The sequence below is a fragment of the Faecalicatena faecalis genome (assembly GCF_012524165.2).
Taxonomy (GTDB): domain Bacteria; phylum Bacillota; class Clostridia; order Lachnospirales; family Lachnospiraceae; genus Faecalicatena_A; species Faecalicatena_A faecalis.
In genome coordinates, this window is the sequence record NZ_JABACJ020000018.1 from 1 (window position 1) to 103,966 (window position 103,966).

A 103,966-nucleotide genomic window follows, 5' to 3' on the forward strand; every position below is an offset into this window, starting at 1 on the left:
TATAGATAAATTATCTGTCTAATATTTTTATTTCATTATTCATTTTTCACAAATTTGCTTTTCTATTTCGATTTATTTTACTTATTTAGTGATATATCATATTTTTTATTCAAATAAAAAAGGACTACGCTTCTTTGTCGTAATCCTCTTTTATAATTTTTTCTTTTTACTGGTGCTATTATTGATTCTTCCTAAGGCTTTAGATGCGAATAACTTTGCTTTCTGACATATCACACTGTATCCTTTTTGCAGTTCAATTTATGCGCTATGCGTAAGCGACATCGGAACCTCTTTGTAAACAGACCACCGAAATTACAATTTCAATCCACACTCTACGCGCAAGCGACATCATCATGGAATCATTATCGGATTTTCCGGTACGGATTTCAATCCACGCTCTACGCGCAAGCGACATCGATTTTATCTTCCTTGACATGCTGTCCATGAAAATTTCAATCCACGCTCTACGCGCAAGCGACATCCCTGCGGTGGCCTGTATATCGTTCCCCAGTTGATATTTCAATCCACGCTCTACGCGCAAGCGACATCTCCGATGTAGATTTAATTAAATTCCACAGGATGATTTCAATCCACGCTCTACGCGCAAGCGACATCCTACTGTAGGTACACCTCTTTAGAGTATATGGTAATTTCAATCCACGCTCTACGCGCAAGCGACATCAATCCAATCACAGACCTGTTTTATATACTCATCAATTTCAATCCACGCTCTACGCGCAAGCGACATCTCTGCCCCATCAATATCACCAGTCTCTGAAATCATTTCAATCCACGCTCTACGCGCAAGCGACATCGATATTGAATCTTTCAATCCTATCAGTTCATCTATTTCAATCCACGCTCTACGCGCAAGCGACATCCGTTCCGCAAAGTCATATTTCCGCAATCGCTGGATATTTCAATCCACGCTCTACGCGCAAGCGACATCTAAAGGGCGCATGTTTTCAGAACCCAGAGTTAGAATTTCAATCCACGCTCTACGCGCAAGCGACATCTGGATGGAAGAGCTTTTATCCCATTAATAATAGATTTCAATCCACGCTCTACGCGCAAGCGACATCCGTTATTCTCATAAGTATCTTCTATGTCTGGATATTTCAATCCACGCTCTACGCGCAAGCGACATCGCAGTGGTGGCGCTGCTGCATGATGTATGCAAGCTATTTCAATCCACGCTCTACGCGCAAGCGACATCGGAATGCTCTTGGTTGATATTGCTAAGAAATTAGAATTTCAATCCACGCTCTACGCGCAAGCGACATCCTGTCAGATTTGTGGAGAGCCATTGGATTGGTTAATTTCAATCCACGCTCTACGCGCAAGCGACATCGATAATGGGTGGAGCAAGGCCTTACTGGGGGCTATTTCAATCCACGCTCTACGCGCAAGCGACATCAGCAAATATGCACAGCTTTTCTCCTTCACTTTTGTACTATTCTCCTAAATTTTATCTCTTTTCTTCTTTAAATTCAACCTAAATTCAAAATTACTTTAACTTATTCACCTGATTTCAATATTTTCTTACTATTTTCAGGTGCGAATCTCCCAGTAAATCTCTGTTCACTTCACATTCGCACCTGATTATATATTCTCCATCGATCTCGTTATTATTAAAATTACTTATCTCTTTTACACATAAAAATCCCCGGAACACCTGCTAAAAAGGTACTTCCGGGGAGTATAAATTCATAAATCAGTTCAAATTAGTTGCCATCTGTGCAGCAACTTCTGCAGCAAAATCTTCCTGCTTTTTCTCAAGACCTTCACCTGTCTCGAAACGAACGAATCTCTTAACTGTTACGTTAGCATTGTTTTCTTTTGCTACTTTCTCTACATACTTAGCAACTGTAAGATCGCTGTCCTGTACATATGTCTGGTCTAACAGACATACTTCTTTCAGTTCTTTGTTCAGACGTCCGATGATCATCTTCTCGATGATGTTGTCCGGTTTTGGCTTATTGCTCTCTTCATTTTCTTTCTTAGCCTGAGCTAACAGGATCTCTTTCTCGTGATTCATGTATTCCTCAGACACTTCTTCACGGGATACATACTTCGGATACATAGCTGCTACCTGCATTGCTACGTTCTTTAAGCATGTCTTGATGTCTTCGTTTACAACGTCTGTATCAGCTTCTACAAGGACACCGATACGTCCGCCGCCGTGGATGTAAGATACTACGCATCCGTCTGTTACGACCTTCTCAAATCTTCTGATGTTCAGGTTCTCTCCGATAACTGCAACTTTTTCTACTAATGCATCTTTTACAGTCTTAGTTGTATCTGCTGCCCATGTCTCAGCCATAAAAGCGTCCATATCTGCTGCATCAGAATCTGCTGCCTGGTTCGCAACTGCTTCTACGAATGCCTGGAAATCAGCGTTCTTAGCAACGAAGTCTGTCTCAGAGTTCACTTCTACGATTGCTGCAACTTTGTCATCTTTCACAACTGTCTTAACGATACCTTCTGCTGCAATTCTTCCAGCTTTCTTTTCAGCTTTAGCCTGTCCGTTCTTTCTCAGGAATTCGATTGCTGCATCCATGTCTCCGTTTGTCTCTGTCAGAGCTTTCTTGCAGTCCATCATTCCTGCGCCTGTCATTTCTCTTAATTCTTTTACCATTCCTGCTGTGATTGCCATGATTCTTTCCTCCATTATTCGTTATTTATTACGTTTTTAAACTGATCTTCACCCCTGGGGGCTTTTATCTTATCAATAGGTCCGAGGAACTTTTATAAGATAAAAATGCTTCAACCTGTGATCCACAGGCTGAAGCATCTCAAGTCCGTAATTACTCTGCTTCTACAGTCTCTTCAGCTACTGCTTCTTCTGCAGCTTCTTCATAATATACTTCTTCGCCTGCTGCTCCCTGATTAGCTTCGATTACTGCGTCAGCCATCTTGGAAACGATTAATTTAACGGCTCTGATAGCATCATCATTACCTGGGATTACATAATCCAGTTCTTCCGGATCACAGTTTGTATCACAGATACCGATCAACGGAATTCCCAGCGTGTGAGCTTCCTGAACACAGATTCTTTCTTTCTTAGGATCTACGATGAAGATTGCATCCGGGATTCTCTTCATTTCTTTGATTCCACCCAGGTTCTTCTCTAATTTAGCCCATTCTTTCTTCAGTTCAATTACTTCTTTCTTAGGAAGTACATCGAATGTTCCGTCTTCGGACATTCTCTCAATATCTTTTAAACGCTGTACTCTGCTCTGGATTGTCTTGAAGTTGGTCAGCATACCGCCAAGCCATCTCTCGTTAACATAGAACATTCCACAACGCTCTGCTTCTGTCTTGATTGCATCCTGTGCCTGTTTCTTTGTTCCTACGAACAGGATTGTTCCGCCGTTAGCAGCGATGTCTGCTACAGCCTGGTAAGCATCGTCAACCATTCCTACAGACTTCTGTAAGTCGATGATGTAGATACCATTTCTCTCTGTGTAGATGTATGGAGCCATTTTAGGGTTCCATCTTCTTGTCTGATGTCCAAAGTGAACACCTGCTTCTAAAAGTTGTTTCATTGAAATAACGCTCATGTTTCTTTCCTCCGTTTGGTTTTTAACTTCCGCATGCTTTTACTCTTCCTTGAGACCGGCCTGTTCATAACTGACTTCCTTAACAGACTTAGGCACCGTCAAAGATATCCGCATACGTGTTTTTTTGCAACGGTTGTAGTATATCATAGAAAATACTGGAATGCAAGGCTTTTTATGTTGTATCTTGTAGATATTAAGATGTTCCTCTTGATTAAATCACTGTTATTGTACTACTGATGTAATAGTTCAATTATTCACTTCAATTATACGACTTCACGCCTTCGTTATTTCCCGATATCTTTTATATGTCTTGTCTGCAATACCTTCATATGTTATTCTTAACATATCATACTTCTTGCCCGGTAAAACTTTTTCCAGACAAGATATGATAAATAGCATGGTAAAATATATCATATGGAGGTAAACGCATGAAATTTACATTTGCACATAACAATCTGAATGTCTTTGACCTGGAAAAATCCCTGGCTTTCTATAAAGAAGCTCTTGGATTAGAAATTACAGAAACAAAAGACGCTGATGATGGCAGTTTTACTCTGGTGTATCTCGGAGATGGCACAACTCCTCACCTCTTGGAGCTCACCTGGATTCGTGATATGAAACGCCACTATGAACTTGGAGACAATGAAATCCATCTTGCATTCCATGTAGATGATTTTAATGCTGCCCTGGAAAAACATAAGAAAATGGGGTGCGTCTGCTTTGAAAATCCTGCAATGGGGATTTACTTTATCGAAGACCCCGACGGCTACTGGCTTGAAATCGTTCCATCAAAATAGAAAATATGACACAAAAAATCCCGTGGAAACACGGGATTTTTATAATCAACATATGATATTCTTTCTTTTAACTCTTACCAATATCTTACAAATGCGGATGCACGTACCGAACTAACACAGATTGTAGTTCCTGGCTGCTGTGCCTCGATCATCTGTCCATTACCTATGTAAATCGCTACATGCCCAGGTGTCCATGCAATGTCCCCCGGCTGTGGATCGCTTACCTGCATTCCACCAGCAAGCTGCTGTGAATCAACTCTTCCAATATAGATTCCTGCCTGTGCGTGACACCACTGTGTCAATCCTGAACAATCAAGCCCCACATACGGTGTTGTACCACCCCATACATATGGCACCCCGATCTGTGACCAAGCCGCACTTACAATTGTCTGTGCCGCGCTTACATTACCTGAACTGCTTCCACCACCGCTAGGCTCCTCTGGGGCTGGCGGTGCTTCTGGTGTATCTGGAGTGTCTGGGGTATTCGGTGCTGGAGCTGGTGTTTCTGCTCCTCCGCCATTATTACCACTTGGTGTATTGTTATTCTCCTGCTGCTGTGCCTCTGCTTTTTTTGCGGCTTCCTGAACAGCTTTTTCCCTTGCTGCCTGCTCTTCTGCGGCCTTTCTTGCAGCTTCCTGAATCTGTGCATCAAGATTAGCAACCTCTGCACTCTTACTTTCAATTGTTGTATTCAATTCAGTCTGCTGTGCTTCATATTCTGTCTGCATATCCTCGAGTTTGTTCATATCTTCCTCGAGAGATTCTTTCAGTTCTTTTACTTCTGTCACTGTCTCAACATATTCATCTAGCATCTGACGGTCGTAACTATGTACCTTCTGCGCATATTCAGCCTGATTCAACATCTCCGCAATACTACCGGAACTTAAAATTCTCTCAACTGCTGAACCGTCGCCCTCTTCGTACATATACTTAATACGAAGCTTCATATCCTCGTATTGCTGCTGCTCTTTCTCTTCTGCTTCCTTTAGCTGCTTCTCAGCCTTGGTAATCTCTTCACCTTTTGTAATCAACTGGTTCTGCAGATCTGTCATCTTGGACATCAATTCTGATAATTGGGACTGCAGGCTGTTCACTTCATTTTGTGCAGCCTTCTTCTGTGATTCCAAGCTTGACGTATTCGCTGGCGCAGCAAAAACAGGTACAGCCATCATTGAACATGTCAGAGCTGTAGCTAAAAGCATGTTACGTACTCTTTTAAATTTCATAAATTCACCCATCCTTATTATATTATTATCTATGTCCCCACATATATGACTTACTATACAATATTCTACCGCATTTTTCAACAGGATTTCATAAAAAATATATTAACATTAATTTCCATATTGCATATTATGCCAGAATTTTTTTCTCTATAATTTGTCCGTCGAAAACTGCCGGACAAAAAAGGATTCCCTGAATAGCATCAGGAAATCCCTTTTATTTCACCTAATATTATGTTTTATATTCTCTTAGTAACGAACATAAATCATACCGCCTTGTACTGGTCCGACGATAACACCAATACCGTAATCTGCTGCATGAATCATCTGTCCTCCGCCTATGTAAATACCGCAGTGGGATGCGTTCACACACACATCTCCTGGCTGTGGATCACTTACCTGTGGCCATGCTAAGAATGTAAATGTCGTTCCAAGACGAGAATAGCTTCCTGTCAGACAATAGCTGACAAATCCCGAACAATCGAATGATCCTGGTGCACATGCTCCCCATGAATACTCTGCCCTACCTACCCAGCTATTTGCTCGGTCCACGACTGCATTCCCTGTGGAAGCATTATAATTCGGCTCTGGAGCTGGTGCTGGTGCCGGTGCCGGTTCTGGATTATTGTTATTCTCTGGAACATCTGTGTTCGGTGAATTATCTGGTGTTTGCTGCTGGTCAGGTGTCGTAGTGTTTGTATTACCACCATTATTAGTAGAACCGCTATTGTTATTCTGCCCTGCGCTTGCTGCCTGTTCCTTCTTCTTTTTCTCTGCTTCTGCCGCTTCCTTTTTCTTCTGCTCTTCCAATGCAGCCTTTGCTGCTTCCTGAATCATGACATCCAGATTCTCTACCTCTGCCTGCTTGCTGCTGAGCATCGTTGAAAGCTCATCTGACTGTGACTTGTATTCGCCTTCCAGATTCTCAAGCTTTGTCATGTCATTTTCCAGATTGGACTTTAGTGTTTCTACTTCCTCTACTGTCTCTGCATATTCCTGCAGCATGCTTCTATCATAAGAATGAATCTTCTGTACATATTCTGCCTGGCTGAGTACCTCTGCAATCGTGCCTGAGGCAAGAATTCTCTCTAGTGCAGATCCATCTCCTTCTTCGTACATATACTTAATGCGGAGCTTCATGTCCTCGTATTGCTGTGCTTCCTTCTCCTCAGCAGCTACGAGATCCTCTTTTGCCTTTGAAATCTCCTGACCTTTCGTGACCATCTGTCCTTCAAGCTCATTCATCTTTCCCATCAAGGTATTAAGCTGGGACTGTAAGGAATTCGCCTCATTCTGTGCCGCCGCTTTTTTCTCCTGAAGTGAAGCCTGATTGTTGCTTGCTGGTGCTGCAAAAACTGGAGTTACTGCTAATGAACATGTCAAAATAGCCGCGATTAACATACTATGTACTTTTCTGAATTTCATTTTACCACCTATTCCCTATGTATTTATGATAAGTCCTTCTATAAAACGCTTTTTCCCCATAATCTTCCTATTTTAAGAAGATATTACAAAATAGCTCGAATTATATACGGACATTCTACTCTTTGCATTATACTTTATCATTATAAAAGAACTCCTCACTTTTTGCAACATGTTTTTAACATTTTTGTAAATATTTATGTAACATTTTGGCCTTTTCTGCTTATATAATTCTCGTTTCGGGCTGTTTTACAAGAGCTTGGAATCCTTGATCTTTTCCTATTATAACAGTTGATTCTGCAAAAGAAAAGCCCCAACCACCTACTATTGCAGGTGATTGGGGCTTTTTTACGCTCTGTTATATCCTGCCGCTTTAAGCCGGCAGGTATTTCTGGTATCTACATTTACACAATTCTCGTAACATATTGCTTGATGCTATATATTTGTTTTCGAAATCCACACTTATTTAAGATATCCTCATTTCGCTGAATCTGACAAGGAAGTCTGAAATTGCATTTTCCTGCTGACTATTACCTATTCCATGCTCTTTTATGTATTTTTTTACATTCTCTACATCCTCACGACTGAATATCCACGTCTCCTCTGGATCTTTTTCCCCAAGAAGTGATGCTTCAATCACCGCTTTATATTCCGGATCCTGATACCAGCGTGAATTAGAATGCAGGCCGCCACTTTGATCATCTCGGCCACCTTGATTCTTTTCATAATAAGTCTGATTGATGAATCTGACATACCTCGGATCTTCTGGCTCTACGACCTCACCGTCCTCGACTACATGTATTGCGCACTGACTGAAGGTTTCCTTTCCTTCTCCATCTGGCCCCATGCTGTCTTTTACCGCATAGGTGATTACAAGGTATCCTGACTCTTCAAATGATTGAAAATCCTCTTCCTGAAAATCCAACAGTTCTATTTTTTCCTGTAGCTTCCCCGGATATAATTCATCATCCTCCCGGTCCGAAACCTTTATCCGTTCCTCCTTCACAGCATCCGTCAAAAGCTTCTTTGCAGTGATTGTCCCATTTTTTGCTTCCTCTAATGTAAAATATCTGTCTTCTGCCTGGATAACTGGAAACTCATTGTATTTCACGCTCACGTTCCTTATATAGGAGGTCTCATTTCCAAAGCTGTCTGTAACATGATAGGTGATTTTGTGCACTACAGGAGAATCCTCTTCTGCCATTTGCATAAACCACGTATCCAGATGGTAATCATCAGGCATATCACCTTTCCACTGTTCTATAATCCCCTTCTTCTTTTCTCCATCCACAATTCTTCCATCTGCATATTCTATCTGCCGTATTTCGATATCCTGTGTAAGTATGCCGTCCTCCTGATCGTGCGCCTCCATATTTTGAAGCAGCATTTCCTTTGTAACCTCTGTTCCCTCATAAAATTCTAGTTCGCGATTCGATGTGATGACCGGAAATGCATCCCAGGAAGCATACAGATTCACTCCCTGTACCAGAGCCTCACTCGAATAATCCTTTCCCTGCTGCTCTGCTGCCAACGCAAGAAGCTGTTCAAAGCTAAGTCTGCATGACTGTGTATCAGGAAACCTGACTGATTTTGCAGATTCGTCCGGTTTGGTGTTCCATCCCGCAAATACAGCGTCTTTCCCTACATATTTAGTAAATTCTGAATTCTTACGGATTGTATAACCATTATTGGCCATACAGTTTTTCAAAGTCACATATTCTGACCGTTCTTCTCCTGGAACATTTCGGTTTCCAATATAGTTCACCTTGACTTTTGTTGCCCAAACTGCATACAAAGTAACCTTTCTATTAATAGAAGCATTGAGTTCACTTCCCGGTTGATATTCTCCTTTCTCCACATCCACATTTTCAGACCACCCACGAAATTTCAAATAAGGGGCTGACGGTACAGCAGTTGCCAGACGTATTGCTTCATACCAATATTTCTCACTATTGGACGGCATACTTTGTACATTCCCATCATAATTCTTCTGGAATTGAATCGGATATTTTGTACTGAGCACCACATCCTTATCCGCCGCTTTTGACTGTGATATCTGGTAGTCTCCCGGCCGCAGGCAGTAACCACCGTTTGGAGTCAGACCGAATTTTTGATAGCAGGCACTTCCCATTTTATTGTCACACAGGTTTTCCGCTGTTTTTCTGCCGTTCCCATACGTATTTAGCGTCAGCATCGCGGCACACTGTGCGTTCAGCCTTCCTGTAACAGAAATAAACTTTCCAGCACATAGAAACACGTCATTTTCCGCACTTACCATCCCATTTCCACTCATATTCATAGCGATTCCGTTATGGTAGATACCCTTTCCTGTCTTGGCTGTATTGTTTTTTAATGTTCCACCACTTAAATTCAGCTTACCTCCTGGCAGGATGCAGATTCCTCCGCCGGCATTTGACGCACGATTTCCTGTGACACTGCCTCCTGATTTCGTGAAAATCCCACTATTTAAGATTCCTCCTCCATTCGTTGCTGCATTGGAATAGATTTCACCTCCACTGACATTTAAAGTACTTTTATTGACGATCCCACCTGCTGAATTACTGTAGATCTTACCGCCTGTAACCGAAACGGTACCGCCATTCACTACAACCCCTGCACTTCCATTATTATGAATTATAACGGAACCGCTGATTGTCATTTGGCGTCCTTTGATATTGATTCCATCCAATTTGTTACTATAAATATTCCCGGCATTTATTTGGATATTCGCTTTTCCATCAATATTCTCTACCCCAGATTCATTATCATGAATCGTGCCTCCTGTCATAATAAAGGTAGAGTCTCCTTCTCCGACATGAACACCACTTTTCCGATTATTGTATATTTCTCCTCCAGAAAGGCGTATTGTCTTCTCGGCCCGCACGCCATCATAGTTATTTCCATAAATTTTGCCACCATATATATTAATATTTCCCATCGTAGCAATTCCATTAGAGCCGTTTCCTGTGATCCATGCCCCATCATAGACATTTGTCGTTCCGTACGCATTCCAAACGCCATTGCCCCAAGCATTGATGAGTCTGACTCCATTTTTCAGATTCACAGTACCTCCATAGGTACTTAAAACTCCAGAGCCACCCTTACGGCAGGCATCCATTGTCAGCGTGAATCCTTCATTTCCTCCCAGCGTCCATGTGGCTGTCTTCCCCTCCGGCGTACAGATAATGCCAGCAGGTTCCATATGTGTCTCCCGGAATGAAACTTTAACATTCTGTTCTTCTGGATAAAGGGAATAGGATTTTGTCGTAACAATATGTGTAGCCTCACAATTACGAATCACATAGAGAGTCCCGCCGTTTGGCATACCGTCGAAAGCACTGTTAAAAGTCGTATAATATTTGCTGCCGACTCGCGCGACCGCATTGGTCTTTAACGCCCCTCCGACAGCGCCAGGAGCTGCCGCCCCTTTTCCTGTCACTACAATCTGCAGCGCTTCTATACGTTTGGATATGTTCACTGTCCCGGCTGACTGCCCATTCTTCGCCCATCCGAGCCATCCATAGGATTCACAGTAAGCTCTGTAATATAAATCGTAACTTCCAGCATTTTGCCCTATCAGCTTCATCCTCAATGCTTCCATCCGAAGTGACTGTCCAGTCGTGCCAGTAGTAGCTCCATTACTTACCCAGCCCATCCATCCTTTGGATTGGACATGGGACTCATAGGTAATCCCTAAATTGGCATCTCCTGTTATCTTAATCTGCAGTGCTTCCATACGTTTTTGGCTTCCAGCCGTCCCCACTGATCCACCATTACTGTTCCACGCCTGCCATCCTGTTGTCTGACAAGAGGCACGGTAGGTTACCCCTGCCCCTGCTGCAGCACCTAAAACCGGTATGACATTTCCACGCATGGACTTGACAACAGCAGTCTCATCTGCTTCATCCTCAGCATTGTTCTTGTCTATACCATAAATAGCATATAGAAAACATAATGTCTCATCGAATACCTGTTGCACTTTGGTCTCTTCTGCATGATCCAGTTCTTCTAACAACCTTACCAGTTCCGTCAAATCATAGGCAGAATTCCGATTCCGAGATTCTATAAAATCATCAAAATCCAATATATCCGCAATTTCTACTCCAGATATCTCTTTGAGCTCCTCCTGCTTTGGATTTAATATAACCTTCTTGAATATATGGAACGCATTTTCTTTCCATGAGTCTTCCTTCTGTCCATCTTCTGCCTGCTGCATCTTGGCATATTCATTTTCAGAATCACTGCCTTCTGTCTGTTTCCATTTTGTTTCCTCCCTTCCTTTATATTCATCTCTGGGTGTTTCCCCTTCTGTATCTTCCTGCCCGCTCCCCATCTTCTCATTTCCAGAGGCCTCGCTCTTAGAATCCTTATCGTCGGACGGACTGCTTCCTGCAAGTTCATGGTCGGGCTGACTGTTTTCTCCATACACATTACTTGTCGCTTCATTTTCCGCTGCATTCTCTTCTGCATTTTGCTCTGTCTGATTTTCTCCTTCTATTTCTTTTTCCTTTATTTTTCCATCTTCTCCATCTGCCTGTTCACAATGTTCCTGCTGTCCCTCTATATTCTTGTTTTTCTGTATAGCATGCAATCTTTTTATCAGTTCCAGGTAAAAGGCAAGGTTCTCATCTATTTCTCTCTTTTTTCCTTTTTTCTTATCAAGTGAGTCCTTATCTTGAGATATCTGCCCTCCTCGTGCTGCTTCCTCTACTATACTGTACCTATATAGAATTATCATCTGATACAATTCCGCTTCTGACAGTCCATCCAGAAAAGCTGCCCGCGTTTCCTCGTCTGTTGTCTCCAGGATTTCTTTCAAATCCTCCCGCTCCAGCAAGCCATTCACCATCTCCTGAAACTGCTCGGAGCACCACAGGCGTCTTTCCCCGTCGTCTTCATCAGAAGGCCTTTTCACTTCTCTGTCTTCCATATTATGGATACTATTTTCCTGGGCTTTCACATTCACAGGAAAACACACGGTGAAAAGTATCACTGCTGCTGTAAAGATACAAAAGCTCTTGAACTTCTTTTTCATAGCCGTTCCTCCTGCTTATATACTGCCTGGAATTTTATTTCCTCTCTGACACAAATTGTATTGATATTCTCTATTCCATATAGAACGCCCATTCCATTGACCGGTTCTACCATCCTCCAGCCACAGAAAACATACCCTTCTTTCTTCAATTCCGCTCTTGGAAGTACTGCTGCTGTCAGATGATCTCCTCCGTGCACACTTACTTGTTTCAGCACATATTCCTGTTCCTCACTGTCTACATGTTCCTTACTCTGAGCAAGAAAAGAAACTGGATAAAAAACATCCTCCTCTTCTTTTTGGTCTTCCAGTATCACCGTCTTATGTGAAGACACACTGCCATATCCGATGACCTGTTTGTATCTCTCTGACACCCTGACATCTAAAAGACCCTTTTCTACATCAACGTCCAGGATATCTATCGTGTATTTCGAGTCACTGGACATCTTCATTAAAAAGCCCTGGATAAAATCTGCCGTAAATTCTTTTGTACCATTCTCCTTTTCTATATGATAGACCGGATTAACTGTCAGTATTTTCATTGACTGCTCCATCGCTGCCCCCAGACTATTATCCAGTTCGTTCTGCCGGGCCGTCCTGTTCTCTGACGTTTGAATGGCAACTCCCGAAAATATCAGGATGATTACCATAAAAAAGCCAATGACAGCATTTTTCATATATTCCCTTCTCCTTCCTGTTCTTGACAGGCTATCTCGCATAGCCTACAATTTCATGCTCCAGGAACAGATCCAGGATAGGAATGGTGTAATTATAATTCAATGTTATTTTGGCATACTTTCCGCTTTCTGAGCTGATCAAGGGTTCAATCGCCAAGCTGGTATATCCATTATCTACTGCCTTCTCTTTGCAGCTTTGAATGACCGCCTCTGAGAAATCTCCTGCCTCCACTTCTGCCATCACAGCGGAATGATAATTCTGTGCCTTCTGCGTATTTAAAGATGCTGTTATATATGCCGTACTAAGCACTGCCATAAAGGCAATCATAATCATTCCGATCATCGTCTCAACCGCGCCTTTCATCCTTCCTCCTTTTAGTCCACAATAAAACGGTATGTCTTTTCCCTGGCCTTCAAACTGCCAAGATACGTTTCCTCTGCCCTGTATATGACCTGATATGTTCCTTTTTGATTCGGAAGGAAACACTTAGCGTCAGTTGCAGATGTGATATCTTTTCCAGCCGGATTTATAATTTTAACAATAGAAAGGGAAACCTTTTCTCCATCCGCATTTTCTGCTCTGATTTGAAATCTCCCCGTATCCAGCAGATTATACTGTGTCCCCCTTTTTAGCTTCTCTGTGCGAACAGACAGATCTGGAACTTTCCTTGATGCGATCGCTTCTGCTGTCTCAAAGGCATCCTCATGTCCGACCTGTTCCACAGGCTTTGCCTGGGCGAGGAGTCCAAGGAAACCATGGTCTGATCTTCCGAACAAGAACAGTACCATGCCACAGAGGATGACAGCCAAAAGAATCACCTTCCCATACTCACCTAGCATAACCTTCAAACCCTTTGCCTCCCTTCCTTCTTCTTTTTATCCACTGCACATGGAACCTATACTTTCTGCAAAAATCTTTGCCAGCTGATATAAACCGCCATTCCCATCCAACATCTCTGTCATGATTCCCAGGAATAACAGCCCCATAAAACAGGCCAAAATAATACCGCCATATTCTTCTATAAATTCCTTTATAAGTACCACTTCCCATCCTTGTATCCCATATCATCTATTCCTCTTTTATCTGTATCCGGCTCCGGGAACACCCCTATTACTATCTATGCCCCCAGCCCCAGACATCCTATCCTTTTACTGCTGTTTTCCTGAACTTTTGTTACTGCCTCTTGCACTATCAGAAGCTTTACATTCTCGTCTCGCACATCAGACGCAGAATCTCCCATAAGCCTGACATTACTGCATAGCCGGTCAGTGAAATAGCAATAATCCCTCCATATTCCTCAATAAATTCTTTCACGTATCTCCCTCCTCTTAAGCCACATTATTAACTGCCGATAAGATATAAACGACAACCAATGCCAGATCTGCCAGCATCTTTATTACACCTGTAATCATGGGAAGCAGAATTAGGAAGCTCACTCCAGCAATCTCATCTTCTGCCCTGAGCCTCTCTGCTTTATCGGTCATGGCCGCATTCCTTTCTACCAACGGACTAATCTGTCCCCCGATATCGGCCGCACCGAACTCTGCCATAGAGTATAAGACCTTCATCGCCGATGTAACATCCGGTAGTCGTACCGGATTCATAAAACTAAGATATGGCTGTACAGAATCCGGTTCCCTTTCCACTGCCTCCAAAAGTCCGCCTAATTCTTCTTTCAGAATCTCCGGTGCACCCTCCACAGATTTGGCCAAGGATACATGCACATTATCCGTCTGAAGTTTCAGAGACATACTAAGGAGCCATTGTGGAAATGCCTTTTCCACAGCTCTCGTCAGATGCTTCATCGATACCTTATATCTGCGTGCCGGCTGAGTTCCAATCAAAACAGCAAAGATTAAGATAAGACCTGCTGCTCCCATATTTCCTTTCAGGCAGAAAAATAGGATGAATGGCATCAAAATCACCACTGCATACATACCTTTCCGTCTGTCCCTATCTAATTCCCCATGCATAACATATTCATACTGCCTTCTCACCTCTTCATATTCCATGCCCTCCTCGCCCAGAATCAGACTTTTAGAAAGTTTTCTCTGGGCAGCATACCAAATCAGCAGATTCAACAGAATTGTCAATGTTGTGACGATCTGGGATATCACATTCTCAGTAATGGAAAATTCCTTAGGAAGCATGAATACTGTCATTCCACAGATTAAAAATGATAAACCGATTCCAATCGTAATCTTCACCTTGACGTTCTTCTTTTCCCTTTGCAGCTCGTACACTCTGTCAATCCATAATTTCCTGTCATGAAGCAGGATATCTGCAGAGGCATTGAAATCACCGCCCACTTCCTCCGCTTCAATCAAAAAATCATGTATCTTGTACAGCCTGGCACAACCATATTCCTGCTCAATAAAGGCAAATGCTTCTCTGTATAAATGTACATTTGCATCAGCGCTGCGGATATACTCCACTGCAGCCAATATCGCATCATGCAGCCTGCTTTCCCCTTTCTTGAACAGAACAAGTGTATCCTCGAGTGCTGTTAATATCTTGGCACGCCTTTTAAAAGAATATAGAATCTGCTCCATATACGCTGTGATATCCTCAAATCTTTTCTGCTCATACATATTCCGGTATTCCATGGGGAAGATGCCCGGGACAAAGCAGGCTGTTACCAGACATACGATTATGATACACGGTGTCTTTAGCCTGAACACATATGCCATTGCTGCAATCCCTCCTGATATTCCCAGAAAGTAACCTACATATTTCTTTAAGGAAAAATGGTAACCAAGTTTATGAATCTCTTGTTTTACACATCTGGGATCTAAGTATCGGATTCCTTTTTTCTTTCTTCCACCTCTATTCATTCCGTCCTCCATAAAGCGCCATTATTCCTACTCCCTGTTCCTATGTTTCATACCTCCAAAAGGATTTCCTATATTCTCCAGCCTGAATTTCTTCTTAAGATTAGCTGGTATCTCCTGTGAAACAAACCTGCCGCCTTCTGCAATCAACTGCATTATATTCGATTCATCTACACGGTCGAACAGACAGATCTGGTCGATATATCTGACCACTTCTCTCCTGTCAGTCACCCTCTTCCTGAGAAGGACTCCTACGTTCAAAAAACTGTAAATATCGTTTTCCAGCCGGGAAGCTGCATAACTGTCCTGCATCATATTCTGGATTCTGTCCGGTATCTTCCTCGTATCATCCGTGTGCAGAGTAGTCAGCCCATGAAGTCCGGTAGAAAAACACTCCAGTAAGTATTTCACCTCCATTGACCGAGCTTCCGAAAGCAGCACCCACTGCGGATTTTGTCTCAACGCTGTCTTAATCGCCTTCGTATAAGAGAACAACTCATCATCCACCTTTAACTCCACGCAGTTCGATCCTGGATTGATCTCCCGATAATGAATCTCCAGGTTATCCTCTATCGTCATGACCTTTTCCTCTTTCGGAATATACTGTGTCAAGAATTTTAATAATTCTGTTTTTCCAGCACCCGGGCGCCCGCAGAAGACCATATTCATTCTGGCTCTCATGCAGGAGATCAAAAACTCCAGCACCTCCTTAGAACAATACTGCTCCCGAAGCATCCTTTCTTCTGTCAGTCTCATCACTGCAGGAGTCTTGCGAATGGATATCGCATATCCGGTATTCGTCGCACTTGGATGAATAATAGAAATACGCAATACATCCGTCTCTGCCTCCAGCACATTATTGAACTTATTAATCTGTTCACTGACCACATTGGAAACTCTGATACTGAACTGATTCACAAACTCCTCTGATAATTGAACCGGTACTTTATAAATGCCTCGTTTTAAATGCTCTACCCAGACATCTGCCCCATTATAGTTAATGTCAGTGATCTCATCATCCATTACATACCGAAGCAGAGGCCCAAAACTTTCTTCCTTTAAATTCCACGCATCCTTTGCAACCTTCACCTGTCATCCCCCGTCATCCGTTAGCTGACTACAGCTGCGGTCGTTCCCAGTGCAGTGGTCAACTTGCCCACTGCCTCGGTGATGCCTAATTTAATACTGTTTCCAAGCGGCGTTGCTGCCACTACAATAATCATAATCACGATTGCTGCTACAACAATAATCCCATACTCTTCCATAAATGTTTTCATATACATCCTCCTATAAAATTGTAAACTCACCTTTTATCGTGTTCCTATTCTCCCGCAATGTTTATCTGCTTTCAGATAACATGCAGGAATCCCTTGTTATTTGGAGAACATCTGGTGTCCTCGTTTATGAATTACCTATTTAACGGCACAATCAATACGCATCACCGCCTTTCCCCAAATAACATACTGCTCTACCAAAATAACAGCGCACCTTATAAGATGTCCTCCTGATTTCCTAACCGGAAACCTGGACAGACTTCTATCTGTAAAAATATGAATATCTTCGGAGAAGCTCCGAAAAAGAATTGTTGCTAGATTATAAAACGCCTCGATAAAACTCCATCTCATCATAGATTTTGAATGACTGCTATTTGATCCCACCCGTTACTATCCCATCGAAACCGGTCGACCAAAAAAAGATATGCTCTAACTTTTTATCCCTATTCCCGCAATTATATGCATAGCTTGCTATGTATATCCGTGGTACAAAAAAACACACTGCAGCTTTTTAATAGAAATAAATTACATCACAACTCATACAAGGAAAAAAATAAAGATTCCCAGATCCCTAATAGATATATAAAAGATAAATTCCCGATACAGACCCAACCTTGTCTGTGCTATTAGACTACTCTTATCCCGGACAAAAGTCAAGCACATTTTTCTATTTTGTTCTCCGCCTTTTGCCATCACATTCCATAAAATAATTCAGGGCCGGTATCTTCTGACGATACCAGCCCATCTCGTATAAATCACATTTTACTATTATCATGTTATCTAAACATATCCATCATATTTTGATTCTCATGCGGCATATCTGGCAGTTCCGGCTTTTCATCAATTCTCTGTATCAGCACGAACATCACAGAACCTATGAATGCACATGCCACAGTCATGATTCCCAACCTGGATGCCTTTCCAAGCAGCCAGTCAAATCCACCTGTATTCGTTAGAATCAGGGACGTCATATTTGCTACAATATGAAGCAGAAGGGGGGCTTTGAAGGAGCCAAATTTTTCATAAACGTAAGCAAGCAAAAGCCCGAGTACAAAGGTATATAAAAACTGTACCATATTGCCGTGAGTCAAACTAAACAGAATGGTCGAATATAATGCAGCCGAAAAGAATTTACTTCGTTCCCTGTATCTTTGAAACAAGACTCCCCGGAACATTAATTCTTCCGTCAGTGGTATGATAATTCCCAGACACAAGTACTGCACCGGCAGGCTGGCAGAATAGAACACCTCTGATGTCTCCTCATATTCTACGCTTGCAAACGCAATATTGCTCATTACAGCCAGGCAGTTCAAGCCAATACAGACCGCTGCGCCCAGGCCGATAATCTCCAGATATCTCCAGGGTTCTGCCTTTTTATTGACAGGAATGGACATAGTACGCTCACGTTTCCTGTCAGCGTGAAATAGATAGGCTGTTAACGGTATCGTACAGAGTGCTGCTATCGCTAGAATCTCGACCTGATATTTCATGATCAGATTCAACATATTTTCATATTGCTGCATCATCAATTCTGTCGCCTGTTCCTGAGTAGTCACATCTGCCTCTGCCAGTTTCTTCATGAAACCGCCCAGATGTGGAATCATGACAACAAATCCAGCAAATGTACTTGCCACAAATTCAATCAGCCAATACAAAAGAATCGGACCGCATACTCTCCAGAACTGCTTTGCTCCCGGGTTCTTATTCATTCGTTGTTTCCCTCACTTTCTTCTGTATCCACTCCCTCACATCATATTTATTCCCTTTCAGAGAGCCCTGGACCATCTCTGGTTTTCCGCCTCCCCGTCCTGAAAACATCTCATTTAATCCTTTCGCAATTGGCCGCACGTCCATAGACTTACTTCCAATCACATAGCGATATTCTTCCCTGCCTGTTTCCAGAAAAACAGCACATCCTTTTTTCCCTTCTGCCAGGACAAGATTCATCAATATTCGCGGGCCGTCCCCTTCCAATTCATTTTCAAACAGACAGGTAAACGCTTCCTCCTGCGGAATTTCTCTGGCCCTGTATTCCAGCAGCTTCCTCTGGCTTTCCGAAAGTTTTGCCTTCCATCTTACTTGTTCTTCCTTTAGATGTTCTACTGCTTTTGACACCTCATTTTCTTTTGCACACAACAGGGTCGATATATTTTTCACATGGCGTTCTTTCTCTCTATAGTCTCTCAAAGCCCGGAATCCGCAGAGCATGGTCACTCGAACTCCGCCCTTATACCGCTGTACATTTGTCAGCTTGACCATCCCGATTTCTCCAGTATACTCCACGTGTGGCGCACAGCAGGCACATACATCATATCCAGGAATGGTTACGATCCTGACCTGGCCTTCTATCTCTATCTTGCTGCGGTATTCCAGCATTTCCAGCTCTTCTTTTGAAGGATAAGAGACCTGAACCTTAAGATTTTTAAAGACAGCCTCATTGGCCGCCCACTCAATCTCCTTTAATTCTTCTTTTGTAATTTCTCCGTTAAAGTCCATTGTGCAGTCCTCGCTGCCCAGGTGGAACCCAACGTTATGATAACCAAATCTTTCGTGGACCAGTCCTGAAACAATGTGTTCCCCTGTATGCTGCTGCATCTTCATAAAACGCAGTTCCCAATCAATCTTACCAGTCACCTCGGTGCATGGCTCAATCGGTGCTTCCGTCAAATGATAAATCAGCCCATTTTTTTCATGGACATCCAGCACCCTCACATCTCCAAGCAGTCCGGTATCTGCATACTGTCCGCCGCCCTCTGGAAAAAAGGCAGTCCTGTCAAGGACCACCTCATATGCTTCCCCTTTTGGCTGACACATCTGGACATTGGCTGTAAATTCCCTTTGATGACTGTCCTGATAAAATAACTTCTCTGTCATATTCCCTTTTTACATCCTTTCAGGTGCCTCAAAACCAAGCAGATCGATACATGTCTCCAGAATTTCCTTTACAAGCTTCAAAAGCGCAATGTATCCTGCCTTACGCACTTCCTCTTCCTCTGTCAAAATCTTGGTCTCATGGTAGAACTTATTGAATGCATTCGCCAGGTCATAAATATAAGCGCACAATTTATGCGGAGCTGTCTCCTCATATACCGCATCGATTACATCATTGAACTTGGCTGCCTCTAACATCAGCGCCTTCTCACAGTCATTTTCCGCACTCTTGACAGAAAGTCCAACAAGTTTTCCACCATTTTCCTGATATTTGTTCAAAATCGACTTGATACGTACAATCGTATACAGGATATAAGGTCCAGTATTTCCCTCAAATGAAGTAAACCGATCCACATCGAACACATAATCTTTAGATGCCTGATTGGATAAATCACCGTATTTGATTGCTGCCAGACCGACGATCTTAGCCGTATTTAGCGCTTCCTCCTCGGTCACAGTACGGTTATCCATGATCTTCTTATACATCTCCTCATCAATCTCACGGATTAGGTTCTCCAGACGCATCACACCGCCTTCTCTTGTCTTGAAAGGCTTACCATCCTTACCATTCATGGTACCGAATCCCAGGAACTCTAACTTCACATCTGGACGCACAATACCAGTCTTCTTTGCACAGCGGAAGACCTGTACAAAGTGCAGCTCCTGACGCTTATCAACTACATAGATGATCTCATCAGGCTTATATAATTCCTCACGCTCTACAAGTGTAGCTAAATCTGTTGTATCATATAGGGCCGCCCCATCCGATTTCAAAATCATACACGGAGGAACTTCCTTTTTATCATCCTCTTCCTGGACATCTACCACAAGGGCTCCTTCATCATAATGAGCATATCCTTCGTTTTTCAGTCTCTCCACCATGTCAGGGATATACTTCTGAGCATCCGCCTCCCCTTTCCACAGATCAAAATCAACATTCAGATTGTGATAGTTCTTCTTTAGATCTGTCACAGAAACATTCATAATATGATTCCAAATCGCGCGGTAGCCACGGTGTCCATTCTGAAGCATAAAGGTCGCCTTAAGCGCTTCCTCACGATACTCTTTATGCTCCTTGGCATAGGCACTGGCTGTCGGATAGATTTCCTCCAGCTCACTAATGGTAAATGGTGCCTCTTCTGGATAATCGCCCTCAAATGCCTCATCAAAATAAGGAAGCTCTGGCTTTCTCTTTTTTAACTCTGTGATGATCAGTCCCATCTGATATCCCCAGTCTCCCAGATGGATATCTCCAGTCACATGATTTCCTTTAAATCTAAAAATACGTTTGAGACTCTCTCCAATGATTGCAGAACGCAGATGTCCCACATGAAGCGGCTTTGCCACATTCGGACCGCCGTAATCAATCATGACCATCTTCGGTTCTGCCTCCTTTTCTACTCCCAGATCCGGGTCCGCTGCCATTTCATTCAAATATGAAGCAGCAAAAGATGGCTCTACCTTTAAGTTAATGAATCCCGGATTCACAGCCTCCGCCATCTCAAAGCACGCACAGTCCTTCAAGCCTGCCACGACATCATTTGCGATCATGATCGGCGCCTTCTTATATGTCTTGGCCGCCGCCATCGCGCCGTTGCACTGATATTCACACAAATCCGGTCTGTTAGAAAGTGTTACCTTTGCAAATGCTTCGTCGTAACCTGCTGCCTGAAAGGCATTTTTCATTTCTATAGTAATGAGTTCCAACAATGTATTCACTTTTATCTCACGCTCCGTTCTTTTTTTCTTCCATTTCGATATTCTATCATGTATAATCAGGAAGTACAAGTATTAATCATAGAAGTTTTCCCGTATTTACGGGCTTTTTAGAAGATAATGAAAGGCAGGATCTACCATGAAAATAGGGTCACATGTTGGAATGAGCGGCAAAGAAATGCTGCTTGGTTCCGCAAAGGAAGCTGTCTCTTATGGGGCAGATACATTTATGTTTTACACAGGGGCACCACAGAACACACGACGCAAGGATATCAGTGAATTAAATATCGCTCCCGCATGGGACTATATGAAAGAGCACGGCATCGATGAGATCATCGTACATGCCCCTTATATTATTAACCTTGGAAATGCCGTCAAGCCGGAAACCTTTGAATTGGCTGTCGAATTTCTCGATAAGGAGATCACACGGACGATTGCATGCAGAAGCCATGTACTGATTCTCCATCCTGGCGCCCACGTGGGAGAGGGAACCGATATCGGCACAGCACAGATCATCAAAGGATTGAATGAGGTACTCACCAAAGATACAGACTGTGTGATTGCGCTCGAAACCATGGCAGGAAAAGGCTCAGAGGTAGGACGTACCTTTGAGGAGCTTGCGCGCATCTATGATGGCGTCACTTATAACGAGAAGCTCCGTGTATGCTTTGACACGTGCCACACCAGTGACAGCGGATATGATATTATCCACCAATTTGACGATGTCATCGCTCAATTCGACCGAATTCTCGGTAAAGACCAGATTGCTGTATTTCATATCAATGACAGCAAAAATGTACCCGGTGCTTCCAAAGACCGTCATGCCAATATCGGTTTTGGAGAAATTGGCTTTGATGCACTGAATGCCATTGTCCATCATAAAGATTTTGAAAATGTACCGAAAATATTGGAGACGCCATATGTGCCATCCCCAACAAAGGAGAAAAAATCATATGCTCCTTATAAATATGAAATAGAAATGCTGCGCAAAGGAGTATTTGACTCAAATCTGCTTACCAGGATTATTGAGGATAATGAAAAGAGCATGGACTGATACTTGACATCTGTCCGCCCTCATTGTATGATTGTATTACATAGTTAGTACAATCGAAGAATAGAAAAAGAGGTGACTTAGATGCCGTGGGATTTAGATAATGACCGTCCCATTTACCTGCAACTCATGGAACGTATCCAGCAGGATATTATTGCAGGTGTATATAAACCGGGAGACAAACTCCCATCCGTGCGGGATCTGGCATTAGATGCCGCCGTAAATCCCAATACTATGCAAAAGGCTCTTTCTGAACTGGAGCGAAGCGGCCTGGTATATTCTCAGCGCACAAGCGGCCGTTTTATCACGGAGGATGAGAAAATGCTCAAAAATATGAAACTGGAATTAGCATCCGAACATATCCACCAGTTCCTTGAGAAAATGGAACTGCTTGGATTCGAAGAAGAAGAGACTTTAGAATTGATTCAGAAAGCATTAAAGGGGGATAACTAGATGAAATCACTTCTGGAATGTCAGGGATTGACGAAAAAATACAATAACTTTTATGCCCTTTCTAATTTAGACCTAACATTAGAAAAAGGGCAGATTGTCGGTCTGCTCGGCCCCAACGGCAGCGGCAAGACAACCCTGATCAAATTGATCAATGGACTTTTAGTCCCTACCGACGGACGTGTAATGGTCGAAAGTATGGCACCTGGAGTTGAGACCAAGAAGATTATCTCCTATCTCCCGGAACGCAGCAGTGTGAGTGAGCATATGCGCGTGAAGGATATCATTGCCTACTTCGCCGATTTTTATGATAATTTCAACGTGGAACGGGCGAATGCCATGTTCAAAGATCTGGAGATCGATACTCATGCCCGTATGCGTACTCTTTCCAAGGGAACAAAGGAAAAGGTCCAGTTGATTCTGGTCATGAGCCGGGATGCCGAGCTCTATATCTTAGATGAGCCGATCGGTGGTGTTGACCCGGCCGCACGGGATTATATTTTGCATACCATCCTGACCAATTATAACGAGAATGCTACTATCCTGATCTCTACACATTTAATCACAGATATTGAAAATGTGCTGGATAGAGTCCTATTTCTCCAGAACGGCCATCTCACTTTGAATGAGACAGTTGATGATATCCGTACAAAATGGGGGAAATCCGTCGATGCATTATTCAGGGAGGTATTCAAATGTTAGGAAAATTAATTAAATATGACTTAAAATATGGAGTACGCATATTTATCGTCCTACATTTTGTGTTATTATGTGCCTGCACGCTCGGACGGTTCTTTGTTATGGAGAGGATCGATTTTAGTGCACCGGTCAATACAATCATTTCCGCTTTGATTGTATTCATGTCCGTTCTTATCCTCTTATTTACTGCCGTTTGTTTCGGTATCACAGCACTGATTGCTGTCCGGTTCTACAAAAATCTTTTTACTGATGAGGGGTATCTCACCTGGACGATTCCAGCCACACCCACTCAGCATCTGACTGCAAAGATCATATCCGGTGTGATTTGGGAATGCGGTAATCTGCTGCTCTGCTATCTGGGTCTGTGGATTCTGTTCAGCGGCAGCAATGTGACCACCGCTTATGCAGTCATTGCTGAGAAGGTAGCGCAGTCCCTGGGCGGTTTGGCGATTAGTCAATTTGGCCTGACCTGTCTATTTTATGGGCTCCTGGGCACAATCGGCAGTGTCATTATCATCTATCTGTGCATCTGCATCGGTCAGCTTTTCCCAGGGCACCGGGTAATGTGTTCCATTGTAGTGTACTTTATTTTGACCGCTGTCACACAGCTCCTTACATTTGCATTTATGTTTGCATTTAATATTGCTCCTGGAACTACAAACTATGCTCTCATGACAGAAGGAGATGCAACACAATATTTGCTTACCGCTTTCCGTATTTCAGCTATAATGGCTGTATTACAGGCAATTGCAGGTTATATAGGTGTTCATTACATCATGCACAAAAAAGTAAATTTAAGCTAAGCAAAAAGGCTCACAGATTCAATCCATTTGCAGATTGATCTATGGGCCTTTCTTTTTTCATCGAACCTAAAATACTGCTTGAACCAGGAACATGTATAAAACAGTACCAGCTCCAATACTAAGTAAATTATTCCTCTTCCAAACATGGAGAATCACAACCGCCAGCACAGCGATTAATTCAGGAATTCCATGAGGAGCCGCCGCTACTGGCGTATCCTTGAGACAATATACAACCAGCATTCCAATCACTGCTGGTGTCAGCACCTTACCCAAATATTCGATCGTCTTAGGGATAGGCTTCCCTTTGGGGAATATCAAGAAAGGGACTGCTCTTGTAGCAAATGTTGTCACCGCCACAGCAAGTATGATCAGCAGGGATGTTGTTGCACTTACTGGCATACTTCCACCTCCCGCTCTTTCTCTAATCGTTTTCTCGTTGCAAATAGAACAAGAATACTCAAAATCATAGTCGGGAATACAAAGCTCCCGCTGCCGAAAATCTGCAAACAGAGTACGGCACATACAACACCGATCACGGCCGGTACCCGGTTCTTCGCATCCATCCACTGTTCTACAAAAATCACGACGAAGAGTGCTGTCATCGCAAATTCAATTCCCTCTGCATTAAATGGAAGCACACTTTTTAAGATACCGCCGATGGCAGATCCGATAATCCAATAACTTTGATCCATCAAGGCGATTGCAAACAGAAACTTATCCTCCTCCACACCCTCTGGCACTTTCGTAGTGCAAAGAAGTGAATACGTCTCATCTGTCAATCCGAAAATCATGTACCATCGTTTCTTCCCCATCTTATTGAACTTATCCAATAGAGAAAGTCCATAAAATACATGACGTATATTCACCATCAGAGTCATAAAAATCACCTGTGCAAAGGAAATCCCAGGCACAAAAAAATTCACCGCCAAATACTGTCCTGACCCTGCATAAACGAGCAGGCTCATCAGAACTGCCCACCATGCAGAATACCCTTTCTCTGCATACATCACTCCAAACGCGATCCCTATGAATAAGTATCCCGTCAAAACCGGAATTGTATAAGGAAACGCCTTTTTAAACGCTATTTTATAACCTGTCATCTTCCCATTCCCTCTTATGTAACTCACATATCTCTAGTTTTTCTTATTCTTTACAGTGTCCCGAGTATCATGAATAGCAGAACTTTATGATAAACTACTCTGTAAAATAAGGCATAAAAAATACACGTCTGGGCGGAGTCGAACCGCCGCACATGCCTCCGGAGGGCATTGCTCTATCCACTGAGCTACAGACGCATAATCTGGTGCAATCCTGCTGTACAAGTCATATCCCTCAACAGAACGCCTTATAATCCTAGCACAATTTTCTGCAAAAGTAAAGAGCAAAACCAGAAAAAGTAAGAAGCAAAACAGGAGAGGGGTGCTGTTCGTTCGTAAACGCTGCCCTCTCCTGTTAGCTCTCATATCAGAAGTACTATCTGCCTATCCCACAATAGTCGATGTGCTCTTCACACCAGGTTTCCCCCAGTCTATTCACAAAGGCCTCCTGTTTCTTATATGCCTCCGCTTTTCTCATCACCAGCCGTTTCCCCTTACGGTGGTAGAAATATGCGTGGTCACTGAGGACTTCCTCTGGCTCTACCTGAGTTTCATTAATTTCCGCAACCATCTCATCCATTTCTTCCGGGTCTAACGCCCTGGAATCAGGAACAATAATTACTTCATGAACACTGCTGGGAAGAATATAGAAGTCTTCCCTAAGCATATCGCCTATCATTTCCAACACATGTGGATACATCATACAGGCCGCCCCATAATTTCTGGGTGGATTCGTCAGTACATACATGACATCTCTTTTGTCCTTTTTGACTTCCTTTAAGAGATTTTCAACTTCATCGTCTTCTGCTACCTCCAGCATTTGTTCGATTGCATACTGCATCGTAAAAAACTCCGCAGGCAGAAGTTCCTTAACATTCTGTACCGCTGCCAGGAACAAATCCTCTTTGGAAACACCCCACTTTTCCATGTTTTCCTCACAGATTTGGATCGTAGCCGTCCCTCTTTGATCCATATCCAAAAGTACATAAAAAACAATCGCCAGATCCAAGACCTCTATATAAGGTAATTTTCTAAGCAGTACCTTGTTTTTTGAACGATGAATCAGTTTAAATACGATTCTTTCCCGGATGGAAGCATAATCCTCGAATTTCCTGCTGTCCCAGATTTTTTCCGGGCTCATGGACTCATAAAAGGCTATGATTTCATGAATCAGCCTTTCCATGGGTTCCCCTCTCTGGTAACGGACATAAAAGCCCTCCAGATAGATCGTAGGGGCAGTTTGATATCCCTTCTTTTCAATCAAAACACCTTTCTTTTCCCTGCCATTGTTCTTAACAGCAGTATATACACTTGCTCTGATCCCCTCCTTTAACTTCTTGTTCAATTCTCCTTCAACAGCGTACAAAAAATCCTGATATCCCATAAATCTCCTCTCTATTAATCCTCTACCGATTTTATCATTGTACGCCCATCCTAAAATTGAGAAAACTGGCATGAAAACTGCCGAGATAAATTGATTTGAAACATATTATGTAAGATGATTATATACGATTGCCCCATAAAACACAACTACTTTCTTTGCGAAAATGGGGCTGTTTTGTTGCAAAATAAAAGCGGGAAAACATAACTTGTACGCTTTCCCGCATATCTTCATAAAACCTTATACACGTGACAGATATTCACCTGTTCTTGTGTCAATCTTTAAAACATCTCCCTGCTCTACAAACAACGGAACCATAACAACTGCACCAGTCTCTACTGTAGCTGGTTTTGTAGCTCCCTGAGCTGTATCTCCCTTAAATCCAGGCTCTGTCTCTGTAATTGCCAGCTCTACGAACAGAGGCGGCTCAACTGAGAATACATTGCCATTGTGGGAACAGATCTTAACGACCTCGTTCTCTTTAACGAACTTTAATGCATCTCCAACTACTTCTGAGTTCAATGCGATCTGATCATATGTCTCTACATCCATAAAGTTGAATAAGTCTCCATCCTGATACAGATACTGCATATCTTTTCTGTCGATACGTGCCTGCTCAAATTTCTCTGTAGGTCTGAAAGTCTTTTCTACGGCACCACCACTGATTATATTTTTTAATTTTGTTCTTACAAATGCTGCACCTTTTCCTGGTTTTACATGCTGGAATTCCATAATCTGATAAATATTTCCGTCAATTTCAACGGTTAAACCATTTTTAAAATCTCCTGCTGAAATCATTGTAATCCTCCTTCAATCGCGCATTATATGCACATACCTAATTTACACTGTTTATAATTTTATAATAGATTCTTCTATTTTTCAACCTTTTTTTACTTAGATAGCTGTTTCTTTTGCTTCTTTTTATAAAAATACAGCACAATCCGCTCTAAATAGCGCTTCAGGACAATCTGTATCTCCTCTTTTGGGTGGATCGGCCTCACCAGAATGTTGTGTATCCCCGTCCTTTTAGCTCCCCAAACATCTGTAAAAAGCTGGTCTCCGACAAAAAGCGTATTGCTTAAGTCAGTGCCCATGATTTCCATCGCTTTCTTATAATTCTTTGTGGAAGGCTTATGGGCATTATAAATATAATGAGTCCCTATCTCTTCATTGAACATCTTCACACGCGCTTCCTGATTATTAGAGATCAAACAGGATGAAAACCCGATATCTTTCAGCCGTACAAACAGCTTCTTCGCCCTCTCATCTGCCGGCGCTCCATGAGGTACGAGCGTATTATCTATATCAAAGATAACTCCCCGATACCCTTCCTCGTATAATTTTTCAAATGGGATGACATATGTAGACATCTTATAGTCATCCGGGAAAAATTTATCAAACATTATTCTGCATCCATCTCCATTAATTTAGAAATTAATTCCTCACAGACCTGCAATACCGTCTTATTATCTGTCTGGATCACAATATCTGCCGCTGCTTCATATTTCTCACGGCGCTTTTCCATCAGCTCCGCAATATATTCTACATTATTATTTCCATTCAATACCGGCCTGTCATCGCTGTCCTTCACACGTTCATACACGGTCTGCGGACTTGCTGTCAGAAGCACGACCCGTCCATTCTTCTTCATCTCCGCAATATTTTCCTCACGCATGGCAGCTCCGCCTCCGCAGGAGATAATCGTATTCTTCCTGGACTGCAATTCAATCAGAAGCTTCGTCTCCAGCTCTCTGAAATATTCTTCTCCATATGTCGCGAAAATATCCGGAATACTCATCTCTTCTCTATCCGAAATCTCCTGATCCATCTCCACAATATTCATCGCAAACATTGTACTTAAATAATCAGAGACCGTTGACTTGCCTGCTCCCATAAAACCGATCAATACAATATTATATGAGAACAGCTTTCTGGCCTGGATACGCTTACTGTTCCGCACGATCCTTTTGAATACATCATGAATTTCTTCCTGATACTTATTGCCTTCCAGCTTCTCTTTTAGCCTTCGTTCCTGCTTTGCCTCCTGAGCCGGCTGTAGGATCGGCATACCATATTCCTCCTTGTATGCCATGATCTTCTCTATGATCGCATTGCGTTCTACAAGTGCATCTATAATCTTGTCATCGCAAAGTGCCAGCTGCTCGCGGTACATCTCTAAATCATTCATCTTTCACTGTCCACCTTTTATCCCTTATTCCTGGTTAAATACACCATATTATATCAATTTTCCACAGTGATAGCAAGGGAAATCACAAACTCCATAAATCACAGTAAAATATAAATCCGTCCCCTGATCACAGTTCTATTATCCGTGGATCGCAACTACTGTAGTGACTGAATTATTTACCACTTTCTATTGCTGCCTTTACATCTCCCTTAAAAAGTTCCCAGGCCTTTTCATCTTCCACGAAGTATTTGGGACAGATCTTACCTGTAACATCGTAGTGCCGAATCACATCATCCTGCGTCAGGCCGAACTTTTTGCAAAGCCATGCTGTCAACTGTACCAGAGACTTATAAGTCTCATCTGTAAACTTTCCTGTCTCATCTGGATGGCAGCACTCAATAGACACCGTGTCGTGATTCCTGCTGTTCGATGCATAGGCAAGCTCCCATGTAGGTACACACTGAATAATTTCACCTTCCATACCAATTACAAAATGGCTGCTGACAGAAGTCTCATGACTGTCCTTTAGGCCTTCAAAATAATCCCTGTTGTTCTGTGCTGTGCTCCCTGGATTCGCCGTATAGTGCACTACTATGCCTGTAATTGGATCAGATTCGATTCCGGGCCTGGAATATTCATTCACATCCAAAAGCTGGACATCAATATCCGGTTCTGATGCGTCTACCTTTAGCCCTGTATTCGCCCGATTCTTGTTCCTGCCAGCCGCACAGGAATAGATTCCCAGAACGACCGTCAAAATGACTAATGCCAAAATCCCCCCATAAATACACATTGATTTTTTATCCATCTTCAGATTCCTGAGATAGTATCTATATCTGCGCCTGCGTCTTTTCTTCATCTGTACACCCTCATTGCATAATCTTTTACTATTTTAGCACAGAAAATGAAGGTAAAGTTGAATAATTCATGATTATTTTATTAACTTTGTCGTAAAAAGTAGTTCAAAAGTCAAAAAAGCTGCTGCAAAATGTTATATTTTATCCTGAAATATTCCCAACATTCTAAATGAGAATATTTTGAGAGTAAAATGCATTTTGCAGCAGTTTTCTTAAAATGGACCTAAATGAATTCCCACACCAATACTAACAAATATAATACATGCGATCATTATAATTAAGAATAACGGCCCAAAAAATCGAATCCACTTTTTATAAGGTATGCCTGCGACCATCAGAATCGCAATTAAAGAACCATTTGTCGGATAAATGAAATTGGAGAAGCCATCCCCGAACTGACTGGCCAGACATGCTACCTGACGGGTTACATGTCCCATGTCTGCCAGTGGTACAATAATAGGGATTGTAATCGCTGCCTGTCCACTTCCTGATGGAATTAAAAAGTTGATAATTGTTTGCATGATCAAAAGTAAATTTGCCGTGAGTAAGGACGACTTACCGACAACAAGCTTAGACAGGAAGGAAATAATCGTATCTACCACCATTGCCTCTTCCAGAATATAAAGTATGGCACGCGCAAACAGCATGACCATGGCCGCATAAAATAAATCCTTCATCCCCTCTCCCATCATATCGCATATATCGTTCAGCCTGCTTCCATATGCGAGTCCTGTCGCAAAGGTCATAGCCACAAAGCAGGCAGCCATCTGTGGAAAGTCAAACCCCATCCTGACAGTACCATAAAGCAAAAATATAAAAACTGCTAAAAAGGCAATTCCTGCCCGAATCAGCGCTGGTGTAAAAGTGACCGCTTCCTCCTGGATCGCTGTATATTTGCACTCTGAATCTTTTAAGATCCGCCTTGACGGATCCTTTTTGATTCTGGCTGCATAACGCATCAGATAAAAGTAGCACAGCATTAGGATTACGATAAAACAGATTGCTCTATACCATAGTGCCGAATAAATTGGAAGCTCCGCTAACTTCTGGGCAATTGCAGTAAAAAGTGGATTTGTCATGGCGGCTCCAAATCCGGCACAGGCCGCAAGCATAACAATTCCAGCACCCACAACAACATCATATCCCAGAGCCAGGACAAGAGGGACTACCATTGGAATAATGACTACACTAAGTTCCCACATACTCGTAAATGCCACCTGTGTACCAATTGCAAGCATGAGTATCAGTGCAATAATATAGAAACTGGTATTTTTTAGTTTATGTGCAAGAGACTTTATTGCCGTTTCAAGCAATCCGATCCGCTTTACTACTCCAAACGCGCCCCCTGCAAAAAACAACATTGCCATAAGGCTGGCGGCATTATTGAATCCTTGGTAAAAGGATAAAAAGAAGTCTGTTATACCTACATATTTTTTACTGACATACCGGAAACTCTGCGGATCCACAACCATTCTTCCATCGACAGTTAATCGATCGTATGTACCACTTGGGATAATATTAGAAACCAGAGTTGCTATCACTAAAATTACAAGCAGTGCCAGAAAAGGGTTCACTTGTGATTGCTTCTTTGTTTTCGCTGTATAAAACCTTTTTACCATTCTAATTCAGCCCCCTCTGCTTATGGCTTCTTATTTTTCATAATCTGCCCCATTAAATTTAACATTGTCATGGCTGCAACTCGCGGGGTTATACCTGCTGGATCATATTGTGGTGCAACTTCCACCAAATCAAATCCAACAATTTCTCCCATCCTGCAGATCCCAGCAAGCATCTCGGCAACCTCATCATAGTATAGTCCCCCTGGTGAAGGAGATCCTACTCCTGGTGCAATGGATATATCATACCCGTCGATATCCAGAGAAATAAAATATTTCTTTGCCTTAGGTACTTTTTTCAATACTTCATCCACCCCAATTTTATGAACTTCTTTTGCTGATACAAGAATACTGCCATATTTCATTGCATCCTCAAAATCCGTCCTTTTACTGGAACCCAGCCCTCTTAATCCAATCTGAATCATTGGACCAATATAATTCATCTCAGAAAGCCTTCTCATAGGGCTTCCATTTCCATAATATTGCGGACCAACATGGTCTGTCCAATCAAGATGGGCGTCAAATTGTACGATACAGATTTCACTATTCAAACATGAAAGAGCACGTCCGATAGGAATGGTAATAGAGTGATCTCCTCCCATGATAGCTGGGACAGCTCCTTTCTCCAGGATTTTTCTTACCGATTCTTCGATACTTTTGAAAGAATATTCTATATCACCATGTAATACATCTGCATCACCACAATCTACGATTTTTATAGGTGCTGCAAGCAGTTGTTCCTGATTTTCTGGATCATAGAATCCCATGTCCCCTCTGGCATAGTGTGTAGATACCTCCCGAATCCTTCTCGGCCCAAGTCTTGCCCCGGAAAGAAACCCTACGCCAAGATCATAAGGTACTCCCAACACCGCAATATCCGCATCAAGTTCTTCTAAATCTGTACATATTGGATATTTGGCAAATGAACAGATTCCTGTAATCGGTTGATTTAATTTTTTCATTTCTTCTCCTCCTTTTTTCTTTTAGTATACAATTTCATTTATTTTTGGTATATAATAAAGAAAACGCAACAAAGTAGAAATAATTTAAAAAAGAAAGGAAAAGAAACAGTAAACATAATATTATAAGGGAGAGAAAATGGACAGAACAGATTTTCAAATTTTAAAGATTCTTCAAGAAAATGCAAGGACAACTATAAAACAGATCAGTACTGAAGTAAATCTTTCTGCACCGTCGGTCACAGAACGAATCCGACGTTTAGAAGATTCTGGTATCATCATAGGATACCATGCTAAAATCAACCCCAGCAAGCTTTCTAGGAATATCATTGCATTTATTGCTGTAGATGTCGCTCCTGAGCGGCATGCTACATTTACCAGCTTTTGTAACGGCTGCCCCCATATTCTGGAACATCATCGGGTAATAGGGCTTTATAATGCAATGCTCTTGGCCGCACTGCATGATTCTGCTGAATTAGAAGCCTTAATTGACAGTTTGAAACGATATGGCACTACAAATACCTCTGTCATTCTCTCGACTATCTTTGAAGACAAGCCTATTGAAGATACAGACTTCCAATAGAGCCACTTCCTTTTTATAAAGAAAAAACTCCTCCTTACTGACAAGATTATCTTTCAAATCTTATCAGCAGGAGGAAGAGCTCTCTAAACATGAAATATGTTTTCTTGATTATTCATCTACACTGTAGTTCGGTGCTTCTTTTGTGATATGAATATCGTGCGGATGACTTTCCTTTAAGGAAGCCGCAGAAATCTTCACAAACTGTCCGTTCTGTTTCAAATCTTCAATCGTAGGTGTTCCGCAGTATCCCATACCAGAACGCAGACCGCCCATGAGCTGGAATACCGTATCCTCAACGGTTCCCTTATAAGCTACACGTCCTTCTACACCTTCTGGAACCAGTTTTTTAGCATCAGCCTGGAAGTATCTGTCCTTGCTTCCATTTTCCATAGCAGCGATAGATCCCATACCGCGGTAAACTTTATACTTTCTGCCCTGATATAATTCAAATGTTCCAGGACTTTCATCACATCCTGCGAAGATACTTCCCATCATACATACATTCGCACCAGCCGCAATTGCCTTCGTCATATCGCCTGAATACTTGATCCCGCCATCTGCAATAATCGGAATTCCATATTCTTTTGCCACCTCATAGCAGTTCATGACTGCCGTAATCTGAGGTACACCGATACCTGCAACGACACGAGTCGTACAGATAGATCCCGGTCCGATACCAACCTTCACAGCATCTACTCCAGCTTCGATCAGGGCCTTAGCAGCTTCTCCTGTCGCTACATTTCCTGCAATGACCTGAAGATCTGGGTATTTTTCCTTTACCATACGAACAGTACGAAGTACATTGGCTGAATGTCCATGAGCAGAATCCATAACAACAACATCAACCTTTGCTTCCACAAGTGCTGCCACACGCTCCAGACAGTTTGCTGTAATACCGATTGCAGCTCCACAGAGCAGGCGGCCCTGTGAATCCTTTGCAGACAAAGGATACTTGATCTGCTTCTCAATATCCTTGATTGTAATCAGACCCTTTAAGTTGCCCTCATCATCTACAATTGGAAGCTTTTCTTTTCTTGCCTTTGCAAGGATCTTCTTTGCTTCCTCCAGCGTAATGCCTTCCTTAGCTGTAATCAGCCCCTCAGAAGTCATAGATTCTTTTATCTTCTTAGAGAAATCTTCTTCGAACTTCAAATCACGGTTTGTAATAATTCCTACCAGTTTTCTTCCCTCTGTAATCGGCACACCTGAAATACGGAACTTTGCCATCAGATTATTAGCATCCTCCAAAGTATGCTCCGGTGAAAGATAAAAAGGATCAGTGATTACCCCATTCTCAGACCTCTTTACCTTATCGACCTCTTCTGCCTGCTGCTCAATAGACATATTTTTATGAATAATACCAATTCCACCCTGACGAGCCATAGCGATAGCCATACGGTGCTCAGTAACCGTATCCATCCCTGCACTCATCATCGGGATATTCAGTCGAATTTTTTTCGTCAAATTCGTTGAAAGATCAACCTGGTTTGGAATCACCTCTGAATATGCGGGAACCAAAAGCACATCATCAAATGTAATACCCTCTCCAATAATTTTACCCATGATTTTACATCCTCCATTCTTCCTCAGTTAGTAATTAAATATTTTAACTGATATAGTACAAAACTTCTCCGAACTTGTCAAGGCATTCCTGATCCATAACTCAAAAATTAGTACTGATTTATTTTAAACTCCATTGTTAAGTCGTACTTATAAGAACATCGGGCTATCAAAAAATCTGCTTTGCTTTTATTACACATACAGCCAGTAAATATCCGTCTTTTCCTGCTTAGCATGCCTCAGACAGAAATCTATTCCCCTCTGTTGAAGCCAAGATAGGGAGAAGGGGGACCAGCTCTCGCTTTGCCAGAAAGATCTTTTCAGAATCCTTAAAGCGGATGATTAGAAGCTCTAATAGAAAAAGGTGTGCACAGGAGGGATGAAATTTGATCCACAAGATCAAATTTCAGGACATACTAAGCCGGGAAAATATCGATTTTCCCGGCTTATCTGTCCGTGCCCTTCTGAGCACACCTTTTTCTATTAGAACTTCTGTCTTACATCATGCCCATTCCGCCTGCGCCGCCTGCTGGCATTGCCGGTGTATCTTCTTTGATAGTAGATACTACGGATTCTGTTGTCAGTAATGTAGAAGCAACACTTGTTGCGTTCTGTAAAGCACTTCTTGTTACTTTTGCCGGATCCAGGATTCCTTCCTGTACCATATCTACATACTCTTCCTTGTATGCATCAAATCCAACGCCTGGCTCGGATTCTCTTACTTTATTGATGATGACTGCTCCCTCAAGACCAGCATTTGTTGCAATGTGGTACAACGGTGCTTCCAGAGCTTTTAATACAACCTTTGCTCCTGTCTTCTCATCTCCATCCAGTTCTTCTGCAAGTGCAGCTACTTCTTTTGCAGCATGGATATATGCAGATCCGCCTCCTGCGATGATTCCTTCTTCAACAGCAGCTCTTGTAGCGTTCAGAGCATCTTCCATACGAAGTTTTGCTTCCTTCATCTCTGTCTCTGTTGCAGCACCTACACGGATTACTGCTACGCCGCCTGCCAGTTTAGCAAGTCTTTCCTGCAATTTCTCTTTATCAAATTCGGATGTTGTCTCTTCGATTCCTTTTTTGATCTGAGCAACTCTGTCTTCGATTGCTTTTTTATCTCCACAGCCGTCTACGATGACTGTATTTTCCTTCTGAACCTTAACGGATTTTGCACGGCCGAGCTGATCTAATGTAGCTTCTTTTAAGTCCATTCCCAATTCTTCGGAAATCACCTGTCCGCCTGTCAGGATTGCGATATCCTGCAGCATCTCTTTTCTTCTGTCACCATATCCAGGTGCTTTTACTGCTACTACATTGAATGTTCCACGCAGCTTGTTCACGATCAGTGTTGTCAGTGCTTCACCTTCGATATCTTCAGCGATGATCAGAAGTCTTGCTCCAGACTGAACGATCTGCTCTAACAGTGGAAGAATCTCCTGGATATTAGAAATCTTCTTATCTGTGATCAGGATATATGGCTCATCCAGATTTGCTTCCATCTTCTCCATATCTGTTGCCATGTATGCGGAAATATATCCACGGTCGAACTGCATACCTTCTACCAGATCAAGCTCTGTCAGCATTGTCTTGGATTCTTCAATTGTGATAACTCCATCGTTGGAAACCTTCTCCATTGCATCTGCTACCATCTGTCCTACAGAATCATCTCCTGAGGATACAGCTGCTACTCTAGCGATCTGCTCTTTATCTTTCACCTTGCTGCTCATCTTAGCGATTGATTCAACAGCAACATCTGTAGCTTTCTTCATACCTTTACGAAGAACGATCGGGTTAGCACCTGCTTCCAGGTTCTTCATTCCTTCGTGTACCATAGCCTGAGCAAGAACAGTAGCTGTTGTTGTTCCATCACCTGCGACATCATTCGTCTTGGAAGCTACTTCTTTGATCAGCTGTGCTCCCATATTCTCGAATCCGTCTTCCAGCTCGATCTCTTTTGCGATAGTCACACCATCATTAGTGATGAGCGGTGCACCAAATGATTTGTCAAGTACTACGTTTCTTCCTTTTGGTCCTAATGTCACTCTTACTGTATCAGCCAGCTTGTTAACACCTTTTTCCAATGCTGCTCTGGCTTCTGATCCGTATTTGATTTCCTTTGCCATGTCTGTCACTCCTCTTTCTATTCTTATCTTAATCTTTGATTGACTGGATTCATTACTCTTCTACAATTGCCAGGATATCACTCTGCTTAACGATGATGAATTCTTCCTTATCAAGCTCTACATCTGTTCCTGCATATTTGGAGTAGATTACTTTGTCTCCAACTTTAACCTGCATTGTCACTTCTTTTCCATCTATATTTCCACCAGGTCCAACTGCGATCACTTCTGCTTCCTGTGGCTTTTCTTTCGCCTGTCCCGGAAGTACGATACCTGATTTTGTTGTCTCTTCTGCTTCTAATTGTTTTAATACAATCTTGTCACCCAATGGTACTAATTTCATAGTAATTCCTCCTTATTATTCGTTTTATTAGCACTCATTTCTTTCGAGTGCTAACCTCATGAATATAAAATAGCACTCTGTTTCCAATTTGTCAACAGAGTTTCTAATTTTTTATATTTAGTTTATAAACTGTTATTTTCTCTTTACGGGGCGTTTCACACCGGAAACATTATAGAAGCCATTTTTAATCTTGAACACGATCATATTCCCATGTTCGCACTGGTAACGCTCCTTCACGACCCCTGTACAATAAAGAAGTTCTTTTTTGGTCGAGATATAACACTGATACTTTGCATCCAGAGAAATCACGGTCAGGTCATCCTCCTTCAACAGCAAGTATATGTAATCTTCTTCCAAATCATACTTAAAAACCTGGCAATGATGTGATGTATCATCAAAAATACCATCTGCCGAAATCACACTCTCCATCTGTAAATCTACCGGGTTCCCTTCATACATGTTTCATTCCTCCTTCATTTTAAGAAAGGGCATCAGATGCCTGACGCCCTCTTAGAAATCTCATTATCGTGAAAATCATCTCTTATATACGTTCTTTTTTAATCTTCTCTAACTCCGTAAATACATAGTCATTCAGGACCTTGATATAAGTTCCCTTCATTCCAGAAGAACGTGATTCAATGACTCCTGCACTCTCGAACTTTCTCAGTGCATTTACGATCACGGATCTTGTAATTCCTACGCGGTCTGCGATCTTACTTGCAACGAGGATTCCCTCTGTCCCATCCAGCTCTTCAAAAATATGGATGATTGCTTCCAATTCAGAGAAGGACAATGTACTGATCGCTGACTGTACAATGTGCTCTTTCCTTGTCTCCTCTGCGCTTTCCTCATTCACAGAGCGGAGCATCTCAAGCCCGACTACTGCTGTTCCATACTCACTTAAGATAATATCATCAATCTCATATACAGAATCCTGTTTGTAAATAAACAGTGTTCCAAGACGCTCTCCTGCGATATCGATCGGTGTAATGATCGCCTGATAGCCTTTGACTGCATCTGGTGAAAAACCTAAGGTCTCCAGATTGACATTCTCTTTTGTTGACAAGATGCTTAAAAGACGTTCATTGAGCATTTCATCAATGTGTGAACCAACAGATTCGGTAATCAGCTCTTTGATTCCGTCCACCTGGCCGCACTTGCTGACTCCAAGGATCTTCCCCTTCTTACTGACTACAAGGACATTGGAGTTCAGAATCTCCGTAAGGACAGCGCAAATATCATTAAAGACTACCTTACTGGAATTGTTGTTATGCAGTAACTTGTTAATCTTTCTTGTTTTATCCAATAACTGTACGCTCATTGATTTCCTCCAATTCTAATTGTATATACAAATCTTTTCAATTTACTCGATACTGATATGTTATCATACAACTTTCGAAATATCAACGTAATTTGTCTAATTCTTTTCTAAAATTCTAATTCTTTTTCAAATTTCGAACATATCCGCACTTTTCGTCCGCGCAAACCAACTTATTTCCCTTTTCTACCATATAGTTTCCGCATTCTGGACACTTCTCTTTTGACGGCCTCTGCCAGGACATGAAGTCACATTCTGGATTATTTTCACAGCCATAATACTTTCTTCCCTTTTTCGTCTTGCGGATCACGACCTCTTTTCCACAAATTGGACATGGGACTCCGATCTTCTCCAGATACGGCTTCGTATTCTTACATTCCGGGAAACCAGGGCAGGCCAGGAACTTCCCGTGAGGACCATATTTCACTACCATATTGCGCCCACATTCTTCGCAGATCACATCGGTGACCTCGTCCTCGATCTTAACGCTCTCCAGTTCTTTTTCCGCAACCTGGACAGCCTCCTCTAAATCTGGATAAAAGTTCCTGATTACTTCTTTCCATGCGACTTTACCTTCCTCGACCATATCCAGAAGCCCTTCCATATTTGCCGTAAAGTTCTCGTCTACAATACTCGGGAAGGATTGTTTCATAATATTATTGACAACTTCACCAATTTCCGTAATATACAGGTTCTTGGCTTCCTTTGTAATATAGCGGCGCCCCAGAATTGTAGAAATTGTTGGTGCATAAGTACTTGGACGCCCAATCCCCAATTCCTCCAGAGTCTTGACCAGGGTAGCCTCTGTAAAGTGTGCCGGAGGCTGTGTAAAGTGCTGCTTTGTATCAAAGCTTTCCTTCTTCAGCTCGGTATCCAGGCTCAGACCGTTGACCAATACATTGCTTTCTTCCTTCTCTTCATCCGCCTCAGTATATACACTGCGGAATCCGTCAAAAACAATCTTGGATGTAGCTACCGTAAAACGATAGCTTCCCGCTGAAATCTTAACAGAGATCGTTTCATACTTTGCCGGCTGCATCCTGCTGGCTGCAAAACGCTTCCAGATCAACTGATACAAGCGGAACTGATCCCTGGAAAGGGATTCCTTCAAGGACGCCGGAGTCCTGCTGATATCAGTAGGACGAATGGCCTCATGGGCATCCTGAATCTTCTTTTCCGTCTTTTTGGCAGCTGTTCCTGCTGCAACGTACTCTTTTCCATAGTGCTCTTCAATATACGCTCTTGCATTCGCATCTGCTTCTTCAGAAATTCTTGTAGAATCCGTACGCAGATATGTGATCACACCGACGGTCCCGTTTCCTTTGATGTCGATTCCTTCATAGAGCTGCTGTGCGATACGCATTGTTTTCTGTGTTCCAAAATTCAGGACCTTGGCTGCCTCCTGCTGCAGGGTGCTGGTCGTGAACGGCAGCGGTGCCTTACGGACACGTTCACCCTTCTTCACATCCGTCACTTGATAATTCTCATTCTCGATTTCTTTTACGATCTGATCGAGCTGTTCTTTGGAACTGATGGTAATTTTCTGATTCTCTGTTCCATAAAACTTTGCTGTCAGAGGACGTTTTTCTCCTTTCACATGGAGAATCGCATCCAGTGTCCAGTACTCTTCCGGGATAAAAGCGTCTATCTCTGCTTCCCGGTCTGCGATCAGACGCAGGGCTACGGACTGTACTCTTCCGGCACTTAAACCTCTTTTTACCTTTGCCCACAATACAGGGCTGATACGGTATCCCACCATTCTGTCCAGGATACGACGGGCCTGCTGGGCATCCACCAGATTCATGTCGATTCCTCTCGGTGCCTTTAGGGATGCCTTCACTGCATTCTTTGTGATCTCATTGAAGGTGATGCGGCGCATTTTCTTATCATCCAGCTTCAGCGCAGTCGCTAAATGCCAGGATATTGCCTCTCCTTCGCGGTCGGGGTCAGTTGCAAGATATACTTTATCGGCCTTTTTCGCCTCTTTGCGCAGGTTTGCAAGGATGTCGCCCTTTCCCCGAATGGTGATGTACTTCGGCTCGTAGTCGTGTTCCACATCTATTCCAAGCTGGCTCTTCGGCAGATCTCGGACATGTCCGTTCGATGCCGCAACAGAATAGCTGCTCCCCAGGAACTTCTTAATCGTCTTCACCTTCGCGGGTGACTCCACAATAACCAGATAATGTGCCATAAAAATTCTTTCCTCCACCTGTTCCGGCAGCCTCTATCCAAAAGCGGCCGGACATATCTACTCTTTCAGCTTAACATAATAATTCTTTGATACTTCTCTGATGTATCCCTTTAACTCTAATGAAACCAGAAGCTCCATCACCTCGTTCGCACTCAGTGAGGTCTCTTCGATCAACTGGCTTACATTCCTGGGATACAAACCAAGTCGACTATACACCATATTTTCTGTAGTTTCAAGCACTTTTTTATTTTTGTCTGTTTTTAACATCTCGAAACCACCCGAAATCTGAAGTTCTTCCAACAGCATTTCCGGGGATAAAAGAATCCCTGCGCCCTGTCGTATCAGGTGGTTACATCCCTGACTCAGACTGTTGTCAACAGGCCCTGGAAGAGCGTAGACATCCCGCCCCTGTTCCAGCGCCATGTCTGCTGTAATCAAAGAACCGCTCTTTTCTCTCGCCTCCATGACAAGCACTACATCGGACAATCCACTGATAATCCGGTTGCGTTTGGGGAAATTCTGAGGAAGAGGTGAAGTTCCCGGGACAAATTCTGACAGAATCCCCCCTCCTTTCTCCAGGATATCATGGTAGAGACCAAGATGTTCCTTTGGGTAACAGATGTCCACCCCGCATCCCAATACCGAAAAGGTCTGACCGCCTCCCATCAGAGCACCGCGCTGTCCCAGACCGTCAATTCCTTTAGCCAGCCCGCTGATGATATGTACCCCGCACCTGGCAAGTTTTTCTCCATATTCTAACGCATATTTTTCCCCGTAAGGAGTACATCTTCTGGCCCCTACGATTGCAACAGACTTTTTGTCCTCTTTTGGCAATTTGCCTTTCACATAGAGGGCATAAGGAGGGGAAGGAATCTCCCCCAGTTTTTTTGGAAATGTTTCCGAAAAATGAGGGACAAAACGAATCGAATTTCTTTTCAAGTCCTCAAACCGCTCCTCCAGATTCGTCCATTTCTGTGCCTGTCTGATCATACTGATATCTGCTTCATTTAAGAACCTCTGTTGTCTTAATTTTGTTTCTTCTATATAAAAGATATGTTTTCCCGTACCAAGCTGCTCCCGCAACAGATATTTTTTCCGTTCTGATACATGAGTGATGGACGCGAACCAATATTCATAGATCAAATCCATCACCTCCCCCAATATTTCTTATCCATTGTCCGGTAACCAATCGCCTCTTTGATATGTTTTTCTTTGATTTCCACAGCCCCCTCCAGATCTGCGATTGTCCTGGCTACCTTTAGTATCTTATGATAGGTCCTGGCTGTCAGTCCAAGTGCAGAAAACGCCTGCTCCATCAGTTGATTCTCTGCACTCCCGAGCTGGCAGTATGTATCCAGCTCCTTTACGTCCAGCATGGCGTTGGAAATGATATGGGTCCCTGCATAGCGCTGGTTCTGAATTTCCCTTGCCCGGCATACTCTTTCCCGAATCTGGGCAGAGCTCTCCTGCCTTTTTCGGTTTTTCAAAGCCTCGTATTTTACCTTCGGAGCCTCTACACAGATATCCATACGGTCCAGAAACGGCTGGCTGATTTTCCCTAAATAGTTCTGAATCTGACCCGGTGTACAGGTACATCTTTCGAAATCAGGATAACATCCGCATGGGCAGGGATTCATAGCCGAGACAAGCATAAAATTGGCCGGAAATACATAGTTTCCATAGGACCTGGAAATCCTGATCTGATGCTCTTCCAAAGGCTGTCGCAGTACCTCCAGTACCGCCTTCTGGAATTCTGGCAGCTCGTCCAAAAAGAGGACACCTCCGTGTGCCAGGCTGATTTCTCCGGGCATCGGAATAAGGCCTCCGCCGATCAATGCAGCTTTCGTTGCGGTATGATGAACACTGCGGAAGGGCCTTTGTCTGATCAGTGGTGCATCTTTATCCACCAGGCCCATAATACTGTAGATTTTCGTGATCTCCATGCTTTCTTCCATCGTCATAGGCGGAAAGATACTGGAAATCCGTTTCGCCACCATGGATTTTCCGCTTCCGGGTGGACCTACCAGAAGTAGATTATGCCCACCGGCCACTGCGACCTCTGCCGCCCTTTTTACGGCCTCCTGCCCCTGAACATCGCTGTAATCCAGATTCTCCTGATCCACTGCAGCCGTGCTCTGAATTGGATGTGGCTGTGCTTCTATGCTTCGAATCCCGGATAAAAAGGCGACGGCCTCACTTAAATCTCTTACTCCAATAATCTCTATTCCATCTACGAGTGCTCCCTCCGATGCGTTCGCCTTCGGGACCATACAAACCGGGATTCCAGCCTCCCTTGCCTCCAGGACAATGGGCAGGATTCCAGGGACCTTTTGTACACAGCCGTCCAGGCCCAGCTCCCCGATCAGCAGCATTTCCTTTACCCGTTCCTGTCGCAGTTGTCCCAAGGAAATCAGGATGGAAATTGCGATTGGAAGGTCAAATGCCGCACCTCTTTTCCGCATTGTGGCCGGGGACAAATTAATCACTGTCTTCTTCGCCGGGAAATCCATCCCCGAATTACGGATTGCCGTGCGCACCCTCTCTGCCGCCTCCTTCACCTCCGATGAGAGATATCCCACCATGTGAAATGCGGGCAGCCCATTGCTGACATCTGCCTCCACATGGATGAACTCTACCTTTAATCCCTGCACAGACGCTGATAAAATTGAACTAAAACTCATTCACACACTCCTCTCTAAAGTATGAACTAATAAATAAAAGTAAATAAAAACTGAATTGAAATTATGACCGAAGCGGTCAGATTTCTGATTTGTGGAACCGGAAACAGAAAATTTCCGGAACTGGTAGGATTATCATAGTCCTTCTTTCCTTAGAAGTCAATTCTTAAATCTTGAAAACTTTTGTGAGATTCTTAAAAAAGAATAAACTAAGCCCTCCCTGTCCTTCTTTCCAGTGGAAAAGCACAATTTCCCCAATTTCCACATAGACTATATCAAATGTGCTAAGAGGTGCTGTTCTTGAAATCTTTTCCCAATCCCCTCACGCCATCGGAAGAAAAATATTACATGCAAAAATATACAGAGGGCGACCTTCAGGCAAAACATGTCTTAATCGAACGAAATCTGCGGCTCGTTGCACATGTCATCAAAAAATATCAATATCTGGACGAAGACCCCGAAGATCTGATTTCCATAGGAACCATCGGTCTGATCAAAGCCGTTGTGACTTTCAATCCTGATAAAGGGAACCGCCTTGCCGCATATGCATCGAAATGTGTCGAAAATGAAATTTTAATGTATTTACGTGCTAAAAAGAAAACAAACAAAGAAATCTCACTGTACGAGCCTATCGGCACCGACCGTGAGGGAAATGAGATTAAACTGTACGATATCATTGAGACGGAGGACGAGGATGTACCCGAGAAGATACATTTAAAAGAAAACATACAGAAGCTTTATGAGAAGGTGGAGAATGAACTTTCAGACAGAGAACGGCTTGTTTTAAAGATGCGGTACGGGCTTTATAACGGGGAGGAATATACACAGAGAGAGATTGCTAGACAGATGGGGATATCACGCTCCTACGTCTCCCGAATCGAAAAAAGTGCGATTGAGAAGCTGCGGGAGTTTTTTTAGCAGGATTAGGGGCGCAAGGCAGGATGAGCACCCTGGGGGCAGTTCCAGATGGAGGGCGGTGCGAAAACCTGAACGCTTGCTAAGAAGGTGTAACTGAAAATCAGGAGTAAATGGAGGTACATGCCACATTCGGTGCAAAATCTGATGATTTTGCGCCTCAGGTGTCAACAGTCTTTGATGTGAGACATCAAAGACCGCCCTCCATTTTCTCCTGATTTTCAGTAACGCCTTCTAAGTGCGCTTGTATGGCTTTCACACCGCCCTCCATCTGGAACTGCCCCCAGGATGCTCATCCTGCTTGCTGGACGCATCCAGTCGGTAGGAGGCCGCGGCTTTCTTGGGAAAGCGCGGCGCAAGAAAGTCTTTTCTTACTAAATTTGCTTATTTACCGCCATCTGTCTTTGCCGCTGTCCAATCATTTTCTTAACAAAAATTTATTCTTATAATTTTCTAGTCTTCTTTTCTTCTTAGGATGTCATAAGGAGCAGCTTTTTGGTCCAGGCCTATATATAGGACTTGTTTGGGGTGTGGAGCGCTCTCCTGGGACTCTCCTTCTTCGGTCAGGATGTTCAGGACTTTAGTTTCTATATTCTGACCGTCGGGCTTCATGATTTCTATGGTCTCGCCTACGCTGAATTTGTTTCTTTGTTCGATGCGGTAGAGACCTTCTTTTTCTTCTCCTATGATTCCCAGGTAGGTATATTCTTTGACGTAAGTGTTGCTGTCATAGATCTGAGTCGTCTCATCGGGTCTGCCAAAAAAGAAACCTGTGGTGAACTGACGGTAGGTACAATTGGATATCTGCTCTAAGTACCAGGGCATGTTTTTCTGGTAAAGGGAAGGATCTTTTTGGTAATCATCTATTGCCTTTCTGTAGGTCCGGGCCACGGTGGCTACGTAGAGGGCTGTTTTCATACGTCCTTCTATCTTAAAACTGTCGATTCCAGCTTCTATGAGCCCAGGGATATGCTCTATCATGCAGAGATCCTTGGAATTAAAGATATAGGTTCCTCTCTCGTTCTCATAGACAGGCATGTACTCTCCAGGCCTTGTCTCCTCCACAACAGCATATTTCCAGCGGCACGGATGGGTGCAGGCTCCCTGGTTCGCATCCCGGCCTGTGAAATAGTTGCTTAGCAGGCAGCGGCCGGAATAGGATATACACATGGCTCCGTGGACGAAAGTCTCTATCTCTAAGTCTTCCGGGATGTTGGCGCGGAGCTCTTTCAGCTCTTCTAAAGATAATTCTCTTGCAGATACCACGCGGCTTGCTCCCTGCTTATACCAGAAATTGTAGGTCGCATAGTTCGTGTTGTTGGCCTGGGTGCTGATGTGGCGTTCAATCTCCGGGCAAACCTCTTTTGCGATTTCAAATACACCTGGATCCGCAATGATCAATGCATCCGGCTTGATCTCTTTTAACTCTTTGAAATATTCGCGTACTCCATCCAGGTCCTTATTATGAGCCAGAATGTTCGCTGTCACATAGACCTTTACATCATGCTCATGAGCGAACGCGATTCCCTCCCGCATATCCTCCATAGAAAAATTCTTTGCTTTTGCACGCAGTCCAAAAGCCTCACCGCCGATGTATACTGCATCTGCGCCGAAGATGACTGCTGTCTTTAAAACTTCCAGGCTGCTCGCCGGAATTAATAATTCTGGGTGTCTTGCCATGTTTCTTCCTTTCTTTTCTTCGTACTGACTGCGGCCCCGTCCCCAAAAGGCAGAATAGCCGTAATCAATTGCTCGTTATGTTTTAACTCATACAGATACTCCCGCATCCGGCTGTGGATGGTCCTGTTACGACGCTCCACGGCAAAACGGGATTCAATGATATCCCCATCCTGAAGTACATTATCAGACACCAGAGTTCCCCCTGGCTCCAACAGCCTCATGACCTCGGGGAAATAATGGATATACTGTCCTTTTGCGGCATCCATAAAGATAAAATCATAGCTGCCTTTCAACGTCTTCATCACTTCCAGGGCGTCTCCCTCAATCAGTGTGATCTGTTCTTCCTTCCTTGCACGCCGGAAATTCTCCCGGGCAATAGGGATTCGCTTTTCATAATTTTCTATTGTTGTTATTCTGCACCCAGCGGGGGCATTTTCACTCATCAATAACGCAGAGAAACCTACGGCAGTCCCCACTTCGAGTATGCGCATAGGTTTTTGTATAGTTAAAAGCACCTTTAGAAAGCTTTGCATTTCTTTTCGGATAATCGGCACATATGAATCTAATGCTTCTCTTTCTATTGCTTCCAATATTTCACTATTCTCTGTCTCTAAGGAATTGATGAATGTAATGATACGTTCATCTACTATCATATCTTACACATCCACATCCATAATTATCGGAATGATCATCGGACGTCTCTTTGTCTTCTTCCAGATGTAATCATTCATAGTATCTCTAATCACCAGTTTGATCTTGTTCCAGTCCGCATGTCTATTCTGCAGGCAGCGGTCCAGTGCCTCTGATACGACCTGGCGTGCTTCTTCCATCAGTCCTTCTGACTCACGCACATAGACAAAACCTCTGGATACGATATCCGGCCCGGCCAGCAGACGGTTGGTTCCCTTTTCCAGTGTCAGTACAACGATCAGGATTCCGTCCTCTGCCAGATGCTGTCTGTCCCGAAGAACGATATTGCCGACATCTCCGACGCCAAGTCCATCCACAAGAATTGCTCCTGTGTGTACCTTATCTACGACCTTCGCTTCCTGTTCACTTAATTCCAGTACATCACCTGACTGAATGATAAATACGTTCTCCTTCGGAATTCCCAGTGAGGTCGCAATCGCTGCATTCGCTTTCAGATGGCGGTACTCACCATGGACCGGAATTGCATATTTCGGCTTTACAAGGGAGTAGATCAGCTTTAGCTCTTCCTGGCAGGCATGTCCTGATACATGGGCATCCTGGAAGATAACATCCGCACCTTTAGCCGACAGTTCATTGATGACCTTGGAAACAGACTTTTCATTTCCAGGAATCGGGTTGGAACTGAAGATGATCGTATCGTTCGGCTGAATGGTCACCTTACGGTGTACATCTGCTGCCATACGGGACAGTGCCGCCATGGATTCTCCCTGGCTTCCTGTTGTGATCAGTACCATCTTCTCCGGCGGATAGTTCCGCATCTGATCGATCTCGATCAGGGTATTCTCCGGCACATTCAGATATCCAAGCTCTGATGCCGTAGAAATAATATTCACCATGCTCCGTCCTTCTACCACGACCTTGCGTCCGTACTTATCAGCGGAGTTGATGATCTGCTGCACACGGTCCACATTAGATGCGAACGTCGCAATAATGATACGAGTATTCTGGTGCTCTGCGAAAATATGGTCGAAGGTAATTCCGACTGTCTTCTCTGACTGTGTAAATCCTCTTCTCTCCGCATTCGTACTATCTGACATCAGCGCCAGTACGCCCTTTTTCCCAATCTCCGCAAATCTCTGAAGATCGATGGCATCACCAAATACCGGAGTATAATCTACCTTAAAGTCTCCTGTATGCACAACGATTCCTGCCGGTGAATAGATGGCAAGAGCAGATGCATCCTGAATACTGTGGTTCGTCTTAATGAACTCAATTCTGAACTTTCCAAGGTTGATCGACTGTCCGTGACGCACGACCTTTCTCTTGGTACTGCGCAGCAAATTATGCTCTTTGAGTTTATTCTCAATAATTCCCATGGTCAGCTTCGTCGTATAGAGCGGAAGATTCAGTTCCTTCAATACGTATGGAAGAGCACCGATATGGTCCTCATGTCCATGGGTGATCACGAAGCCCTTCACTTTGTCAATATTATCTTTTAAATACGTGACATCCGGGATGACTAAGTCGATTCCCAACATGTCGTCTGCCGGGAACGCAAGCCCGCAGTCTACTACAATAATACTGTCCTCGAATTCAAAGGCAGTAATATTCATTCCAATCTGTTCCAGGCCTCCCAATGGGATGATCCTGAGTTTTCCGTTATTTTCTTTTTTCAATAATTTTACACCTCCATGTGTTTTATGTACCTACTTTCCGCGCATGAAAAAAAGAGCAATCCTCCGCATGTCCGTTCTCCTGATTGGAACTAACGGATTATTTGCTTTTATTTAAGCATTCTCTACACTGTCCGTAAAATTTAAGCTCGTGGTCCAGCACATGGAATCCGGTGTCCTCTTCGATATGACGTTCTAATTCTTCCAGAAGGTCATCCTCGAATGGAAGCACCTTGCCACATGTCCTACATATCAGATGATGGTGGTTATGCTTGGTATCACCTTCAAATAAATGTCCGATCTCATATCTGACACACCCATCATCCAGGTTAATGCGGTCCACCAACTGCATCTCAAGAAGCAGCTGCAAAGTCCGATAGACTGTGGCGAGACCGATATCGGGATAATCCGCTCTGATCAGCTCATAGATATCCTCCGCAGCCATATGGCTGCCGCCGTTCTCTGCCAGCGTCTGCAGGACAAGCAGTCTCTGCCGTGTGACTTTTAATCCTTTTTCTCTTAATCTTTCCTTGAGCAGTTCCTGCACTTTTTCCTGTTTCATCGCTAAACTCCAATTCATTTGCAGTAAGTAAATCTATTGTAAATGTCCTTTAGACTTTACATTTCAATGTCAACATCCTCAAGCAGCTCCTCAAATACTTTAGAAACTGCCAGAAGCTCTGTGTCGTCTTCTACGACCTCGTATACACTCTCTTTATCCTCTGCCAGGCTTGTATCCTTCAATATCAGGCATTCCGCGTCGTCTTCTTCGGAGTCTGTAACCAATATGTATACAGCCCCGTTTATCTTCGTTTGTTCCAAAATAAAAAATTCAACTGTCTCACAAGTATCCTCAAAGGTAAACTTAATCTTTTCCATATAAATATCCCCTTATTCCTGCAGGCTTTTTATCTGCTGCAGATGAGTCATCAATCCTCCTGCGGCAAGGAATTCTCCCTCTTAATATAGACAGAGTCAAGATATCCCTGCAAAATAAATACCGCAGCGATCTTATCGATATACTTCTTCCGGTTCTCCCGTCTTACATTACTTTCAATCAGAGTCCTCTCTGCCTCCACGGTCGTCAGCCTTTCGTCCCACATAATGACTTCCAGTCCTATACGGCGCGTGAGCATATCTCTGAACTCTAAAGATTTCTCCGCACGTTCCCCAATATCGTTATTCATATGCTTCGGAAAACCAAGCACGATCTTCTCCACCTCGTATTCAGAAACCAGCTCCTCAATACGTGCCAGAGTACGTCTTAACTTGTTCTCCTCTTTTCTCTGAATCGTTTCAATCCCCTGAGCCGTAAGTCCCAGGGCATCACTGATTGCTACCCCGACGGTCTTCGTCCCATAGTCAAGTCCCATAACCCGCATATTCATTATTCCCATGAATTGTGCGCGATATACGCTTTTAACAATTCTTCTACTAATTCATCTCTCTCTACCTTCATCACCAGGCTTCTGGCCCCATTGTAACTTGTAATATAGGTAGGGTCCCCTGACATAATATAACCGACGATCTGGTTCACCGGATTATATCCTTTCTCCTTCAGTGCCTTAAAGACAATCTCCAGGATGTCCCTTGCAGAAATCTGCGGGCCTGGCTCCACCTGAAAGAATTGGGTATTGCTTAAATCACTCATTTCTTTTCCTCCATTTTGTGTTTTTCATAATCTTGCGTGATTAGTATCATACTAACATGCCAAATATCCTATCTACAATTCTAATATAAACGTTGTCAAAATTCAATGTATAATTTGTAAATCATTTTCAATTTCAACTTTTACGATACAATTTTGAAGATTTTCCTCACTGTCTAGTGCAATTTTCATATATTCCTTTGTATGTCCGACCTGCACTCTTTTTCCATCAAGCACAGCTTCTTCTTCCACAAGCACCTCTACCTCTTTGCCCAGGAAGCTTTCCTCATACCTGCGGCGCTGCGTTTCATTCAGGGCTAATAATACATCACTTCTGGCAGCTTTCACCTGCTCTGGGACCTGGTTCTCCATCACTGCTGCCTTTGTCCCATGACGCTTGGAATATTTGAAAATATGGGTCTCATAAAATCCGACCTTTTCTACGAATGCCCGGGACTTCTCGAACTCTTCCTCCGTCTCGCCCGGAAATCCTGTAATCACATCTGTAGTCAATGCCGGCTGGTCAAAATACTTCCGAAGCAGTTGACATTTTTCATAATACTCATCGCTTGTGTATCTGCGGTTCATTCTTTTTAGTGTCTCATCACATCCACTCTGTAAAGATAAGTGGAAATGCGGGCACATCTTCGGCAGAGAAGCAATTGCCGCGGTGAATTCCTCCGTAATGATTCTTGGTTCCAGAGAGCCAAGACGGATTCTTTTGATTCCTTCCACCTCATGGACTGCTTCAATTAGGGATAACAGATTCTCGTGCTCCTCCTCAAAATCAATCCCATAAGAGCTTAAATGGATTCCGGTCAGCACGACTTCCTGGTAACCATTGTCTGCCAGACGCTTTACTTCTTCTACCACATCCTCTTTTCTCCGGCTTCTGACACGCCCTCTTGCATAGGGGATAATGCAGTAAGAGCAGAACTGGTTGCATCCGTCCTGAACTTTAATATAAGCCCTTGTATGTTCTCCTGTCTTGGATAGATGAAGGGCCTCATATTCTTTCGTATGATTAATATCGATCATCTCCCTGCAAGGTCCCTCATGGGCATCTGCTTCTTTCTGTGCAAGACTGCCATCCATCTCCTCCCTCTGGAACTGTTCCTCTCTACAGCTTTCGCCCTGGTGAGTGCATTCATACTCCTTTAGAATCGTGATCAGATCCTGCTTTTTGTTGTTGCCGATCACGATATCGATGCATGGGTCTACTTCTTGTTTGTCCTCCTGGGCCTGTACATAACACCCCGCTGCCACGACTACAGCGTTGGGGTTCATCCTTCTGGCACGGTGCAGCATCTGTCTGGATTTACGGTCTGCGATATTGGTCACCGTACAGGTATTGATAATATAAATATCTGCCCCTTCCTGAAAGGGAACGATCTCGTATCCGGCCTTTTCCAGCATCTCCTGCATCGCTTCTGTCTCATATGCATTTACTTTACATCCTAAATTATGCAGTGCAGCTTTCTTCATAAAATTTATTCTCCTATTTCCTTGTTTTTCCTCTTTGTTCCTTGACTTTTAAACTATCATCTCGTAGAATATACATGAGGCGAAAAGCCTGACACATGTATAATAAGGAGGGATTACCGATGAAAACAGTACAGATTTCTTTAAACTCAATCGACAAAGTAAAATCATTTGTAAATGAAATTACAAAATTTGATAATGACTTTGATTTAGTATCCGGAAGATATGTGATAGATGCCAAATCAATCATGGGAATTTTCAGCCTTGACTTATCCAAGCCAATCGAACTGAATATCCATGCAGAAGAGAGCGTTTCAAATGACATTCTCAGCGTTCTTGATCCATACATCATCAAATAATATTACATTTACAATAAAGAGCTGTCTCAAAGGAGGCAGCCCTTTTTTTGACCTTCTTTATGACTCTTAAGGTTTTACCAGGATTACTTCTGTCGTCTCGATTGCAGTCTTCATCAGCTCATCGATCTTTTCCGTAAGCTTTTCCTCTGACTTCTCAATGCGCTCCAGGTTCGGCTTAGTCACTGGATGTTTCGCAACGAATATCGTACAGCAGTCTTCAAACGGCTGGATCGAGGTCTCATACGTATCTATCTTCTCAGAAATCTCCACGATTTCCCGCTTATCAAATCCAATCAGCGGACGATATACAGGCAGTGTACATACTGCATTTGTCGCCGCAAGGCTCTGCATGGTCTGGCTTGCTACCTGACCGATGCTCTCTCCTGTAATGAGTCCGAGGCATCCCTTTTCCTTTGCAAAATGCTCGGCGATCTTCATCATATAACGGCGCATGATGATCGTCAATTCTTCATGAGGACATTTCTCATAAATATAAAGCTGGATATCCGTAAAATTGACCACATGCAGCTCAATCGGTCCTGCATATCTGGATACCAGTTTGGCCAGGTCTACGACCTTATCCTTGGCACGTTCGCTTGTGTACGGCGGTGCATGGAAATAAGTCGCCTTAAGTCCCACTCCCCGCTTTGAGATCATATAACCTGCGACCGGACTGTCAATACCGCCGGATAAAAGCAGCATCGCATTGCCGTTGGTCCCGACCGGCATTCCGCCTGGTCCCGGGATAATCTCGGAATACAGGTAAATCTCTTCCCGTACCTCCACATTCAGACGGATATCCGGGTTATGCACGTCCACCTTCATCTCCGGAAATGCATCCAAAATCACGCCGCCCAACTCACAGTTGATCTCCATCGAGGTCATCGGATACTGCTTCCTGCTTCTGCGCGCTTCTACCTTAAATGTCTGATTCCCTTCCGGGTACATCTCCTTCATATAAGCGACGACATCCTTCGTAAGCTGTTCGAATCCCTGGTCCAGAACCCGGACTACCGGACAGATGCCGACAATACCGAACACTCTCTTTAAAGCGTCAATCGTCTCCTCATAATCATATTCTCCTTCACAGTCGACGTACACCCTGCCCTGCGCTTTGTGTACATAGAACTCTCCATCTGCCTCTTTGAGCGCAAAACGAATCTGACGCACCAGTGCATCCTCAAACAGATATCGGTTCTTTCCCTTGATACCGATTTCTCCGTACTTGATCAAAAATGAATGAAATCTCATATTTCTCTCCTTTGTCTGCCTGTTCCGGGCACTCCCGCCCGGAACCCTTTTGCTTATGCTTCCTGCTGTCCTTGGCAGCCGCCATGCACAGTCATTCTGCTGTTTCACTGTATCTTATCCGTCCAGAATCAAAACGGATATTCAAAAGCAGCTTCGCTGCCTCCTTATTCTAACGTCTTGTATATCTTCTAAGCATCGGAACACAATTATATAACGTATCAAGTGTATAGTCAATTTCTTCTTTTGTGGTAAACTCTGACATACTGAACCGAATAGTCGCATTCAAATATTCTGTCGGAACACCGATTCCTTTGAGCACGCCGCTGACGGCCGGATGGTTCGATGAACATGCTGACCCCGAGGAAACATAGATTCCTTTGTCCTCCAGCGTATGAAGGAGCACCTCACTTCGGATTCCCGAGATGCCTACACTGATGATATGCGGTGCACTGTTAACGTCCGTCAGACCATGGACCGTGGAATTTTCAATTCCCTGAAGTCCCTCCAGAAAATATGCCTTGAGTTCTCTCATCAAAGCTACCTTCACGTCCAGGTCCTGGTATATCATTTTTGCTGCCAGTCCTAACCCTGCGATGCCTGGAACATTTTCCGTGCCTGAACGGATATTTTTCTGCTGTTCCCCGCCGAATACAATTGGTTTCACCTTTGCCTTTTCATTAATATAGATAAATCCGATTCCTTTCGGCCCATGAATCTTATGCCCGCTTGCGGTCAGCAGATCAATCCCCTGACGTTTCGGATAGATATGATATTTTCCAAATCCCTGCACAGCATCAGAGTGGAACAGGATGGACGGATTATATTTTTTGACGATCTGTACAGCTTCGTCGATTGGCTGTACTGATCCAACCTCATTGTTCACATACATGATGGATACCAGAATCGTCTCCGGGCAGAGCGCATCCTTTAATGCTTCCAGTTTGACTCTCCCGTTTGCATCCACCGGAAGGTAGGTGACCCGAAAGCCTTCTTCCTCTTCCAGATATCTCATTGTATTCAGAATTGCAGGATGCTCGATCGCTGACGTAATCAGGTGGTTGCCCGCCCTCTTATTGGCCCTCGCACTTCCGATCAGCGCAAGGTTATCACTTTCTGTTCCGCCTGAAGTAAAAAAGATTTCTTTCTGGTTTACTTTTAAGATCTTCGCCAGTCTCTCTTTTGCCTCTTTGACATAATGTTCCGCATCCACGCCTTTTTTGTGCATGGACGACGGATTGCCGTAATCCTGGCACATCACTCTATAAACCAAATCCCCAACTTCCGGGTAACACCTGGTTGTTGCTGAATTGTCCAAATAAACTTCCATGATATTCTTCCTTTACTAATTCTTATTAATACAATATGCTTTATTGCTCAAGGTGGAACATTAATATGGAAAGTACCGTAAGCCCCGCCGTCTCTGTACGCAGGATTCTCTTTCCCAATGTGATAGGGAATGCTCCCATATCCTGGGCCTTTTCCACCTCTTCCTCATCAAATCCACCTTCCGGCCCGATGAAGACACCGATGCTCTGACCTGAACGGATACTGGAAATCATTTCTTTCGTCTTTTCCATGCCCTCTGCCATCTCGTAAGGTATCAGGGTAATATCAAGCTCCCTGGCATATTCCAAAGCCTCTGCAAAGCCCATGACCGGCTTGACTTCCGGCACAAGGCTCCGGCCTGACTGCTTCGCCGCGCCCAACGCGATGGAATTCCAGCGCTGGACTTTTTTCGCCGCCTTCTTATCATCCAATTTTACTACGGCACGCCTTGTAGACACAGGTACTACCTCCCATACACCCAGTTCGACAGCCTTCTGGATGATCAGCTCCATCTTGTCTCCTTTGGGAAGTCCCTGAAAAAGAACAATGCGGGAGGAAAGCTCCGAATAGCTCTTTTCCGAAGAAAGGATATGAAGTACTGCCGCGCCCTCTTCAAAACGTTCCACCTCGCAGGTATAATCTGTTCCTTGTCCGTCACTGATTCCCACTTTTTCGCCTTGTTTCATACGGAGCACATTCTTCATATGATTGAAGTCCGAACCCTCTATAAAAATCTCCGTCTCACAAATCTGGGACGGCTCTGTAAAAAAATGATGCATAGATGGGCCTCCCTCTAATTCTTTCGTGCAGTCACAGAGACCCATTCGCCCTGATAGGTCACTTCCAGGACTTCCAATCCGGCCCGCTCAACTGCGTCAACGACGGTCTTCTCTTTATCATCAATGATTCCACTGGTAATATAGATACCACCTTTTTTCAACTGATCTACAATCACAGGTGTCAGAGCGACTAAGACATCTGCAAGAATATTAGCCGCAACAATATCATATTTCTCATAACCGACCTTATCCTGAACCTCTTTGTCATCAATGATATTCCCGATCATCACTTCATACTGGTCCGGGTGGATACCGTTCACTTCCATATTCTCATGAGTCGCCTCAATTGCGCACGGATCGAGATCTGTACCGACAGAATGCCCTGCGCCGAATTTCAGGGCAAGCATTCCCAAGATTCCACTGCCACAGCCTACATCCAGAATTTCTGCCCCAGGTGTCACATGTTTCTTAAGCTGGCGGATACACAACTGTGTTGTTTCGTGCATTCCTGTACCAAATGCAGTTCCCGGATCAATATGAATCACCATCTTATCCTCGTCCTCCGGCTTTACATCCTCCCAGGAAGGAATGATCAGGATATCATCCACATAGAATTGGTGGAAATACTGCTTCCAGTTATTCACCCAGTCCACATCCTCCGTCTGAGATTCCTCGATCGTACACTCTCCCACATTCACATAGGAGGACATCTCCTTCAACTCTGCCCGGACATTTGCAAGAATCTGATCTGTCTCATCGCCCTCATCCAGATAAAAGCTCAAATATGCTACGCCGTCATCCGGCTCAGTTACTGGCAGAATATCCACGAACATCTGCTCCTTATCTGCCTGGGTCAGAGGCACCTTGTCCTCAATCTCGACTCCCTCAATCCCAAGGTCCATCAGCATACTGCTTACTATATCCTCAGCCTCTGTAGTCGTTTTTAACCTGAATTTATTCCATTTCATTTTTTCTGCCCTCCTGAAATAATCTTTTTAGTTTCTTTATTACATGAAAATATGCCGGTATCAAAAACAGATCGGCTGCGATCCATGCTAATCCATTTCCCAGACAGACCGCCTTAAATCCGAAAATAGGAACCAATACAAATCCAACAAAGCTCCTTGCGGCCATCTCACATACACCTGCCAGAATCGCAAAACCGCTGAATCCCATCCCCTGAATCAGGAAACGTACAATATTGACCAACGCAAGCAGCATATAGCATACAACTGAGCCCAGTAAGTACATATAAATCTGTCCTAAGAGCTCGGTCTCCCCTTTGTTGATAAATAAAAATGCGATATTCCTGCCCCACATTAGCGCAATTCCCAGCGAAATAACGGAATAGACGCCACCGATGATCACGCAGCTTCTCAGCCCCTGGCTGATCCGGTCCAGCCTCTTCGCACCTACATTCTGTCCGCCATAGGTGGCCATGGTAGAGCCCATCGCATCGAACGGACATGCCAGCAGCATCTGAATCTTGGACCCTGCCGTAACAGCCGCCACAGCCATAGAGCCTAAGGAATTTACCGCTACCTGGAGAATGACACTGCCAATCGCTGTGATGGAATACTGCAGTCCCATCGGAATTCCGATTTTACACAGCGTGCTGACATAAGTCTTTCGCAGGCTCCAGTCCTCCTTTTTTAACCGGAGAATTGGAAAATGCTTAATCATATAGAAAAAGCACAAAATACCGGACACGGCCTGTGAGACAACAGTTGCCCACGCTGCTCCCGCAACTCCCATGTGGAAGACAACGATAAAAAGTACATCCAGAACAATATTCAATAAGGAAGAAATCGTCAGGAACACAACTGGAGTCTTCGCATCTCCCAGGGACCGGATGTAACCTGACAACAGGTTGTAAAGGTATGTTGCAGGAATTCCTGCAAAAATAACTACTATATAGTTGTATGCTCCGTCAATGATATCCGACGGTGTGTTCATGAACTCCAGAATCGGCCGGCACAGTATCACAGTAACGGCCGTCATTACTGCCGCGAACAAGATAGCCAGAAGCGCGCTGTTTCCAACAAATCCTCTCAGCCTCACCTCGTCCTTTGCTCCAAACTTCTGCGCCACTGGAATTGCAAATCCATTGCACACTCCCATACAGAAGCCTATCACGCAGAAATTAATCGATCCCGTTGCTCCCACAGATGCCAATGCATGAACGCCCAGGAATCTGCCAACGATCACGGTATCTGCCATATTGTAAAACTGTTGAAATAAAAAACCAAATATCATAGGCAGGGTAAACTCTAAAATCAGCTTCATAGGGCTGCCCTGCGTCATGTCCTTCATGAGAGACTTTTTCTTTGTGGTATGTTCCATCTTCATGCTCCTTGTAACCAATGAAAATTTCCCCTTCCATTAAGAAGGTCCTGTAAGCAATCCAATGTCAACTATATAACTTTTCCATATCACATGCAAGATTTTTTTGTCCCCGGCAATGAACCGTCTTCTTTTGATTTTAGCGTACTTTCTCTGGGATTGCCAGTATAAACAGAGTAGAAAGCACTAATGCAAAGCCCAGGATATCCATCTTCATGAACTCTGTTCCCAGTGCGACAGCAGCAACTGCGGTGGCCGCAACGGGCTCTACACTGGAGAACAGCCCTGCATATACAGAGCCTGTATATTTCACCGATGTCAGGTAGAAGCAGAACGGAAGAATCGTTCCTACTGTAATAATCATAAGAAAGGCCGCTGCTACCTGCCAGTCTATCACAGCAGAAATGCGCCACGGTCTGACAGCTATCATCAGCACGATTCCTCCTGCAATCATCCCCCACGCGCTCACTGCCTCAGCAGAGAACCGCTTTAAAAGAGGTGCCGGCAGAACTCCATAGAAACAGGTCGTCACAGCTACCATCATTCCTAAGACCAGCCCTTTGGTCGAAATCGTCAGCGTAGAAAAATCTCCATGTGTCGCAACAATTGCAATTCCTGCCGCTGCAGCGCAGACGGATAATACTTCTTTTTTGCTTGGCAATATCCGATGAACAATCGCAAAAAACAGAATCAGGATCGCTGGATTCAGATACTGAAAAATCGTGGCAGTACCTGCATTCATCTCTTGAACCGCAGAAAAAAATGTGAACTGCATCCCCATCATCCCAAGGATTCCAAACAGAACCAAACGGATTCCGTCATTTTTATCCTTCCACACGCTGATGATATCCTGCCCCTTTACCTTCGCATAAATCAGGAGCAGCACTCCGGCTGAAATCAGACGATACGGAACCAGCCATTCGGAGACAATTCCCTTCTTTTCAAATAAAAACTGAGCTGCCGGGCTTGTCACGCCCCAAAGTACGCCCGCCAAAAAAGCGTACATGCAGCCTTTTATCCTTAATTTCCTATCTTGTGTCATTATTAAAAACCCCATGTTTCTAAAGAGGCAGATTCTAATCTGATACCATACCCACAGACCAGCAAACCACCTCTTCATTTTAAATATCCTTATCTTTTAAAGTATTCTTTAATATAATGCTTTAATAACAAACGCAATTTTTTTAATACATTTGCAATCTTTATACTTCTTAATTTTCTTTTTAATTTCTTTAGAAACTAATAATTTTCTTTTTGAATAAATATCGTATATTTATCACTTTTAAATTTATTTTGTCACTTTAAAGTTTCTATTTCATTCTTTTCTTTTTTAGCAATCTGCCCTATTTTTACAGAGTATACTCTTTTTTATCATATTTTTTATTTTTACCTTCATACTTTTCCCATTATGACTTCTTTTTTACCTCATTACCACATTCCCCGGTCAACCCTTTCATAATCTCCAGGCCATGGGGAAGGGAAGCCAGTATGTATTCCAGATTTTCCTTCACAGCTTTAGGACTTCCCGGAAGATTCACGATCAATGTCTCCTTGCGTATCACAGAAGCCCCCCTGCTTAACATTGCACGCGGCGTAATCTGCAGTGACGCATAACGCATCGCTTCTGCAATTCCAGGAGCATTCTTCTCTGCCACCGCAAGTGTCGCCTCCGGTGTGCAGTCCCTCGGCGAGAAGCCAGTCCCCCCTGTCGTCAGAATCAGGTCCATCTTCGCCTCATCGCAGAGCTGAATCAACTTTTCCTCAATCATCTTCTGCTCATCTGGAAGTAAGATCATCTCAACTACTTCATACCCCTCTTCTTCTATCATCTCCTGGATCAACGGTCCGCTCTTATCTTCCCTTTCTCCTGCATATCCTTTATCACTTAATGTAATGACTGCTGTCTTCCATCTTCTTTTCATGATAATATTCTCCACTCTTTCCGCCAGTCTTTCGGCATAAATAAATTTCTTTGATCTCCATGGACTTGTCCAATGCCTTGCACATATCATACACCGTAAGTAATGCCGTACTGACTCCCGTCAGCGCTTCCATCTCCACTCCGGTCTTTCCTGTCACCTTTACCGTGCACCAGCACTGCACTGCATATTCTTCTGGCAGCATCTTAAATGTTACTTTACAATTCGTAATCGGCAGGATATGACACATGGGAATCAATTCCGATGTCCGCTTCGCGCCCATAATTCCCGCTGTCGTTGCAACCCCCAGCACATCTCCTTTGCCTACTACACCTGCACAGATTGCCTCATAGACCTCCTGGTTCACTACGATCTTACCGGTTGCTGTCGCCTCACGGATCGTCTCCCCCTTTTCCGTCACATCTACCATAAATGCCTTTCCATTCTCATCGAAATGTGTTAAACCCATATAAACTTCCTCCCTGTCGTAATCCATATCTATCATTTTATCACACTCAAAATAGGCTGTAAATCAAGTTGTTAGCATTTGGAACTGACATTTGCTATAATATTAAAAACCTATTTGTTTGTCCAAAAAGGTCAAGAAGTTAAATTATAAATTCTAGTATGATTACGATACAAGGCAGGTACATAATATATGGAAAATGAAAAGACCAACAAACGTTTTGCCAAGCTCCCGAACAGGGATACCATTGAGGCAGTACACAATATTCAGAATTATATCCGGCTCCATTTCCAAGATGAGGATTTCAGTGTGGAGAGGGTATGTGTCGAGGCTGGCTATTCCAGGCGGCATGTAGACCGGATGTTTCAGTTTTTTCTGGGACAGCCGCTTAAAGATTATATCAACTCCGTCTACCTGACTCAAAGTGCTAATGAACTGATCGAGAGTGATGCGAGTGTCCTGGATGTTGCACTGAACTGTCATTTCCAGACTCACGAGGGGTTTACCCGTTCGTTTTACCGGAAATTTCATGTGACACCTTCCCAATATCGGAAGACGCAGATTCCTCTTCCGCTGTTTACGCAGTATCCAATCGGACACTATTATGCCCTGCTTGACTATGTACAAAATAAGGAGGATCAGGAAATGAACCAGAACATGAACTTATGTATGATTACCGCAAAAGAAAGACCAAGGAGAAAGCTGATCTATCTCCCAGCTAAAAATGCTGATGACTATTTTTCTTACTGTGAAGAAATGGGGTGTGACTGGGAGGGACTTATGAACAGCATCCCGGAAAAGTACGAATCTGCTGCTTTGATCGAGCTTCCATCCGCACTTGTTCCAGAGGGTTTTTCCAAGACCGCAGTCGGTGTGGAGGTGCCGTTATCTTTTGAAAATCCGCTCCCAGAAGGCTACCGAACTGCAGAACTTGAAGAGTGTATCATGCTCTATTTCCAGAGCGAGCCCTATGAGGATGAGAACGATTTCTGTGCCGCAATTGAAAGCACCTATGCTGCCATCGAAAAATACCGTCCCGAGCAGTATGGCTACCGTTTTGCCTATGATCTGGCCCCCAGCTTCAACTTCGGCGCGGAGGCCGCCACAGGTGCAAGACTTGCAGTTCCGGCTGTAGGAATCTCCTAAGTTTCCTCCGATTGTAGCAGATATTAGCAGTTAGGTCCGTCGATACTCATACATTTCCTATCAAAAGCAATCTGTGACTATCTGTTCAGTGACATGCGCGTCTCACCTATAATCACTTTCCTCAACATCCAGATACACAGGATGTTGGGGATTGCCATAAAGGAATTGAACAGATCCGACACCGTCCACACAACATCCAGCGACATCACAGCTCCCAGATAAACCGCCATAATATAGAGGACCCTGTATGCCAGGATCTTTTGTTTTCCCCAGAGATACTGTACCGCACATTCTCCATAGTAGCTCCATCCGATGATGGTCGCAAAAGCGAACAGAACAAGCGAGACCGACAGCATAAAGCTTCCATCCACGGGAAGCCCGGCAAAGGCCAGAAAACACAGTTGATCGTCCGCTACCCCCTGATAGGCCGCCGGAGTCCTCAGCATACTACTGACAATCGCAATCCCGGTAATTGCACACATCACGACTGTATCCCAGAACGGCCCCGTCATGGAGATGATTCCCTGCTTTACCGGAGAACTGGTCCGGGCCGAGGCTGCTGTCATCGGGATAGAGCCCAGTCCAGCCTCATTCGTGAACAATCCTTTCGAGATTCCCGTTCGCATTCCGGTCATTACTGCCGTTCCTGCGATTCCACCCGCCACAGATTTGGACGAAAAGGCGGACCGTACGATTACCGCTAGTGTCTCTCCCAAAAAGTCTCTGTTGATCCACAAAAGTAGAAGACAGCCTCCCATATAGAAAACACTCATAAATGGAACCAGATATGTACATACCCTGGATATCTGTCTTGCCCCTCCCAGGATCACAATTCCTGCCAGTACTGCGGCCACTGCTCCAATGATCTGTGGTGAGATCCGGTAATTCGCCGTAACTGCCGCACAGATGGAATGAGACTGAACGCTGCTGCCCATCCCAAGAGAGGCAAGGATCGTGCTGAGAGCAAAGATCACTGCCGCACTCTTCTGATGAAGCGCCTTCTCCATCACATACATAGGACCACCCAGGAAAGAGCCGTCCGGCTTTTGCACCCGGTATTTTACTGCCAGAAAACATTCTGCATAACAGGTGGCAATTCCAAACACTCCCGTCACCCAACACCAGAACACTGCGCCTGGTCCCCCAATTGCGATGGCCGCACTGATTCCAATGATATTTCCCGTGCCTATGGTCGCCGCAAGTGCAGTTGCCAGTGCAGAGAAGGGCGAAATCCCCTCATTGCTTTCCTCTGTTTTCGAAAAACTAAGCCGGATTCCCTTCGGTATCTTTCTCTGAATCACTCCAAGACGGAACGTAAAATATAAATGGGTACCCAGAAGGACCACCAGCATCGGCATCCCCCACAGGTACCCATATATTGACTTCATAATCTGCGCAATCGTTTCCATGCCATACTCCGCAATCTGCTTTTCTTCTATATATATGACCGGAGTTTTCATTTTAGCCATCTATCCAGGCTGACTTTTCAGACAGATGTAATCTTCCTATATTCCCTCCTCACTGCAATCAGTAGAACAATACCGGACACCGCGCCCGTGAACAGGAAAGACTGTATCAGCGGGGCAAAATTATAACTGCCCTCTGTCCAGAAATCAATAAAATCACTGCTGATATAGCTCATCGGCAGAAGCGCCGCCATTTTCTGTGCAAATGTAGGAAGCTGGTCCACCTTAATTCCCATCATTCCGCACAGAATCATACTGCCAAAGAAAACCGTCATCATCACGACATAGGCGGCTCCAAATTTCTTGAAAATTGTTGCTACACCGTGAGCCAGTGCAAAATAAATTCCACTCAAAAGGAACAAACAGAGAATCAGGCACAATGCCGAACTCACCCGGGGCGTCTCCATTTCCACAGAAGCATATGCCACCGCTGTATAGATTACAAGTCCGGCTGCCATCACTACGAACTGTGCGATGATCTTCGCCAGCAGCACCGACTTTTCCGGATAACCAAACAGCTTCATCCGAAGCGGAATCTCCTTTTCCAGCTCCTGAGAATAATTGGAGGAATATCCAAGCAGAACAACCGCCATGGGGATCATCAGGGTCATAGTAATAAAAACAGCCGTATTAGCCTGTGAAATAGCTGATTCCGGCACATCAGCCTGAACCGTCTTGATAATAAGAAAGAACATCAGCACAGGAAACACAATTCCAAACATATAGATAAACGGATTTCCCAGTACATTTCTGATTTCATATACAATCAACCTTCTGCCGCATCGTTTCTCAGTCATTTACAGACACCCCGCTTTCATGTTCCTTCGCATAAGCAGCCTTGGCATTCACAGACATGATTTCAATATCACTGCTGCTGCGTTTAAAATTTATATTATTTCGAATCAACAAGCCTGCCAGTTCCTCTTCCTCCGCCTGTTCCCTGCATGCAAGCGCAATCAGGTGTGCCGGCGCCGCAAGCTTTCGGTAAGAAGCCGTCAGTCTTTCGTTTTCCGCATTCGCATCCAGGGTAATGATTGATTCACCACAGTATTTTTGAAACAGTTCCTGCTTCCTGCCATAATCGATCACCCTGCCCTGATCCAGAATCAGAAGATGATCCGCCAGAAGCTCCAACTCCTCATAATAGTGTGACACGATACAGAGTGTGTTGCTTTTCCCTTCATACCACTGCAGCAGCTTTTCCATCAGACGCTGCCTTGTCTCAAAATCCAGTCCTGAGGTCACCTCATCATAAAAGGTAAGAGGTGCATCCTGCATCATCACCATGATGATCGTCAGCCTCTGCTTCTGTCCTCCCGAAAGGGACTTGTATCGCTTTTTCAGGCACTCTTCAAATTCAAAATATTCGATCAGCTCCCTTAATCTCTGATTCGTCTTAATACTGGTATCCAAAATCGTCTCCAGGACATGCCGGACTGACATCGTAGATACATAATGATTAAATTGAAGATGTGCTGCCATATCCTGCGGCTTTAACCTCGTCTCGACCCTTCCTTTATAGGTAGTAAGTCCCAGCAGAGTCTTCACCAGCGTCGTCTTTCCCGCCCCGTTGGAGCCGATGATGCCGATCCGTTCTCCCTCATTGATCCTGATCGGGCGGTCGATTTCAAGTGCCTGGAATTTTCCATAGAACACCTGCAGATTTCTAATCTCCACTAACATCCCTGTTCTCCTCTCATCTTTGATGTCTCCATTCTAACGCTCTCATATGAATTTCATATGAAGATACCGTGTGACCCTATTGAATCTTCCTAGTGAAAACGAAGTATCGTAAGAACTCCTTCTGATGTATCCTCCTTCACATCCATCTGCACATTTTCTATGTGAAGCTGATATCCCAGCACTTCACAGTAATAAGCAGACACGTACAGCCCGAGCCCCTTCCCCTTTTCCCTGGTATTTCCACTGACAAACGGCTCATACACATGGGGCAACATTTCCTCCTCGATATGTGCACCTTCATTCAGAATCCTCACACGATCCTCACATACCTCTAAAAAAATCCTGCCTCCGGGCGGTGTATAGGAGACTGCATTGGAAACCAGATTATCCAGTATCTTCTTTAATAGTTCCCGGTCACTCACCAGCTTGCATGGCACAGTCTTTTTCTCGCTGCTTAATTGCTTTGCCTCTACCTGTACTGCATAAGAAGAAATCACATCATCCATCAAAAGCTCCATATCCACCGGTTCCATCTGCAGATGCTCCGTACAGTGATTCAGATACAGGATATCCTCAACAATCCTCCTCATGGACTGCAACTGTGCCTTTACCTGGGGCAGATAGGTCTTTGTATCCTGATACTTTCCCACCTCCTGTATCATCCCATCCACGAGCAGAAGCGCCGCCGTGACAGGCGTCTTGAGCTGATGAGAGGAGGCACGCAGGAAGACCTCCTGTCGTTTATTCTCCTTCCTGAGAAGCTCATTCTTTTTCTCAAGCTCCTCATAATTTTCCCGGATTCTTGTATAAAGTTCGTTCAGAGACCGCCCCAGCTCTCCGATTTCATCCTTCTCCCGGATTTCAAATGGGGTGACCTCCAGATTCCCGGCAGTCCTGACCTCCTGGGCATAGTGTGCCAGCCGGATCACCGGATTCACGATTTTCCTGGAAAAATACTGGGAACAGATCATCACGATCAGAAAGAGTACCGCCGCAATCATCGGAACACTCCCCAGAACAATCGGCTTGATTTCTTTCATCTGCGGTGTCATGACCGGAAGAAAAGAAATCACGAGAGAATCGGCACTTTTTCCCATCGCAATATATGTGGTATACTGATTGGACTCATCAGAGACGCCTCCCTCAAACACAAAGATATCATCTCCCACCACATGCGTTTTCCCGGTCCCGTCTTTCCGAAACACCTCCGCATCCTGATTTACTTCCACTTTCATATCGATCGGGGACTGCTGATTCAATACTTCCCCCTGACTGATGCCATCTTTCAGAAGATTCCAGTCAATTACTTCAAAATCCTCCTTATCCATATCCTTTATATCCTGAAAGCATTCCCGCACCTGCCCAATGAACTGCACAAGATTCTCATCCTTCACTGTGATATCAGCATGAAATCCCATTCCCGCCACATACAGCACATTCCCGGACATGGGGATCTCCAGAGTCGCCGATCCGGTCGGATTCTGCACCTTTAGTCCCTCGTAGCTGTGGTTCTTCATATATCCCTTCTCCACCTCCACGACCGACTTTAGGTTCTCCTTTTTCATATAATCCACATAAAGGGACGGCAGCATCGTCACGAAATAAATCACAATCAGCCCAATCAGAAGCACAGAAATTCCAATACTGTAAAGAAACGTCTTTTTCGAAAGCTTCATCCTTTATCCCTCCTGTCTGAACTGATATCCGACTCCGATTACCGTCTTGATAAAATTTCCCGGCAGCTTTTTTCGCAGATTCTTTACATGCGCATCGATGATCCTGTCATTTCCGATATAATCCTCGTTAAAAATCCGAAGAATCAACTGTTCCCGCGTGAAGACCCGCCGCGGCTCTTCGTACAGCGTCTCCAGCAGAAGAAACTCACTCAAGGTCAGTTCCAGGGCTGTCCCGTTGAAATAAGCCTGATATCCTTCACGGTCAATCCAGAGTCCCTTCTGTACCGTCTCAAGGGGTCTGACCCTTCTGAAAATCGTTTCCATCCGCTTCAGCAGAATAATCGGCGACACAGGCTTCACCACATAATCATCGGCATACTCGTTAAACGCCTGTACCTGTGTCTGTTCATCTCCCAGGGCCGTCAGCATGATCACTGCCATATCAGGAAAGCGCTTTCTGATAAAGCTCAATACCTCCAGACCGCTGATTTTTGGAACCATGATGTCCAGCACCGCCATGTCAAACACACTCTTCTCCAGCGCCTCTATGGCTTTCTCCCCGTCCGAGACCAGAAAGACCTCGTAATCCTGCATCTTCATATATTCTGCCAGAACCTCCTGGATCACTGGCTCATCCTCTAAAAATAAGATTCGTTTCCTCATAATAAAAAAGACCTCCCGGTATTATGTGTACATTATACCAGAGGCATATGAATTTCGGATGAATTTATCTGTGTTTTCTAATTTGTGCTGGTAGTATGTAACTGTTCACAGGTACGATAGGATACTAATACTCCTCAATTTGAATCTATCTAAAAACATTCTTGTGTACTAATGATTATTGTAATCATCACTCTTGTAAAAAACATTTATGACAAGCATAAAAAATACCCTCCTCACTGGTTTTGTCCAGTAAAGAGGGTACATATCACCCTGTGATGAGAAAGTAAACGGCTATTTCGTAAAATCTTTCACCGGGGCGGGTGAGGTGCATTCACCCTCCGGCTGTCTTGTTAAATATATTATAATCACTCTGAACCTATTTATCAACTCACCAAAAATTCAAAAAACACCATGCCCCAGAGAAATTTATTTTTCTCTGGGCCACGGTGTTTCTGTCTGCATCTTACGCTGAAATCGATGCGGTTGTCTTCTCGAACTGTGAGTTATAAAGTTCTGCATAGAACCCATTCTTCTCAATCAGTTCATCATGGTTGCCCATCTCGACGATATCTCCATCCTTCATGACCAGAATCATATCTGCATCCCGAATAGTCGAAAGTCTGTGTGCAATAACGAAACTGGTCCTTCCCTTCATCAGGGTGTCCATCGCCTTCTGAATCTGAATCTCTGTTCTTGTATCAACGGAACTTGTCGCCTCGTCCAGAATCAGAATCTTCGGATCAGCCAGGATCGCTCTCGCAATCGTAAGCAACTGCTTCTGTCCCTGGGAGACGTTACTTGCCTCCTCGTTCAGTTCCATATCATAGCCGCCCGGAAGCGTCTGCACGAATCTGTGCACACGTGCCGCCTTTGCTGCCTCGATGACTTCCTCATCCGTCGCATCCAGCTTTCCATAGCGGATATTATCCTTAATACTTCCGTGGAACAGCCAGGTATCCTGGAGCACCATGCCGAACATCTGTCTTAATTCACTTCTGTTGAAGTCCTTGACATCGTGTCCATCGATCAGGATTGCTCCCGAATTCACGTCGTAGAAACGCATCAGCAGCTTGATCATGGTCGTCTTACCGGCTCCTGTCGGTCCTACAATGGCAATCTTCTGTCCCTCTTTTACCTTAGCAGAGAAATCATTGATAATGATCTTCTCTGGATTATATCCAAAGTGTACATGGTCGAATTCCACATTTCCCTGCAGTCCTTCTACAGATACCGGATTCGGCACAGTCTGATCCTCTTCCTCTTCTTCGAGGAATTCGAAGACACGCTCAGATGCCGCTGCCGTGGACTGGAGCATATTTGCCACCTGCGCGATCTGCTGGATCGGCTGGGTAAAGTTACGCACATACTGGATAAAGGACTGAATATCTCCGACCTCAATTGCATTCTTGATCGTCAAATATCCTCCCAGAATGGCAACTGCAACATATCCCAGGTTACCGACGAACTGCATGATCGGCATCATCATACCGGAAATAAACTGAGATTTCCATGCAGATTCGTACAGCTTGTTATTCATTTCGTTAAACTCTGTGATTACATCCTTTTCTTTATTAAATGCTTTCACGATATTGTGTCCGCCATAGACCTCTTCCACCTGTCCGTTCACGTGGCCCAGGTATTCCTGCTGTCCACGGAAGTACTTCTGGGAGCGCTTCATGATGATGGAAATCAATCCTACAGAAACCGGCAGGATCAAAAGTGCTACCACAGTCATCAATGGACTGATGGAGAGCATCATCACAAGGACACCAATCAGCGTTGTGACGGAGGTGATCATCTGAGTTGCACTCTGGTTCAGGCTCTGTCCCAACGTATCGATATCGTTGGTCACACGGGAAAGCACCTCACCATGTGTCTTAGTGTCAAAATAATTCATCGGCATGCGATTGATCTTCTGGGAAATCTCTTTCCTCAGCCGATATGTCATCTTCTGAGAAATACCGGTCATGATAAAGCCCTGTACAAATGAGAACAACGCACTTACCACATACAGTCCCAGAGTAAACAAAAGAATCTTTCCGATCTTCGTAAAGTTCATTCCGTCTCCACCAGAGACCTTGCTCACAAGACCGTTAAAAATCTCTGTCGTCGCTTTTCCAAGTATCTTCGGTCCTACAATATTGAAAATCGTACCACCGATTGCAAAAATAAGGACGAAAAACAGCTGAATCTTATATGCTTTCATATAACCGAGCAGCTTCTTTAGTGTGCCCTTTAAATCCTTTGGCTTTTCGCCGGGTGCCATTCCCCTCATCGGGCCGTGGCCGCCCATACCTCTTCTTGGACCTCTACTCATGGCTGTTCTCCTCCTTTCCTTCCATATCTGCTTTTAATTCTTCTTCTGACAGCTGTGATGCTGCTATCTGCTGATAGACCTCACAGTTCTTGAGCAGTTCCTTATGTGTACCAATTCCTGCCACCTGGCCATCATCCAGAACGATGATCTGTTCTGCATGTAAAATCGTACTGATACGTTGTGCAACGATCACCACTGTACTGTCCGCTGTATTTTCCTTCAAAGCCCGGCGAAGTGTCACATCGGTCTTGTAATCCAATGCAGAAAAGCTGTCATCAAAGATAAAGATATCTGGATGATTCGCAATCGCCCTCGCAATTGACAGTCTCTGTTTCTGACCGCCGGAAACATTGGAACCTCCCTGTGAAATGCTGCTCTCATATTTGCTCGGCTTCTCATCAATAAATTCTGTCGCCTGTGCAATCCTTGCAGCCTCGATCATCTCCTCATCGGAGCCGTCTGGATTACCGAACATAATATTAGAAGCAATGTCTCCTGAGAAGAGCACGCCCTTCTGCGGAACATATCCGAGCTTCGCTCTGAGCTCATGCTGTCTGATATCACGGATATCCATGCCGTCCAGAGTAATCTCACCCTCGGTCACATCATAGAATCTCGGAATCAGATTCACCAACGTAGACTTACCACTTCCGGTACTTCCGATGATTGCCGTCGTCTCACCCGGCCGCGCCTCGAATGTAATATCATGCAGTACATCCTCGCTCGCTCCCGGATAACGGAAGGAAACATGGTCGAATTTCAGGACTCCATTTATCTTTTCTGGAAACGCTTTTGGCTCCTTTGGATCATGGATCATTGTCTCACTCTTTAAGACTTCATCCACACGGTCTGCAGACACAGCCGCTCTCGGAAGCATAATGGAAATCATGCACAGCATCAGGAAGCTGAAGATAATCTGCATCGTATACTGGATAAATGCCATCATATCACCGACCTGCATCTGACCATCGCTGATTCCATGTGCACCTGTCCAGACAATCAGTACGGAGATTCCATTCATGATCACCATCATAACAGGCATCATAAAGGTCATGGCACGGTTAACAAATAAGTTGGTCCTTGTCAGATCCCGGTTGGCCATATCAAAACGCTCTTCCTCATGCTTCTCTGTACTAAAAGCGCGGATAACAGACAGACCGGTCAGAATCTCTCTTGTTACCAGGTTCAATTTATCAACTAATTTCTGCAAAATCTTGAACTTCGGCATCGCCACGGTAAAGAGCACCAGGATGACAAGGCCGATCAGTAATACTGCCAGACCGATGATCCAGGACATGGATACGTTGGTGTGGAATACCTTGTAGATTCCACCTATTGCCATAATCGGAGCATACAGTACCATACGCAGCAGCATGACGATCAGCATCTGAATCTGCTGGATATCGTTCGTACTTCTCGTAATCAGGGAAGCCGTTGAGAAGTGGTCGAATTCATTATTGGAGAATCCTACAACCTTTCTGAACACCTGCCCTCTCAAGTCACGTCCTGCTGACGCACCCACACGGGAAGCAATGAAGCCTACCAGAACACTGGCTATCATTCCTAAAAATGCCAGCGCCAGCATCTTGCCTCCGGTGGACAGAATATAGGAGTTCTGGATGTGGTCTGTATCCATCTTCAGATTGCTGTATGCGCTTTTGATGTAAACGGTCGCTGCCTGCTCCACCATCGTCTCAGGCATATCATCCATCTGTTCGCTCATCTTATCAATGACCTCGACGCGCTGTTCCTCTGGAATCATCCCGAACAATTCGAAGATATCTGCATCATCGATTTTCTTTAGCTGCTCATCAATCTTCTTCTGAATCTCTTCTTCGACCTGCTGTACCGCCTGGTCCTGTTGTGCCTGCATCTGGGCAGCCATCTGCGGATTTGCAGCTATTGCGGCTTTCATCTCATCCGACATCTGAGCAGCAGCGGCATCCTCCACCTGCTGTGCGGCAGCTTTCTTCTGTTCATCTGCTGCCTTCTGAATCGAGGACTTCATATTCTCTCTCATAGAATCTTCCATCTTCTTGGTCGTATCACTCCCTGATTCTATGCCGGAAACGAAAAGCATCGGTTTGCCAAGAATCTTAGACACTTTTTCGCTCTTCTTTTCATCCTCTTTTACTTTTTCTTTCAGAACATATACGGCCCCGTCATAATCAAAGCCTGTATCCTTCTTCTTTAATTCGTAGGCGGACTTCACTGTCTTGGTTTCATCTGCATTTACAAATAAAAGCAGTTTGTCCATATCCTTCTGCGCAATCGCATCCGGTATAGATTCGTTGATACCGCCCTGCTGGATTCCGACGTTGACAATGTCAGAAGTATACGCCGGCAGTGACAGGTCACAATACGCCTGCACAATGAGAACTGCCAGAATTGCAATCATTGCTTTCCAGTACATTCCCATATACTTGAATAATTTCTTCATAAATCCCTATCCTTTCCTTTTAGTCTAATCTTTTGCTGTGTCTAATCCTGCTATAAATGCGGTTATGTTACAGGCATTTCCGAGAGATTATCCCGCATCTGGAGCAGAAGGCGCCTCAATAATAGTTTTTCCTCCTGACTCATCCCTTTAAACATCCCTGCATCCATCTTCATTGCTACATCTTTGATATCCTTTAAGCAGGCTTCCCCCTTCTCAGTAATGCTCAGCCTCATGATCCTCTGGTCCTTCTCATCCGGCCTGCGCCTGATATAGCCTTCCTTCTCCATCTTCTGGATCGCGGCAGTAATGGACGGCGGCGTCACATTCAGGTGCTTCGCCATCTCCCTTTGAGAAAGCTCCCCTGCATGGTCCAGCATAAACAGGATTCCCGCCTGGCCCGGTTTTAGATTGAACTTCTCGAACAACTGTGTTGCCTTCTTCATACTCAAGTGCATGATCTGTCCCATAATGCCGACTGTCGGAATCTGCCCCATGTCACAATTCATCCTTAACGCTCCTTTCCTCTGTACTTCGCGTACATCCATATGTTCCTGTCGAAACGGATATTCGAAATCCGCTCTGCCTACTTCTTCAGTATCTTAAAATTAGTTAGATACCTAACGATTATATTAGTAGTATTATATAAAAAAGTCAATATAAAGTGTCAGATTTCACAGTTTTTTAATAATTTCGTCCAAAAAATAATTAAATAGCTAATGATTCAAAAACAGAGCCGACATTTTGGACTAAAACTGGCTTCTCAAAAAGGCTAAGCGGCTGTTCAAAATCTGCTTCTCTCCTTTTTTGATGAGATTTAAATGCCATCCAAAAACGGCTCTGTTTGCATATAAATTTATAGTTCTTCAACGATATCTTTATCTATCTCTTGTTTCTTATTTGTCTTAAATAAGAAGACTGCTCCAATACAGATCGGGAATATGATTGCTGCAAGCAGACCTCCTTTTAATCCCCATTTTCCAACATGGTCGGCCACAATTCCGACCAGACCAGGGCCGGACATACATCCCGCATCTCCTGCCAGGGCCAGAAATGCAAACAGGGCCGTCCCTCCCTGGGTACATTCACGGGCCGCTATACTGAAAGTACCGGGCCACATGATTCCTACCGAAAGACCGCATAAGGCACATCCAAGCAGGCTGACGGTTGGAATTGGAGCAAATACTGCCAGCAGATAGCTGACAATACACAGCATACTGCTCATATACATGAACTTCTCAAGTTTGATCCGTTCCCCGCATTTTCCATAGAAGACCCGGGATACTCCCATCAAAATTGCAAAGGAACATGGTCCTAAAAGATCGCCCATTGTCTTTGAAACATGCAGGCTGCTCTCCGCAAAGAAAGAGGCCCACTGGGACATGGCCTGTTCAGAGGCCCCAGCGCATAACATCAGAACAACAAAAAGCCAGAAGACTCTCATCGTCAGAAGCTTTCGTACCGGAATCCGGTCATCCTCCTCTACTAATACGCGAATCGGGACCTTCATAAAGGCAAAAGCATTCAAAAATGGGACAATTGCCCATATAATAGGAAGATACCGCCAATTCTCCATACCGACCAGATGGAATCCAATCGTCGAGAGAATTACGACCCCCACATGGCCAAAGCAATAGAATGAATGTAGAAGACTCATGGCCTTCTCCTTTTCCCCAGTCGGAGCTGCCTCCACGATTGGACTTGCCAGGACCTCCAACAGTCCTCCTCCGATTGCGTTGAAGAATATCGCTGCCATCAGCCCCAGATATGGGGACGGAAAGAGGAACGGGAAGATTCCCATTCCCACAAGTCCTGCAGCAGCCATAAAATGTGCAAATACCATGCTGAGACGATACCCGATCTTATCCACATATTTCGCCGCCAGCAGATCTACGATCAACTGAATTCCAAAATTCAAAGTAATCAGAAATCCTATTTTCTCAACGGAGATAGAAAACTGTGTTTGGAATGTCAAAAATAAAAGAGGGCCTAAGTTATTTACGATTGCCTGTGTGATAAAGCCCACATAACAGGCATAAATTGTATGTTTGTATGATTTCATCTTGTCATAAAATGACGGTCAGGATATCCTGCGTCCTGACCGTTTTTCCTTTCTGTAAATCTTATTTTTGTATCTCGTCTGTCAAGCCTAGTCCAATGCTTTTTTCTTCCAACGCCCTGCGCGGTAACAGAGAAATGTAATTCCTGCTCCCAGCACCCAGGAAATCAAAAGGGAGATAAAGATACATGCACTGTTTCCATTCGGATTTTTAGGCGATCTGGTCAGATATGCAAGCCCATATGCCAAAGGCACACGAATCACAACTGTGGTCACCATGGAAATCCACATCGGAGTCACCGTATCTCCGGCCCCTCTCATCACACCGGACAGACACTGGGTCACTTCCATTGCAATATAGCCGACCGCTAAGATCTTCATCATCGTAAAGCTTAGATCTACCAGCTCCGGGGTAGACGTAAAGATGGCCATCAGATATTTTCCAAAGAGCAAGATCAGTATCGTGATGACTGTGGAAGTCGCAACGGCAATTCCAGTTCCCTGCTTGGCTCCTTTGATCACCCGGTCCATTTTCCGTGCCCCCACATTCTGTCCTGCATAAGTCGTCATGGCTGTTCCAAAGGAAAATGCCGGCATCATGGCAAATCCATCCACACGCATGACGATGACATTGGCCGCAATGAACATTTCTCCAAAACTGTTGGTCAATGACTGGACCACGATCATGGACAAGGAAAAGATGGCCTGCGTCACACCTGACGGGAGACCTAACCGTATCAGGTCCCACATATACTTCTTTTCAGGAACCAGATATTTTTTCCTCATATCAAAAACATCTTTCATCCGGCACAGCTTTAAGAAAGACAGTACTGCAGATACCATCTGCGCAATGACAGTCGCCAGCGCGACTCCGGCAACACCAAGACCGAATTTTGCTACAAAAATATAATCCAGCACAATATTAATGACGGTCGCCACCAACAGATACAAAAGTGCCGACACGGAATCCCCGTGTCCTCTCAAGATTCCTCCCAAAATATTATAAAAGGCACATCCAATGATTCCCATGAACAAAATCATCAGATAAGAATTACACCATCCGATGATCGTATCCGGAGTATTCAAAAGCCGCAGAAGCGGCATAGTCACAAAAGGCGTGATTGCCATGACCAGGATAGTCGTGATAATAGTCAGAGTAATACAACAGCCAATTGTCTTGGACAGCTCCTCTCTCTGTTTTGCACCGAAATATTGGGAAACCATGATTCCCACCCCGACGGATATCCCGACAAACAGTACGAGCAAAAGATTCAGAATCGGTCCCGCACTGCCGACCGCCGCCAGTGCATTATCCCCGACGAACCGTCCCACAATGATACTGTCCACCGTATTATATAATTGCTGGGCAATATTGCCGATCAGCATCGGAATCGTAAATGCCACAATTCGTTTTCCCGGACTTCCTTCTGTCATATCTACCGGGGCAAATAATTTTTTCATCCCTGTTAACATGTATAACCCTCTCTTTTTCCCTTATCTATCTGTATGCACTGTGTACTATTTTACCCCATAAACAGGCGAATTGTCTACTGTGTAAATGTCTGAATTTGTGGTTTTCGCTTTGTCATTCGTCTTTGCCACCATAAAAAATGCGGCCCCGATTATGGGACCGCACCTTGTGTTATCACTCTTGCATTCGAAGTAAATCGCAGCATCTTTTCAGACTATTCTTCTGTCATTCCCCGATAGATCATCTCCAGATCTTTGATCGTCCGCTCCATTCCAAGCCTGCTCACATTAAGGATAATATCATGGGATGTAACATCTCCCCAGTCCTTTCCTGTGTAAGTCTCGTAATAGTAACGCCGTTCCCGGTCCACCTTTTTGATCTTATCAGCCGCCTTCTTCTCTGTCAGATCATAAATCCCTGCAATCCTCTTAATTCTGTCTTCCTTATCCGCACAGATATAAACATTCAGGCATTCTGCATGATCCTTTAATGCATAATCTGCGCATCTTCCGATAAATACAGCAGGCCCCTTTTTCGCCAGTTCCCGGATGATTGCTGACTGTGTATAGAACATCTTGTCGTTGATCGGCTCCATGTACTCCACATTGCCGACATAAGGTACTACCGTTGCCGGAGTATAAGTGTAGGAAGACAGGAATCTGCTCAGAGTTGTCTCATCAACTTCTTCTGCCGTTTCTTCACTGATATCCAGCTTCTTCGCTGCCATCTCAACCAGGTTTTTGTCATATAACGGCAGTCCCAGGCTTTTTGCAAGTCTTGAACCTACTTCACGTCCACCGCTGCCGAACTGACGGCCAATCGTTATCATTACATTCTTTGACATAACTAACAACTCCTTCCTTCTATCCTTCACCACGCCTCTTTGTACACCTTTATTATACGTTTTTTGTCAGACTTTAACAAGCTTATTTGCAAATTTACAGATATTTTATTTATGAATTCAATGCCTGAATCAACTGCTCTAACATCTCCTTCTTCACTCCCGGTACAAAGCTCAAAATCTGACGCAATGGCATTCCTTCCATCATTGCCGCCATCATCTCATTACTGATTGCCCCGCTTCCATCCTGGGCCTCGGCTGACATTTCCTGGGCCGGGCCGCCTCCGGTAATCGATCCCATAGCCTGTTCCATGATTGCCTTTCCCTTTGGATCTGCCAGAATCTCACCCATTGTAGAATTAATGCTGTATACCTTCGGAATCACAGTCTCAGACTCCACCTGAACAAGCTTAGTCAGGACGATCTCCTGTGCAGATTTTCCGATCTGAATCTCATATGCACCACTCTCCACATGCCAGTCATGAATTTCCACGCTCCAGTAGGCAAAGGCACGCTTATCCAGTGTAAATGTGACTGTCTTTGTTTCTCCCGGATTTAATTCCACCTTATCAAAGCCGCGCAGTTCTCTGACTGGACGCTTCATCGCGCTTTCCTTTGCAGATACGTAAAGCTGTACTACTTCCTTTCCGGCACACGTCCCTGTATTGGTCACATCAACAGAGACCTTTAATGCTGTGCTCTCTTTAATCTCCTTCTGGTCCAGAACCAGATTGCTGTACTCGAATGTCGTATAGGACAGACCATATCCGAATGGGAATAGGACCTTCATATCCTTGGAAGCGTAATAACGGTATCCCACAAAAACACCTTCTGAGTATACAGATTTGTCATGCTCTCCGCCGTAAGTCAGATAACACGGTGTGTCTTCCAAACGCAGTGGAAAAGTCTCTGCAAGTCTTCCACTCGGATTTACATTTCCATAGAGAACATTGACTACGGCACCGCCCACAGCCTGTCCGCCGAGGTAAGCCTCCACGACCGCTTTGACCTGGCCGATCCACGGCATTTCTACCGGAGAACCGTTATGAAGGACTACTACTGTATTCGGCTGAACCTCTGCCACAGCCTCGATCAGACGGTTCTGACATCCTGGCAATCCCATGTGCTTCCGGTCATATCCCTCGGATTCGAAGCTGTCCGGCAGTCCGGCGAAAATAACGGCTGTATCCGCATTTTTTGCTGCCTCAACAGCCTCCTTGAACAGAGCCTCATCTGTCTCATCCTTAGTATCATCAAATCCCTTTGCGTAGGATACATTCTCTGTTTTCCATGCACGGACTGCATCCAGAGCGGATTCTACCTTAAAGCTATTGATATGGGAACTTCCTCCTCCCTGATATCTTGGTGCCTCGGCATATTTTCCAATGAAGGCCGCCTTCGCCTCTTTCTTTAATGGAAGGATGGAACCTTCATTTTTCAGGAGTACAATACATTCCTCTTCGATTTTTCTTGCGGTCTCGTGATCCTTCTCAAGATCAAACACTGCCTCTTTGTCACGGTTCTCTTCGAATCTGTATACAATATTCAGTATTCGCTCACAGGCCTGATCCAATATATCCTCATCAAGTGTTCCATCCTGAACAGCGGCCACGATCTCGGCATCTGTGATTCCAGAGGATGCCGGCATCTCAAGCTCACATCCCGCCTTCAGTGCGGCCACACGGTCATTCATTGCGCCCCAGTCCGTCATCACATATCCATCAAATCCCCATTCATCCCGAAGGATATCTGTGAGCATTTCCTTATTTTCACAGAGATAGGTTCCATTCAATTTGTTATAGGAATTCATGATAGTCCATGGCTTTTCTTTCTTCACCATTCCCTCAAAGGAAGCGAGGTAGATCTCGCGCATGGTTCTCTCATCCATCTCGGAGGAGCTGGTCATGCGGTGATATTCCTGGTTATTTGCCATAAAATGCTTCGGACTTGTGCCTACATGTTTGCTCTGCACACCATGCACAAGTGCCCCTGCAATCTCTGTAGATAAGAAAGGATCTTCAGAATAGTACTCGAAGTTCCTTCCACACAAAGGAGAACGCTTGATATTCATGGCTGGTCCTAATACGGTGCTGACACCTTCTGCCTGACATTCTTCCCCGATAGCTTCTCCCAACAATTCTACTGCTTCTCTGCTAAAACTGGACGCGGTGGCACAGCCTGCCGGGAAACACACTGCCCTGATACTGTCATTGACTCCCAAATGATCCGCCGCCTCATTCTGCTTGCGAAGCCCGTGAGGTCCGTCGCTCACCATTACTGCCGGGATTCCAAGACGCTCTACTGCTTTTGTATGCCAGAAATCTGCGCCGGAACATAATCCTGCTTTTTCTTCTAAAGTCATCTGTGCAATCAATTCTTTTAATTTCTGCTTTTCCATCTAATTAACTCCTTTTCTACTATTTGGGCCGCCCTTACCGGGATGCTTTTTCATACAGGCATGAACCGCATGACCTTTTGCCCCTGATATCTTATAAATTATCATATGCGTCATTCATAGTATTGTAATTTTAATCATATTATTGTAAAATTAATCATTCAGAGTTCATGCCTGATTATGGCATGGAAAACATTACATAAGGAGGCCTTCCAATGATCGAAAACCTGCAGGAATTTTGCCGTCTGTTCTACACATCTACCTTTATCCCGGTAAATGTTTGCCGTACCCCCGGTACCGTACTGTATTCCTATCCCGAATATCAGAACAGTATCCTCAATATCACCTCTACACTGCCATATATGCTTACGTTTCATAAAAATCCAGATTATTACCTTATGGAGTCCTTCTGCTATTTTGGCCAGATCAGCATCGAAGGCAGTGATGAATTTCTGATCATCGGCCCCGTCTTTAGTGTTCCGGTCACAGAGTCTTCAATCCGCATGTTCATGAAGGAATGCGGTATTTCCATGGAATTTAAAGACGGCATCACAAGCTTTCTGAACAATACACCACGGATTTCGTTCAATCAGTTTACCCAGACACTGGCTTTCCTCCACCTCTCTCTAAACAATCAGACTGTGGATCTTGCCCGTCATTTTCATCTGGATGATACGCCGTCATTGGAAGAGATTTCCACGATTCACTCCAGCCAGATTCATGATGCAAAGGAGGAACAGCTTTTCCACAATACCTATTCCTTTGAGCAGCAGTATCTGGAATGTGTAAAAAATGGGGAAACGATTCGTCTGAAAAAGCTGATGGATTCTGTAGAGCACCGATTGATTATGGGAAAAATAGGCGATACGCTTCTGCGCAACGTAAAAAATCTGATGATAGCCTGCACGACGCTCACCACACGGGCCGCCATAGCGGGCGGCATGGATATCGAACAGGCCTATCAGCTCAGTGACGTATATATTAACGAAGGGGAAAAGATGCAGAGTGTAAAGGCACTTGCGACTCTGCAGCGCACCATGATCTTTGACTTTACAGAACGGGTCGCAAAAAACAAGCTTCCCCACGGAATGTCCAAGGAAATCTCCGACTGCATCCAGTTCATTTCCCAACATACAAATGAACTGATCCGGGTGGATGACGTGGCCGCCTTTGCCGGAAAAAGCAAGACCTACATCAGCCAGAAGTTCAAGAAAGAGCTGGGCTTCGATATCAGCAGCTTTATCATGCGGTGTAAGCTGGAAGAAGCAAAAAGCCTGCTTACATACTCTGATCAATCACTGAGTGAGATCAGCAGTTACCTCTGCTTCTCCAGCCAGGCTTATTTTCAAAATGTATTTAAGAAAAAATATGGCCTGACACCGATGCAGTATCGGAATCAGACCATCAAATAATACCATGTTACAGATACCGGATGTTCTGCTGAAGAATTCCCATTGCACGCATCTTGATTCCCCCTTAGCTTCTTCCTAACATTCTTCCTGTATTCCCCTCTGCCTTTCCGACTCATTCTTTTCCGGGCTTTTCGGCCCTTTCAAAGGATGTCCCGGTAAAAATGTAACCGTAATTGCCAGCTTTTGTTCCTCCCTAATCTCCGCCTTCACAGTGCCACCCATGCGCAGACATAATTCTTTGACAATGGCAAGCCCAAGCCCTGAGGAACCTTTCTTTCGTGTCTGGTCCGCCTTATAAAAGCGTTCGAAGATCTGCTCCACATCAATCGCTTTTGCATTCTCTATGGGATTCATAAAAGTAAGTGTTGTTCCCTTTTGGACAATACAAAGTCCCCCTGCGCCATGCAGGAGGGCGTTGTTAATCAGATTGCGGAAAATACGGGACAAAGCCTCCGGTGCCGCTGACACGCAGAGTGCTTCATCTTCGAACCGGATATCCGGCTCTATGCCCTTCTCTTCAAATACATGATATAGTCCAATCATACACTCACTCAGAACAGGAAATACCGCCGTATCCCGGCATTCCAGTGAAAACTCCTCACTGGTAAGTTTGGTGTACAGAAACAGTTCTTCCAGCATATCCTTTAATTCTGCGATCCGTTTTTCAATGATATTTTCATATCGAAGCTGCTTGGCGGAATCTGTACAGTCCTTAAGCATCTGCAGATAACCAGACGCACTCGTAAGGGGGGTTCGGATGTCATGTGCGATATCGGAAATAGACTGCTTCAACTGGTTCTGAGAACGGATATATCTTTGATCTCTTGCGTGGGAACCGGAAAAAATATAATTCAGCTTCTGATAGAGCTGCACAAAAGCAGGGTTCCTCGTATTCGTCGTCAGTTCCATCTGGGAGCCTGCCTCCAATTGTTCCAGTTGGCTCTTAAGATGGTGGACTTCCCTGATATAAAGGATAAGCAGCGACGATAATATAATTACAATCAAAATCAATATCACAATGAGAACAAACATCCACACGTTCCTCCTAAACCATCTTCCCGATGATACAGGCAGCTTCGCGACCTGCTCCACTGCCTGCTTATCAAATCAGGTTTCTCCGCAGCCTGTCTAGGTCAAATGTCCCTGCGCGTCAGTACAATTTTGCTGATCACCGTATAGATGACCAGAAATACAAGCCCGGTAATGCACGCCTGAAGACTATAGTTTCCTTCAAATGAACTGGGCAGTGATGCGAGATTGACATACAGGCTGTACTTTGTCAGCCACTGCAGGCCAAACAGACCAAGCAGGGCATTCAGAATCATCACGATCAATCCGCCGTTCAAACAGATCGCCCCTGCGATTCCAGCCGCCTTACTGCGTGTCACAATACAGATCAGCATGGTCAGCGCAGATAAGCCATTTGTCACCATCCAGGCTGAAAACAGGTAAAACAGGATATCCGCTGTCGATGACCAGGCAAAAACACCGCCGCTGATCAGATTTAATGGCAGAAGTGTGATAAAAGATCCCACCAGATACAGCAAATTAATCAGTATCAGACTACACATTTTGCTGAGAATATAATCCCACTTATTCTCATGGGCCGCCATGATATTCTTAATGAATCCACAGTCAAAATCTGTGCAGATGAACAGTGATGCAAGAATTCCAGTACTCACAGAGAAAAGTCCGCCTCCGATGGTTCCCTGACGGTACACTTCCAGGATGGAAGCCGTAGACAAGGCCTCTTTAATCTGGTCCGAGCCGGCGCTCAGCTCTGCCCCATACTGCATGATCAAATCTCTTAGAGTCGGGTTCGTAAGCAAAAGCAATATTCCAAATGTCATGAAGTTGCACAGTATCAGGGCGCCAAAGCAGATGTAAAAGCTCTTGCTGTGGACAATACGGTACAGATCCATACGCAGAAGATTAAGCATGGTGTGCACCCCCTTCCATCAGATCCAGGAAATATTCCTCCAGATCCATCCGGTGCAGGCTGTTGGAATGAACCGCAATCCCGTTCTGCACGAGTAGTGCAGTCAGAGGCGCCGACTCCTGAAAGTCGAAAACATGGAGCTGGTTTCTACCAAACACCTCATAAACCGCTTCCGGGTAATGCTCCGAAATCAGGGCTGCTGTCCTGTCGGCATCGTCTACCTTGAGATCCAGATAATCTCTGCACTGCTCCTCCAGCTTCTGTCTGGAAATCTGACGGATCAGTTCACCTTCCTTGATGATTCCATAGCGGGTGGCGAGCTTGCTCAGTTCTCCTAAGATATGGGAACTAATAATAATTGTCTTTCCTACCTCCGCATTCAACCGAATCAGACATTCCCGGACTTCCCGAATCCCCTCCGGGTCCAGGCCGTTGATGGGCTCGTCGAGAATTAAAAGGTCCGGATTCCCCAGTAGTGCCATGGCGATTCCCAGCCTCTGCTTCATTCCCATGGAAAACTGTCTCACCTTCTTCTTCCCGGTCCCGGATAAGTTCATCAGATCCAGAATCGTATCCACACTGCGCAGATCCGTAAGCCCCAGACACTTGGCATTCAAGACCATGTTGTCTCTGGCGGTCATATGAGGATACAACCCGGCCTCCTCGATCAGCATCCCTACCCTGCGGCGTGCAGTCTGGTCCTTCACAGATGAACCATAGAGCGAGATTTCTCCCTCCGTCGGATGTACCAGTCCACAGCACATCTTTAATGTGGTAGACTTGCCGGAACCGTTCCGGCCGATAAATCCATAGATGTCACCGGACTTCACCTCCATATTGAGGTGGCTCACGGCGGCTTTTGTGCCGTATATCTTCGTTAAATTATTTGTTCTGACTGCATATTCTGTATTCATGGCAGCTCCTTTCTTTGCCTTATAGCGTACTTATGATTCTCATCCCTGTACGCTCATCCTTTGCTGTTATCTACAGTGTAACCGCGCAGGATTCAAAAATCGCAAAGAAAAGGTTAAGAAAGTTTAAAGCCCATCCCCCATACCGTCTGTATATAGGCATCCGTTCCGCTTGCCTTTAGCTTGGAGCGAATGTTGCTGATGTGCACATTGATCGTCTTATCTTCGATATAGACCTCATCCCCCCAGGCATATTCGTAGATGACCTGCTTGGTAAAGACCTTCCTGGGGTGCTTACAGAGCAGTTCCAGAATCTTGAATTCATGCTTCGTAAAATCGATGTTCTTCCCCGATACCCTCATCTCCTGTGTCTCCGGGTCCAGTGACCACTCCTTATAATGAATGACACTATCGGAGTCAAAGGTCTGCGTGCTGCGAAGCTGGACCTGGATACGCACGAGAAGCTCCCGCAGGTCAAAGGGCTTACAGATATAGTCGTTCGCCCCAGAAGATAAAAGCTCCACCTTGCTGTCCAGTTCATTCTTCGCGGACAGCACAATGACAGGGCCTTTTCCCGCGAAGGTATGAATCAGCTCCTCCCCGGTCTGCCCCGGAAGCATCAGGTCCAGAAGGATCAGGTCAAAGTGCTCCATCTGGAAGCGCAGGGCACCCTCCGTTCCTGAAAATGCCTGGGTGCAGGCGTAGTTGTTCTCCTGTAGATATTCAAAGATCATATTGTTGATATTTGGGTCGTCTTCAATGATTAGTATGGACTGCATGGGGGGCTCCTCTTCATTTCTCATTTTCCAGCATGTAACTTTAATATGATTATGATACCATGAACTAAGGGATAGAAGCAATGCAGAAATATTGCACTGGTTATTCTATGGTCAACATGCTATAATCTTTTGAAGAAGTATCAGATTTATTTTCCGAAAGAACGTATATGTTATGGGTAAAAATATTCAGGAGTATATTCACCATCATGGAGAGAACCTTTGGGACTTTGACATTCTTTTCAATTTGGACTACGAAAATGTAAATCACATCCATCCTTTAAAACAAAAGGATGTTGCGGCACTTATAACAGCTGTAAAAGAAGATCCTCATGTTATCGGAATTATAGTTTTTGGAAGTGCCATACACTTTAACTGTCATTCCGCAAGTGATCTGGATGTATTAATTATCAAAGATGATACCAGGTTGGGAATTGATGCCTGTTTGGATCAAATAGAAAGTGATTTAGATATTATTTTTAATACCAAATTGGGTGAACGCCTGAAAAACGAGATAGCAAAGACTGGTGTTATTGTATATAGGAGGGACAACGATGTGTGATATTCGGTATTTTAAATCAGCATATCATTGTTATGATGTTGCAATGCATCTCATGCAATACTATAACAATGATGAAATGTATCTAAATGATGTAGCTTATAATCTGCAGCAGTGCATTGAAAAAACATTGAAGGCCTTTCTGGAATGTAAGGGTGTTACTGTTCCCCAGACACATAATATATTTAAGTTAATTACGATGTCACGGAATCATGGTTCCGTAGTTGTTATCACAGACTGGATTGAACAAAATCAGTATGAAATTGCCGCCTGGGAATCCGACAAAAGATATAATTTTGATATTCGCCTTGAGGCAGACCGAATCCAGACCGGGCTACAGGAAGTGAAAAGATTCCTGGATCTGAATCATATGAGTTATGAGCTGAACCCTGAATTAGATGAGATCGCCAAAGATAAATTAAGTAAAAAGCTTCCTAAGAATCTGATAATACATGATAATTTCGAATGGAACTGCTATTATAATATTTTCAAAAACAGATCATGGCATTTGCATTCAAAGCACTGCTTCGCTGCTAATAAAGCCGACAGGAATTTTCACACTTCCGGCCGGCTTTTTGGTTTTACAGCGGCAGATCCCTCTTACTGAACCTGACGATTCCAATCCCCATGAGCGTAAGCCCGACCGCATACAGGATCACACAGGTCATCCACGCTTCCCCGTCTCCTGCTGCCAGTCCATCCACATGGAACAGGGTCAGAGGCGTCGCATATTTCAGATTCTCGAATTTATCCCCCACCTGTGAGATCATCTGCACAAGAACGGAATATACTACAACTGCCGTACTGATTCCAGAAGAAGTCCTGGATTCATTGCAGAAACAGGATGCACAGAAACAAGCCCCTCCAAAGAAGACCAGCAGTCCTAAAAGCCCCACATTCACTCTCAGGAAAGCCGCCGTCTCCATCTCTCCCGGAAACAGAACTTCACTGACCAACAGGACCAGAGCGGTAATATACACCACCATGACCACCAGAGCCGTCAGCATAAAGACACCCTGTGTAAGCATGATATTCCAGCGTTTCTTAGGTACTGCCAGCAGATATGCCATGGACCCGTTGTCCACATACTTTGCCGCCAGCCGGTTGCAAAGGATGATAATGAATACTCCCGGAAATGCCACATAAAGCATCCCATATAAATATCCTGACACAAACTCCAACAGGGTGGTCCCCACATCCAGCATTCCAAACGCCGCAAACAGATCCGGCATACTCTCTGCCATCATTTTCAGGCTGTCCCCCAGCTTCGGATCGAACATCATCGTGATCATCGTGCCATACATACTGAGCACCGCAAGGAAAATCACAAGCAGCAGCCAGTTGGATTTGATTTCTTTCTTAAATAAAGTCGCACTCATTACTTATCAGCCCCCTCTCCGTAAAAATGCATGAAGAATTCTTCCAGACTCTGCGTACGCACATCCAGGTCTGTGATCGTGTACTCTCCCGCCTTCTTGATAAAAGAGTCCAGATTTCTTCCTACTCTGGCAGTTACAGTCCTGCTTCCGTCCTGATAAACTGCCTTCGGAAATTCTGCCGCAAATGCCTTGGCCATCCCTGTATCTTGAAAGGTAATCTCGATATTCTTTTGCCTTCCCTCTTTCAGCTTCTCGATTTCTTCCACAGCCACCAGTTTCCCTTCACGGATAATGGCGGCGCGGTCACAGGTACGCTCGATTTCCTCAAACATATGGGAAGACATCAGAATCGTCTTTCCTGCCTTCTTCTCCTCAAGAACCAGCTCCACGAACCGGCTCTGCATCAGCGGATCAAGCCCGGAAGTCGGCTCATCCAGAATCAGGATCTCTGCGGAAGGATCCATAAATGCACACACGATGCCGATCTTCTGCTTCATGCCCTTGGACATCTTTTTCAGCTTCCCCATGGCATCCAGTTCGAAGCGTTCCATCAGTTCCTGTGCCCGGCCCATCCCCTTCATATTCTTCATTTTCGCCACAAAACGGATGAATTCCATTCCGTTCATGGAATCAATAAATGCAATCTCTCCCGGCAGATAGCCCAATGACCTCTGGATCACATCCGCCTCTTTAAAACAGTCCCTCCCCAGAATCGTAAGTGTCCCATGATCCGGCTTGATAAATCCCATCAGCTGCCGTATGGTCGTCGTCTTGCCCGCTCCGTTGGGTCCTAAGAATCCCAGTACCTCTCCTTTATGTACGGAAAAGCTGACATCAAAAACGCCCCGTCCCTGTCCGTAATCTTTCGTAATATGGCTGATCTCAATCACGCTCATCCTGATACTCCTCCTTATACACCAGTTTCCTCATCATTCCTGTCCACATACAAAATTCTGACCTTAGCTCTGCCAGGCTGACCTGGCTGCCCGTCATCTGCACATCATGCATGTATCCGTCCGCCATCCACCGCAGCATCTTATAGACATGGTATGGGTCTACCCCATCCTTAAACTTATAAGTATCAATTCCGCTGAAATACATCTGATAAAGCTGGTCCTCCTGCATGAGGTTCACCACTTTCAGCTGCTCCGATACCTCCTCCTTCTCCGAATAAAAAGCCCGCATCGCAAAATCCATGATATATGGATTCTTCTTCAGGATTTTCATTTTCATAGAGGCAGAATAGTTCAAAAGTTCGAAAAAATCTGTAATGTCCCCAAACTTAGAATCAATCACCTGCTCTTTCATCACCTCGATCAGGTAATCATACAGGAACAGATACAGTTCCTTCTTATTATGGAAATAATAGAACAGAAGCCCTTTGGATATGCCTGCCTTTGCCGCAATCAGATCCGTGGAAGCCCGCTTATACTCATTCTTTGCAAACACCTCCATGGCGGCATTCAAAATCGAACGCTGCTTCTCCTCCGGAAGTGAATAAAACTTTTCGTTCATGATGTCCTCCCCTCAAATACTGTGGAGCTATATGCCAGACTGGGCTGCCCCCGACTGGACTGACTCGCTTTGACCTGATCGGTTTGACCCTTCCAGTCAACCCTTAGTATCAGAATACACGATTGACTATAATTTGCAACCCCCCATCATGCTGTAATTTTATATTTTTAAAATATTACAACAAAATGACAGAGCTGTTACGAAAATCTCTGGACCCATAATTTCCATAACTGCTCTGTCATTACAGCTTTTATTCTTTACCTCAATCTATACTTGCCACTGTCTAGTTCTTTCACAAGGTTAAAATACATACTTGCGAAGTCGTTCCATTGCCTCTTTCACCAATTCGTGAGGCAATGCAAGGTTTACGCGGATGGCATATTCTCCATGGAACGGTCTGCCGTCCTGCCAGATCACACCGACCTCGATTCCGGCCTTTAACAATTCATCCAGCGTCTTTTCGTGCTCCTTTAACCACTCTTCGCAGTCCAGAAACAGCATATAGGTTCCCTGCGGCTTTGCCAGCTTCACGCCTTTGAAGTTGGATGTGATGTAATCATAGGCATAGTCCACATTGCTGCTCAACACTTCCCGCAGCTCATCCACCCACACCATTCCTTCCTCACAATAAGCACCTGTCAGTGCATGCATGGACAAAACATTGCAGGAATTATAATGGGAAGCCGCGGATGCTCTTTCTACGCGGTCACGTAAATAAGAATTATAAATCACATGGTAGGAACCAATCAGTCCGGCAAGGTTAAATGTCTTGGACGGTGCATATACGCTGACAATCCGGTTCTTCGCGTCCTCAGATACCATCTGTGTCGGGATATGTGTATAACCCGGCATTGTAATGTCGGCCCAGATCTCATCTGAAATCACAACGCAGTCGTACTTCTTGTACAGCTCCATCGCCTTTTCCAGTTCTTCCCTCTCCCAGACTCTTCCCGTCGGGTTATGTGGAGAACAGATCACTGCACAGTGGATCTTATGTTCCTTTAACTTCTTTTCCATGTCTTCATAATCCATGCGCCAGACTCCGCTTTCATCCATCTTTAAATCACTTAAGACAATGTTTCTTCCGGTATTCTCGATGGTCTTCGTAAATCCGATATAGGTCGGGGAGTGAAGCAGGATATCCTCGCCAGGCGCAGTAAATGCCTGAATCGTGGAGGAGACGCAGCCCAGGACTCCATTCTCATACCCAATCGCATCCCGTGTCAATCCCGTCACCCCGAACCGTTCCTTCTGCCAGTTAATGATACTGTCAAAATAAGCATCTGACATACTGAAATACCCAAAATGATGATGCTTTAACCGTTCCTGTACCGACATAAGAATCGTCGGAAGAGTTGGAAAATTCATGTCAGCGACCCACATCGGGAGTCTGGAAAAGCCCTCCTTTACTTCTACATCTGCCACTGGTATTACATCTAATGCAAGAGCATCATGTCCTGCCCTGTCCATAATCGTTGTAAAATCGTATTTCATACTATCTTTTCCTTTCCTTGGTATCTGTAACTACACAAAGAGTATACCACAGCCTATATCTTCTGGATATACCACTGTCCTGAATAAAGCATAAGAGGTGCCCAAGTTATCTTATGCACCCCTTATGCTTCGGTTATTTATTATATACCTTATCAGACATGAATAGTCCCAATTAGGTATTATAAATTCTCTATTTATTACTTAATTCTCTGAATGCCGTGATACCGGACTTTGTACTAGATTTCTCTTGTGTATTCTTTCAGCCACTCGCGTTCTTCTTCTGTCAGATGCGGTCCAATCACATCATAGACCTGTTTGTGGTAGGCGTTCAGATAATCTCTCTCCCGCTTTGTTAAAAGCTCAGGATTGATTCCGTCCAGATCGATCGGAGACATGGTAATATTTTCAAATACCATGAACTGTCCATTCTCATTCTTTTCCGCTTTCTTCACAAGAAGCTGATTCTCTGTACGGATTCCATGGGAACCTTCGATATAGATTCCCGGCTCATCTGTAATGATCATGCCTTCTTCAAATGGATGTGTCTCATGCTTTTCTGGTACGATATACCAGCGGAAGCCAGTCGGTCCTTCATGTACACTCAGGATATAACCTACACCATGTCCTGTACCGCATTTGAAGTCCAGTCCCAAATCCCATACGGGCTGTCTTGCCAGGATATCCAGGTTGTATCCGCGGCAGCCATAGAGGAATTTTGCTAAAGACAGATCGATCATGGAGCGTAAAACGGTTGTATAGTGTGTCTTTAACTCGTCACTGAGTTCGCCTAATACATAGGTCCTCGTGATATCTGTAGTTCCTTCATAATAGTGTCCGCCGGAATCTACCAGCAGCATTCCTTCTGGTTTCAGTTCATAGTCTGATTCTGGTGTTGCTGCATAATGCATCATTGCAGCATGCTCTTTGTAACCTGCGATGGTCTCAAAGCTCAGGTCAATAAAGCCTTCCTGTTCTCTTCTTAAACGTTCCAGCTCATCTGCTGCCGTGATTTCTGTAATCTTCATCTTGCCCACATTGGTCTTCAGCCAGTACATGAACTTCGTGCAGGCAATTCCATCTTTAATATAAGCATTCCTTGTGTTGGCGATCTCTACGTCATTCTTCATTGCCTTCATCAGGACTGCCGGATTCTCTGCCTCTACCTTGGCAACACCTGCCGGGATGCTCTTGTAAAGCATGTAGTTCATTCTTTCCGGGTCGATCATGATCACCTGATCATTAGACAGGCTCTTCACATAGTCGTAAACGTCATTATATGGCCGAATCTCTACCTCTGTACTTCCAAAGGACTGTTTGATCTCATCATTCAGTTTTCTCTCATCCATGAACAGATATACTTTATCCAGTGTGACTGCTGCATATCCTAAGATAACTGGAGTATAGACCACATCATTTCCACGGATATTGAACAACCAGGCAACCTCATCCAGAGTTGCAATCACATGGACGCAAGCTTTATTCTCACGCATTACTTTACGAATTCTTTCCAGTTTTTCCTCGAAAGATTCTCCTGCATATTTCACATCCAAAAGGAACGCCTTTTCTTCAGACATTGCCGGGCGGTCTTCCCAGATCAGATCAATCAGATCTTCGGTGTCATGCATCTTGATCTGCTTCTCTGCAAATGCTTCCTCCAGGGCCTTTCCTTCCACGACTGGGATGACACGTCCGTCAAATCCAACCGTACCGCCCTCAGGTACTACATCTGCAAGATATTCTTCTACTGTAGGATAGCCTTCCTCATTCATCTTGAACAGACGAATCGGACTTCCCTTTAACTGTGCCTCTGCCTGGATAAAATATCTTCCGTCTGTCCACAGTCCGCCGTCATTCTGTGTGATGACTACAGTTCCTGCGGAGCCTGTAAAACCTGAAATATATCTTCTTGCCTTAAAATACTCTCCTACATATTCACTCTGATGAAAGTCGGCAGATGGAATCATATATGCATCGATTCCCTTTTCAGCCATAACTTTTCTCAGTGCTTCCACACGCTCTGTAACGTTCATGTCCATGTCCTTCTTTCTTATTATTTATTTCCGTAAACTAATTCACCGCTCATATAAACATCTACCAGATTATTCACAGCTTTGATGTCCTCAGCTACATTGCCCTTCACAACAACCATATCTGCTTCAAGTCCTGGTTTTAACTGTCCCATGATATCTTCCATTCCAAGGACCTTAGCCGGGTTAGAAGTTGCCGTCTCAATTGCCTGGATCGGTGTAATTCCATATTCGACCATCAATTCCATCTCACGGTTGATCGGAAGCGGCGGTGCCTCGTACAGAACCATATCACTTCCTGTGCAGACAGTCACGCCTGTGTCATAGAACTTCTTAAAGTTATCTTTATAAGCGTTGTAAGCCGGCTCAAAGAATGCCATATCCTTGATTGCCTTAGCTGCGATTCTGTCACCTTCGTTAAATCCTGCTTCGATCTTTTCTTTGCAGAATTCATAAAGTACTGTGTAAGCTGTCATCGTAGGAACCCATGCCTGTCCATTGGCTGCCATCTGTTTTACCTGCTCATATGTAAGGAAAGTACCATGCTCGATTGTATCAAAACCAGCGTCGATCGACATCTGCAGTGCCGGCTGAAGTCCTGCATGAACTGCACACTTCCTGCCTACACGGTGTGACTCATCTACTGCTGCATTCAGTTCTTCCTGTGTGAACTCTGGAATACTTGTACGGTTGCTTGTCAGAATCTTCACCCAGTCTGCGCCATCGCGGATCTGCTTCCTGATTTCCTTACGAATCTCCCATTCACCGTCTACCTCTTCGATTCCATCATCGTGTCCATGTCCGCCAGTCATGCACATACCTGCATCAGAATGGATGATTCTCGGTACCTTACAGTATCCCTTCTCACCAGCCAGACGAAGCTGCTTTAACAGATTATGCGGTGAAGAAAGGTCACGCACAGTGGTGATACCAAGGCTTAACGCGATCTTAGCCTGCTCCTGTGCATAATAAGCAATCATAAAATCATCAAAATTATACTGGTCCGGCTGGCTGTAATAATATCCGAAATGTACATGCATATCGCACAGTCCTGGAAGAAGTGTCACATCTCCGTAATCCTTCACTTCTTCATTCGGATACTTCTGCACCATATCTGCCTTCGCACCCACATCCTGAATCTTGCCTGCCTCATTCACAACAACTGCTGCATCTGTCAAATGTGTCTTACCGTCTCCTGTCAATAAATGTTTTCCACAATAAATCATGCCTTATACCTTCCTTTCCCGGACAACACTGCTTTTTGACATTCCCCATGCCACAAGACCATATACACCCAAATAACGGCCTCTCATTGTCCATATTTTAACAATACCACATTTTATACAATATTTCAATCATAGTTAGGGTCTTAGTCTATACTTTTTTACTACAATCCCGGAGTCACCTGTCACTATAATTAGTACATTTCTCTAAAAAAGCCGTGACAAAGGAGTCTATTTCCTCTGCCACAGCTTTTTAAAACATTTTATAGCAATTTTTCCTATTCTTCTTCCTCTTCGTTCACTACCTGTATGCTCCCTGGAGCCTTCATAGTGCGCACATTGACCCCATTTACCTCTATATGATCGTCCACTGCGATCACAAGGCACTGTCTTCCGTCGATCATGCGAGTCTCAACGAGGTCCATCCGCTCTGGGTTGACCTTGATCACAACATCCGGTGTCTCAATATTGAACTTCCGTGTTTCCGTGATGTTCGCTGCCAAAAGGGATGCTTTTTCCCCTGCGGTCTCCTCGAAGGTTTGCTCAAAAGTCTCCATTTTCTCGGAAGGCACGCCGCTTTTCTCAAAAATCTTCTTTACATCGGTCTTATCCAGTGCCAGAGGCTCCGGCTCCTCCTTATGCTCTTCGATCAGTTCATTGAGCGTCTCGTGAATATTGCGGACAGTCACATAATCACCGTCTTCTCCCAATGTATCTTCAATCAACATCTGGAAGGTCTCCTTTTGTGTATCCGCGGACATCGGCATTCTGGCCCCTAACACATGATCGATCAGTTCCTCCTGAAGATCTTCTGATTTCTTTGTATAATAAAGTACTCCATGAATATCCATATTCCGGTCCGTAAACGCAGGGAAAATGAAGCCTTTATCTGGCATATCTACGATCCAATCGCGGATACGGTCCTGAATCCGGTTGTCCTCTGCATTATAGCACAGACCTGGCTTGGAAAGGCTGACCGGACAGATGCTGCACAGCAGATATTCGTACACATTATCCGAGGCATCGAACATCTCGATATCATCGGAGGATTTCCCAGGGATATCATACATCGCGTGGATAAGGACAACATAATAATTTTCTTCATATATGTAACTTTCAATGACTTTATCGTAAAACTCTTCCAGCAGGATATCATCCTCCAGCTTACTGTTCCTTAGTTTCATTAAAAATTCCTGTGTTCCTCCCGGCATCTCTGCATCCAGCGGAAATTCCATATTCAGCATGTTGCGCCCCATGGTCCCGGAGAGGGTCTTTTTGAAAATATCAAAGTATTTAAATGCCTCTTCCTCCGGCAGAGAAAGGAATGCCTCCTTGGATTCCATTTTCTTGTTCTTCTCATGGTCCACATAGCACCCGCAGATTCGGGTGATGGCACAGTTGGCCGGTGTAAATTGTTTTCTGATCTCCAGTACTTCTTTCTTATTCATTTATCTTCCCTCTTTCATGGTATATTTTTCATCTTTTCTGACTGTCATATTTCTATTTAGGCTTTTTTATTTTACACCGAAATCACTTTTCAGAAAAGCATTGATTTCTTCTAAAATCTATGTTAGTATAACCTTCGCAATCCAAAATGAATGCTCATCCCTGCCGCCGGGTAGGGAATACATAAGCATCCGCCCCCTATACCGGTAGGCCTTTGAAGGTATAGGGAAGCGGATGCTTTTCTTGATATTTTGCAAATATATGCTTTATAGAGCCTGTTTTGCAAGGAATTTCCTTGTAATGAAAATCATAACAACCAGGAGGAATATTTTACATGAATCAGACAAACTCTATTTTTCGCACCTTTCTCAAATATGTCTCTGCGAATATATTCGGGATGATCGGGCTGTCCTGCTACATCCTTGCAGATACTTTTTTCATTGCCAGAGGAGTCGGCGCCGACGGCCTGACTGCATTGAACCTTGCGATTCCCGTCTACAGCTTCTTGAATGGGCTGGGACTGATGGTAGGAATCGGTGGTGCCACACGTTTTTCTATTGCAGGTGGAAGCGGGGATAAGGCCGCGAGAAGAACCATCTTTACCCAGGCATTTTGTTTCATGCTGTGCCTGGCGTCCGTCTTTTTTATCGCCGGACTCTTCTTCCCATACAGGCTTGCCGCTCTTTTGGGTGCGGATGCCTCGATTCTCCCGCTGACCGGTGTTTACCTGCGCATCCTGATGCTGTTTACACCGATGTTCATGATGAACAACCTGCTCATTGCCTTTGTCCGCAATGACGGAAGGCCGCAGCTTTCTATGACGGCCATGCTGCTGGGGAGCCTTTCCAATATTATCCTGGATTATATCCTGATCTTCCCGTTCCAGCTCGGCATGGCAGGTGCGGCACTCGCTACAGGAATCGCCCCGGTAATCAGTATCCTGATTCTTTCCCGGCATTTTATCAAAAAGGAGAACCAGTTCCATTTCTGCCGTACGAAGGTACATTTTAAGAGTATTCGGGATATCTGTTCCCTCGGAGTTTCTTCTCTGATCGTGGAAGTCTCCTCTGGAATCGTTATGATCATCTTTAACATGCTGATTCTAAAGGACAGCGGCAACTTAGGCGTTGCAGCCTATGGGATACTCGCCAATATCGCCTTGGTGCTGATTTCCATATTCACAGGAATCTCCCAGGGAATCCAGCCTGTATTGAGCAAGTGCTTTGGAAAAAGGGAAGATACAAATATAAAGAAGGTGCTGCGGTATGCCCTGACGGCCTCGGTGATATTCGCTCTGATTTCCTATGGATGTACGTATCTCTTTTCCGACCCGATCGTAGAACTCTTTAACAAGGAGCACGATACCGCCCTCCATGCGATTGCAGTGGAGGGGATGCACCTTTATTTTACTGCATTCCTGTTTGTGGGAATCAACATTATCACTGCTGCCTATTTCAGCTCCATTGCAAAACCGGGAAATGCATTCCTGATTTCCTGCCTCAGAGGATTTTTACTGGTGATTCCGCTGGCCTTTCTTCTGTCAGCTCTTTTCGGGCTGACCGGAATCTGGCTGACCGTACCGGTGGCAGAAGCTTTGGTGACCGTCACTGCGGTATTCCTCCTGATGCGTTCCAGACATTAGAGGAACTTTACCAGCAGCCGGCGGTATTCTGATTGAATTCCATAATAATTTTGGAGGATGGGAGCACAACTATCGGCCACTTTGTCGATGATTTCGTCAAAATGTTCCTTCATAACGGACACGATTTGAGGATTCAGCTTCCCTTCCTCTGCCATCTTTTCAATAATCTTAACGGTCCTTTCTTTGGAAAATGCAGACTTATAGCTGCGGGTGCCGATCAACGCACTGACAATATCGGATACCGCCACAATTTCCTCATCCAATGTCATATCCTTTCCTGTCAAGCCTTTGGGATAGCCGCTTCCATCTATTTTTTCGTGGTGGCGCAAAGCGATCCTTGTGACATCCTCTGCAGCAGCTCCATTCAAAATCTTTTCGGTAATATCCACATGCGTCCTCATGATGTTCATGGCCTGGGCGCTTAGTTTTCCCGGATATTCCAATATCTCCACGGGAATCCCTATTTTGCCTAAATCATGCAGCATAGCTCCGTAGCGGATATATTCAATCCGATCTTCCGGGACTCCCATATATCTTGCACAATACTCACTGATATTGGTTGTAGTGATTGTATGGGTCACTGTATGCTGGCTTCGGAAATCAATGGCATAGGTCATCATTTTCAAATATTTCACGCGTTCTTCCTTGGTCAGCCTTACCGTTGGAAACACCTCATGAAAATCAATGTTTTCCTCTTTGAGCCTGTCAAAGACCGCATACTGTTTCTGAGCATCGAAAAAACACTGTAGGATTTCTTCTGAAAACTGTCCCTTCGGTCTCTTCCGCAGATATTCCTCTGCGGCCTCCCACATCTGTTTTGAACTCATCTCGGATCTGGCACTTCTGCTGAAGATTTCCAGCCGGTCTGCCAAATTGATCATCTGCGCTGTCTTTTTGATTTCCTCTCTTGTATTGGGAATCTTTTCATATGGCACATGGTGGTAGAGAACCCCTTCTGCCCACTCATCCAAAGGGGATAGATACCGCAGGAATAAATATCCATAGATGGAATGTTCCCAGACATCATGCGTTTCAAATTGTACCAGGCGGTCGATTTCTTCCGTCTTATATGCTCCAATGTCATGCAGCACAGACAAGATACAGATATCCTGTCTTTCCTTCTCTGTGAATCCTCCATCTACTTTAAGCATTCCTGACACCAAGAGTGCTACACGTATGCCGTGTTCAACGAGCCTTGTATCTACTTCATTCAAGGTACGCTGGATCACACCGACAATATCCTCACTTTTTATTACAACACGTTCATTCATACTGACTCCTTCCGGCTTCATGCAAAAGATTCTCTGCTTTCATCAGCCCTGATTCATATCATTCCATCTTATCTTTCAGTTGTTCCCTCGATGCCTGCATGTCTTCCCCCTTACCTTGTGCAATATCCATACTCCCTGAACGAAATCCTTCTAAATCAAGTGTGATATATTTATACCCGAGTTTCTTTAGAAACTTTACAATTTCTTCCCTATATTTCAGTGCTTTATTCAAAGCTTCTGTGTCTATTTCTATTCGGGCGAGTTCCTCCTGCACACGTAATCTTACATTATAAAATCCAAGGGACTTTAAGTATGCCTCTCCTTGTTTAACTGCTTCCATCTTTTCTTTCGTCAGTTCGGTACCATAAGGAAACCGTGTTGCCATACAAGGGGACGCTGGCCGGTCTGCCACTGAGATTCCATACGAGAAGGCAAGAGCTCTTACTTCTGCTTTCGTCATTCCCGCATCTGCCAGAGGGCTCACGATTCCTAATTCATGGATTGCCCGGATGCCAGGCCGATATTCTTTTAGGTCGTCCGCATTGGTGCCTTCTAAGATAGTATGGACTCCTAATTTCTCAACGTTCTCCCGAAGTCTGGAAAACAAAAGCTTTTTGCACAAGTAACAGCGGTCGATTGGATTTCGTTCAATTCCGGCTTCTTTCAGTTCATCAATATGCAGGATCATGTGATATGCCCCTGTTTCCTCTGCCACCCGTTTCGCAGTCTCCAGATCCTCCGCCGTATGCAGCTCGGTCTGTATGGTCACTGCATAGACTTTCGTTGTGTACTTTTCCGCTGCCTGACAGGCCGCCTTTAGAAGAAGGCTGCTGTCTGCTCCGCCGGAAAATGCCACCGCGACATCCTGTCTTGCATATTGGTCCATGCTCTCCAAAAAAAGCTGCTGCTTTGTCGTCCTGCTATCCTCTCTGGAATCTTTAAATATCTCGTTCATTGGCTTCCCTCTCAATCAATCTATAGACATCCTGCCAGGACAGTCGATTCTTTTCACTTAATTGTACAACACTGTCATACTCCGGGTAGATGCGATTTCCTGATGGAAGGCTGCATACTTTTACCCTTGCCGTTCCAAGAGAGGTCTCCACTTCTTTGATCTCCCGTTTTAAGACACTGCGTTCCATCCGCTGTCTGCGGATACCGATGGTTGTTGTCTCCTTAAAAATAATTTCTTCCAGCTTTTCCACATCTTCCCTCATGCAAATAACATTTAACTGGTATGCCGGACGATTCTTCTTCATAAAAACAGGCATATAATGGACATCTCTCGCCCCTGCATCCAAAAGCCTCTGCATCACATACCCCAAAGCCTCGCCCGTACAGTCGTCGATATTGGTCTCTAGCTTATAGATACAATCCTCCTGATTGCAATCTTCTTCCTGCCCCTGCGGCTCAATGAGCATGGCACGCAGCAGGCTCGGCCTCTCATACTGCCTCTTGCCAGCTCCGATTCCGATTTTCTGAATAATGAACTGTTCTGGCAGCCTGCTGCTTGTCCGAACCGCTGCTGCGATTGCTGCGCCCGTCGGTGTCACCAGTTCTCCTTCGATGCCTGTCATATGAAGCGGCAATCCATGCTCCTGTACAATTGCTGCTACCGCAGGAACCGGAACTGGAATCATGCCGTGCTGACAGCGGATATAGCCAGAGCCTTCATTCAAAACAGGGACAATGACCTCTTCTATTCCAAGATCATCCAGGCAGACTGCCACGGCCGCAATATCTACAATTGAATCCACGGCTCCGACCTCATGGAAATGTACTTCTTCCATGGGAACACCATGAGCCCTTGCCTCCGCTTGTGCCAGTATTTCAAAAATACGTACTGCTATGTGTTTTGCACGATCCGTCATGTCTGAATCACGAAGGATCGACAAGATATCCCCAAGATTCCTATGAGCGTGGACATGGGAGTGTGTGTGAACATGTTCATGTACGTGGTCATGACTGGTGTGGTCCTTCTGTGTGTGACTGTGGTCCTTGCCATGTGCATGACCATGCAGGTACTCCATATCATGGTCATGATTCTCATACTTTTCGTCTAATACTACATTGAAATCGCAGGCATCCAAGCCATTTTTCGAGACTCTGCTGATTTTTATCTGGTACCCGGGAACATGGAGACTCTCAAGCGTCCGGCGCAGCACCTGTTCATCTGCTCCCAGGTCCAAAAGTGCCGCTGCCATCATATCCCCGCTGATTCCTGCTCCACATTCTAAATATAGTGTTCTGCTCATTTATCTTCCCCCAGTCTGTTGATTTGTGTCGCAATATATCCCGCGCCATATCCATTATCGATATTGACGACTGCGATTCCATTGGCACAGGAATTAATCATCGTCAGAAGTGCCGACAGCCCATGAAAATTTGCCCCATACCCGACTGAGGTCGGAACAGCGATGACTGGCTTGTCCACAAGCCCGCCCAGGACACTTGCCAGGGCGCCTTCCATCCCTGCCGCTGCAATGACACAGTTTGCACTCTGAATCACATCCAGACGGGACATCAGACGGTGAATCCCACTGACCCCTACATCGTAGATTCGTTCCACATAACTGCCAAAATATTCGGCCGTCTGTGCCGCTTCCTCCGCTACTGGAATATCTGCTGTCCCCGCCGTACAGACCGCGATCTTCCCTATGTGTTCCTTGTCCTTTTTCTCAATTTTCAATATCTTGGAGAGTGGGTCGTACTCCACCATCGGAAGCGCCGTCTTTAAGAACTCGTACTGTTCCCTGGAGGCTCTTGTTCCGAGCACCTCCCCCTCCTCTTCATACAGCTTTTGATATATATGGAGTAAATGCTCTTCTGTCTTACCACTACAGAATACTACCTCTGGGAAACCCGAGCGCAGCTTCCTATGTGTATCCAGCTTCGCATACCCCATTTCTTCAAATGGCTCTCGCCGGAAATACTGTTCCGCCTCCGAGACAGACATTTCCCCGCTTTTCACCTTTTCTAATACTTCATGTGTTTCCATCTATAGCCACCTCATTCTTCATGTTCGATCATTACCCAAATCGTTATCTATTATTATATCTTTTCTTCTATCCGTTGTCACGCAGGATTTCAGCCTGGATATCTACGAATAACAAATACCGTCTGAACTATAGCATGATACTGTGCCATAGTTCAGACGGCATTTCTTTCTTTTCTATTTTATTATTCGAACCCTTTAATTCGCTCGACAACTGCTCCTTTCTTTTCCAGATTTCGGTATACGAGAACGGGCACTATCATACAGATTATAGCAATGCTAAGCATTGCTGCCAGAACGGATATTATCGGCACTTCAAATGGCACTCCTTGATAATTTACCGACTGATAAATCTTATATGTCACAGCAAGCCCGATCGTTATCGTAATGCCCCAGGCGCCTCCTGCATATAGCATTCCCTCCATGACTAGCATTTTTCTTAACTGCTTTCCTGTCATGCCAATACTTTCCATAACAGAAATCTCCACCTGACGGCTCTGGATACTTCCTACCGTGGTATTTACATAATTCATAAACCCAATCAATGCAAGAATCGCTATAATTCCGATTCCCACTCCCATCATATTTCCCTGGGCTTTTTTGACATACTCCATCAATTCTATTTTAGAATCATAAGAAAAATCTTTTGCATCAGGACTTTGCTGAAGCAGTTCTAAGATCCTGCCCTCTGTATCCTCATCATACTCCTCATCGTAACGGATTCCCACTTTAAAAACACAAGGATTTTCCACGAATGTATTGACTACCTTTTCACTGACAATGATCGTAGGTGGATATCCATTGAGTGCGTTATAATATGTTTCATCTGTAAGTCCTGCAATCTCAAAGGTACGTTTATTTTCCATGTCAGCATATTCTGTACAGGTGACCTTCTTCCCTAAAAGTTCCTTTTCCTTAAATGATAGATCGTTTCTTACTAAAATACAGGTCTCTCCCTTTTCAAATGCTTTTGCATCCACAGGTGTTTCCAACGTCTCATTGAGGTTTTCCAGATCTGTCCGGCTGATTCCTACCAGACAGGAGCCAAAATTCTCGGGGTGATCTTTATATTCTTCTATTTCATCCTCATAAGGAATTGTCATCCACATCTCATAAAACTCACGCATCCATTTGTCCGAAAATTCCGGTTCCCACGGAACTGTTATTTCTGTATAAATGACCGGATGAACTTCTTTCACTCCCTTTGTCTTTTTGAATTCATTCAGAAGCTTTTCGTCTATAATCTGCCTGTGTTCTGATAAGTCCTCTTTTTTGATCGTATCATTCTTAACGACCATATCTAAATCCATATAATTATAATTAAATTCTCTTGCCCCCTGGCTGTGAATCAACGTCGTCATACAGAGGAATACCGATAAGCTGGCTGCCATGGAAAGCATGACAATGAAAGCTTTTTTCTTATCCTTTCTAAGCTGTTCCCCTGCCATACGCCACAATATTTTTCCTTTTCCTGTTTTATGGCTCTTCTTTGCCCCCGTTTTCGGTCGATACCCCAACGCTTCAACGGGTGAACACCTCATTGCCATTTTAGCTGGTTTTTGGCTGGCAATAAAAACTGTAAATCCGATAAATAAAATAGTCAGGAAAAACACTGCCGGATGAAACGCAATTTCAATCTTCCCTGCTTCTTTGCTAATTCCAAGAGATCTTACGGTAATCGGTATGAGGAAAAAAGAAACAGTGTAACCAAGAATAATACCTCCTGATATTCCAACTCCGCCAACCAGAAGCATCTGTTCTACCATCAGATGGTACACCTGCCTGCAAGTCATCCCGACCGTTTGAAGCAGACCATAATAACGGATATTTCCGGCCACTGTAAGATACATAATATTGTAAATCAGAAGATAGGCACAGAAGCAGGTAATTAACACAAGGCCTAAAATGCCGAAAAGAATCTGGACTGACAATCCCATATCTGCCGTAAAAAACAAACGCTGCTGCTTTCCAAGGTTCAGACTGTTTATAAAAGCATCCTGTTCTGCCTGTGTCATTATCTTCTGTTTGAACTCAATATGCAGTCGTCCTGAAGATACTTCTGCCAGCGAGTATCCTGACTGTTTATAAAATGCCTCTGATACGAAAAAGGCCTTTTTATCTCCAAATCCATCCCACATTCCTGAAATCGTGAAGGTTCTTTCTTCACTTCCACTTGGGGTCGTATATTTCATTTGAATAGTGTCGCCCACATCTACCCCCTCAAAGCCACACTCTTTTAATGCTTTTGGGGTCGCCATGACCTCATTTTCCGCTTTCGGGTAATCTCCTTTCACCCATTCCCGCGCCGGTTCCATCATTTCGTTCCAGTAGTCACTGTCCGCCCAGATAAACCCTGCATTAGGCGTCTTATCCTGTGGTGTTTCTTCTACATATCCGGCTACGCCTACAGCTCCCATTCTTACAATATCTGGATTCTCCCTGCACAGCTTTAGTTGTTCCTCTGTCGCCCCATACATAATTGCATCATACTGTGCACCATGCAACCGTATATTCTGCAATCTCTGCATCTTAAAGAAAGTAGCTCCTACAGTCAGTACACTGAAAAGAAGGAATGTAGAAAGTAAAACAGCAAGAATCATGGTAATGCTGCGCCGTTTATTATTTGTTAAAGAACGCCTCGCCATCCGGGTAACCACTGCTCTGTTATTATTCCTAAGCATGGAAACCACTTCCCTTCACGATCTTTCCGTCTTCAATGCGCACGATCCGGTCTGCAAGCTGGGCGATATCGTTATCATGGGTAATCAGTATAATGGTCTGTCCAAACTGTTTTGCTACAATTTTTAAAAGTCCCAGCACATCATGACTGCTCGCCGTATCGAGATTTCCCGTAGGCTCATCTGCCAGTAAAATGGCTGGCTTTGAGGCTACAGCCCTCGCAATGGCTACTCTTTGCTGCTGTCCTCCTGATAGAGTATTCGGAAGTGCCTCCCTCTTTTCATGTAGTTTTAATAAATCCAGTATCTGGTCCACGAATTCTGTATCAATAGGCCGTCCATCCAATTCTATCGGAAGAACAACATTTTCATATACATTTAAATCCTGCACTAGATTATAGCTTTGAAATACAAATCCTACCTTTCTCCTTCTGAAAATGGCCAGTTTTTCTTTCGTCATGCCGGCCAGATTCTTTCCATTTACATATACGCTTCCGCTGGTGGGCGTATCCAGACCTCCAATCATATGAAGGAGGGTGCTCTTCCCGCTGCCTGACTTTCCCACAATCGCCGTGAATTCTTGTTCCTTCACTGCAAAATTCACGCCGTCCAGCGCTTTTACTGTATTTTCTCCCAGCTTATAATACTTTTTTAAATCCTTTGTCTCTACGATCCAGTCTCCCATAAATCTGCCTCCTTTTTTGATATCTTAAGGATATCCTATAAAAATCACAAACCATTCTCATTTTCGAATAATCTCAAATGTGTGATACTTATTCATTTGGCAGATACAGGCAAAATTCAGATCCTTGTCCTGGCTCTGAATGCACTTCTATATATCCATTCTGCATTTCCATGATTTCTCTTGTAAGATAAAGCCCTATTCCGATGCCGTTCTCACTGTGCACCTCTGGCTCCCTGTAGAACCGTGTGAAAATCTGAGCCTGCCGCTCTAAAAGAATCCCCTTACCAGAATCCTTAATCGCGATTTTTGTAAACATTTCTTGTCGTATCACCGATATATGAATCGTTCCCTTTGGTCCTGTATACTTCACGGCGTTGTCCAGCACATTAAACACCGCTTCCTCTGTCCATTTACTATCGTGCTTAAGAAACATTTTTTCTTCACAATCTACAAATATTCGAATTCCCTTTTTCGCAGCAGGGGGGACAATTTCTTCCACGGCCCGGGCAAGGGTCTTATACAGATTCTCTTCTCTGCTTTTGATTAAGATACTCCCAGCCTCCAGACGAGACATTTTCACCATGCTCTGCAAAAGGAATTCCAATTTTTCCGTCTGTCCCTGAAGATTCTTAAGAAAATCCATACCTCTCTCAGACAGATTTTCTTCCTGTAAGAACTCCAGATACAGCTTAATATTGGCAATCGGCGTCTTTGTTTGATGGGAAATATCAGAAATTAGCTCTTTCATCTGCTCCTTCTTCCGAATATTTTCTTTTTCTTTCTCCGTCCATAGATGATGCACCCGCACCAGCTTCTCACAGCTTTTCCCCCAGAGAGTATCCTCTGTTTCGTCTTCATTTACCAGCTCCTTATCGGAAATAATCCGATCCAGGGAAGTTTCCAGTTTATCTGCAAATTCACCAACATCCTTTTTCAGCAGATACATCCTCCCAGCCAGTATAAATGAGACCGCAACAGCACATATTGTGATTCCTATTAACCAACCCATTGATAACCCATCCCATACACATTTGAAATATACTTGTGCTCTTCATCCTCGATCTTTCCCCGAAGTCGGTTTACATTTACTGCGAGAGCATGCTTATCCACGAACTGACCTCCACTGTCCCATAACTTCTCCAGAAGAATATCATATGTAAGCAGCTGCCCTTTATGAAGAACAAACTGACGTAACAGGCGGAATTCCGTCGGCGTGACCGGACACTCCTCCCCGCCTGCCATCACCTTCACAGACTCAAAATCAATCTTGAGATATCCATCATCGAATGACAGCTTATAATCTGCCACTGTCCTTTTTAAAATCAGATCTATTTTTTTCAATAAGATTTTCATGGAAAAAGGCTTTGTCACATAATCTTCTGCTCCCAGCTCATATCCTATGAGTACATCTTCTTCCAAATCCCGGGCACTCAAAAATAGAACTGGAATGTCCTGTTTCCTTTTCGCCCACCTACAGAATTCAAATCCATCTCCATCTGGCAGATTGATGTCTAATAGAATCAAATCCATCTGTTCTTTCCCATATACTTCTTTGGCTTCTCTTATTGAAAAGACCGGAGCTATGGTGTAACTTTCTTTTTCCAAAGCATAACAAAGTGCCTGGTTTAATTCCTGGTCATCTTCCACAACTAAAATCCTCTGCATTTATGTCCCCCATTATAAATAAAAATCTTTGTTTTATATCATCATATCATATTCACTTTTATCTTTCTTCCCCATTTTGAATAATCACAGAGCTGTGATTATTAGCAAATTTCATATCCTGCTTATTCCTATAGCGCCCACTGTTCTTTAAACACAAAAAAACGATACCAATCGGTATCGTCCTCTCATTCCATCTATCTGATGTACCTTCAAAACTACACACAAAGAATCTTTAAACATCCATTTCCTATCACCTTGCTTGGTTATGCCCTCGACCTATTAGTAACAGTCAGCTCCATGCATTACTGCACTTCCACCTCTGCCCTATCTACCTCGTCGTCT

At 44.3% G+C, this 103,966-nt stretch carries 92 protein-coding genes, 1 tRNA gene, 1 rRNA gene and 1 CRISPR repeat array; of the genes, 13 read left to right on the forward strand and 81 right to left on the reverse strand.

Annotated features, from left to right (window positions below):
• Nucleotides 1–317: 317 nt before the first annotated feature.
• Nucleotides 318–1,417: direct repeats of the CRISPR family, unit length 33 nt; unit sequence ATTTCAATCCACGCTCTACGCGCAAGCGACATC.
• 297 nt (nucleotides 1,418–1,714) lie between these two features.
• Both tsf and rpsB read right to left on the reverse strand, forming a co-directional pair.
• Nucleotides 1,715–2,656, reverse strand: a complete 942-nt coding sequence (gene tsf, locus HGO97_RS16400; protein ID WP_216243773.1) for a translation elongation factor Ts — start codon at nucleotides 2,654–2,656, stop codon at nucleotides 1,715–1,717.
• Between the two features lie 151 nt (nucleotides 2,657–2,807).
• Nucleotides 2,808–3,563 carry a 30S ribosomal protein S2 gene (rpsB, locus tag HGO97_RS16405; protein WP_216243776.1) on the reverse strand — a complete coding sequence of 252 codons (756 nt, stop codon included), beginning with the start codon at nucleotides 3,561–3,563 and terminating at the stop codon, nucleotides 2,808–2,810.
• Between the two features lie 428 nt (nucleotides 3,564–3,991).
• Here rpsB and HGO97_RS16410 point away from each other — a divergent pair, with 428 nt between their 5' ends.
• The gene (locus HGO97_RS16410; protein WP_216243777.1) at nucleotides 3,992–4,360 is read left to right on the forward strand and encodes a VOC family protein; all 369 of its coding nucleotides are present in this window, start codon (nucleotides 3,992–3,994) and stop codon (nucleotides 4,358–4,360) included.
• A gap of 74 nt (nucleotides 4,361–4,434) precedes the next feature.
• Here the strand turns inward: HGO97_RS16410 and HGO97_RS16415 are convergent, their stop codons facing one another.
• From HGO97_RS16415 to argS, 13 genes are all read right to left on the reverse strand, one after another.
• A complete protein-coding gene (locus tag HGO97_RS16415; protein ID WP_246597509.1) occupies nucleotides 4,435–5,586 on the reverse strand; it encodes a C40 family peptidase in 1,152 nt (383 codons plus the stop codon).
• 246 nt (nucleotides 5,587–5,832) lie between these two features.
• Complete coding sequence (locus HGO97_RS16420) at nucleotides 5,833–7,008, reverse strand: coiled-coil domain-containing protein (protein ID WP_216243779.1); 1,176 nt, start codon at nucleotides 7,006–7,008, stop codon at nucleotides 5,833–5,835.
• A 463-nt stretch (nucleotides 7,009–7,471) separates the two neighbouring features.
• On the reverse strand, nucleotides 7,472–12,040 hold the full coding sequence (locus HGO97_RS16425; protein WP_216243781.1) for an InlB B-repeat-containing protein: 4,569 nt from the start codon (nucleotides 12,038–12,040) through the stop codon (nucleotides 7,472–7,474).
• Nucleotides 12,037–12,714 carry a hypothetical protein gene (locus HGO97_RS16430; protein ID WP_216243783.1) on the reverse strand — a complete coding sequence of 226 codons (678 nt, stop codon included), beginning with the start codon at nucleotides 12,712–12,714 and terminating at the stop codon, nucleotides 12,037–12,039. The genes HGO97_RS16425 and HGO97_RS16430 overlap by 4 nt, the downstream gene beginning before the upstream one ends.
• 31 nt (nucleotides 12,715–12,745) lie before the next feature.
• Nucleotides 12,746–13,078 (reverse strand): hypothetical protein, encoded by a 333-nt coding sequence (locus tag HGO97_RS16435; RefSeq protein ID WP_216243786.1) that lies wholly within the window; start codon nucleotides 13,076–13,078, stop codon nucleotides 12,746–12,748.
• 11 nt (nucleotides 13,079–13,089) lie between these two features.
• Nucleotides 13,090–13,563 (reverse strand): hypothetical protein, encoded by a 474-nt coding sequence (locus HGO97_RS16440; protein WP_216243788.1) that lies wholly within the window; start codon nucleotides 13,561–13,563, stop codon nucleotides 13,090–13,092.
• A gap of 27 nt (nucleotides 13,564–13,590) precedes the next feature.
• A complete protein-coding gene (locus HGO97_RS16445; protein WP_216244044.1) occupies nucleotides 13,591–13,758 on the reverse strand; it encodes a hypothetical protein in 168 nt (55 codons plus the stop codon).
• 285 nt (nucleotides 13,759–14,043) lie between these two features.
• Nucleotides 14,044–15,549, reverse strand: coding sequence for a hypothetical protein (locus HGO97_RS16450; RefSeq protein ID WP_216243789.1), 1,506 nt, complete (start codon nucleotides 15,547–15,549; stop codon nucleotides 14,044–14,046).
• Between the two features lie 27 nt (nucleotides 15,550–15,576).
• The gene (locus HGO97_RS16455; RefSeq protein WP_216243790.1) at nucleotides 15,577–16,635 is read right to left on the reverse strand and encodes an ATPase, T2SS/T4P/T4SS family; all 1,059 of its coding nucleotides are present in this window, start codon (nucleotides 16,633–16,635) and stop codon (nucleotides 15,577–15,579) included.
• Between the two features lie 20 nt (nucleotides 16,636–16,655).
• On the reverse strand, nucleotides 16,656–16,823 hold the full coding sequence (locus tag HGO97_RS16460; RefSeq protein WP_216243792.1) for a hypothetical protein: 168 nt from the start codon (nucleotides 16,821–16,823) through the stop codon (nucleotides 16,656–16,658).
• 773 nt (nucleotides 16,824–17,596) lie between these two features.
• Entirely contained in the window at nucleotides 17,597–18,529 is a 933-nt protein-coding gene (locus tag HGO97_RS16465; protein ID WP_216243794.1) for a CPBP family intramembrane glutamic endopeptidase, read from the reverse strand.
• The gene (locus HGO97_RS16470) at nucleotides 18,522–19,694 is read right to left on the reverse strand and encodes an alanyl-tRNA editing protein (RefSeq protein ID WP_216243796.1); all 1,173 of its coding nucleotides are present in this window, start codon (nucleotides 19,692–19,694) and stop codon (nucleotides 18,522–18,524) included. Before HGO97_RS16470 ends, HGO97_RS16465 begins: the two co-directional genes overlap by 8 nt.
• A 9-nt stretch (nucleotides 19,695–19,703) precedes the next feature.
• Nucleotides 19,704–21,470: an arginine--tRNA ligase gene (gene argS / locus HGO97_RS16475; protein WP_216243798.1), complete on the reverse strand. Its 1,767-nt coding sequence runs from the start codon at nucleotides 21,468–21,470 to the stop codon at nucleotides 19,704–19,706.
• A 136-nt stretch (nucleotides 21,471–21,606) separates the two neighbouring features.
• Here argS and HGO97_RS16480 point away from each other — a divergent pair, with 136 nt between their 5' ends.
• The 4 genes from HGO97_RS16480 to HGO97_RS16495 all read left to right on the forward strand — a co-directional run bounded on the left by HGO97_RS16480 (nucleotide 21,607) and on the right by HGO97_RS16495 (nucleotide 24,470).
• Entirely contained in the window at nucleotides 21,607–22,521 is a 915-nt protein-coding gene (locus tag HGO97_RS16480) for a deoxyribonuclease IV (RefSeq protein ID WP_216243800.1), read from the forward strand.
• Between the two features lie 81 nt (nucleotides 22,522–22,602).
• The gene (locus HGO97_RS16485) at nucleotides 22,603–22,971 is read left to right on the forward strand and encodes a GntR family transcriptional regulator (protein WP_216243802.1); all 369 of its coding nucleotides are present in this window, start codon (nucleotides 22,603–22,605) and stop codon (nucleotides 22,969–22,971) included.
• The gene (locus HGO97_RS16490; protein WP_216243804.1) at nucleotides 22,972–23,670 is read left to right on the forward strand and encodes an ABC transporter ATP-binding protein; all 699 of its coding nucleotides are present in this window, start codon (nucleotides 22,972–22,974) and stop codon (nucleotides 23,668–23,670) included.
• Nucleotides 23,664–24,470, forward strand: a complete 807-nt coding sequence (locus HGO97_RS16495; RefSeq protein WP_216243806.1) for a hypothetical protein — start codon at nucleotides 23,664–23,666, stop codon at nucleotides 24,468–24,470. Before HGO97_RS16490 ends, HGO97_RS16495 begins: the two co-directional genes overlap by 7 nt.
• A 66-nt stretch (nucleotides 24,471–24,536) precedes the next feature.
• Here HGO97_RS16495 and HGO97_RS16500 read toward each other — a convergent pair whose 3' ends face one another.
• The 10 genes from HGO97_RS16500 to speB all read right to left on the reverse strand — a co-directional run bounded on the left by HGO97_RS16500 (nucleotide 24,537) and on the right by speB (nucleotide 32,571).
• On the reverse strand, nucleotides 24,537–24,869 hold the full coding sequence (locus tag HGO97_RS16500; protein WP_216243808.1) for a branched-chain amino acid transporter permease: 333 nt from the start codon (nucleotides 24,867–24,869) through the stop codon (nucleotides 24,537–24,539).
• The gene (locus HGO97_RS16505) at nucleotides 24,860–25,570 is read right to left on the reverse strand and encodes an AzlC family ABC transporter permease (RefSeq protein ID WP_216244036.1); all 711 of its coding nucleotides are present in this window, start codon (nucleotides 25,568–25,570) and stop codon (nucleotides 24,860–24,862) included. The genes HGO97_RS16500 and HGO97_RS16505 overlap by 10 nt, the downstream gene beginning before the upstream one ends.
• Before the next feature lie 123 nt (nucleotides 25,571–25,693).
• A tRNA-Arg gene (locus HGO97_RS16510) sits at nucleotides 25,694–25,765 on the reverse strand.
• Between the two features lie 178 nt (nucleotides 25,766–25,943).
• Nucleotides 25,944–26,951, reverse strand: a complete 1,008-nt coding sequence (locus HGO97_RS16515; RefSeq protein ID WP_246597511.1) for a DUF5688 family protein — start codon at nucleotides 26,949–26,951, stop codon at nucleotides 25,944–25,946.
• A gap of 237 nt (nucleotides 26,952–27,188) precedes the next feature.
• Entirely contained in the window at nucleotides 27,189–27,746 is a 558-nt protein-coding gene (gene efp / locus HGO97_RS16520; protein WP_216243810.1) for an elongation factor P, read from the reverse strand.
• Between the two features lie 92 nt (nucleotides 27,747–27,838).
• Nucleotides 27,839–28,351 carry a YqeG family HAD IIIA-type phosphatase gene (locus tag HGO97_RS16525; RefSeq protein ID WP_216243812.1) on the reverse strand — a complete coding sequence of 171 codons (513 nt, stop codon included), beginning with the start codon at nucleotides 28,349–28,351 and terminating at the stop codon, nucleotides 27,839–27,841.
• A complete protein-coding gene (locus tag HGO97_RS16530) occupies nucleotides 28,351–29,136 on the reverse strand; it encodes a shikimate kinase (RefSeq protein WP_216243814.1) in 786 nt (261 codons plus the stop codon). The genes HGO97_RS16525 and HGO97_RS16530 overlap by 1 nt, the downstream gene beginning before the upstream one ends.
• A gap of 172 nt (nucleotides 29,137–29,308) precedes the next feature.
• A complete protein-coding gene (locus tag HGO97_RS16535) occupies nucleotides 29,309–29,995 on the reverse strand; it encodes a peptidoglycan recognition protein family protein (protein WP_216243816.1) in 687 nt (228 codons plus the stop codon).
• A 210-nt stretch (nucleotides 29,996–30,205) separates the two neighbouring features.
• Nucleotides 30,206–31,612, reverse strand: coding sequence for a YfcC family protein (locus HGO97_RS16540; RefSeq protein ID WP_216243825.1), 1,407 nt, complete (start codon nucleotides 31,610–31,612; stop codon nucleotides 30,206–30,208).
• Nucleotides 31,613–31,632: 20 nt separating this feature from the next.
• The gene (gene speB, locus HGO97_RS16545) at nucleotides 31,633–32,571 is read right to left on the reverse strand and encodes an agmatinase (protein WP_216243826.1); all 939 of its coding nucleotides are present in this window, start codon (nucleotides 32,569–32,571) and stop codon (nucleotides 31,633–31,635) included.
• A 136-nt stretch (nucleotides 32,572–32,707) separates the two neighbouring features.
• On the opposite strand from speB, the gene HGO97_RS16550 reads away from it, so the two are divergent.
• A complete protein-coding gene (locus tag HGO97_RS16550; protein ID WP_216243828.1) occupies nucleotides 32,708–33,151 on the forward strand; it encodes an Lrp/AsnC family transcriptional regulator in 444 nt (147 codons plus the stop codon).
• A 108-nt stretch (nucleotides 33,152–33,259) separates the two neighbouring features.
• Here the strand turns inward: HGO97_RS16550 and guaB are convergent, their stop codons facing one another.
• From guaB to HGO97_RS16590, 8 genes are all read right to left on the reverse strand, one after another.
• Nucleotides 33,260–34,714, reverse strand: a complete 1,455-nt coding sequence (gene guaB, locus HGO97_RS16555) for an IMP dehydrogenase (RefSeq protein ID WP_216243830.1) — start codon at nucleotides 34,712–34,714, stop codon at nucleotides 33,260–33,262.
• A gap of 494 nt (nucleotides 34,715–35,208) precedes the next feature.
• A complete protein-coding gene (gene groL / locus HGO97_RS16560; RefSeq protein ID WP_216243838.1) occupies nucleotides 35,209–36,834 on the reverse strand; it encodes a chaperonin GroEL in 1,626 nt (541 codons plus the stop codon).
• Nucleotides 36,835–36,886: 52 nt separating this feature from the next.
• Nucleotides 36,887–37,174, reverse strand: coding sequence for a co-chaperone GroES (locus tag HGO97_RS16565; protein ID WP_216243840.1), 288 nt, complete (start codon nucleotides 37,172–37,174; stop codon nucleotides 36,887–36,889).
• Between the two features lie 132 nt (nucleotides 37,175–37,306).
• The gene (locus HGO97_RS16570) at nucleotides 37,307–37,633 is read right to left on the reverse strand and encodes a hypothetical protein (protein WP_216243843.1); all 327 of its coding nucleotides are present in this window, start codon (nucleotides 37,631–37,633) and stop codon (nucleotides 37,307–37,309) included.
• 82 nt (nucleotides 37,634–37,715) lie between these two features.
• Entirely contained in the window at nucleotides 37,716–38,495 is a 780-nt protein-coding gene (gene codY, locus HGO97_RS16575; protein ID WP_216243845.1) for a GTP-sensing pleiotropic transcriptional regulator CodY, read from the reverse strand.
• A 115-nt stretch (nucleotides 38,496–38,610) separates the two neighbouring features.
• The gene (topA, locus tag HGO97_RS16580; protein WP_216243860.1) at nucleotides 38,611–40,683 is read right to left on the reverse strand and encodes a type I DNA topoisomerase; all 2,073 of its coding nucleotides are present in this window, start codon (nucleotides 40,681–40,683) and stop codon (nucleotides 38,611–38,613) included.
• 57 nt (nucleotides 40,684–40,740) lie between these two features.
• Nucleotides 40,741–41,832, reverse strand: a complete 1,092-nt coding sequence (gene dprA / locus HGO97_RS16585) for a DNA-processing protein DprA (protein ID WP_334299586.1) — start codon at nucleotides 41,830–41,832, stop codon at nucleotides 40,741–40,743.
• The gene (locus tag HGO97_RS16590; protein WP_216243869.1) at nucleotides 41,832–43,364 is read right to left on the reverse strand and encodes a YifB family Mg chelatase-like AAA ATPase; all 1,533 of its coding nucleotides are present in this window, start codon (nucleotides 43,362–43,364) and stop codon (nucleotides 41,832–41,834) included. Before HGO97_RS16590 ends, dprA begins: the two co-directional genes overlap by 1 nt.
• A 297-nt stretch (nucleotides 43,365–43,661) precedes the next feature.
• On the opposite strand from HGO97_RS16590, the gene sigK reads away from it, so the two are divergent.
• Nucleotides 43,662–44,279: an RNA polymerase sporulation sigma factor SigK gene (gene sigK / locus HGO97_RS16595; protein WP_216243871.1), complete on the forward strand. Its 618-nt coding sequence runs from the start codon at nucleotides 43,662–43,664 to the stop codon at nucleotides 44,277–44,279.
• Nucleotides 44,280–44,729: 450 nt separating this feature from the next.
• On the opposite strand, the gene HGO97_RS16600 is transcribed toward sigK, so the two are convergent.
• The 8 genes from HGO97_RS16600 to mtaB all read right to left on the reverse strand — a co-directional run bounded on the left by HGO97_RS16600 (nucleotide 44,730) and on the right by mtaB (nucleotide 51,413).
• Nucleotides 44,730–45,956 (reverse strand): peptidase U32 family protein, encoded by a 1,227-nt coding sequence (locus tag HGO97_RS16600; protein ID WP_216243874.1) that lies wholly within the window; start codon nucleotides 45,954–45,956, stop codon nucleotides 44,730–44,732.
• Nucleotides 45,932–46,609 carry an O-methyltransferase gene (locus HGO97_RS16605; protein ID WP_216243876.1) on the reverse strand — a complete coding sequence of 226 codons (678 nt, stop codon included), beginning with the start codon at nucleotides 46,607–46,609 and terminating at the stop codon, nucleotides 45,932–45,934. The genes HGO97_RS16600 and HGO97_RS16605 overlap by 25 nt, the downstream gene beginning before the upstream one ends.
• A 3-nt stretch (nucleotides 46,610–46,612) precedes the next feature.
• Nucleotides 46,613–48,283, reverse strand: coding sequence for a ribonuclease J (locus HGO97_RS16610; RefSeq protein ID WP_216243878.1), 1,671 nt, complete (start codon nucleotides 48,281–48,283; stop codon nucleotides 46,613–46,615).
• A 97-nt stretch (nucleotides 48,284–48,380) separates the two neighbouring features.
• Nucleotides 48,381–48,842: a Fur family transcriptional regulator gene (locus HGO97_RS16615; protein WP_216243880.1), complete on the reverse strand. Its 462-nt coding sequence runs from the start codon at nucleotides 48,840–48,842 to the stop codon at nucleotides 48,381–48,383.
• A gap of 56 nt (nucleotides 48,843–48,898) precedes the next feature.
• Nucleotides 48,899–49,159 (reverse strand): DUF1292 domain-containing protein, encoded by a 261-nt coding sequence (locus HGO97_RS16620; protein WP_216243889.1) that lies wholly within the window; start codon nucleotides 49,157–49,159, stop codon nucleotides 48,899–48,901.
• A 50-nt stretch (nucleotides 49,160–49,209) separates the two neighbouring features.
• Complete coding sequence (gene ruvX / locus HGO97_RS16625) at nucleotides 49,210–49,662, reverse strand: Holliday junction resolvase RuvX (protein ID WP_216244038.1); 453 nt, start codon at nucleotides 49,660–49,662, stop codon at nucleotides 49,210–49,212.
• Nucleotides 49,663–49,667: 5 nt separating this feature from the next.
• On the reverse strand, nucleotides 49,668–49,931 hold the full coding sequence (locus tag HGO97_RS16630; RefSeq protein WP_216243891.1) for an IreB family regulatory phosphoprotein: 264 nt from the start codon (nucleotides 49,929–49,931) through the stop codon (nucleotides 49,668–49,670).
• Between the two features lie 102 nt (nucleotides 49,932–50,033).
• The gene (gene mtaB, locus HGO97_RS16635) at nucleotides 50,034–51,413 is read right to left on the reverse strand and encodes a tRNA (N(6)-L-threonylcarbamoyladenosine(37)-C(2))-methylthiotransferase MtaB (protein WP_216243893.1); all 1,380 of its coding nucleotides are present in this window, start codon (nucleotides 51,411–51,413) and stop codon (nucleotides 50,034–50,036) included.
• Nucleotides 51,414–51,532: 119 nt separating this feature from the next.
• On the opposite strand from mtaB, the gene HGO97_RS16640 reads away from it, so the two are divergent.
• The gene (locus HGO97_RS16640) at nucleotides 51,533–51,769 is read left to right on the forward strand and encodes an HPr family phosphocarrier protein (RefSeq protein WP_216243908.1); all 237 of its coding nucleotides are present in this window, start codon (nucleotides 51,533–51,535) and stop codon (nucleotides 51,767–51,769) included.
• A 66-nt stretch (nucleotides 51,770–51,835) separates the two neighbouring features.
• Here HGO97_RS16640 and thiI read toward each other — a convergent pair whose 3' ends face one another.
• The 8 genes from thiI to moaC all read right to left on the reverse strand — a co-directional run bounded on the left by thiI (nucleotide 51,836) and on the right by moaC (nucleotide 59,856).
• Complete coding sequence (thiI, locus tag HGO97_RS16645; RefSeq protein WP_216243910.1) at nucleotides 51,836–53,020, reverse strand: tRNA uracil 4-sulfurtransferase ThiI; 1,185 nt, start codon at nucleotides 53,018–53,020, stop codon at nucleotides 51,836–51,838.
• Between the two features lie 169 nt (nucleotides 53,021–53,189).
• The gene (locus tag HGO97_RS16650) at nucleotides 53,190–54,347 is read right to left on the reverse strand and encodes a cysteine desulfurase family protein (protein WP_216243912.1); all 1,158 of its coding nucleotides are present in this window, start codon (nucleotides 54,345–54,347) and stop codon (nucleotides 53,190–53,192) included.
• A gap of 40 nt (nucleotides 54,348–54,387) precedes the next feature.
• A complete protein-coding gene (locus HGO97_RS16655) occupies nucleotides 54,388–55,125 on the reverse strand; it encodes a 16S rRNA (uracil(1498)-N(3))-methyltransferase (RefSeq protein ID WP_216243934.1) in 738 nt (245 codons plus the stop codon).
• Nucleotides 55,126–55,139: 14 nt separating this feature from the next.
• The gene (gene prmA, locus HGO97_RS16660; protein WP_216243936.1) at nucleotides 55,140–56,093 is read right to left on the reverse strand and encodes a 50S ribosomal protein L11 methyltransferase; all 954 of its coding nucleotides are present in this window, start codon (nucleotides 56,091–56,093) and stop codon (nucleotides 55,140–55,142) included.
• Nucleotides 56,080–57,468, reverse strand: a complete 1,389-nt coding sequence (locus HGO97_RS16665; protein ID WP_246597513.1) for an MATE family efflux transporter — start codon at nucleotides 57,466–57,468, stop codon at nucleotides 56,080–56,082. Before HGO97_RS16665 ends, prmA begins: the two co-directional genes overlap by 14 nt.
• Nucleotides 57,469–57,607: 139 nt before the next feature.
• Nucleotides 57,608–58,474 (reverse strand): DMT family transporter, encoded by an 867-nt coding sequence (locus HGO97_RS16670; RefSeq protein ID WP_246597515.1) that lies wholly within the window; start codon nucleotides 58,472–58,474, stop codon nucleotides 57,608–57,610.
• A gap of 400 nt (nucleotides 58,475–58,874) precedes the next feature.
• Nucleotides 58,875–59,390, reverse strand: a complete 516-nt coding sequence (gene mog / locus HGO97_RS16675) for a molybdopterin adenylyltransferase (protein ID WP_216243943.1) — start codon at nucleotides 59,388–59,390, stop codon at nucleotides 58,875–58,877.
• Complete coding sequence (gene moaC / locus HGO97_RS16680; protein WP_216243944.1) at nucleotides 59,350–59,856, reverse strand: cyclic pyranopterin monophosphate synthase MoaC; 507 nt, start codon at nucleotides 59,854–59,856, stop codon at nucleotides 59,350–59,352. The genes mog and moaC overlap by 41 nt, the downstream gene beginning before the upstream one ends.
• A 189-nt stretch (nucleotides 59,857–60,045) precedes the next feature.
• Here moaC and HGO97_RS16685 point away from each other — a divergent pair, with 189 nt between their 5' ends.
• On the forward strand, nucleotides 60,046–60,999 hold the full coding sequence (locus tag HGO97_RS16685) for a helix-turn-helix transcriptional regulator (RefSeq protein WP_216243947.1): 954 nt from the start codon (nucleotides 60,046–60,048) through the stop codon (nucleotides 60,997–60,999).
• A 77-nt stretch (nucleotides 61,000–61,076) separates the two neighbouring features.
• Here the strand turns inward: HGO97_RS16685 and HGO97_RS16690 are convergent, their stop codons facing one another.
• The 12 genes from HGO97_RS16690 to HGO97_RS16745 form a co-directional block, all read right to left on the reverse strand.
• Nucleotides 61,077–62,408 (reverse strand): alanine/glycine:cation symporter family protein, encoded by a 1,332-nt coding sequence (locus HGO97_RS16690; protein WP_216244040.1) that lies wholly within the window; start codon nucleotides 62,406–62,408, stop codon nucleotides 61,077–61,079.
• A gap of 77 nt (nucleotides 62,409–62,485) precedes the next feature.
• Nucleotides 62,486–63,262 (reverse strand): ABC transporter permease, encoded by a 777-nt coding sequence (locus HGO97_RS16695; protein ID WP_216243949.1) that lies wholly within the window; start codon nucleotides 63,260–63,262, stop codon nucleotides 62,486–62,488.
• Nucleotides 63,255–64,148 (reverse strand): ATP-binding cassette domain-containing protein, encoded by an 894-nt coding sequence (locus HGO97_RS16700; protein WP_216243951.1) that lies wholly within the window; start codon nucleotides 64,146–64,148, stop codon nucleotides 63,255–63,257. Before HGO97_RS16700 ends, HGO97_RS16695 begins: the two co-directional genes overlap by 8 nt.
• 89 nt (nucleotides 64,149–64,237) lie before the next feature.
• Nucleotides 64,238–65,824, reverse strand: a complete 1,587-nt coding sequence (locus HGO97_RS16705) for a sensor histidine kinase (RefSeq protein ID WP_216243953.1) — start codon at nucleotides 65,822–65,824, stop codon at nucleotides 64,238–64,240.
• A 3-nt stretch (nucleotides 65,825–65,827) separates the two neighbouring features.
• Nucleotides 65,828–66,487 carry a response regulator transcription factor gene (locus HGO97_RS16710; protein WP_216243955.1) on the reverse strand — a complete coding sequence of 220 codons (660 nt, stop codon included), beginning with the start codon at nucleotides 66,485–66,487 and terminating at the stop codon, nucleotides 65,828–65,830.
• A 463-nt stretch (nucleotides 66,488–66,950) separates the two neighbouring features.
• Entirely contained in the window at nucleotides 66,951–68,804 is a 1,854-nt protein-coding gene (locus HGO97_RS16715; RefSeq protein ID WP_216243957.1) for an ABC transporter ATP-binding protein, read from the reverse strand.
• Nucleotides 68,797–71,244 (reverse strand): ABC transporter ATP-binding protein, encoded by a 2,448-nt coding sequence (locus tag HGO97_RS16720; RefSeq protein WP_216243959.1) that lies wholly within the window; start codon nucleotides 71,242–71,244, stop codon nucleotides 68,797–68,799. The genes HGO97_RS16715 and HGO97_RS16720 overlap by 8 nt, the downstream gene beginning before the upstream one ends.
• Nucleotides 71,245–71,306: 62 nt before the next feature.
• Nucleotides 71,307–71,789: a MarR family winged helix-turn-helix transcriptional regulator gene (locus HGO97_RS16725; protein WP_246597517.1), complete on the reverse strand. Its 483-nt coding sequence runs from the start codon at nucleotides 71,787–71,789 to the stop codon at nucleotides 71,307–71,309.
• 308 nt (nucleotides 71,790–72,097) lie between these two features.
• On the reverse strand, nucleotides 72,098–73,303 hold the full coding sequence (locus tag HGO97_RS16730) for an MFS transporter (RefSeq protein ID WP_216243961.1): 1,206 nt from the start codon (nucleotides 73,301–73,303) through the stop codon (nucleotides 72,098–72,100).
• An 87-nt stretch (nucleotides 73,304–73,390) separates the two neighbouring features.
• Nucleotides 73,391–74,761 (reverse strand): MATE family efflux transporter, encoded by a 1,371-nt coding sequence (locus HGO97_RS16735; protein WP_246597519.1) that lies wholly within the window; start codon nucleotides 74,759–74,761, stop codon nucleotides 73,391–73,393.
• 224 nt (nucleotides 74,762–74,985) lie between these two features.
• On the reverse strand, nucleotides 74,986–75,615 hold the full coding sequence (locus tag HGO97_RS16740; protein WP_216243966.1) for a cytidylate kinase-like family protein: 630 nt from the start codon (nucleotides 75,613–75,615) through the stop codon (nucleotides 74,986–74,988).
• 109 nt (nucleotides 75,616–75,724) lie between these two features.
• Nucleotides 75,725–78,010: a glycoside hydrolase family 3 C-terminal domain-containing protein gene (locus tag HGO97_RS16745; protein ID WP_216243968.1), complete on the reverse strand. Its 2,286-nt coding sequence runs from the start codon at nucleotides 78,008–78,010 to the stop codon at nucleotides 75,725–75,727.
• Between the two features lie 212 nt (nucleotides 78,011–78,222).
• On the opposite strand from HGO97_RS16745, the gene HGO97_RS16750 reads away from it, so the two are divergent.
• Nucleotides 78,223–79,419 (forward strand): helix-turn-helix domain-containing protein, encoded by a 1,197-nt coding sequence (locus tag HGO97_RS16750; RefSeq protein WP_216243971.1) that lies wholly within the window; start codon nucleotides 78,223–78,225, stop codon nucleotides 79,417–79,419.
• Between the two features lie 75 nt (nucleotides 79,420–79,494).
• Here HGO97_RS16750 and HGO97_RS16755 read toward each other — a convergent pair whose 3' ends face one another.
• The 4 genes from HGO97_RS16755 to HGO97_RS16770 form a co-directional block, all read right to left on the reverse strand.
• Complete coding sequence (locus HGO97_RS16755; protein WP_216243973.1) at nucleotides 79,495–80,451, reverse strand: sensor histidine kinase; 957 nt, start codon at nucleotides 80,449–80,451, stop codon at nucleotides 79,495–79,497.
• Between the two features lie 101 nt (nucleotides 80,452–80,552).
• A complete protein-coding gene (locus tag HGO97_RS16760) occupies nucleotides 80,553–81,359 on the reverse strand; it encodes an ABC transporter permease (protein WP_216243975.1) in 807 nt (268 codons plus the stop codon).
• Entirely contained in the window at nucleotides 81,352–82,272 is a 921-nt protein-coding gene (locus HGO97_RS16765; RefSeq protein ID WP_216243977.1) for an ABC transporter ATP-binding protein, read from the reverse strand. The genes HGO97_RS16760 and HGO97_RS16765 overlap by 8 nt, the downstream gene beginning before the upstream one ends.
• Before the next feature lie 113 nt (nucleotides 82,273–82,385).
• A complete protein-coding gene (locus tag HGO97_RS16770; RefSeq protein ID WP_216243979.1) occupies nucleotides 82,386–83,048 on the reverse strand; it encodes a response regulator transcription factor in 663 nt (220 codons plus the stop codon).
• Nucleotides 83,049–83,220: 172 nt separating this feature from the next.
• On the opposite strand from HGO97_RS16770, the gene HGO97_RS16775 reads away from it, so the two are divergent.
• The gene (locus HGO97_RS16775) at nucleotides 83,221–83,607 is read left to right on the forward strand and encodes a nucleotidyltransferase domain-containing protein (RefSeq protein ID WP_216243981.1); all 387 of its coding nucleotides are present in this window, start codon (nucleotides 83,221–83,223) and stop codon (nucleotides 83,605–83,607) included.
• The gene (locus tag HGO97_RS16780) at nucleotides 83,600–84,211 is read left to right on the forward strand and encodes a HEPN domain-containing protein (protein ID WP_216243983.1); all 612 of its coding nucleotides are present in this window, start codon (nucleotides 83,600–83,602) and stop codon (nucleotides 84,209–84,211) included. Before HGO97_RS16775 ends, HGO97_RS16780 begins: the two co-directional genes overlap by 8 nt.
• On the opposite strand, the gene HGO97_RS16785 is transcribed toward HGO97_RS16780, so the two are convergent.
• The 7 genes from HGO97_RS16785 to HGO97_RS16815 form a co-directional block, all read right to left on the reverse strand.
• Nucleotides 84,186–84,983 (reverse strand): ABC transporter permease subunit, encoded by a 798-nt coding sequence (locus HGO97_RS16785; protein ID WP_216243985.1) that lies wholly within the window; start codon nucleotides 84,981–84,983, stop codon nucleotides 84,186–84,188. The two genes, HGO97_RS16780 and HGO97_RS16785, sit on opposite strands and share 26 nt — an antisense overlap.
• A complete protein-coding gene (locus tag HGO97_RS16790; RefSeq protein ID WP_216243987.1) occupies nucleotides 84,983–85,879 on the reverse strand; it encodes an ABC transporter ATP-binding protein in 897 nt (298 codons plus the stop codon). Before HGO97_RS16790 ends, HGO97_RS16785 begins: the two co-directional genes overlap by 1 nt.
• Nucleotides 85,866–86,498, reverse strand: coding sequence for a TetR/AcrR family transcriptional regulator (locus HGO97_RS16795; protein WP_216243989.1), 633 nt, complete (start codon nucleotides 86,496–86,498; stop codon nucleotides 85,866–85,868). Before HGO97_RS16795 ends, HGO97_RS16790 begins: the two co-directional genes overlap by 14 nt.
• Before the next feature lie 300 nt (nucleotides 86,499–86,798).
• Complete coding sequence (locus tag HGO97_RS16800; protein ID WP_216243991.1) at nucleotides 86,799–87,992, reverse strand: MalY/PatB family protein; 1,194 nt, start codon at nucleotides 87,990–87,992, stop codon at nucleotides 86,799–86,801.
• Nucleotides 87,993–88,228: 236 nt separating this feature from the next.
• Nucleotides 88,229–90,022, reverse strand: coding sequence for an aminopeptidase P family protein (locus tag HGO97_RS16805; RefSeq protein ID WP_216243993.1), 1,794 nt, complete (start codon nucleotides 90,020–90,022; stop codon nucleotides 88,229–88,231).
• A 20-nt stretch (nucleotides 90,023–90,042) separates the two neighbouring features.
• Entirely contained in the window at nucleotides 90,043–91,245 is a 1,203-nt protein-coding gene (locus tag HGO97_RS16810) for an amidohydrolase family protein (protein WP_216243995.1), read from the reverse strand.
• 275 nt (nucleotides 91,246–91,520) lie between these two features.
• On the reverse strand, nucleotides 91,521–92,690 hold the full coding sequence (locus tag HGO97_RS16815; RefSeq protein ID WP_216243996.1) for a DUF4317 domain-containing protein: 1,170 nt from the start codon (nucleotides 92,688–92,690) through the stop codon (nucleotides 91,521–91,523).
• 332 nt (nucleotides 92,691–93,022) lie between these two features.
• Here HGO97_RS16815 and HGO97_RS16820 point away from each other — a divergent pair, with 332 nt between their 5' ends.
• Nucleotides 93,023–94,330 carry an MATE family efflux transporter gene (locus tag HGO97_RS16820; RefSeq protein WP_216243998.1) on the forward strand — a complete coding sequence of 436 codons (1,308 nt, stop codon included), beginning with the start codon at nucleotides 93,023–93,025 and terminating at the stop codon, nucleotides 94,328–94,330.
• Here the strand turns inward: HGO97_RS16820 and HGO97_RS16825 are convergent.
• From HGO97_RS16825 to HGO97_RS16865, 9 genes are all read right to left on the reverse strand, one after another.
• A complete protein-coding gene (locus HGO97_RS16825) occupies nucleotides 94,327–95,622 on the reverse strand; it encodes an HD-GYP domain-containing protein (protein ID WP_216244000.1) in 1,296 nt (431 codons plus the stop codon). The two genes, HGO97_RS16820 and HGO97_RS16825, sit on opposite strands and share 4 nt — an antisense overlap.
• 37 nt (nucleotides 95,623–95,659) lie before the next feature.
• Nucleotides 95,660–96,556 carry an ATP-dependent sacrificial sulfur transferase LarE gene (gene larE, locus HGO97_RS16830; RefSeq protein WP_216244002.1) on the reverse strand — a complete coding sequence of 299 codons (897 nt, stop codon included), beginning with the start codon at nucleotides 96,554–96,556 and terminating at the stop codon, nucleotides 95,660–95,662.
• Nucleotides 96,540–97,856, reverse strand: coding sequence for a nickel pincer cofactor biosynthesis protein LarC (larC, locus tag HGO97_RS16835; protein WP_216244005.1), 1,317 nt, complete (start codon nucleotides 97,854–97,856; stop codon nucleotides 96,540–96,542). Before larC ends, larE begins: the two co-directional genes overlap by 17 nt.
• Nucleotides 97,853–98,599, reverse strand: coding sequence for a nickel pincer cofactor biosynthesis protein LarB (gene larB / locus HGO97_RS16840; protein ID WP_216244007.1), 747 nt, complete (start codon nucleotides 98,597–98,599; stop codon nucleotides 97,853–97,855). Before larB ends, larC begins: the two co-directional genes overlap by 4 nt.
• Before the next feature lie 182 nt (nucleotides 98,600–98,781).
• Nucleotides 98,782–101,277 carry an FtsX-like permease family protein gene (locus HGO97_RS16845; protein WP_216244008.1) on the reverse strand — a complete coding sequence of 832 codons (2,496 nt, stop codon included), beginning with the start codon at nucleotides 101,275–101,277 and terminating at the stop codon, nucleotides 98,782–98,784.
• Nucleotides 101,270–101,959 carry an ABC transporter ATP-binding protein gene (locus tag HGO97_RS16850; RefSeq protein WP_216244029.1) on the reverse strand — a complete coding sequence of 230 codons (690 nt, stop codon included), beginning with the start codon at nucleotides 101,957–101,959 and terminating at the stop codon, nucleotides 101,270–101,272. Before HGO97_RS16850 ends, HGO97_RS16845 begins: the two co-directional genes overlap by 8 nt.
• Before the next feature lie 88 nt (nucleotides 101,960–102,047).
• Complete coding sequence (locus HGO97_RS16855; protein WP_216244031.1) at nucleotides 102,048–102,968, reverse strand: sensor histidine kinase; 921 nt, start codon at nucleotides 102,966–102,968, stop codon at nucleotides 102,048–102,050.
• Nucleotides 102,956–103,624: a response regulator transcription factor gene (locus HGO97_RS16860; protein WP_216244033.1), complete on the reverse strand. Its 669-nt coding sequence runs from the start codon at nucleotides 103,622–103,624 to the stop codon at nucleotides 102,956–102,958. Before HGO97_RS16860 ends, HGO97_RS16855 begins: the two co-directional genes overlap by 13 nt.
• 259 nt (nucleotides 103,625–103,883) lie before the next feature.
• Nucleotides 103,884–103,966, reverse strand: a 23S ribosomal RNA gene (locus HGO97_RS16865); the annotation flags it as partial.

Coding starts and splice junctions, on each gene's coding strand:
- tsf (WP_216243773.1), bottom strand. CDS start 2,656: ATGGCAATCACAGCAGGAATGGTAAAAGAATTAAGAGAAATGACAGGC.
- rpsB (WP_216243776.1), bottom strand. CDS start 3,563: ATGAGCGTTATTTCAATGAAACAACTTTTAGAAGCAGGTGTTCACTTT.
- HGO97_RS16410 (WP_216243777.1), top strand. CDS start 3,992: ATGAAATTTACATTTGCACATAACAATCTGAATGTCTTTGACCTGGAA.
- HGO97_RS16415 (WP_246597509.1), bottom strand. CDS start 5,586: ATGAAATTTAAAAGAGTACGTAACATGCTTTTAGCTACAGCTCTGACA.
- HGO97_RS16420 (WP_216243779.1), bottom strand. CDS start 7,008: ATGAAATTCAGAAAAGTACATAGTATGTTAATCGCGGCTATTTTGACA.
- HGO97_RS16425 (WP_216243781.1), bottom strand. CDS start 12,040: ATGAAAAAGAAGTTCAAGAGCTTTTGTATCTTTACAGCAGCAGTGATA.
- HGO97_RS16430 (WP_216243783.1), bottom strand. CDS start 12,714: ATGAAAAATGCTGTCATTGGCTTTTTTATGGTAATCATCCTGATATTT.
- HGO97_RS16435 (WP_216243786.1), bottom strand. CDS start 13,078: ATGAAAGGCGCGGTTGAGACGATGATCGGAATGATTATGATTGCCTTT.
- HGO97_RS16450 (WP_216243789.1), bottom strand. CDS start 15,549: ATGAATAGAGGTGGAAGAAAGAAAAAAGGAATCCGATACTTAGATCCC.
- HGO97_RS16460 (WP_216243792.1), bottom strand. CDS start 16,823: ATGAAAACATTTATGGAAGAGTATGGGATTATTGTTGTAGCAGCAATC.
- HGO97_RS16465 (WP_216243794.1), bottom strand. CDS start 18,529: ATGAATAAGAACCCGGGAGCAAAGCAGTTCTGGAGAGTATGCGGTCCG.
- HGO97_RS16470 (WP_216243796.1), bottom strand. CDS start 19,694: ATGACAGAGAAGTTATTTTATCAGGACAGTCATCAAAGGGAATTTACA.
- HGO97_RS16480 (WP_216243800.1), top strand. CDS start 21,607: ATGAAAATAGGGTCACATGTTGGAATGAGCGGCAAAGAAATGCTGCTT.
- HGO97_RS16485 (WP_216243802.1), top strand. CDS start 22,603: ATGCCGTGGGATTTAGATAATGACCGTCCCATTTACCTGCAACTCATG.
- HGO97_RS16490 (WP_216243804.1), top strand. CDS start 22,972: ATGAAATCACTTCTGGAATGTCAGGGATTGACGAAAAAATACAATAAC.
- HGO97_RS16495 (WP_216243806.1), top strand. CDS start 23,664: ATGTTAGGAAAATTAATTAAATATGACTTAAAATATGGAGTACGCATA.
- HGO97_RS16500 (WP_216243808.1), bottom strand. CDS start 24,869: ATGCCAGTAAGTGCAACAACATCCCTGCTGATCATACTTGCTGTGGCG.
- HGO97_RS16505 (WP_216244036.1), bottom strand. CDS start 25,570: ATGACAGGTTATAAAATAGCGTTTAAAAAGGCGTTTCCTTATACAATT.
- HGO97_RS16515 (WP_246597511.1), bottom strand. CDS start 26,951: ATGGGATATCAGGATTTTTTGTACGCTGTTGAAGGAGAATTGAACAAG.
- efp (WP_216243810.1), bottom strand. CDS start 27,746: ATGATTTCAGCAGGAGATTTTAAAAATGGTTTAACCGTTGAAATTGAC.
- HGO97_RS16525 (WP_216243812.1), bottom strand. CDS start 28,351: ATGTTTGATAAATTTTTCCCGGATGACTATAAGATGTCTACATATGTC.
- HGO97_RS16530 (WP_216243814.1), bottom strand. CDS start 29,136: ATGAATGATTTAGAGATGTACCGCGAGCAGCTGGCACTTTGCGATGAC.
- HGO97_RS16535 (WP_216243816.1), bottom strand. CDS start 29,995: ATGAAGAAAAGACGCAGGCGCAGATATAGATACTATCTCAGGAATCTG.
- HGO97_RS16540 (WP_216243825.1), bottom strand. CDS start 31,612: ATGGTAAAAAGGTTTTATACAGCGAAAACAAAGAAGCAATCACAAGTG.
- speB (WP_216243826.1), bottom strand. CDS start 32,571: ATGAAAAAATTAAATCAACCGATTACAGGAATCTGTTCATTTGCCAAA.
- HGO97_RS16550 (WP_216243828.1), top strand. CDS start 32,708: ATGGACAGAACAGATTTTCAAATTTTAAAGATTCTTCAAGAAAATGCA.
- guaB (WP_216243830.1), bottom strand. CDS start 34,714: ATGGGTAAAATTATTGGAGAGGGTATTACATTTGATGATGTGCTTTTG.
- groL (WP_216243838.1), bottom strand. CDS start 36,834: ATGGCAAAGGAAATCAAATACGGATCAGAAGCCAGAGCAGCATTGGAA.
- HGO97_RS16565 (WP_216243840.1), bottom strand. CDS start 37,174: ATGAAATTAGTACCATTGGGTGACAAGATTGTATTAAAACAATTAGAA.
- HGO97_RS16570 (WP_216243843.1), bottom strand. CDS start 37,633: ATGTATGAAGGGAACCCGGTAGATTTACAGATGGAGAGTGTGATTTCG.
- codY (WP_216243845.1), bottom strand. CDS start 38,495: ATGAGCGTACAGTTATTGGATAAAACAAGAAAGATTAACAAGTTACTG.
- topA (WP_216243860.1), bottom strand. CDS start 40,683: ATGGCACATTATCTGGTTATTGTGGAGTCACCCGCGAAGGTGAAGACG.
- dprA (WP_334299586.1), bottom strand. CDS start 41,832: ATGGATTTGATCTATGAATATTGGTTCGCGTCCATCACTCATGTATCA.
- HGO97_RS16590 (WP_216243869.1), bottom strand. CDS start 43,364: ATGAGTTTTAGTTCAATTTTATCAGCGTCTGTGCAGGGATTAAAGGTA.
- HGO97_RS16600 (WP_216243874.1), bottom strand. CDS start 45,956: ATGGCAAGACACCCAGAATTATTAATTCCGGCGAGCAGCCTGGAAGTT.
- HGO97_RS16605 (WP_216243876.1), bottom strand. CDS start 46,609: ATGATAGTAGATGAACGTATCATTACATTCATCAATTCCTTAGAGACA.
- HGO97_RS16615 (WP_216243880.1), bottom strand. CDS start 48,842: ATGAAACAGGAAAAAGTGCAGGAACTGCTCAAGGAAAGATTAAGAGAA.
- HGO97_RS16620 (WP_216243889.1), bottom strand. CDS start 49,159: ATGGAAAAGATTAAGTTTACCTTTGAGGATACTTGTGAGACAGTTGAA.
- ruvX (WP_216244038.1), bottom strand. CDS start 49,662: ATGCGGGTTATGGGACTTGACTATGGGACGAAGACCGTCGGGGTAGCA.
- HGO97_RS16630 (WP_216243891.1), bottom strand. CDS start 49,931: ATGAGTGATTTAAGCAATACCCAATTCTTTCAGGTGGAGCCAGGCCCG.
- mtaB (WP_216243893.1), bottom strand. CDS start 51,413: ATGAAGAAAGCTGCACTGCATAATTTAGGATGTAAAGTAAATGCATAT.
- HGO97_RS16640 (WP_216243908.1), top strand. CDS start 51,533: ATGAAAACAGTACAGATTTCTTTAAACTCAATCGACAAAGTAAAATCA.
- thiI (WP_216243910.1), bottom strand. CDS start 53,020: ATGAGATTTCATTCATTTTTGATCAAGTACGGAGAAATCGGTATCAAG.
- HGO97_RS16650 (WP_216243912.1), bottom strand. CDS start 54,347: ATGGAAGTTTATTTGGACAATTCAGCAACAACCAGGTGTTACCCGGAA.
- HGO97_RS16655 (WP_216243934.1), bottom strand. CDS start 55,125: ATGCATCATTTTTTTACAGAGCCGTCCCAGATTTGTGAGACGGAGATT.
- prmA (WP_216243936.1), bottom strand. CDS start 56,093: ATGAAATGGAATAAATTCAGGTTAAAAACGACTACAGAGGCTGAGGAT.
- HGO97_RS16665 (WP_246597513.1), bottom strand. CDS start 57,468: ATGGAACATACCACAAAGAAAAAGTCTCTCATGAAGGACATGACGCAG.
- HGO97_RS16670 (WP_246597515.1), bottom strand. CDS start 58,474: ATGTACGCTTTTTTGGCGGGCGTACTTTGGGGCGTGACAAGCCCGGCA.
- mog (WP_216243943.1), bottom strand. CDS start 59,390: ATGAAAAGAAGATGGAAGACAGCAGTCATTACATTAAGTGATAAAGGA.
- moaC (WP_216243944.1), bottom strand. CDS start 59,856: ATGGGTTTAACACATTTCGATGAGAATGGAAAGGCATTTATGGTAGAT.
- HGO97_RS16685 (WP_216243947.1), top strand. CDS start 60,046: ATGGAAAATGAAAAGACCAACAAACGTTTTGCCAAGCTCCCGAACAGG.
- HGO97_RS16690 (WP_216244040.1), bottom strand. CDS start 62,408: ATGGAAACGATTGCGCAGATTATGAAGTCAATATATGGGTACCTGTGG.
- HGO97_RS16695 (WP_216243949.1), bottom strand. CDS start 63,262: ATGACTGAGAAACGATGCGGCAGAAGGTTGATTGTATATGAAATCAGA.
- HGO97_RS16700 (WP_216243951.1), bottom strand. CDS start 64,148: ATGTTAGTGGAGATTAGAAATCTGCAGGTGTTCTATGGAAAATTCCAG.
- HGO97_RS16705 (WP_216243953.1), bottom strand. CDS start 65,824: ATGAAGCTTTCGAAAAAGACGTTTCTTTACAGTATTGGAATTTCTGTG.
- HGO97_RS16710 (WP_216243955.1), bottom strand. CDS start 66,487: ATGAGGAAACGAATCTTATTTTTAGAGGATGAGCCAGTGATCCAGGAG.
- HGO97_RS16715 (WP_216243957.1), bottom strand. CDS start 68,804: ATGAGTAGAGGTCCAAGAAGAGGTATGGGCGGCCACGGCCCGATGAGG.
- HGO97_RS16720 (WP_216243959.1), bottom strand. CDS start 71,244: ATGAAGAAATTATTCAAGTATATGGGAATGTACTGGAAAGCAATGATT.
- HGO97_RS16725 (WP_246597517.1), bottom strand. CDS start 71,789: ATGGATGTACGCGAAGTACAGAGGAAAGGAGCGTTAAGGATGAATTGT.
- HGO97_RS16730 (WP_216243961.1), bottom strand. CDS start 73,303: ATGAAATCATACAAACATACAATTTATGCCTGTTATGTGGGCTTTATC.
- HGO97_RS16735 (WP_246597519.1), bottom strand. CDS start 74,761: ATGAAAAAATTATTTGCCCCGGTAGATATGACAGAAGGAAGTCCGGGA.
- HGO97_RS16740 (WP_216243966.1), bottom strand. CDS start 75,615: ATGTCAAAGAATGTAATGATAACGATTGGCCGTCAGTTCGGCAGCGGT.
- HGO97_RS16745 (WP_216243968.1), bottom strand. CDS start 78,010: ATGGAAAAGCAGAAATTAAAAGAATTGATTGCACAGATGACTTTAGAA.
- HGO97_RS16750 (WP_216243971.1), top strand. CDS start 78,223: ATGATCGAAAACCTGCAGGAATTTTGCCGTCTGTTCTACACATCTACC.
- HGO97_RS16755 (WP_216243973.1), bottom strand. CDS start 80,451: ATGTTTGTTCTCATTGTGATATTGATTTTGATTGTAATTATATTATCG.
- HGO97_RS16760 (WP_216243975.1), bottom strand. CDS start 81,359: ATGCTTAATCTTCTGCGTATGGATCTGTACCGTATTGTCCACAGCAAG.
- HGO97_RS16765 (WP_216243977.1), bottom strand. CDS start 82,272: ATGAATACAGAATATGCAGTCAGAACAAATAATTTAACGAAGATATAC.
- HGO97_RS16770 (WP_216243979.1), bottom strand. CDS start 83,048: ATGCAGTCCATACTAATCATTGAAGACGACCCAAATATCAACAATATG.
- HGO97_RS16775 (WP_216243981.1), top strand. CDS start 83,221: ATGGGTAAAAATATTCAGGAGTATATTCACCATCATGGAGAGAACCTT.
- HGO97_RS16780 (WP_216243983.1), top strand. CDS start 83,600: ATGTGTGATATTCGGTATTTTAAATCAGCATATCATTGTTATGATGTT.
- HGO97_RS16785 (WP_216243985.1), bottom strand. CDS start 84,983: ATGAGTGCGACTTTATTTAAGAAAGAAATCAAATCCAACTGGCTGCTG.
- HGO97_RS16790 (WP_216243987.1), bottom strand. CDS start 85,879: ATGAGCGTGATTGAGATCAGCCATATTACGAAAGATTACGGACAGGGA.
- HGO97_RS16795 (WP_216243989.1), bottom strand. CDS start 86,498: ATGAACGAAAAGTTTTATTCACTTCCGGAGGAGAAGCAGCGTTCGATT.
- HGO97_RS16800 (WP_216243991.1), bottom strand. CDS start 87,992: ATGAAATACGATTTTACAACGATTATGGACAGGGCAGGACATGATGCT.
- HGO97_RS16805 (WP_216243993.1), bottom strand. CDS start 90,022: ATGAACGTTACAGAGCGTGTGGAAGCACTGAGAAAAGTTATGGCTGAA.
- HGO97_RS16810 (WP_216243995.1), bottom strand. CDS start 91,245: ATGATTTATTGTGGAAAACATTTATTGACAGGAGACGGTAAGACACAT.
- HGO97_RS16815 (WP_216243996.1), bottom strand. CDS start 92,690: ATGAATAAGAAAGAAGTACTGGAGATCAGAAAACAATTTACACCGGCC.
- HGO97_RS16820 (WP_216243998.1), top strand. CDS start 93,023: ATGAATCAGACAAACTCTATTTTTCGCACCTTTCTCAAATATGTCTCT.
- HGO97_RS16825 (WP_216244000.1), bottom strand. CDS start 95,622: ATGAAGCCGGAAGGAGTCAGTATGAATGAACGTGTTGTAATAAAAAGT.
- larE (WP_216244002.1), bottom strand. CDS start 96,556: ATGAACGAGATATTTAAAGATTCCAGAGAGGATAGCAGGACGACAAAG.
- larC (WP_216244005.1), bottom strand. CDS start 97,856: ATGAGCAGAACACTATATTTAGAATGTGGAGCAGGAATCAGCGGGGAT.
- larB (WP_216244007.1), bottom strand. CDS start 98,599: ATGGAAACACATGAAGTATTAGAAAAGGTGAAAAGCGGGGAAATGTCT.
- HGO97_RS16845 (WP_216244008.1), bottom strand. CDS start 101,277: ATGCTTAGGAATAATAACAGAGCAGTGGTTACCCGGATGGCGAGGCGT.
- HGO97_RS16850 (WP_216244029.1), bottom strand. CDS start 101,959: ATGGGAGACTGGATCGTAGAGACAAAGGATTTAAAAAAGTATTATAAG.
- HGO97_RS16855 (WP_216244031.1), bottom strand. CDS start 102,968: ATGGGTTGGTTAATAGGAATCACAATATGTGCTGTTGCGGTCTCATTT.
- HGO97_RS16860 (WP_216244033.1), bottom strand. CDS start 103,624: ATGCAGAGGATTTTAGTTGTGGAAGATGACCAGGAATTAAACCAGGCA.